Here is a 115,343-nt window from a genome sequence, read left to right as displayed (position 1 = left end):
CTGAAGCACACCGAGCCGAAGCGCCGCCGGGCGATCATGATCCGCGAGCTGCTCATCGCCCTGCTGGTGATGTTTATCTTCCTGTTTGCCGGTGAAAAAATCCTCGCATTCCTGAATCTGCGCGCCGAAACCGTGTCGATTTCCGGCGGGATTATTCTGTTCCTGATTGCCATTAAGATGATATTCCCGAGCGCAGAAGGCAGCAGCAGCGGCCTGCCTGCGGGTGAAGAGCCGTTTATTGTGCCGCTGGCGATCCCCCTCGTCGCGGGCCCGACCATTCTGGCCACGCTGATGCTGCTGTCGCATCAGTATCCGAATCAGATGAGCCATCTGGTGATTGCCCTGCTGATTGCCTGGGGCGGGACGTTTATCATCCTGCTTCAGTCGTCCCTGTTCCTGCGCCTGCTGGGCGAGAAAGGGGTAAACGCACTGGAGCGCCTGATGGGGCTGATTCTGGTCATGATGGCAACGCAGATGTTCCTGGACGGGATCAGGGCGTGGATGAAGGGCTAGGTAAACGCAAAACGGCAATCAAGGATTGCCGTTTTTAGTGTTTGCACCCTCTCCCCGTGGGCTGAGGGATCCCCAGTAATTTTTTTACCTGAAGCGATGAATGTTGCATCAGCAAAATTAATAACTTACAGCGACGCCCTGGTCCGGCTGTAAATCGCTGAGGCGTTTCCTGCAGGCCGGGGCGAGGCGCAGGGATGCGCCGAGAGGGCGGGTCGCCAGGGTGGTGGCGACTGAGCCACCCTGGCACGTTCACCGGTCATCTCGTTACAGAGTAGCAAGGAACATAAAGTGAACGGAATGACCACCACAGCCGTATGTTCCCCCTCACCCCAGCCCTCTCCCTCAAGGGAGAGGGGGTCGTCCGTGCTGGCATTATTTATGGGGAACCCTCAGCCCCGTGGGAGAGGGTCGGGGTGAGGGCATCAGGCCGCAGAGGACTACCCATCTACCCCTTACGAATCAAATACCGGTACGGCAGCGCCTCGGTCTGCTGTGCCACCAGCTCATGTTCCATAAAGGTACAAAAACCGGGAATATCGCGGGTCGTGGCCGGGTCGTCGGCAATAATCAGCAGCGTTTCACCGGTCTGCATATTGCGCACGGTTTTACGTACCATCATTACCGGTTCCGGGCAGCGAAGGCCCTGGGCATCAAGGGTATGGTCTGGGCTGGAAAACAGGTCGGTCATGATCTTCTCGGTCAGGTAAAAACGGCTGTAGTTTACGCCCGGTTGCGATCAATGCAAATCAGGTTAACGATTGCGTAAAAAACAACCATTGCAATGTCCTGCCAAAGCAGTATCATGCTGCGGTTTTTATTGGGTTCCCTCACCCCAACGTATAAAAAGGTCACAATATGACGCAGTTTTCTGAATCACAGCGCGTAAAAGCGTTGTTCTGGCTTTCGCTTTTCCATTTGCTGGTGATCACCTCCAGCAACTATCTGGTGCAGCTCCCGATCTCCATCTTTGGTTTCCATACCACCTGGGGCGCGTTCAGTTTTCCGTTTATTTTCCTCGCAACCGATTTGACCGTGCGTATCTTTGGCGCACCGCTGGCTCGCCGCATTATTTTTGCGGTCATGCTCCCGGCGCTGTTCATCTCGTACGGGGTTTCGTCTCTGTTTTATATGGGAAGCTGGCAGGGCTTTGAGGCGTTAACCCACTTCAACCTGTTTGTTGCCCGTATCGCCGCGGCAAGCTTTATGGCCTACGCGCTGGGGCAGATCCTCGACGTGCACGTGTTTAACCGCCTGCGTCAGAATCATCGCTGGTGGATGGCGCCCACCGCCTCCACGCTGTTTGGTAACGTGAGCGATACGCTGGCCTTCTTCTTCATCGCCTTCTGGCGTAGCCCGGATGCGTTTATGGCTGAACACTGGATGGAAATCGCGCTGGTGGACTACTGCTTTAAGGTTCTCATCAGCATTGTGTTCTTCCTGCCGATGTACGGCGTGCTGCTCAATATGCTGCTGAAAAGGCTGGCAGATAAATCTGAAATCACAGCATTGCAGGCTGGTTAAGGGTTCGCTTTATCAGTTGTGATAAGATGAGCGAATGAGCCGTTATGGCCGTTTATCGAAAGGAAGAAGTCAATGCGCAATCTGGTTAAATATGTCGGGATTGGCCTGCTGGTTGTGGGTCTTGCAGCCTGTGATAACAGCGACACGAAAACGCCTGCTCAGGGCGCATCCGCAGAAAGCAATGCGACCGGCCAGCCGGTGAATCTGATGGATGGCAAACTCAGCTTCTCTCTGCCAGCCGATATGACTGACCAGAGCGGCAAGCTGGGCACTCAGGCGAACAACATGCACGTTTACTCCGACGCAACCGGGCAGAAAGCGGTCATTGTGATTGTGGGCGACGACACCAGCGAAGATCTGGCGGTCCTGTCCAAACGTCTTGAAGATCAGCAGCGCGGCCGCGACCCGCAGCTGCAGGTCGTGACCAATAAATCCATCGAACTGAAAGGTCATAAGCTGCAGCAGCTGGACAGCATCATCTCTGCAAAAGGCCAGACCGCCTGGTCTTCGGTTGTGCTGGGCAAGGTCGATAACAAACTGCTGACCCTGCAAATCACCCTGCCAGCGGAAGATCAGCAGAAAGCGCAGACGGCTGCTGAAAACATCATTAACACCATCGTGATCCAGTAATACTTCACGACGATGACGTGGCCTCCGGTGCCTGCACCGGGGGCCATTTTTTTAGCCGCCACGTCAGCAGCAGCGCAATAACCACCAGACCCGCCGCGGCAAGATAGATCACCGGAACTCCTGCCCAGGCCATCACCAGCCCCGCCAGCGGGCCGGTAATGCCTAAAGACATATCCATAAACACCGTATAGGTCGCCAGCGCCGCCCCCTGATTCTGCTGCGGCACGGCTTTTACCGCCACCACGCCCAGCGCCGGGAAGACCAGTGAAAAGCCTGCCCCCGCGAGGAACACGCCCACTTTCGCGACCCAGGGCACCATCGCTATTCCGGTCAGCAGCAGCCCGACAATCTCTATCGCAAAGCAGATTATCGCCACATTCAGCCCGCCCAGACGGTTGATGCCGTTAGGAAAAAGCAGGCGGGCGCCAACAAACGCACAGCTGAACAGGGTTAACGCAAAGGCCGCGCCGTCCCAGCCTTTGGCGTCGTAGAACAGAGTAATGAAGGTCGCGATCACGCCGAAGCCGGTGGTCGCCAGCGCCAGGGCCATGCCGTACGGCCAGACGCGCCCCAGCACCGCCCGAAACGGCAGCGGCTTGCCTTTGCTGGCCTTCACTTTCGGGCGCGGCAGCGCAAAGAGGATCGCCAGAAGCGCGACCACCATAATGGTAATAGCAAGGCCATGCAGCCCGCCCAGCGCATAGCAGGCCACGCCGAGCGGCGCACCGAGCGCCATCGCACCGTAGGTGACAATCCCGTTCCAGGAGATCACCCGGCCAATGTGCGGCGCGCCTACCACACCCACGCCCCAAAGCGTTGAGCCGGTTCCCGCCAGACTTTGCCCAATACCCAGAATGACGCGCCCCAGGCAGAGCAGCACCAGGCTGACCAGCGGCCAGTGGCTGGTTGAGGCAGCCAGCAGATAGCTCAGGCCACTGAGGAAACAGCCGCACAGTCCCACCACCACGATACTTTTTGGACCGAACGTGTCTGCGTAGCGCCCGGCATGCGGGCGGCTGACGAGCGTGGCGAAATATTGCAGGCTAATCACCAGCCCCGCCCAGAAGGCGCTGAAGCCCATCACGTCATGGACATAGCCCGGCAGGACCGCCAGCGGCAGGCCAATGGTCAGATAGCTGGCAAAGTTGAAAATCACAACGGAAACGATGCGCAGATTGAGGCGCAGTCCGCTCAGCGCCGGTTCAGCGGCAGGTTCGGGCATGGGGTTCTACCTGGATTTTTTACAACAGTGTTTCACTATTACCACGGCGCAATAAGAAAATCAGCACCGACTTTCAGATTAACGGCTCCAGACGAAGCGGAGCCCGGGCACTACACTTACCGGGTCATCATATTAAGGAACACGCATGATCGCTAACCCGTCCGACAAAGCAGGACTCCACATCTTATTAAAACTCGCCTGTCTGGTGGTTATCCTTGCGGGTATCCATGCTGCCGCCGACATTATTGTTCAGCTCCTGCTGGCGCTCTTTTTTGCCATTGTGCTTAATCCTCTGGTCACCTGGTTTTTACGCCGGGGCGTCAGCCGTCCGGTAGCCATCACCATCGTCGTCATCGTGATGCTGATTGCCCTGACGGCGCTCTTCGGGGTGCTGGCGGCATCGCTGAGCGAATTCTCCACCATGCTGCCGCAGTACAACAAAGAGCTGACGCGTAAGATTGTGGCGCTGCAGGAGATGGTACCCTTCCTTAATCTGCATATCTCACCCGAACGGATGCTGCGCCGGATGGATTCAGAGAAAGTCATGACCTACGCCACCACCTTGATGACGGGGCTTTCCGGCGCGATGGCCAGCATTCTGCTGCTGGTCATGACGGTGGTGTTCATGCTGTTCGAAGTTCGCCACGTCCCCTATAAGCTGCGCTTTGCATTGAACAATCCACAAATTCACATTGCCGGATTACACCGGGCACTGAAAGGCGTCTCCAAATATCTGGCGCTGAAAACACTCCTGAGCGTATGGACCGGGGTGATTGTCTGGCTGGGGCTGATGCTGATGGACGTGCAGTTCGCGCTGATGTGGGGCGTGCTGGCGTTTCTGCTCAACTACGTGCCCAATATTGGCGCAGTGCTTTCCGCCGTGCCGCCGATGATTCAGGCGTTTCTGTTTAACGGCTTCTACGAATGTATGCTGGTCGGCGCGCTGTTCCTCGTCGTGCATATGGTGCTGGGCAATATTCTTGAGCCCCGAATGATGGGACACCGTCTGGGCATGTCGACGCTGGTGGTATTTTTATCCTTGCTGATTTGGGGATGGCTGCTGGGCCCGGTTGGCATGCTGCTGTCGGTCCCTCTGACCAGCGTATGTAAAATCTGGATGGAGACCACCAAAGGCGGCAGCAAGCTGGCGATCCTGCTCGGGCCGGGGAGGCCGAAAAGCCGATTACCCGGGTAATGAACCTCACTGTACAGGTAGGTTTAAACCGTCAGCAATACACCGTAAATTACCGCGCCCCTAATCCGGCGCGGTATTTTTATTTGCGTTAAGGCGTATTCATTCTGTTTTTAATTACGTCGTGCGCATTACGTTCAAGCGCAATTAATGATTTAACGCAAATTATAAAAAAATTAAATTCTCATTTATTTTCCATGTTATTATGCCCGCCTTCGCGTCAACGTAATGCAAACATTAATATTGATTAAAAACAGATCTGGCGCTAACAAAAGCCGGATGAATATTATTTGTAAAAACCACTACCTTTAATTGTTATTATTGATATGGAGTTGTTGATGAAAAAGATCGTTAAATGGTGTGCTGCTGCCGTATTCGTTGGTGCACTGGCAGGCTGCGCGCGTACCGCCCCAATCGCTCAGGTTCACTCTATCGTAAGCGCGGGCCATACAGCCGATCAGGTAAAAACGGCAATTTTGAAAGCTGGCCAAAAACGTGACTGGATCATGACGGAAACTAGCCCGGGAATGATTAAGGGGCGTCTGCAGTCACGCGATCACTCGGTACAGGTGAGTATTCCGTACACGGCGACAAGCTATTCAATCAACTATGAAAACAGCCTTAACCTGAAAGCAGCAGACGGTAAAATCCACAAAAATTATAACCGCTGGGTCAATAACCTCGACCACGATATTCAGCTGAACCTCTCCGCTGGCGCCGCGCTGTAAATTTTTCTAAAGTCGGGCCGCATATGGCCCGATAACTTCTCTTATTGCCCTCAAAGGTTACGTAGTAATGTACGAAAAGGACACACTCAGCGCACTGGATGCCATTACCGAAGCGCAACGCATCGCCTTTGCCCCGATGTTATTCCAGACAGCGCTTTGTCTGCGTAACTCAGGCGTTCTCGCCTGGCTCGATAAACAAGGTAAAGAGGGTTCAAGCCTTGAGGAAATAACAGAACACAGCACGCTCGGCAGCTATGGCGTCAGCGTACTGCTGGATATGGGATTAAGCGGTCGAATCGTTACCCAACAGAATGGACGTTATTTCCTGGCAAAAGTGGGCCATTTTTTGCTGCACGACGAAATGACCCGCGTAAATATGAATTTCACCCAGGATGTTTGTTACCAGGGGCTATTTCACCTGGCGGACGCCCTGCAGGAAGAAAAACCTGCCGGATTAGCCGTGTTTGGCAACTGGCCAACCATCTACCCGGCGTTATCCCAATTACCCGCTCCGGCGAAAGAGAGCTGGTTCGCCTTTGATCACTACTATTCTGACGCCGCGTTTGACGCCGCTTTGCCATATATATTCGCAAGCTCGCCGACAAAATTGTACGATGTGGGCGGAAATACGGGTAAATGGTCGTTACGCTGCTGCCGCTATGACGAAAATGTTGCCGTGACGATCCTCGATCTGCCGCAGCAGATAGCGCTGGCGCAGGAAAACATCGCAAAAGCAGGTTTTTCTCATCGTATTCGATTCCATGCTGTCGATATGCTTAGCCCAGCAGCATTGCCGGGTGACGCCGACGTCTGGTGGATGAGCCAGTTCCTGGATTGTTTCTCTCCGGATCAGATTGTCGCCATGCTGACGCGCGTCGCACAGGCTATGAAGCCAGGCGCACGTTTGTGCATCATGGAGCTTTTCTGGGATGCTCAGAAATTTGAAGCAGCATCTTTCAGCCTGAATGCCACCTCGCTCTATTTCACCTGTATGGCGAATGGCAATAGCCGTTTTTACAGCGTAGAGAAGTTTTATCGCTACCTGGAGAGCGCAGGTTTCAGCGTTGAACAGCGGCTGGACAACCTTGGGGTCGGTCATACCCTGCTGATATGCACCAAACGTGAACAATAGAGCAGCCTGGCTGCCCGGGTGGTCCTTTCTGCCCTTTGAATACGGTTTTTTTTCGCGGACGCGCGTAGATGAAATTTTCACTGAACATTATCGACTGGCAGGCGAGAGCGCCAGGACTCAGCGATGCCACAGAGTGGCAGGCGTGGTCGCGCCTGCAGCTGGCCGTTGACCCAGCGGCCCCGCTTCCCCGGCTGACCGCTTTACCCATGATGACCGCACGCCGCCTCAATTCAGGCAGCAAGCTGGCGGTGGACATTGGTCTTGCCATGCTGCAAAACCACGCCATTGATGCCGTCGTCTATGCCAGCCGTCACGGCGAGCTGGAGCGCAACTACCGTATTCTGCATGCTCTGGCGACCGGGCAGTCCGTTTCCCCCACCGACTTCGCGATGTCCGTGCACAATTCCGCGGTCGGCAATCTCACGATTACCGCACGCCAAACCATCGTCTCGTCATCCATTTCTGCCGGGCTGGACACCTTCCAGCAGGCCCTATGTGAAGTGCTAAGCCTGCTGCATGCGGGCTATTCCCGCGTCCTGCTGGTCGATTTTGACGGCGCGCTGCCGGAATTTTACCATCCGGCGTTACCGCCGCAGATGCCCACCTGGCCCTACGCGCTGGCGCTGGTAATTGAATCCGGCAACGGGTTGCAGTGTGAAACCCGCAGCGGCAGCACGGGTGAAGAGCCTGCCCTGCCGCAAAGCCTGATGTTCCTGCAACGCTATCTCAGCGAGGAACGTCAGTTTGTGGTGCCCGGCGAACGTTTGCTGTGGCAATGGACGCGCGCATGAACCGCCTGGCCGCCCGAATCAACTGGTTATGGCGTCTGGCGATGACCGGATTATGCTTCGCGCTGTTTGGCGTGGGCGGGCTGCTGCTGTCTCTGGTCTGGTTCAACCTGCTGCTAATCGTCCAGCGCGACCGCGCCAACCGTCGTCGCCTGGCGCGTCGCAGCATTGCGGCCAGCTTCCGCTTCTTCCTGACCGTTGCGCGCGGCCTCGGAGTACTGGACTACCGCATTCACAATCTTGACGCGCTGCGCTGCGATCGTGGTTGTCTGGTAGTGGCTAACCACCCCACGTTAATTGACTACGTGATTCTGGCGTCGGTCATGCCCGAAACCGACTGCCTGGTGAAGAGCGCGCTGCTGCGTAACCCGTTCGTCAGCGGCGTCATCCGCGCGGCGGATTACCTGATTAACAGCGAAGCCGAGCCCCTGCTCGCGGCCAGCCAGCAGCGTCTGGCTCAGGGCGACACGCTTTTGATCTTCCCGGAAGGCACGCGTACCCGGTTTGGCGAGGCTATCTCCCTCCAGCGCGGTGCGGCTAATATCGCCGTGCGCTGTAACAGCGATCTGCGGGTGGTGCTGATCCACTGCAGTGAGCACCTGCTGGATAAAAAAAGTCACTGGTATGATGTACCGCCAGAAAAACCTGTTTTCACCGTGGATGTCCGCGACCGCGTGAACATCGACGAATTTTACGATGCAAATGAACAAGAACCGGCGCTGGCGGCAAGGCAGTTAAACCGGCATCTGGAGCATCGATTAACATCAGGCCTTCAATCTTTGTCAGGAATTAATGATGCAAGCGCTTTATCTTGAAATTAAGAATCTCATTATCACCACGCTGAATCTGGACGAGCTTACCGCAGAGGATATTGATACCGATGCCGCGCTGTTTGGCGATGGGCTGGGTCTCGACTCCATTGACGCGCTGGAACTGGGTCTGGCCGTGAAAAACCAGTATGGCGTGGTGCTTTCTGCCGAAAGCGAAGAGATGCGCCAGCACTTCTTTTCCGTCGCCACGCTGGCGTCCTTTATCAACGCTCAACGCGCCTGAGATGTGAAAGATGACTGAACAAGAAACCATTTATCAGGAAGTCTGCGGCCTTCTGACCAAGCTCTTTGAAATCGACCCGCAGGACATTACGCCCGAAGCCCGCCTTTACGAAGACCTGGAGCTGGACAGCATTGACGCGGTGGACATGATTGTTCATCTGCAGAAGAAAACGGGCAAGAAAATCAAGCCGGAAACCTTCAAGTCGGTTCGTACCGTTCAGGATGTGGTAGACGCCGTCGAACAGCTTTTGCGCGAAGAGTAAGACGCCGTGCGTGGTGGACGGACGTTCCCGCTCATCCCACTGCTGACGGGGTTGATGCTGCTGGCGTGGCCCTTCCTGATTGGATTTGGGCTGACGCATAACAGCCTGCAGTGGCTGTTACCGGTGATGGCACTGGTATTGCTGCTGCGGCTGCGTCAGGCGCAGCGGAACACCGGCCCGATGCGGTATGTGGTTCAGTGCGTGGCGCTGGCGGGCATCGCGCTCTGCGCGGCAAGCTACCTGCTGAAAACCAACCAGTGGCTGCTGTTCTACCCTGTGGTCGTCAACCTTGTGATGCTGGCCGTGTTCGGCGGTTCGCTGTGGACCGCGATGCCGCTGGTCGAGCGGCTGGCGCGCCTGCGCGAGCCAGATTTGCCCCCGGAGGGCGTGCGCTATACCCGCAAGGTGACCCTCGTCTGGTGCGGTTTTTTCATCGGAAACGGCGCGATGGCGCTGTTCACCGTTCTCCACGGCGACATGCATCTATGGACGCTGTGGAACGGCATGGTGGCTTATATCCTGATGGGAACGCTGATGGCGACCGAGTGGCTGGTGCGCCAGCGGGTGATAAAAAAAGAGATGCACAATGACTAACCCCCTTCCGCTGGGCCAGTGGTTAAACGCGCCGCGCCCTGACGACATGCCCGTTGCCTGGCTTGACGATCGTACCTGGACGCTGGGCCAGCTGCGCCACGACGTGACCTTACTGGTTGACACCCTGCATCAGCAGGAAGGCGAGCGCTGGGCGCTGTGCTTTGAAAACAGCTACCTGTTTATCGTTGCGCTGCTGGCCTCGCTGCACGCCGGTAAAACACCGGTCATTCCCGGCCATAGCCGCGTCTCGCAGCTTGAAGAACAGCAGGCGTTGTTTAGCGGCGTTCTGAGCGATCGGACTCTCGCTCTCCATGGAAAGCTGATTGTGGTGGCCTCCAGCCATAAGAAAGCCAGCGACTGGACGCCTCTGCCGGAGATTGACGAAAGCCGCTTCGTTGAACTGTTCACCTCCGGCTCCACGGGGACGCCGCGCCGGGTGGTTAAGCACATCGTTAGCCTTGATCGCGAGGCCCGTCTGCTGGCTGACCGCTTCGGCGAGCGTCTGGCAGGATGCAGCGTTGTCGCCTCGGTGGTACCGCAACATCTGTACGGTCTGACCTTCCGCATCGTATTGCCGATGGCGCTGGGTCTGCCGCTGCATGCCGCGATGCTCTACTACGCTGAACAGCTGGCCGCCCTTCCTCATGACCGGCATTACCTGTTCATCAGTAGCCCGGCGTTCCTGAAGCGCCTGGATACCGAGCTGGCCGCGCCGCCCGTCAGGGTGCTGATTTCCGCAGGCGGAATGCTGCCCTGGTGTGACGTCGCCACCACCGCTGGCTGGCTTAACATCTGGCCGGACGAAATCTATGGCAGCACCGAAACCGGGATCCTCGCCTGGCGCCATCGCCAGCAGGATAACGTCCCGTGGCTGGCGTTCCCCGGCGTTATATTTCATCAGGAAGATGAAGCCTGTCGCGTCACGTCGCCACTGATCCATGAGGCTGAAGGACTCCAGCTGGACGATATCCTCCACTTCGACAGCGAGGGGCTGTTCAGCATCGCCGGGCGTCGCGGGCGGGTGGTCAAAATTGAAGAAAAGCGCATCTCGCTTAACGAGATCGAACGTCGCCTGCTGGAGCTCGACGGCATTTGCGAGGCAGCTGTACTGCCGGTCACGCGCGGAGGCCGTCAGGGGATTGGCGCGCTGCTGGTGCTGGACGAAGCGGTTCGTCAGCGCGGGTATATGCAGGATAAAAAAGCGCAGGAGTTCGCCTGGCGTCGCGCCCTGCTGCCGTGGCTTGAGCCGGTCGCCGTTCCACGCTACTGGCGTATTGTCGATGAAATGCCGGTAAACAGTATGAACAAGCGTGTCTATGCGCAGTTAGAGGAGTTATTTCATGAAAATTCATGAAATTGAGCGCCACCAGACACAGCCGGAGAAGCTGGAAATCATTTTGCATCTCGACGCGGCGCTGTTCTGGTTTCAGGGCCATTTTGCCGTACAACCGCTGCTGCCCGGCGTTGCGCAGCTTGACTGGGTGATGCACTACGCCACGACATTACTGGCTCCGGGCTACCGCTTTCACAGCATTCAAAACGTGAAGTTCCAGGCGCCTCTGCTGCCGGAAACCACGGTGACGCTGGCGCTTGAGTGGCATGCCGAGCGTCAGATGCTGACCTTCAGCTACCAGCGTCACGCCGGGGCTGAGCGCCATACCGCCAGCAGCGGGAAAATTCGGCTATGTCAGTAATCTTTCGCCCCTGCGTGCTGATCCCATGCTACAACCACGGCGCGATGATCGCCAGCGTGCTGTCGCGTCTCGCACCGTTCGGCCTGCCGTATCTGGTGGTAGATGACGGCAGCGAAGCGATCACCCGTCAGGAGCTCGAACGCCTGGCGGCGGAGCAGCCGCAGATGACGCTGGTCCGTCTGGCGCAAAACGCCGGGAAAGGTGCCGCAGTCATCAGGGGGCTGGAGGAGTGCGCGCGCGCGGGCTATACCCACGCCGTGCAGGTGGACGCGGACGGCCAACACGCCATCGAAGATATCCCCAAACTGCTGGCGCTGGCGGAGCGCCACCCGGACGCGCTGATTTCCGGCCAGCCCATTTACGATGATTCCATTCCGCGCTCGCGACTCTACGGGCGCTGGGTAACCCACATCTGGGTGTGGATTGAGACGTTATCCCTGCAGCTTAAAGACAGCATGTGCGGCTTTCGGGTCTACCCGGTCTCGCCCACGCTGCGGCTGGCGGCGCGTGAAACGCTCGGTAAACGGATGGACTTTGACACCGAAGTGATGGTCCGTCTCTACTGGCAGGGCAACACCAGCGTCTTTCTGCCCACGCGCGTCACCTACCCGCAGGACGGGTTGTCCCACTTCGATGCGTTAAAAGATAACGTGCGGATCTCCCTGATGCATACCCGGCTGTTCTTCGGCATGCTGCCCCGCATGCCCGGCCTGCTTTTCCGTCGACGCCGCCAGCACTGGGCGCAGCAGGACGAGGTCAAGGGTCTGCGGGGGATGCGCCTGATGCTGCGCGTCTGGGAGCTGCTGGGGCGGCGGGCCTTTACCGTACTGCTGTGGCCGGTGATCGGCGTGTACTGGCTTATCGCGCGTCCGGCGCGGCAGGCCTCGCGGCTGTGGATTGGAAGGGTCAAGCAAGAACTGCGTCAGCGGAACATGCCCGTTCCCCCGCGGCTCAACAGCTTTTTCCATTTCATGCGCTTCGGCAACGCGATGCTGGATAAAGTCGCCAGCTGGCGCGGTGAGCTGAAGTTTGATCGCGACGTGGTCTTTGCTCCCGGCGCGAGCGAAACGCTAGATATCGCGGCGCCGCAGGGTAAGCTGCTGCTCGCCTCGCACCTTGGCGACGTAGAAGCCTGCCGGGCGCTGGCCCAGCTGGACGGCAGCAAAATTATTACCGCCCTGGTCTTCAGCGAGAACGCCCGGCGCTTTAAGCAAATCATGAGCGAAATGGCACCTCAGGCCGGCGTGAATTTGATGTCGGTCACCGACATCGGCCCCGATACCGCCATTGCCATCAAAGAGAAGCTTGAGCGCGGAGAATGGGTCGCGATTGTGGGCGATCGCATCGCTGTGAATCCGCAGCGTGGCGGCGAGTGGCGCGTGATCTGGAGTCCGTTTATGGGCCAGCCAGCGCCGTTTCCTCAGGGGCCGTTTATCCTGGCCTCCATCCTGCGCTGCCCGGTGGTACTGATTTTCGCCCTGCGCCAGCAGGATAAGCTCGTCCTGCACTGCGAACCGTTTGCCGACCCGCTGCGCCTGCCGCGCGGTGAACGCCAGCAGGCGCTGCAGGATGCCGTCGATCGCTACGCGCAGCGGCTGGAACATTACGCCCTCATGTCGCCGCTCGACTGGTTTAATTTTTTTGATTTCTGGCATCTGCCAGAGTCCAGAGAGAAGGAGTAAAGGGTGCTGACCGATCCCCGCTTTACGACTGAAGTCGAGATCACCGTTCCGTTCCACGACGTCGATATGATGGGCGTGGTCTGGCACGGTAACTATTTCCGCTACTTTGAGATCGCCCGCGAGGCGCTGCTCAATCAGTTTGACTATGGCTATCGCCAGATGAAGGCCTCCGGCTACGTCTGGCCCGTCGTCGATACCCGGGTGAAATACCGCGATGCGGTGACCTTTGAGCAGCGTATTCGCGTCCGCGCGCACGTTGAAGAGTATGAAAACCGCCTGCGCATTGCCTATCAGATTTTCGATGCGCGGACCGGCAAACGCACAACCACCGGTTACACCATCCAGGTGGCAGTGGAAGAAGCGACCCGGGAAATGTGCTTTGTGAGCCCGGCAATACTGTTTGAACGAATGGGAGTAACGCCATGAAATGGTTGCCTTTGCTGGCGCTGATCGTCAGCCCGCTGGTCAGCGCCGTGACCCTGGATGAGCTACAGCAGCGCTTCACCGAGCAGCCTGTCGTGCGCGCGCACTTCGAACAGGTTCGCACGATAAAAGATATGCCGCAGCCGCTGCGCTCGCAGGGTGAGATGCTGATCGCCCGCGACAGCGGCCTGCTGTGGGATCAAAAAGCGCCGTTTCCGATGACGCTCCTGCTCGATGACAAACGGATGGTTCAGGCGATCAACGGCCAGCCGCCCCAGACCATTACTGCCGACAATAATCCGCAGATGTTCCAGTTCAACCATCTTCTGCGCGCCCTGTTCCAGGCCGACCGCAAGGTGCTGGAAGAGAACTTCCGCATAGATTTTAAAGACCTGGGAGCGGGCCGCTGGTCGCTGGTGCTTACGCCCAAAACGACGCCGCTGGACAAGATTTTCGCCACCCTCGATCTGGGCGGGGCGACCTATCTGGAGACGATTCGTCTCAACGACAAGCAGGGTGACCGTACCGATATTGCCCTTTCACGCCACCAACTGACGCCCGCCAGCCTGACCGATGACGAACGCCAACGCTTTGCCGCACCGTAAATCCCTGCGGCCGGCGCTGCTGTGGGCCACGTTATGCCTGATTCTGCTGGGCGTGCTGCTGTCGCTGCTGCCCGGCGCGCGTCTGAACAGCAGCGTGCTGGCCATGCTGCCGAAACAGACGCTGGGGGCGATCCCGCCGGCGCTCAACGACGGATTTATGCAGCGTCTAGACCGCCAGCTGGTCTGGCTGGTCAGCCCCGGCAAAGAGCCCGACCCGCGCGTGGCGCAGCAGTGGCTGGCGATGCTGCAAAACAGCGACGCGCTCAGCGAGGTCAAAGGCCCGATGGACGCCGCCGGGCAAAAGGCCTGGGGTGAGTTCTTCTGGCAGCACCGAAATGGCCTGATCGATCCCGCCACCCGCGCACGCCTGCAAAACGGCGGTGAAGCGCAGGCGCAGTGGATTTTATCTCAGCTCTACTCGGCCTTTTCCGGCGTAAGCGGCAAAGAGCTGCAAAACGATCCTCTGATGCTGATGCGCGGCTCGCAGCTCGCCCTGGCGCAAAACGGCCAGAAGCTGCGGCTGATGGACGGCTGGCTGGTCACAAAAGATGAGGCGGGAAACTACTGGTATCTGCTCCACGGCGAGCTGGCGGGCTCATCATTTGATATGCAGCAGACCCACCGGCTCGTAACAACGCTTAACGCACTGCAAACGTCGTTGAAAGCACGTTTCCCTCAGGCACAGCTGCTTTCACGCGGGACCGTATTCTATAGCGATTACGCCAGCCAGCAGGCCAAACGCGATGTTTCGACGTTGGGTATAGCCACCCTGCTTGGCGTATTCCTGCTCATCGTGGCGGTGTTCCGCTCTCTGCGCCCGCTGCTGCTGAGCGTGCTCTCGATTGCCATCGGCGCGCTGGCGGGCACGGTGGTGACGCTGCTGCTCTTTGGCGAACTGCACCTGATGACGCTGGTGATGAGCATGAGCGTTATCGGTATTTCAGCCGACTATACGCTCTACTACCTGACCGAACGGATGGTACACGGCGCGGAGCACTCCCCCTGGCAAAGCCTGGCGAAAGTGCGCAATGCGCTGCTCCTGGCGCTGCTGACGACCGTCGCCGCCTATCTGATTATGATGCTGGCTCCCTTCCCCGGGATCCGCCAGATGGCGGTCTTCGCCGCCGTGGGGCTGAGCGCCTCCTGCCTGACGGTGATTTTCTGGCATCCGTGGCTGTGCCGGGGTTTACCGGTGCGCCCGGTTCCGCTGATGGTCCTGATGCTGCGCTGGCTGGCCGCCTGGCGACGCAATAAAAAATTGTCCGTTGGTCTCCCCGTCGCGCTGGCGCTGCTCTCCGCCGTGGGGATGAGCACCCTGAGGGTGGACGACGACATCGCCCAGCTTCAGGCGCTGCCGAAGGATATTCTGGCGCAGGAGAAGGCCATTACCGCCCTGACCGGACAGAGCGTCGATCAGAAATGGTTTGTGGTTCATGGCGCCTCGCCCCAGCAAACGCTGGAGCGGCTGGAAGCCTTTACCCCGGCGCTAGCGGAGGCGCAAAAAGCGGGAGAGATCGCCCGCTGGCGTACCCTGCCGCTGAACTCGCTGGCCCGCCAGAAAAGCGATCTTACGCTGCTGCGCGACGCTGCCCCTGCGGTAACGAACGTGCTGAAAAGCGCCGGGCTCAACGCCGTAACCCCGAATCTCGACGCCATGCCGGTCAGCGTGGACGCGTGGCTTGAAAGCCCGGCCAGCGAAGGCTGGCGTCTGCTCTGGCTGACCCTCCCCGATGGGGAAAGCGGCGTGCTCGTACCGGTTGACGGCGCGAAAAACAGCGCGTACCTCGGTGAACTGGCCGCGCGCCATGACGGCGTCGTCTGGGTCGATCGCAAAGCCAGCTTTGACAGCCTGTTTGCCCTCTACCGCACGCTGCTGACGGGACTACTGTTTGCCGCGCTGGCAGTGATTGCCTGCGGGGCGATGCTGCGCCTCGGCTGGCGTAAAGGGCTGATAAGCCTGGTACCGTCCGTGCTGTCGCTGAGCTGCGGGCTGGCGGTCCTGGCCGCAACGGGCCACCCGGTGAATCTGTTCTCACTGCTGGCGCTGGTACTGGTGCTCGGCATTGGCATTAACTACACGCTGTTTTTCAGCAACCCGCGCGGTACGCCGCTGACTTCAATGCTGGCGATTACGCTGGCCATGATGACCACGCTGCTGACGCTGGGCATGCTCGTCTTCAGCGCCACCCAGGCCATCAGCAGCTTTGGTATCGTGCTGGTGAGCGGTATTTTTACCGCCTTCCTGCTGGCTCCGCTGGCGATGCCAGATAAGAAAGAGAGAAAACGTAAATGAACGCTTTTTACCGCGCGCTCGCGCTGGCCGCGACGCTGCTGCTGGCAGGCTGCAGCCATTCGACCGATACCAAAGAGATGCGGCCTCAGGCCTGGCTCCAGCCGGGCACCAAAGTGACGCTGCCGCCGCCCGGCATCAGCCCGTCGGTAAGCTCCCAGCAGCTGCTGACCGGCAGCTTTAATGGACAAACGCAGTCCCTGCTGGTGATGCTCAACGCGGATGCGCATAAGGTTACGCTGGCTGGACTCTCTTCCGTGGGCATTCGTCTGTTCCTCGCGACGTACGATGAGACCGGTATTCATACCGAGCAGTCGATTGTCGTGCCGCAGCTGCCGCCCGCCAGCCAGGTGCTGGCTGACGTGATGCTCAGCCACTGGCCAATTAGCGCCTGGCAGCCGCAGTTGCCGAAGGGCTGGACGTTAACGGACAATGGCGATCGACGCGAGCTGCGTAACGCCAGCGGCAAGCTGGTGACGGAGATTGTCTACCTGCAGCGCAAGGGCAAGCGCGAGCCGATCGGCATCGAGCAGCACGTATTCAAATACCACATCACCATTCAATATCTGGGTGACTGAGATGATTTATATTTCCGCTGTTGGCATGGTCAACGCGCTGGGCAACTCGCCTGACGAGATAGCCGCGAACATGACGGCAGGCGTGGCGCCGGGTATGCACGCCCGGACCGGCTGGTTGCAGGACTCACCCGAAGCCGTTCTGGGCGGCGTGGAAGGCGAACTGCCGCCCATTCCGGACACCTTCTCCGCGCACCGCACCCGCAATAACCAGCTGCTGCTGGCCGCGCTGGCGCAGATTCAGCCCGCCGTCGACGAGGCCATCGCCCGCGTCGGTCGCGATCGCGTGGCCGTGGTGCTGGGAACCAGCACCTCCGGGCTGGATGAAGGCGATGAGCACGTACAGCGCATGACCCATGGCGAAGCGAGCACGCGCTGGCAGTATCCGCAGCAGGAGCTTGGCGATCCGTCCCGCTTCCTCGCCAACTGGCTTCAGCTCGAAGGCCCGGCCTATACGATCTCCACGGCCTGCTCTTCCAGCGCGCGGGCGATGATCGGTGGCAAACGTCTGATTGAAGCCGGGCTGGTGGATATCGCTATTGTCGGCGGGGCCGATACCCTGAGCCGAATGCCCGTCAACGGCTTTAACAGCCTTGAATCCTTCTCCCCTACGCTCTGCGAGCCGTTTGGTCGCGACCGTCGGGGGATCACCATCGGTGAAGCCGCCGCGCTGATGGTATTGAGCCGGGAGCCCGCCGACGTGGCGCTGCTCGGAATGGGCGAATCCAGCGATGCGTACCATATTTCCGCCCCGCATCCTCAGGGTGAAGGGGCGATAAGGGCTATCAAACAGGCGCTTAACGAAGCGGGTATGCAGCCGGAGGATATCGGCTACATCAACCTGCACGGCACGGCCACGCCGCTTAACGATCAGATTGAATCGCAGGTGGTACACGATCTCTTCGGGGAAAGCGTGCCGTGCAGCTCAACCAAACACCTTACCGGCCATACGCTGGGCGCTGCCGGTATTACCGAAGCGGCCCTGAGCTGGCTGATTCTGACGCGCGATCTGCCCTTACCGCCGCAGGACTTCGCCCGCTACGCGCCCGACGACACGCTGGCGCCGTGCGGCCTGCTGCGCCAGCGCACCGCCCTGAAAAAGCCGGTCATTCTGTCTAACTCGTTCGCGTTTGGCGGCAACAACGCCAGCATTCTGCTGGGGAGAGCCTCATGAGCTACTTATCACCCGAAGCCTATTTGCCGCACGAGGCGCCGATGATGCTGCTGGGGTCCGTTGAGAAAGTTACGGACGATACGGCGGTCTGCCGCGTGGCGGTAAACGGGAAAAGCGTGCTGGCGCCGTTTCTCAATGCCGATGGCGACCTGCCGGGCTGGTACGCGCTCGAGCTTATGGCGCAGACCGTTGGCGTCTGGTCAGGCTGGCATCGTCAGCAGCAAGGCCAGGAACATATCGCGCTGGGCATGGTGCTCGGCGCGCGCGAGCTGGTCTGCGCCAGCGGGCATTTCGCCGCAGGCCTGACGCTGGACATTACCGTTAAGCTGCTGATGCAGGACGAACGCTTCGGCAGTTTTGAATGCGCGATTTCCGCTAATGAAGAGACGCTGGCCACGGGCCGGGTCAACACCTTCCAGCCGAGCGCAGAAGAATTAACATCGCTTTTTAATCAGGGATCTAACGCATGAGTCGTTCCGTACTGGTCACCGGGGCCAGCAAAGGCATAGGGCGCGCCATCGCCCGCCAGCTTGCCGCCGACGGGTTTACCGTAGGCGTGCATTACCATCGTGATGCCGCAGGCGCGCAGGAGACGCTGGACGCCATCACGCAGGCGGGTGGCAACGGTCGTTTACTCGCCTTTGATGTGGGCAACCGCGAACAGTGCCGCGAGGTGCTGGAGCAGGAGATTGAAACCCATGGCGCATGGTATGGCGTGGTCAGCAACGCCGGAATTACCCGCGACGGCGCCTTTCCGGCGCTGAGTGAAGACGACTGGGACAGCGTGATCCACACCAATCTCGACAGTTTTTATAACGTCATTCACCCCTGCATTATGCCGATGATTGGCACCCGTAAAGGGGGACGTATTATCACCTTATCGTCCGTATCCGGCGTGATGGGCAACCGCGGGCAGGTGAACTACAGCGCGGCCAAAGCGGGCATTATCGGCGCCACCAAAGCGCTGGCGATCGAGCTGGCAAAACGCAAGATCACCGTGAACTGCATTGCCCCGGGGCTGATTGATACCGGCATGATTGAGATGGAAGAAGCCGCGCTGAAGGAAGCGATGTCCATCATCCCAATGAAACGTATGGGCCAGGCTGAGGAAGTCGCCGGGCTGGCAAGCTATCTGATGTCGGATATCGCGGGCTACGTTACCCGCCAGGTCATTTCCATTAACGGAGGAATGCTATGACGCGTCGCGTAGTGATTACGGGCATGGGCGGCGTGACCGCCTTTGGCGAAAGCTGGCAATCCGTTTCCAGCAGGCTGCTGGCGTATGAAAACGCGGTGCGTAAAATGCCGGAATGGCAGGTGTATGATGGCCTGCATACCCTCCTGGGCGCGCCGATCGATGATTTCACGCTGCCGGAACACTATACCCGCAAGCGTATTCGCGCCATGGGCCGGGTGTCGTTGATGTCGACCCGCGCTACCGAGCTGGCGCTGGAGCAGGCGGGACTGATTGGCGAAGCGGTGCTCACCAACGGTCAAACCGGTATCGCCTACGGTTCTTCGACAGGCAGCACCGGCCCGGTCAGCGAATTTGCGACCATGCTCACCGAAAAGCACACCAATAACATCACAGGAACAACCTACGTCCAGATGATGCCGCACACGACCGCGGTGAATACCGGCCTGTTCTTTGGGTTACGTGGCCGCGTGATCCCGACGTCGAGCGCGTGTACCTCCGGCAGCCAGGCGATTGGCTACGCCTGGGAGGCGATTCGCCACGGGTATCAGACCGTGATGGTCGCAGGGGGCGCGGAGGAGCTTTGTCCGTCTGAAGCGGCGGTGTTTGACACGCTGTTTGCCACCAGCCAGCGTAACGACGAACCTAAAACCACCCCTTCACCGTTCGATACGCAGCGCGATGGTCTGGTCATTGGGGAAGGCGCTGGCACCCTGATTCTGGAAGAGCTGGAGCACGCCAAAGCGCGCGGGGCGACAATCTACGGCGAAATCGTAGGCTTTGCCACTAACTGTGACGCGGCCCATATCACCCAGCCTCAGCGTGAAACCATGCAGATTTGCATGGAGCAGTCGCTGGCCATGGCGGGATTGAGCGCCCGAGATATGGGTTATATCTCCGCGCACGGTACCGCCACCGATCGCGGTGATATCGCCGAAAGCCTGGCCACCGCCGCTATCTACGGTGACAACGTGCCGGTTTCATCGTTGAAGAGCTATTTTGGCCATACGTTGGGGGCCTGCGGCGCGCTGGAAGCATGGATGAGTTTGCAGATGATGCGTGAAGGCTGGTTTGCCCCGACGCTCAATTTAACGCAGCCGGATGAGCAATGCGGTGCTTTAGATTATATTATGGGAGAAGCCCGTCAGATTGACTGCGAGTATCTGCAGAGCAATAACTTCGCGTTTGGCGGCATCAATACCTCGATAATCATTAAACGCTGGGCGTAACTATGTACCAGTTTGTACTGGGGAAAATATCCACTCTTTGCGCGGACCCGCTGGCGTCAACGCTCGCAGACGGGGCACCTCAGGGTGCCCGACAAGCCTCCTGGCTGGCCGGGAGGACGCTGCTCGCCAGAACGCTATCCCCTCGCCCACTCCCCGACATCATTTACGGCGAACAGGGCAAACCGGCCTTTGCGAAGGGGGATCCGCTATGGTTCAACCTGAGCCACAGCGGTGACGATATTGCCCTGCTGATGAGCGATGAAGGCGAGGTCGGCTGTGATATCGAAGTGATTCGCCCGAGGAAGAACTGGCAGGCGCTGGCTAATGCGGTATTCAGCATGACCGAGCATGATGAGCTGGAGCGTGAAGCGCCGGAGGAACGGCTTTCCGCGTTCTGGCGTATCTGGACGCGGAAAGAAGCGATTGTGAAACAGCGTGGCGGCAGCGCCTGGCAGATTGTCAGCATCGACAGCACTGCGCAGACGCACGCGGTCAGTCAGCTACAGGTCGGCTCGCTGAGCCTTGCCGTCTGCACATCGACTCCTTATATCCTGACCCACGAGTCGATTATTCACGTCGGGACGCTCGGGGCAGAAAAATCACTAACACACCCAGAATAATAAACCCGACGCCCACCAGTCCGTGCCAGGAGAAGCGTTCCCCCCAGCCGGGCAGCAGGATCGCCGCGCCCCAAACCAGAATATAGCTGAGGCTCAGCAGGGCATACGCTTTGCTGAGCGCCATGCGATGCAGCGCCAGATACCAGCAGCCCATCGAGGCCACATACCCCGTCAACCCCAGCAGCAGCGCACCGGTGCCGGACGAGAAGTGCCATAGCGCGGAAACAAACACCAGGGTCTCACTGACCGGTGGCAATCCCTGCATGGCCTCGCGCAGCAACAGCTGCGCCGCGCTGACTAACAGCACGCTGCATAAGGCCCAGAACGCTCCTTTCACAGGCTCCCTCCCAGCACAATAATCCCAATGATGATGAACCCCACCCCGAGCCAGTGATGCGGCGCGACGTTTTCACGCCAGAATGCCTTCGCCGCCAGCGTCACCCAGACAAAATTGAGGCTCAGCATTGGGTACGCGATACCGACAGGCAGGCGTTGCAGCACCACCAGCCAGACCAGCATCCCGCTGCCCAGCGCCAGCAGTGCCAGACCCAGCCACAGCGCGATATGCACCCCACGCCGCCCGGCTTTAGCCGGACGGGTGGCTTGTTTCTGGCACAGCTGTCCTGCACAGCTGAGCAGGCTTGCCAGTATCAGCCAGATCCAGGTCATCACTTCGGCAGATACTGCAGGTAGGCCAGACGACCCTGGATATACAGGCTGTCCGGTTCTGGCAGATTTGCGCGCGAAATATCGTCGTGTTTTGACAGCAGCATCACCAGCGATACACGTCCCTGCTGACGGTGCTCCGCCAGCCACTGCGCGAAGTCATCTTTATCGACATAACGATCTTTCGCATCAGGATAATCCAGCCCGTAACGCAGTTCGCCGCTCTGATCGAACATCGTGATGTCATTGCGCTTCAGCTCCCACGCCAGGCCAGCGGCCACGCCCACGTTATTGACCAGTACATAACGGCTGTCCTGAAGCGGCTCGCGCACGGTGTCGACCAGCGACTGCGGCTGTTTGGAATCCACCACCAGGTTAGGAATGGCAAAACCAATCAGCAGCGCCAGCCCTGCAGGGCAGAGTGCCGCCAGCCACCAGCGCTGCTGGCTCTGCCTGAACGTAAACCAGCCTACCGCAGCCCAGATGAGGAACGCCACCACCGCGCAGAACACTTTATACAGTTCGACCGACGTCCAGACCGGATGCTTGGACAGTCCCCACGGCGAGACTACCAGCGCCGCCACCACGCCGATAATGCCAAACGCCAGGTTAATCCCGCCGTTAATGCGTAACGCTCTGGCGCCTTTTTCCGCCGCGAGGCAGGCATAGCGCGCCATCAGGATAGCCAGCGGGGCAAAGCACGGCAGGATATAGGTCGGCAGCTTGCCTTTGGCGATGCTGAAGAACAGCAGCGGCATCACCACCCATCCCAGCAGATAGAACCCGCCACCCGCGTTTTGCCTGTCATTCCAGCCGAGACGAATCGCGCCGGGCAAAAGCGCCAGCCACGGCAGGCTGCCCGCAATCAGGAACGGTATGTAGTACCAGAACGGGGCTTTATGCTGCGCGTCGCTCTGGGCAAAACGCTGAATATGTTCCACCCAGAAGAAGTAACGCCAGAAGTCAGGCTCACGCTGCGCAATGGCCAGCCCCCACGGCAGAACAATCAGCACGCAGCTCAGGATCGCGAGCCAGCCAAAAATCAGCACCTCTTTCCAGCGCTTCTGGGCGATCACCCACGGCAGCACGCCAATCACCGGTACCGCCAGCGCCAGGAAGCCTTTGGTCATCACCCCCATCCCGCAGGCCAGCCCAAGCAGCACATAGCCGCCCGCTTTTCCGGCAACGGTTTGGGCCTGTGACGCCAGCCAGAAGCTGCACATCGCCGCCACCAGCCACAGGGTGATGATAGGATCCAGCACCGCATACGTGCCGATGCCGTACACCAGAAACAGGGTCAGGAAGATCAGGCCGGAGAAAATGGCTGTCCGCTTATCCCGCCAGAGGCGCCAGGCCATCCAGATGACCAGCAGCGCGGCTAAACCGGTGGAGAAGATGGACCCGGCGCGCACCGCGAGGTTCGAGTGCCCGAACAGCATCTGCCCGATGCTGTTAATCCAGTAGCCGGCAATTGGCTTTTCAAAGTAACGCAGCCCCAGAAAATGCGGGACCACCCAGTCTCCGGAGGCCAGCATTTCGCGGCTGATTTCCGCATAGCGCGTTTCATCAGGCTGCCAGAGCAGGCGGACATCGACCGGAATGAGGTAGTAAACGATAAACAGTGCGAGAAGCGCTAAGCCATAACGGGCTGTTTTCATGGGACCGGACTCACGGTTTGTTGATAGCCAAGCCAGCCTTCCCGGCCAGCCAGTTCATTACGCACGACTTTGCCCACGGGCAGGGTGCTGAGGTCGTCCGGCAGCAGCTCGCTCAACGGGCAGAATTCAATGCCCTCCTGAGCGGCCATGGTCAGCAGTTCGTCGAAATCATGCTGATACGCAATCCCTTCCACTTCGGCATGGATGGTATACACCGGCGTACCTGCGTCACGATGAATGCGGTCCAGAATGTAGCGATTGAACTCATCCGCCTTTACCTCGCGTCCGACCACTTCATCCCAGGTGGGAAGCGTGACCGGAATTTGCACCGTACCGTAGCGATTTTCGCCTAACAGAGGCAAAAAGGGTCCGGTTCCGCGGCAATCGCTGTTGTAGCGAAAAGCGAAGGCTTCTTTAGCCTTCACGACGCGCTGATCCGCACGCCATCCCGCCACGGCGGAGCAGCGCACGGGTTGACCGGTAATGGCCTCCAGCTCCAGCATCCCACGCTCGACCTCACGGGACAGGCGCGGGATATCCCAGACGCCCGCCCAGGCTTGCCAGGCATGGTGATCCCAGGCGTGCAGACCCACCTCATGATGCTGCGCCGCCTCACGGATAACCGCTTCATTACCCGCGCCGATGCGTCTGCCTGGCCAGGCGGTGCCTGCCAGCAAAATATCCCAGCCGTAGAGGGATGCTGCGCGCGAGCGCAGCATTTTGTAGAGAAATGCCGGTTTAATCAGACGCCATAAATGGCGTCCCATGTTGTCAGGCCCCACGCTGAAGAAAATGCTGGAGCGCACGCCGTGCTTGCTCAGCAGTTCCAGCAGTTTGGGTACGCCGTCACGCGTTCCCCTGAAGGTATCGACATCAATGCGTAAACCGACTTTTTTCATGAGTCCTGTTCCGACAGCTCCACGGTGCGCAGGAAGAAATCAAGCGTTTCATCAATGGTCTGTTCCATCTTCACCGTCGGCGTCCAGTTCAGGCAGCGCTTCGCATTGCGAATGCTTGGCTTACGGTGCTCAACGTCCTGATACCCTTTACCGTAGTAGCTGCTGCTTTCCACTTCGCGGAAACCGGCAAACGGTGGGAATTTATCGCGCAGCGGATGACGCTCAAAGCTGGCCAGCAGCATCTCGGCCAGCTCGCGAATGCTCGCTTCGTTGTCCGGGTTACCGATGTTGATGATCTCACCGTTGCAGCGGTTATCTTTGTTTTCGATGATGCGGAACAGCGCTTCGATACCGTCGCTGATATCCGTAAAGCAGCGTTTCTGTTTCCCACCTTCGATAAGCTTGATTGGCGAGCCTTCCACCAGGTTCAGTATCAGCTGGGTGATCGCACGGGAGCTGCCGATACGCGCCGCGTTCAGGTTATCCAGACGTGGCCCCATCCAGTTGAACGGACGGAACAGGGTAAAGCGCAGCCCCTCTTTCTCACCGTAGGCCCAAATCACGCGGTCCAGCAGCTGTTTGGAGACGGAGTAAATCCAGCGCTGTTTGTTGATCGGCCCGACCACCAGGTTGGAGGTGTCTTCATCGAAGTTCTTATCGGTACACATGCCGTACACTTCAGAGGTGGACGGGAAGATGATGCGCTTGTCGTATTTCACGCAGTCGCGGATGATCTTCAGGTTCTCTTCGAAGTCCAGCTCGAACACGCGAAGCGGGTTACGGGTGTACTCAATCGGGGTGGCAATGGCGACCAGCGGCAGCACCACGTCGCATTTTTTAATGTGATATTCGATCCACTCGGAATGGATGCTAATGTCCCCTTCCACGAAGTGGAAACGCGGGTTGTCGAGGAAACGGCTGATAGCGTCAGAGCCAATATCCAGGCCGTAGATTTCGTAGTTATCGTCTTTAAGCAGACGTTCGGTCAGGTGGTTACCGATAAAGCCGTTCACGCCGAGGATCAGCACGCGGGTGCGGCGTTTGATGGCAACAACCGGTGCGCTGGTGATCAGCGCCCCGGCCACCAGGCCCAGAGACTGCGCCAGCTGTGTGCCCTGAACGTACAGGCCGTTGTCGGTTTGTCCGGTAACGATCTCCAGCGCCTGCTCGCCACAGCTCACAATCAGCGGAGAGACGGAGACGACGGTGCCTGGTTTTGCCGCCGGGATATCGTCACGCACGCGTGATTTCCAGACGATGAACTTGCTTACGCCCGCAAAGCTGTACGCGCCCGGCCACGGATCGGTCACGGCGCGCACCAGGTTGTGCAGCTGGCGGGCCGGTTTGTTCCAGTCCAGACGACCATCTTCCGGCGCGCGGCGGCCAAAGCTGCTTGCCTTGCTCTCATCCTGCGCGGTCTCGCTGAAGGTGCCGCTGAGGATGGCGGGAAGCGCATCGCGCAGCAGCGTCTGTGCCGTCGCATTCAGCTTTTGATGCAGCTGCAGCGCCGTTTCGTCCGCATCAATAGCGACCTTCTGCTGTGCCACGATAGCGCCCGCATCCGCACGGCGCACCATGCGGTGCAGCGTCACGCCCGTTTCCGTTTCACCGTTCACCAGCACCCAGTTCAGCGGGGCGCGGCCACGGTAGGCAGGCAGCAGAGAGCCGTGAAGATTAAAGGCGCCTTTTGCGGCCAGGCCTAAGATCTCGTCGGAGAGCAGGTTGCGATAGTAGAACGAGAAGATCGCGTCAGGCGCGAGGGCGCGAATGCGATCCACCCACAGCGGGTGGTTAACGTCGTCCGGCGCATAAACCGGGATACCGCGCTCGGCGGCGATACGCGCCACGGAGCCGAAAAAGTTGTTTTCTCCAGCCGTGTCCGGATGGGTAAAGATTGCCGCAATGTCATAGCCCGCTTCCAGCAGGGCCAGCGTGCCCGTGCACCCCATATCGTGATAGGCAAATACAACAGCTTTCATGGGTGAATTTCCTCTTGAGATGCTTTGTGTTCCTGACGGACAACACGTTGAATAAAGTAGCGCGGACGCGCGCGAACATCGTTATAGATACGGCCAATGTATTCACCGAGGAGACCCATCCCGACAAACTGGGCGCCGATGAACATAAACAGCACGGCAAAGAGCATGAAGACCCCTTCCGCCGCCCACTGCGGTCCAAAGACCAGTCGCAGCACCACCAGCAGAACGGACAGCGCAAAACCGGCCACGGCGATGATGCTGCCGAACACGCTCAGCAGACGCAGCGGCGTGGTGGTCAGGCAGGTGATGAGGTCATACATCAGGTTGATGAGACGCATAAAGCTGTACTTCGATTCCCCGTGCTCGCGCTCGGCGTGCAGGACCGGGATTTCCGTTGCCTTACGGGCAAAGGTATTCGCCAGAATCGGAATGAAGGTGCTGCGTTCATGGCAATGCAGCATGGCGTCGACAATATGGCGGCGGTAGGCGCGCAGCATGCAGCCGTAATCGCCCATCGCTTTACCGGTGGTGCGCTGGATCAGGCGGTTAATGGTGCGTGACGCCAGCTTACGGAACATGCTGTCCTGGCGGTTCTGACGTACCGTGCCGACCACGTCATAGCCTTCATCGGCTTTGGCGACCAGGCGCGGGATCTCTTCCGGCGGGTTTTGCAGGTCAGCATCCAGGGTGATGATCAGATCGCCCGTGACGTGGCTAAACCCCGCCATAATCGCCGAGTGCTGGCCGTAGTTGCGGTTGAGCAGCACGGCCACAATGTGGCTGCCTTCAGCCTGCGCGGCTTCGGTCAGCATCAGCGCGGAATTATCGCTACTGCCATCATCCACCAGCAGAATTTCATAGGCCTTGCCCATCGTGTCGCAGGCGGCCGTTGTACGGCGGATCAGTTCGGGCAGGCTCTCCTGCTCGTTATAAACCGGGATTACCACGGATACTTTTTGTACAGGCGGTGCACTGAACATATCAATGTCCTGCAAGCTGATGGAGTGCGGTAATGACGCGGGTTGTGTCGTCATGAGTCATGTCCGGGAAAAGAGGTAGAGAACAAATACGCGCGCTATTCCATTCAGAATTCGGGAGCGATACATCAGGAAAACGCTCGCGGTAGTATTTTTGGGTGTGAGCCGCGCGGAAGTGGAGGCCGGTACCGATGCCTTTCTCTTTCAGCGCCGCCATCAGGTTGTCGCGTGAGATCCCGCAGCGCGCTTCATCAACGCGAATAATAAACAGGTGCCAGGCGTGCACGTGCGGCCATGACGGAATGGTGAGCGGCTGGAACGGCGTATCGGCCAGCTCCCGCAGGTAGCGTTCAGCGATTTCCTGGCGGCGTTTATTGGCCTCTTTCAGTTTACCTAACTGCACCAGCGCCAGCGCGGCGTTGATGTCCGCCAGGTTGTATTTATAGCCCGGCGCGATCACTTCCGCCTGCGGCGCACGGCCGTGCGTCTGGCGGTCATAGGCGTCTACGCCCAGGCCGTGGAATTTCAGGCTGCGGATCCGCTGTGCCAGCTGGGCATTATCCGTGACGACTAAGCCGCCTTCCGCGCAGGTCATATTTTTAATGGCGTGGAAGGAGAAAATTGCCGTTCCTTTCCAGCCTACATGACGGTTCTTGTAGTACGTTCCGGCGGCATGGGCCGCATCTTCAATTACCGGAATACCGTGACGTTCACCGATGGCATGGATAGCGTCGATTTCACACGGCGCGCCGGCATAGTGAACGGGAATAATGGCTTTAGTGCGCGGGGTAATGGCGGCTTCAACGGCTTCTGGCGTCACCATTAACGTGTCTTTATCCACATCAATCATGACCGGCGTGGCGCCCAGCAATACGATCATATTCAGCGTGGACACCCAGGTCTGAGAAGGAGTAATAACTTCATCACCTGGGCCAATATCCAGCGCCATCAGCGTGACGTGCATGCCCGCGGTGGCGGAACAGACGGCAATCGCATGCTGATTCCCGGTAAGTTGACAGAATGCCTCTTCAAGTTCCTGATTCTTAGGCCCCGTGGTGATCCAGCCCGACATCAAAACGTCCTGAAGCGCCGCAATTTCCTCAGCGCCCATCGACGGTCGCGAAAAAGGCAGAAAATCACTCATTATTAATTTCCTTGCTGTATTAAAGGCGTCATCTTTTACTGCGCTGTCGTAATGGGCAGCTCAATGGGATCATGCAAGATGGTTATTAAATAAAGACCAAATAAAATTAAGTCGCTATAACAGTTATGTCAACAAACCATCAACTGAATCAAAAGTAGCGTCGTTTTCTTAGGAAAAAATTAAGACAGGGGGAAAGCAGAAGAGGAACAGCATATAGAAAAGCACAAAAACGTGTTTTACAACAGATACATAGTGATTATAGCAATTTTTTGTGTTTTTTGTGGTGCCACTCACAGCAGTAACTATAATATTTCATTTGTTTTACACTAAAAATTATAGGAAAAGTAAATGAATACTCAACCAAAATAAAAATCCCGAAGGTTGGGGCGGGAATTCCGACCTCCTCCGGGAACTTTTTATTAATTTGAATTGTCGCGGAATCAACTGTCGCGCTTAGTTAAGATTAGCAGGAAAATCATTCGGTAATTCACTGGCCGCGCAGGCAATAACGCTTTCATTATTTGCACCGCAGTCGCGCACAAAGGTGATCGTGGCAAATTCATCAATCACTTCAGTTGGATACGCCGGGCCCGCATCGCGGTAGCGGTTCATCAGTGGAATATGGTCGTTTTGGAAGCAGACGGTTTTTTCCGGGTTGTTCATCACCCAGCGTGGGAAGAAGATGGTGCCGTGGAACAGTTTGTCGCCCAGGTTCACAATCAGACTGACGTCGGTACCGGTTGGCTCGGTCCAGGAAATTTTATAGATGCTTTCCCCTACCCGCACGATGTAAGCCTGCTGATCTTTTACCCAACGGTTTGCCACCAGGCCGCTGTGAATACGGTAATCCAGGGTAGTCTCATTTTTAACGTAAATCTCGTAGTTCCAGCCGTTATCGTAAGTATAAACAAGGTGTTTACCAACGAAGCCGCTTAAGTCGTGTTTGTCGAAAGTGCTCATAAGATGTCTCCTTTGTTTTGATGAGACGATCGTACCCCTTCAAAAAATGAATGAATAACGCTATGTTTTAATCAAATTCATCCAAATTTTAGATAAATTATGCATAAGACGACGCTGGAACAATGGTCCTTACTGGAACGAGTGGTGGAAGCGGGCAGCTTTGCCAAAGCCGCGGAAGAAACCCACCGCAGCCAGTCCTCGGTGAGCTATAACCTGTCGCTGCTGCAGGAGCGGCTCGGCGTGGCGCTCCTGGTCCCCGAGGGGCGACGGGCGGTGTTAACCCCGGCCGGAGAGCTTCTTCTCAATCAGGTTAAACCGCTGCTGAAAGCCTTTTCGTATGTTGAAACGCGAGCAGCGACCCTTCGCAACGGAATGCGCACGCGGTTGGATCTGGTGGTGGACTCCATTTTCCCGCGCCGCCGCCTGTTCGCCATCCTGCGTCAGTTCCAGCAGCAGTATCCGCAGACCCAGGTCCGTCTCACCGAAGTGCTGGAAAATACCCGCGCCGACGCCATTAACGACGAAGCTGATGTGATGATCTTAACCCGCCGCCAGGACATTACCGGGCTCGGCGAATGGCTAATGAATATCGACTTTGTTGCCGTGGCCCACCATCAGCATCCCCTCTTTCACCTCGACGCACCGCTTAACGACGACATGCTACGCCCGTGGCCGCTTATTCAGATTGCGGACAGCCAGCCCGCCGCGCGCGCGGCCGGCGAGTCGTGGACCTTCTCCACCATCGATGCCGCCATTGAGGCCGTCCTCTCTCAGGTCGGCTACGGCTGGCTGCCAGAGGAACGTATCCAGAACCAGCTGGATCAGGGCATCCTGAAACGCCTGCCGTTGAGCCACGGTGCACGCAGGGCAACGCCGCTACACCTGATTGTAAAGCGCTCTCTCGCCCCGCTTGATGAGCAGGTTGAGACGCTGCTGCGCCTTTTTAGCCAGGAGCCGTCATCCTCACCTGCTACGCTTTAAGGTCCGAACGTTAAAACGATAAGGAGCAGATGATGAAAATCGACTTTGCGGGGAAAGTGGCGCTGGTGACCGCCTCAACCGGCGGGATCGGCTTCGCCATTGCCAGGGGTCTGGCAGAAAGCGGTGCGGAAGTGATCGTCAATGGCCGGACTACGGAATCGGTAAATAAAGGCATTCAGCAGCTCCAGCAGGTGGTGCCGGGCGTACAGGTGCGCGCCGCGATTGCCGATCTCAGCACGGCGGAAGGGGTCGAGTCGCTTCTGAAGGTGGCGCATAACGTCGATATTCTGGTCAATAACGCCGGGGTTTACGGCCCGCAGGATTTCTATGCCACCGACGATGAGACCTGGGAGCGTTACTGGCAGACCAACGTGATGTCCGGCGTACGCCTTTCCCGCGCCCTGCTGCCGGGCATGGTGCAGAAAGGCTGGGGACGCGTGGTGTTTATCTCGTCCGAGTCGGCCTGCAATATTCCGGCGGATATGATCCACTACGGCGTGACCAAAACGGCCCAGCTTTCGCTGGCGCGCGGGCTGGCGAAGTTCGTGGCGGGGAGCGGCGTGACGGTAAACAGCGTACTGCCGGGCCCGACGATGTCAGACGGTTTCGCAGAGATGATGAAAGATGAAATCGAAAAAACCGGCAAATCGCTGGAGCAACTGGCTAAAGAGTTTGTGATGGCCAACCGTCCCAGCTCGGTTATCCAGCGCGCGGCCACGGTTGAAGAGGTGGCCAATATGGTGATTTATGTCTGTTCGACCCAGGCCTCCGCCACCTCGGGCGCGGCGCTGCGCGTCGACGGTGGCGTCGTGGATGACATTATCTGATGCCGTCAGGCCGCGCTGCCTGCGATGCGACGGGCGGTAATGTAGTGTGCTTGCCAGTAATCATCCGTCAGGGTTGAAACCGTTACGCCCTGACTGGTTGAGGCATGAATAAACTGGTTTTCGCCAATATAAACACCAACGTGCTTGCGGTTCGGACCCGTCTGGAAGAACACCAGGTCTCCGGGCCTCAGGCGGTATTGTGCCACCTGCACGCCGCGATGGATTTGCTCGTACGTCGTGCGGGGTAAATTCAGGTGTGCCGCATCGCTGAACAGATGCTGCATCAGCGCGGAACAATCCACCCCGCGATGCGTGGTTCCACCCCACTGGTAGTGGGCACCTTTCCATTTCTGGTATTGATCGAGAATGCGCGAGCGCAGCGGGCCTGTTTCCTGATGCACCAGCGCAGATTTCGCCGGTGATACTGCCAGTTCACTGTTCATCGATAACATCGACGCCGGAAGTTGAAAGCTGAACGCTGAAAACGAAGCAAAACTTAACGTGAGGATTGAAATAAGCGATCTAAGAGTCATATTAAGAAAGAAATAGTGAGTGAGTTTTTCCTTACCTGTGGGGCCCAATGGTTCCCCTAAATATCTTGCGATGTGGCGATAATATAGACAGTTCGTTTTTTCACCAATTGTTATCAAGGCCAAAAATGGACTGACTTTGAGATCGCAAGATCGAGAAAAAAATGGTGGTGATGTAAGGACTGTCCCGGTAAAGCAGGTAAACTGATCCACAGAATGTGTATTTCAGCTAAGACGTATTTATGACCAATATGATTGCCGACGAGACGGTGGCGAAATCCAGCGTGCTCTCTGTCTTTGACTTTGACGGGACGTTAACGCACCACGACAGCTTTATTCCTTTCCTGCGTTTTGCCTTCGGTAAACGTTACTTCGCGGGCCGTCTGGTGCGCATGGCGCTGCCCACGCTCCACTGCGTGCGTCGCAAGCTGACGCGCGATGAGCTAAAGGAAGTGCTGATTAAAACGTTCCTGACGGGCGTGGATGAACACTGGTTGCGCCAGCAGGCGGAAGCGTTTTGCGAAAAATACTGGAACAAGCTGATGCGCCCCGAAGGGGTTCTGGCGGTGGCGGCTGAGGTAAATTCCGGTGCGGAGGTGACCATCTGTTCCGCGTCCCCGGCGCTGGTGCTTCAGCCGTGGGCTGATAAGCTCGGCATTAAGCTGATTGGCACGCAGCTGGAAGTGAAAGACGGCAAGCTGACGGGGCGCATCACGGGCAATAACTGCCGCTGCGCCCAGAAGGTGGCAAGGCTGGAAAAAGTGTATGGCGATCTGAACGCCTATCACCTGCGCGCCTGGGGAGACACCCGCGGCGACCACGAGCTGCTGGCGGCGGCGCAGGATCCGCACTGGCGGCACTTCCATCACCCGCGCAAGCGCCGGAATTCACCGATTAAGGGTTAAGTGCGGTCTGGTGCCCTCATCCCGCCCTCTCCCACAGGGAGAGGGAGAAAAACGATGCATCAGGCCTCACGTTTCCCCGGGAACATCACGCTCGCAATAATCCCCAGCGCCAGCACGCCTAATACCACAAACAGGCTGGCCGTCGCGCCAATGCTGTAACCGTGGTGCCAGAAGTGGTCGGTGGCATTTAACCCCAGCTTGAACGCCACGAAGAACAGCAGCAGCACCACGGCTTTTTCGAGGTGTACCAGATACTGCTTCAGCGCTTCCAGCACGAAGTAGAGCGTACGCAGGCCGAGAATAGCGAACATCATGGCGCTGTAGATAATCAGCGGCTCGCGGCTCACGGCAATAATGGCCGGCACGGAGTCAAACGCGAACATCACGTCAGAGAGCTCGACCACGGCCACGCACAGCAGCAGCGGCGTCGCATAGCGCTTCGCCTTCTTCACGCGTCCGACCATTACGTCCTGGTTTTCCGGCTTTTCAAGCTCCGCATCCACCTCTTTCTGCGTCAGAATAAAGGCATTGCTGCTGATTTTCGGCCAGACCGGATAGAAGCGTTTTACCAGGCGATAGGCGAGATGACCCGAGTAATCTTCCACTTCGTCACTCTCTTCATTACGTCTGAGCATCATCACCGCCGTCCAGCCGACGACCAGCGCGAAGATCACCTCGACGTAGGGCCCCAGGCTTAGCAGGCTGGTGCCGATAGCCACAAAGATACCGCGGAAGACAATCGCCCCCAGCACGCCCCAGTAGAGCACGCGGTGACGGTACTTATCCGGCACGCCGAACCAGGCGAAGATCGCCATCATCACGAACAGGTTATCGACGGAGAGCACCTCTTCCAGCGCATAGCCCGTGAGGAACAGGCTCGCCATCTCGGCGCCGTGGTGAACATACAGGAACCCGGCGAAGGCCATCGCCATCATGACCCAAAAAAGGGACCACATCGCCGCGCTTTTCAGCGAGATCGGTTTATCGTGACGGTGCATAAAGAGGTCGATAAACATCGCCCCAACGGCCATTACCACAAAGACAACAACGGTTTCCGTCGGGAAACCGAGATGAGCAGCAGACATACAAAACCCTTTTGGCAGACAAAACACAGAACCATGCAAACTGGCGTAAACCAGGAACTAAACAGGGCGGGCCGTTAAACAGCCTCTTCACCCTCAAAGCCGCAGCCCAATCGGCTACGCAAGGAGGGGGTACTTTACCTTACCATGTGGGGATTGCGCATCTGCCGTTTAGGCACTCATGCCGCGCAAACGCTGCAGCACCGCGACCAGAACGGCCACAGACCAGCCTACCATCAACGCGCCCACCAGCCCTTCCACCCCGCCGATGAGCCGCCAGTGCTGGGGTAACGTGACGTCGCCGTACCCTACCGTCGCGTAGCTCACCAGCGAAAAATAGAAACTGGTGTTCCAGTCATTAAACGCGTCGATGACAAAATAAAACGCAGCAAACAGCCCGGCCTCAAGGAGATGGGCGAAGATCATGGAGATCACGATACCGACATTGCGTAAAACAATGCGTACCGCAGAATCGACTTCTAATTTGATGAATTTCAAAACGCCAAACATCCACAGCGAGTGGATCACCACGGTAAGGGTAAGCAAAATAATAATACTGAGTAGCTGCATGATGCGTGCTCGACCAAAAGGAGTATGGCCCCGCTAACGCGGCGGGACATCTGGTCGAAGCTTAGTTGAGGAGAGAGGAAAAGTTGGTGCAATAATTGCGTTGCGTGATTATTTCTCTGCCAGCCCGTCCTGCTTGCGGCCGGTCAGCAGCCGTAAGCGATATTCGCAGCGCACTATCTGTGAGTCACCTCTTATTTACATCATTTAAACCTTCCATTAACTGGATAAAAAGAACGCGCCGTCGCTATAGTGGTTTTGTTTAATAAAACTAAGTTGTACCTAATAAAACAAAGAACACACCCTGCGAGGATACAATGACAGAACATTTACGTAACGGCGCTACCGCCACCGAGGACATAGAAAGAGAGACGATGCGGAAGGTGATCTGGCGTATTCTCCCGTTTCTGATTGTCAGTTACCTGGTCTCCATTATCGATCGCGGGAATATCGGCATGGCTTCGCTGCAGATGAATGAGGACCTTGGCCTAAGCAAAGCGGCGTTTGGCTTCGCCAGCAGCCTTTACTTCGTGGCCTATTTTTTGTTTGAGGTACCCAGTAACCTGGCCATGCAGAAAGTCGGCGCCCGGCTGTGGATACCACGCATTATGATCAGCTGGGGCATCGTCTCCATGGGCATGGCGCTGGTTCAAAATACCACGTCGCTCTATATCGTCCGTTTTCTCCTCGGGGCAGCGGAAGCAGGCTTCTTCCCGGGCGTCGTGCTGTATCTGACCTGGTGGATCCCGTCCCGCTACCGCGCGCGCATTATTGCGTCCTTTATGGTCGCCATCCCGCTTGCTAACTTCATCGGCTCCCCGCTTTCCGGGCTGATACTGTCGCTGGATGGCTGGCTGGGTCTTCGCGGCTGGCATCTGCTGTTCATTATTGAAGGCTTACCTGCGGTACTGCTGGGTATTGCGGCCTGGTTTATTCTCCGGGATCGCCCTCATCAGGCGAAATGGCTCAGTGATGAACAGAAAAAGTGGCTGGAAACCACGCTTGAGACCGAGCGGAGCCAGCAAAAGAACATCGGACACCAGACGACGTGGCAGCTGCTGAAGCATCGTCAGATCTGGCTGATGGCGCTGATTTACGCGGGCGCATCGTCCGCGGGCACTACCATCAGCGTCTGGTCTCCTCAACTGCTGAAATCCTTCCATCTCGATAATCTTGAGACAGGTCTGTTTAACGCCATCCCTTACGGTCTGGCATCGATTCTGATGATTATCTGGGGACGACACTCCGATCGCACCAACGAACGCCGCTGGCATACCGCGCTGACGCTGTTCATGATTGCCGCCGGCGTGTTCGCTGCCTTTGTAAACGTCTCGCTCTTTGCGACTATCGTGATCCTGAGCATTATCCTGACGGGCGCGTATTCTGCGAAAGGGCCTTTCTGGGCGCTGGCATCCGGCTGGATGAGCAGCTCCTCGGCGGCGGCGGGGCTGGCCGCGATTGGCGCCATCGCGAACCTGATTGGCGGGGTGGTCATGGTAAATGCCTACGGCATAATCAGCGAGCGGACGGGAAGCTACACGCTGGCTATGCTTCCGCTGGCCGTGCTGTGCCTGGCCGGGGGGATCGCGGTGCTTATTATGGGACGGCAGGCCCGCAACGCGGCGCTACATGAAAAACAGGTTACACATTAGTGATGACAGAAGCGGGACAAATGTCCCGCTTCTGCGCTTAAAGATTTTCTTCCGCCGCGTCGCTCGTTTCACCAAAGAACTGCTGACAGAAGGGCTTACTGGCTCCCATTTTCTGCGACAGACGGCTGGCCGCGGCCTTCATCAACGGCCCTATCTCCTTCTCACGACGATCTTCCGTCAGACGCGAGATGGGGCCGGTCAGGGCTAACGCCGCAACCAGCTTGTCATGAACGCCGAAGACGGGCATCGCAAACGCAGCGGTGTGGGGATCGCGTGCGCCTGAGGTGTAGAAAGGGAGTTCAGCTTCTCCCTCCGGCAGGCTCTCATTGAGCCCCCAATGGCGCAATACCTTACTGATGGCCGAATTATCGAGCGGGAACTGGCTGCCGGGAAGATTGCTGTGTCGCAGGCCGTGCGACGCTTCAGCGCGAAACAGACAAAGGCGTTGCCCGCCCTCCAGCACATACCAGCTGGCACTCTCCTGAGACGCCAGAGATAGCGCCTGAAGCTCTGGCTGAACTACCCGGGAAAGATGGAAAGATTGTTCATACAGCTTGCCGAGGTAAAGCAGACGTGGGCCAAGCGCATAATTGCCGTCTTCATGCCTGACGACGTAATTCATCCGTTCAAGAGAATTCATCAAGCGGTAAACCGTGGTTTTGTGATAACCCGACAGCTGTGCCAGCGCGGTCAGCGTCAGGCTCTCATCCCCAGGACGGAAGCAATCCAGTAAAGCCAGCGCTTTTTCAACCGCTACAACGCCTTCATTCCCCATCATTATCTCCTTGTTAGCCCGGCAGTGAGTGTACCTCAAATTTTGTGAGTCACTTCGTGTTTACATCACAAACGCCGTCTCGGGTCTGGCTAAAAGGAAAGCAACACCGCTATAGTTGTTTTGTACTGTACACCTGCATTGTACTCAGTAAAACAATATGGAGGCATTCATGTCCGTTTCTGAAAAAAAACCGATTAATCACCAGTTCGAACGCGTTTCTGCCGAGGACGTTCGACGGGCTGCCGAGTATCAGGCAGCCATTCTGGCCGACGTGGCCGGGCGCCGCGGTACGCTTCATGGCCGCATCAAACCGCTGGCTCCACATATGTCCGTTGCGGGTCCAGCCATCACCGTGGAAGTTCGTCCGGGGGATAATCTGGCGATTCATGCCGCGATGGCGGTTGCGCAGCCCGGCGATGTCCTGATCGTCGATGGCAAAGGCGACCTGAGCTGCGCGCTGCTTGGCGAAATCATGGCTACTCAGGCTCAGGCGAGCGGCATTGCGGGCATCATTATCGACGGCGCTGTACGTGACGCCGATTCCCTGAGCAAAGGTCACTACCCTGTCTTTTCTGCCGGTCTGAATCCCTGCGGCCCGACAAAGTTAATTTCTGGCCGGGTTAATCATCCCATTTCAGTCGCCGGGGCGACGGTTCAGGCCGGGGATCTGGTTGTCGCGGATATCGACGGCGTGGTCGTCATCCCGCGCGATGAGGTTCAGGACGTTATCGCTCTGGCAAAAGAAAAGCTGGAGATGGAGACCCGGCGTCTTGCCGCCATCCGTGAAGGCGATTTGCGTCCACACTGGCTTGATGACGCGCTTCGTAAGGCAGGTATGTTAGCTGACGGGGAGACGCTGTGATGGGGGGCAAAGACGTAGTTCTGGTTACCGGAAGCGACCTGGCGGAGCAGGCCATGGTGATGTTGCAGGGCTTTGAGGTGGTGTTTGCAGGCCGCCAGCCCACAGAAGATGACCTAATCGCGCTGTGTGAACGACACAATCCCGTGGCGATTCTGGTTCGTTACGGCCGAATCACCGCGAAAGTCATGGATGCCGCCCCGGCTCTGCGGGTTATTTCCAAGCACGGAAGCGGGATCGATGTGATAGACCAGACGGCAGCGGCCGAGCGCAATATCGCAGTCCGCGCTGCCCCCGGGGCAAACGCGGCGGCAGTGGCTGAACATACCTGGGCGCTGATCCTCGCCTGCGCAAAGTCCGTGGTGCCACTGGACAAGCGGCTGCGGGACGGGCACTGGGATAAGGCGACGCATAAATCCATTGAACTGGAGGGATTAACGCTGGGGCTAATCGGGTTGGGTGCTATCGGCTCGCGCGTGGCGAATATTGGTCACGCTTTCGGCATGAAGGTGCTGGCTTACGATCCCTATGCTAAGTCCATGCCTGCCCTGTGCGAACGCGCAGAAACGCTGACCGGACTTCTTTCCCGTTCCGATGTCATCTCTTTGCACTGTCCGCTAACCGATGAGAATCGGGGGATGATCAATAGCGAGACGCTCGCACACTGCAAGCGGAACGCCATTCTGGTCAATACGGCACGCGGCGGACTGATCCACAGTGAATCGTTACTGGCGGCGCTCCGGAATGGCACGCTGCACAGCGCGGCGCTGGACAGCTTTCCCCACGAGCCGCTGACCGCGCCGCACCTCTGGCAGTCGGTAGAAAACGTGGTTATTTCACCGCATATCGGCGGCGTTACCGCAGCGTCATATATCAGGATGGGAACCGTGGCCGCGAGCAATATTCTGGCCGTGACGGACGTCACCACCGTCAGCCCGTAAAGCCAACCGCGACGAGTGGCAGCGCGCTGATGTCACTTGTCTTCTGCCAGCGCCTGAGCACACGCCCAGGCACTTGCCCATGCCCACTGGAAGTTGTACCCACCGAGCCAGCCGGTGACGTCCATCACTTCGCCAATAAAGTAGAGCCCCGGCACGTTACGCGCTTCCATGGTGCGGGACGAGAGTTCATTCGTGTCGACCCCGCCCAGCGTCACTTCCGCGGTGCGGTAGCCTTCCGTGCCGTTTGGCTGAACGCGCCAGTTTGTCAGGGTCTCCACCAGTATCTCCTGCTCGCGGCTGTTAAGCTGCTTGAGCGACACGTCCGGGATCTGCCCCAGCGCCTGCAAACATTCCACCAGACGTTTTGGGAGCTGCATTGCCAGGGTGTTTTTCAGGCTTTGATTCGGGTGCGCGGTACGCTGCTCGTTAAGGAACGCGTCGAGATCGCAGTCCGGAAGCAGGTTAACCGTGACGAATTCCCCCGGCTGCCAGTAGCTGGAGATTTGCAGTACCGCCGGGCCGGAGAGGCCGCGATGGGTAAAGAGCAGATTTTCGCGAAACACCGTCCCGTCTTCGGCGGTAATGACGGAGGGAACAGACACGCCAGACAGCGTCTGAAGCTGTTCGAGAAGCGGTTTATGCAGCGTGAACGGCACCAGCCCGGCGCGCGTAGGTAAGACTTTCAGGCCAAACTGTTCGGCAATCTTATAGCCGAACGGGGAAGCGCCCAGCCCCGGCATAGAGAGGCCGCCGCTGGCGATCACCAGATTATCGGCGCTGACGGTTTCACCGTTCAGCTGCAGCGTGTAGCCCTGGTCGTCGCGGGAAACCTCCAGCACCTCGGTGCGCAGGCGCATGACCACGCCGCCCTTCTCGCACTCGGCCACCAGCATATCGACAATCTGCTGCGCGGAGTCGTCGCAGAACAGCTGTCCCAGCGTCTTTTCATGCCACGCGATGCCGTGCTTACCCACCAGGTCGATAAAGTCCCACTGGGTATAACGCGCCAGCGCAGATTTACAAAAATGACGGTTTTGGCTCAAATAGGCCGCGGGTTCAACATACAGATTAGTAAAGTTGCAGCGCCCGCCGCCGGACATCAGGATCTTACGGCCTGGCTTTTTACCGTTATCCAGCAGCAGCACGCGACGACCCGCCTGTCCGGCCATTGCCGCACAAAACATACCCGCCGCACCGGCGCCAATTACCACGGCATCAAACCTTTCCACGTCAAAACCCTCTTTGTTAACTGCCGCGGATTGTAAAGTTTCCTCTGTGGTCACACCAGCGTAAAAAGATATTACAAAGCCATTTCATTGAAATTTAAAGAATATCCTTTCTGGCGCTTTTCTCAATTCAGGTGGTATGTCAAAAAAAGTCTATATTTCACTTTGCCCGCCGCGCATTTGTCCTGGATAATGCGCCGCGTTCATGTCCTCAAAATGGCGTAACGTCCTATGCTACATTTGTTTGCCGGCCTGGATTTACATACCGGGCTTTTATTATTGCTTGCTCTGGTTTTTGTACTGTTTTACGAAGCGATCAACGGCTTCCACGACACTGCAAACGCAGTAGCGACGGTTATCTACACTCGCGCAATGCGATCGCAGCTTGCGGTTGTTATGGCGGCGGTATTTAACTTTTTTGGTGTTCTCCTGGGCGGGCTGAGCGTTGCGTATGCCATCGTGCATATGCTGCCAACGGATCTGCTGCTTAACGTAAGTTCTGGCCATGGCCTCGCTATGGTGTTCTCAATGCTGCTTGCTGCAATTATCTGGAACCTCGGTACCTGGTATTTCGGCCTGCCTGCATCCAGTTCTCACACCCTCATCGGCGCAATTATCGGTATCGGGTTAACCAACGCCCTTATGACCGGTACCTCGGTTGTTGATGCGTTAAATATCCCGAAAGTACTGGGGATCTTTGGCTCACTCATCGTCTCCCCTATCGTGGGTCTGGTGGTGGCGGGCGGACTGATCTTCATCCTGCGTCGTTACTGGAGCAATACCAAAAAACGCTCCCGTATTCACCTGACGCCGGCAGAGCGTGAAAAGAAAGACGGTAAGAAAAAGCCGCCATTCTGGACGCGTATCGCCCTGATCATTTCCGCTATTGGTGTGGCTTTCTCACACGGCGCGAACGATGGTCAGAAAGGCATTGGTCTGGTGATGCTGGTACTGATTGGCGTTGCTCCGGCAGGCTTCGTGGTTAACATGAATGCCTCCGGCTACGAAATCACCCGTACCCGTGATGCGGTCAACAACGTTGAAACCTATTTCCAGCAGCACCCTGAGCTGCTGAAAAAAGCGACCGGCGTTGACCAGCTGATCCCGTCTCCGGAAGCAGGTGCAACCACCGCGCCTGGCGAATTCCACTGCCATCCGGCAAACGCGATTAACGCGCTGGAACGTGCGAAAGGCATGCTGGGCAATATCGAAAGTTATGACAAACTGACCGTTGAGCAGCGTGGTCAGCTGCGTCGCATTATGCTGTGCATCTCTGATGTGACGGATAAAGTGGCGAAGCTGCCTGACGTGAATGCTGACGACCAGCGTCTGCTGAAGAAACTGAAAGGCGATATGCTCAACACCATTGAGTACGCGCCAATCTGGATCATTATGGCCGTCGCGCTGGCGCTCGGTATCGGTACGATGATTGGCTGGCGTCGTGTGGCGACCACCATCGGCGAGAAGATCGGTAAGAAAGGCATGACCTATGCGCAGGGTATGTCCGCGCAGATGACGGCGGCGGTGTCTATCGGTCTGGCGAGCTACACCGGTATGCCGGTATCCACCACCCACGTACTCTCCTCGTCCGTGGCAGGTACCATGATTGTTGACGGTGGCGGCCTGCAGCGCAAAACCGTGACCAACATTCTGATGGCCTGGGTGTTCACCCTTCCGGCCTCTATCCTGCTGTCTGGCGGTTTGTACTGGATTTCGCTGAAGCTGATTTAATCGGTTGAAGGCGAAAAAAAGCGGGTCAGGAAACTGACCCGCTTTTTTTATGCTCAGTGCCAAATCATCAATGCAATCATGCTGACCACGACCAGGCCACACAGGGCGCTGGTTAAAATGAACTGACGACGCAGGCGCTCGCAGCGACGAATAAACTCTTCATCGTGATGATCGCGGTAGCGCTGGTAGTAGATGTATCCCACCAGACGCATCTGTTTGCTGGGCTGTCCATGCGAGGTGAAGAACCCTCCACCGTCCACATACTGATAAAGCAACGGATCGCAACCACGAAGTACCACTAACAGCGCACGTAACGATGAGAAGTAGCGCGCCATATTCACTATGCAAACCACGCATAACGCCCAAAACAATGCGACGGTGCTAATCATACATCCTCCCCGGCGTCCGCCCACGAAGCAAGGCTTCTGAGCTACCGCACCCCAATGCCCTGACAGACAGTTCAGTGAAAGAATGACCAAAAGTCGATCCGGTTCGCGTTTTAATATCCGAACGGCTCATTTAATAGTGTAGGAGATCCGTTAATTTTTTTGCCACAAGGTTAATCGTTATCAACACCAAAGCTTGAAAAATATGTTTAACTGGGCCGTAATGAAAGCATCAGACGACGGCTTTCCTATTTAGTCATCGATAACTTAAGGAAGGAGTAACACTATGGCTTACAAACACATTCTCATCGCGGTAGACCTCTCCCCGGAGAGCAAAGTGCTGGTTGATAAAGCGGTATCCATGGCACGTCCCTACAACGCGAAAGTTTCGCTGATTCACGTTGATGTGAATTACTCCGACCTCTACACCGGTCTGATCGACGTCAATCTGGGCGATATGCAGAAGCGTATCTCCGAAGAGACGCACCACGCCCTGAGCGAACTGTCCACTAACGCAGGCTACCCGATTACCGAAACCCTGAGCGGCAGCGGCGACCTGGGCCAGGTACTGGTTGATGCGATCAAGAAATACGATATGGACCTGGTGGTTTGCGGTCACCATCAGGACTTCTGGAGCAAGCTGATGTCTTCAGCACGCCAGCTGATTAACACCGTTCACGTGGATATGCTGATTGTTCCACTGCGTGACGAAGAAGACGAGTAAGTGCAAAAAAGCCCGGTGGCGCTAACGCTTACCGGGCCTACAAGATAAAAGCAAAACGGCAACATAGTTGCCGTTTTTAATATTTGTTCCCTCTCCCTGTGGGAGAGGGTTAGGGTGAGGGCATCAGCCCGCACTATTCCGGCGTCCCCGGATAAATATCAAACCGGTGCCCTTTGGTGGTCACCGCGTTAGTCGTCGCCACGTCCGCCAGGGGTGGCGCATAGTCAGGGCGTTTCACCACCACCCGCTTCGTCGCGAGCTGACGAGCCGGCTCAAGCAGGCCATCCGCGTCCAAATCAGGCCCCACCAGCGACTGAAACACCCGCATCTCTTTCTTCACCAGCGCGCTTTTCTGCTTGTGCGGGAACATCGGGTCGAGATAGACCACCTGCGGGCGCGGGGTGATATCCGTCAATGCCGTCAGGCTGGAGGCGTGAATCAGCTGTAATCGTTCCTGCAGCCACGGGCCGATTTCCGGGTCCGCATAGCCCCGCGCTAGCCCATCGTCGAGCAGGGCCGCCACCACTGGATTACGTTCCAGCATCCGCACCCGACAGCCGACAGACGCCAGCACAAAGGCATCACGCCCCAGCCCCGCCGTGGCATCGACCACGTCCGGGAGGTAACTCCCTTTGATGCCGACCGCTTTAGCTACCGCCTCGCCGCGACCGCCGCCGAACTTGCGCCGGTGCGCCATCGCCCCACCCAAAAAATCGACAAAAATCCCGCCGAGCTTCGGTTCGTCGCGCTTGCGTAACTCCAGATGCGCTGTCGTCATCACCAGCGCCATCGGGTTTTCATCATCGTGCTCCAGCCCCCAGCGGGCGGCCAGAACGGATAAGGCGCCGTCTCCGGCGCCTGTTTCATCTACTAAGCAGATCTTCACGTAACAATCAGCCTTTGATCCCGTAATGCTCAAGCATCGCATCCAGCTGAGGCTCGCGGCCGCGGAAGCGTTTGAACAGCACCATTGGCTCCTCGGAACCGCCGCGGGTCAGGATGTTATCCAGGAACGACTGGCCGGTTTCGCGGTTGAAGATCCCCTCTTCTTCGAAACGAGAGAAGGCATCTGCCGCCAGCACGTCGGCCCACAGGTAGCTGTAGTAACCCGCCGCGTAGCCGCCTGCAAAGATGTGGCTGAACGCGTGCGGGAAGCGGCCCCAGGTTGGCCCAGGGATCACGGCGACCTGCTTTTTAATCTCGGCCAGGGTTTCAAGAATTTTCGCGCCCTGCTCCGGACTAAACTCGGCGTGCAGGCGGAAATCGAACAGGCCGAACTCCAGCTGACGCAGGATAAACATCGCCGCCTGGTAGTTCTTCGCTGCCAGCATTTTATCCAGCAGCTCTTTCGGCAGCGGTTCGCCGGTCTCGTAGTGGCCGGAGATAAACGCCAGCGCGTCCGGCTCCCAGCACCAGTTTTCCATAAACTGGCTTGGCAGCTCGACCGCATCCCACGGTACACCGCTAATGCCTGCCACGCCTGCAGTTTCGATGCGGGTCAGCATATGGTGCAGGCCGTGACCGAACTCGTGGAACAGGGTGATCACTTCATCGTGGGTAAAGAGCGCCGGCTTGCCGTTTACCGGACGGTTGAAGTTACAGGTCAGGTAGGCGACCGGCTTCTGCAGAGAACCGTCTGCTTTACGCATCTGGCCCACGCAGTCGTCCATCCACGCCCCGCCGCGCTTGTTCTCACGCGCGTAGAGATCGAGGTAGAAGCTGCCGCGCAGTTCGTTTTTCTCGTCATACAGCTCGAAGAAGCGCACGTCCGGATGCCAGACGTCAATATCGGTACGTTCTTTGGCGGTGATGCCGTAGATGCGCTTCACCACTTCGAACAGGCCGTTAACGGCTTTGTTTTCCGGGAAGTACGGGCGCAGCTGCTCGTCGCTGATGCTGTAGAGGTGCTGCTTCTGTTTTTCGCTGTAGTAAGCAATGTCCCACGGCTGCAGCTCGTCCACGCCGAACTCCGCTTTCGCGAAGGCGCGCAGCTGGGCCAGCTCTTTTTCACCCTGCGGACGGGCGCGTTTCGCCAGATCGGTCAGGAAGTCGAGTACCTGCTGCGGATTTTCCGCCATTTTGGTGGCGAGAGATTTATCGGCGTAGTTTTCGAAGCCGAGCAGCTGGGCCAGCTCGTGACGCAGGGCGAGGATCTCCGCCATTACCGGGCTGTTGTCCCACTTACCGGCATTCGGCCCCTGATCGGAGGCGCGGGTGCTGTAGGCGCGGTACATCTCTTCGCGAAGCGCCTGGTTGTCGCAGTAGGTCATCACCGGCAGATAGCTCGGGATGTCCAGCGTCAACAGGAAGCCTTCCTGCTCTTTCGCTTCGGCCTGGGCTTTTGCTGCCGCCAGCGCGCTTTCCGGCATACCGGCGAGCTCCGCTTCGTTAGTAATCAGCTTCGTCCAGCCCATGGTGGCGTCCAGCACGTTGTTGCTGTACTGGTTGCCGAGCTCGGACAGGCGCGCGGCGATTTCACCGTAGCGGGTCTGTTTCTCTTTTGGCAGGCCAATCCCGGACAGCTCAAAATCGCGCAGGGCGTTATCGACCGATTTTTTCTGTGCCGTGTTCAGTTCGGCATAATGGTCGCCGTCGCGCAGGTCGCGGTAGGCTTTGTAGAGCCCTTCGTGCTGGCCGACCCAGGTGCTGTACTCAGAGAGCAGCGGCAGGGTTTGTTCGTAGGCTTCGCGCAGCTCCGGGCTGTTTTTTACCGAGTTCAGGTGGCTCACCGGGGAGAAGATGCGCCCCAGCACGTCGTCCACTTCGGCCAGCGGCTGACACAGATTTTCCCAGGTGTACGGCCCGCCCTGCGCTACCACGCTTTCTACCGCCGCGCGGCAGTTGTCCAGCGATTGCGTAACGGCTGGAACCACATGCTCTGGGAGGATTTTAGAAAACGGCGGCAACGAAAAAGGCGTCAGTAATGGATTGGTCATAAACGCTGTCCTGTTGAAATAGGTGAATGAAGCGCGCATCCGGCGCTGTGCATATGGGATCTAGAATGGGGTTAAGTGTAGAGGATTTCAATGCCGGACGTAGTCGAAAAGAGCCCGGTGGCGTTGCGCTTACCGGGCCTACGGGTAATCTTTGCCGTTCTGCTGTAAACTGTGGCAAATCGTCAATTCAGCGGAATATCATTACCCATGCTCAGTTATCGCCACAGCTTCCACGCAGGCAACCACGCCGACGTCCTTAAACACACCGTTCAGAGCCTGATCATCGAGTCGCTCAAAGAGAAAGAGAAGCCGTTTCTCTATCTGGACACCCACGCGGGCGCGGGCCGTTATCAGCTGAGCGGCGAGCATGCCGAGCGTACCGGTGAATATCTGGAAGGGATCGCCCGCATCTGGCAGCAGGACGATCTGCCTGCCGAGCTGGAGCCGTACATCGGCGTGGTGAACCACTTCAACCGCAACGGCCAGCTGCGCTACTACCCGGGCTCGCCGCTGATTGCCCGCCAGCTGCTGCGCGAGCAGGACAGCATCCAGTTGACCGAGCTGCACCCAAGCGATTTCCCGCTGCTGCGTTCTGAATTCCAGAAAGACGGCCGCGCCCGCGTGGAAAAAGCCGACGGCTACCAGCAGCTGAAAGCCAAGCTGCCGCCGGTTTCCCGTCGCGGCCTGGTGCTGATCGACCCGCCGTACGAAATCAAAACCGACTATCAGGCGGTGGTAACCGGCATCCACGAAGGCTACAAACGCTTTGCTACCGGCACCTATGCCCTGTGGTACCCGGTGGTGCTGCGCGCGCAAATCAAGCGCATGATCAAAGACCTGGAAGCCACCGGCATCCGCAAAATTCTGCAGATCGAGCTGGCGGTACGTCCGGACAGCGATCAGCGCGGCATGACAGCATCCGGCATGATTGTAATCAACCCGCCGTGGAAGCTCGAAGCGCAAATGAACAACGTGCTGCCGTGGCTTCACAAAACGCTGGTGCCTGCGGGTACAGGCCACGCCACCGTCAGTTGGATCGTGCCGGAGTAATCGCAGCCATCGGTGGAAACTATTGATTTCAGGTATACAATCGCGGCAATTCACGATTAAGGACAAAAGCTATGACTAAGCATTATGACTACATCGCAATCGGCGGCGGCAGCGGCGGCATCGCCTCCATCAACCGCGCGGCCATGTACGGCCAGAAGTGCGCGCTGATTGAAGCCAAAGCGCTGGGCGGCACCTGCGTGAACGTGGGTTGTGTACCGAAGAAGGTGATGTGGCATGCGGCGCAGATCCGTGAAGCTATCCATATGTATGGCCCGGACTACGGCTTTGACACCACCATTAATAACTTTGACTGGGACAAGCTGATCGCCAGCCGTACCGCCTACATCGACCGCATTCACACCTCGTACGACAACGTGCTGGGCAAAAATAACGTCGACGTTATCCACGGCTTCGCCCGCTTTGTGGACGCGAAAACGATCGAAGTCAACGGCGAGACGATCACCGCCGATCATATCCTGATCGCCACCGGCGGTCGTCCGAGCCACCCGAACATCCCGGGCGTGGAATACGGCATCGACTCCGACGGCTTCTTCGAGCTGCCAGCCCTGCCAAAACGCGTTGCCGTTGTTGGCGCGGGGTACATCGCGGTTGAGCTGGCCGGCGTGATTAACGGGCTGGGCGCAGAAGCGCACCTGTTCGTGCGTAAACACGCGCCGCTGCGCAGCTTCGACCCGCTGATCGTCGATACGCTGGTTGAAGTGATGAACACCGAAGGCCCAACCCTGCACACCAACGCCGTGCCAAAAGCGGTCGTGAAAAATGCAGACGGCAGCCTGACCCTGGAGCTGGAAGATGGCCGCAGCCAGACCGTCGACTGCCTGATTTGGGCGATTGGCCGTGAACCGGCTAACGATAACTTCAACCTGGGCGTGACGGGCGTGAAAACCGACGAGAAGGGCTACATCGTTGTCGATAAATTCCAGAATACCAGCGTACCGGGCATTTATGCGGTCGGTGATAATACCGGAGCGGTTGAGCTGACCCCGGTAGCCGTTGCGGCAGGTCGTCGTCTCTCCGAGCGTCTGTTTAACAACAAGCCGGACGAGCATCTCGACTACAGCAACATCCCGACCGTGGTCTTCAGCCACCCGCCAATCGGTACCGTCGGCTTAACGGAGCCGCAGGCGCGCGAGCAGTATGGCGACGACCAGGTGAAAGTGTATAAATCGGCCTTCACCGCAATGTATACCGCCGTCACCTCGCACCGTCAGCCGTGCCGCATGAAGCTGGTCTGCGTCGGTCCGGACGAGAAGATTGTCGGTATTCACGGCATCGGTTTCGGCATGGATGAGATCCTGCAGGGCTTCGCCGTGGCGCTGAAGATGGGTGCCACGAAGAAAGACTTTGATAATACCGTGGCAATCCACCCAACGGCGGCGGAAGAGTTTGTGACCATGCGTTAAGGGCTTTTCGCAGGAAAGCACGTCATAAAAACTGGCCTTCGCGGGCCAGTTTTTTTATATGGCTCGATAATTTAAAGACAAAGCATCATCATCCCAGCGAATATAAAATCATCATCACGCTAAAAAGGAATTGAGATGAAAGCGCTTATTGGGTTGACCCTACTTCTTTTTTGCTTTGCTGCCTCCTCATCTGATCAAATCACCTTCTGGGATACCCCTCAGCACGGTGGAAACAGCTTTAACCGCCTGCCGCCCACGCAGGAATACTATGACGCGCTGCGTGGCTATGGCGCGACGTGGGTTCGCCTCTCTTATGACAAATGGAAACCTGCCGGGAGAGATTTTCTTCTCGGCAACGCCGACGGCTACCGTGGGCTCGAGGCCACAGACCTCGCGACGCTCAAAGCTTCCATCAGAAAAGCACACGCGGCCGGGCTACAGGTCGTCATTGCCCCACTCTCTTTACCCGGCATGCGCTGGGCGCAAAACAACAATAACCAGTTTGATGACCGCATCTGGCAGGACAAAAAATACTGGCAGGAAGCCGCTCAGTTCTGGCGTGATCTGGCCCAGGCTCTGAAGGACGAACCGGGCATTGCGGCCTGGAACCTGATCAATGAACCCGCGCCTGAAAAAAGAGGCAACATTAGCGAGCAGGCGTCGCCAGAGGCGTTAAAAACCTGGTATCAGCAGCAGCAAAGCACGGCGCGTAACCTCCCCGCACTCTACAATCAGATTATTGCCGCCATCCGCGAGGTTGATGCCACCACACCGATTATGGTCGATGGAGGCTGGTACGCCTCCGCGCGCGGTTTTTCTGGCTGGCCATCCGCGCTTGAGGATAAGCGGGTGCTATACAGCTTCCACATGTACGAGCCCTATGATTTCACCAGCGCGCCAAATGCACGCCGCAAGGTGCCGTTCGACTATCCTGGCATGGTCACGTTCGGCGGTAAAAAGGTGAAATGGGACGCAACGGCCATAGAGAAATGGATGGACGCGCCCTTTGACTGGGCAAAACAGCACGGTATTCCGGCCAACCGGGTTGTCGCGGGAGAGTTTGGCTGCGTTCGCACGCTGCAGGGCTGCAGGCAGTGGCTTAATGATGTCCTGACCGTCCTCGACAAACATAATGCACACTGGGCATTTTATGCTTTTCGTGAAGATGCCTGGGACGCCATGGACTATGAGCTGGGGAAAAAACCGGTGCCGTGGGCCTACTGGAAAGCCATCGAGGATAACGCACCCGATACGCTCAAGCGCCATTCCACCGAGGAATTTGAACCGATTGCTAAGCGGCTAAAACAAGGCCTTTGATCGGGGAAATTCGCCTCTTGCTCAGTAGCCTCTTTTGAAGAGGCTACTGTTAACATACATAAATCGTTGCAAAACGAATGCTCCGAAAATAGTGATCTACCGCACATATTCCTCCCCATCTACCGAAGCGAATGTCTACGCTTATAAGACGCCCGGATAAACCTGTCTTTTGAACACACAACCGGAGGTCCCTATCACCATGTTCAACCAGAAACTACAGGCTACCGAGAACATCGAGTTCGAGATTGCAGAAGAGCTGCGCTACGAGACCGATCCCTGCGAGTTGAAACTGGATGAAATGATTGAGGCGGAGCCGGAACCCGAAATGATCGAGGGGCTACCCGCCTCCGATGCATTGACGCCCGCAGACCGCTATCTTGAACTGTTCGAGCATGTTCAGTCGACGCGGCTGTTTGCGGACAGCAAAACCTTCCCCGACTGCGCGCCGAAGATGGATCCGCTGGATATCCTGATCCGCTACCGCAAGGTCAGACGCCACCGGGATTTCGACCTGCGCCAGTTCGTGGAGAACCACTTCTGGATGCCCGAAACGTACGGCACAGAATATGTCTCCGACCCGGGACTCTCCCTGAAGGAGCACATTGATAACCTGTGGCCGGTGCTGACGCGCGAGCCGCAGGATCATATTCCCTGGTCTTCCCTGCTGGCGCTGCCGCAGGCCTATATCGTTCCCGGTGGGCGATTCAGCGAGACTTATTACTGGGATTCCTATTTCTCCATGCTGGGGCTGGCGGAGAGCGGTCGTAACGATCTGCTCAAGTGCATGGCGGACAACTTCGCCTGGCTGATTGAACGCTACGGGCATATCCCCAACGGCAACCGCACCTATTATCTCAGCCGCTCACAGCCGCCGGTCTTTGCCCTGATGGTGGAGCTGTTCGAGGAGGACGGCGTGCGCGGTGCGAAACGCTATCTGGATCATCTGAAAATGGAGTACGCATTCTGGATGGACGGCGCGGAGTCGCTGCTGCTTAACCAGGCTTACCGCAGCGCCGTGCGCATGCCGGACGGTTCACTGCTCAACCGCTACTGGGATGACCGCGATACCCCGCGCGACGAATCGTGGATTGAGGACGTGGAAACCGCGCGCCACTCGGGCCGTCCGCCAAACGAGGTGTATCGCGACCTGCGCGCGGGTGCGGCGTCCGGCTGGGATTACTCATCCCGCTGGCTGCGCGATCCGTCGCGGCTCGCCAGCATCCGCACGACGCAGTTTATCCCCATCGACCTGAACGCCTTCCTGTTCAAGCTGGAAAGCGCCATCGCCAACATCTCGGCGTCGAAAGGGGATAAAGAGACGGCAGAGGCGTTCCGCCAGAAAGCAAACGAGCGCCGCGCGGCGGTGAACCGCTATCTGTGGGACGAGGAGAGCGGCTGTTACCGCGATTACGACTGGCGGCGCGAAGAACAGGCGCTGTTCTCGGCAGCCAGCATTGTACCGCTGTACGTTGGCATGGCGACCCACGAGCAGGCCGAACGCCTGTCGGATGCGGTCAAGGCGCGACTGCTCACGCCGGGCGGTATTCTGGCGACCGAGTACGAAACCGGCGAGCAGTGGGATAAACCCAACGGCTGGGCGCCGCTGCAGTGGATGGCGATTCAGGGGTTCAAGCAGTACGGCAACGATTCGCTGGGCGATGAGATCGCCTGGAGCTGGCTGCATACGGTGAACCATTTCTACAAGACGCACCACAAGCTGATTGAGAAGTACCACATCGCCAGCAGCACGCCGCGAGAAGGTGGCGGGGGTGAATATCCGCTGCAGGATGGTTTCGGCTGGACAAACGGCGTGGTGCGGCGGCTGATCGGGTTGTATGGTGAGCCTTAAGTGGGGTGCGGTCTGATGCCCGCACCCCTCACCCACTGCCCTCTCCCCAAAGGGGCGAGGGGGAAAAGACCGCACCGCGCAGTCCCCTCTCCCCTTTGGGGAGAGGGTGAGGGGAAAATGTTAGCGGATCACCTCATAAATGGCGCTCTGAATAGACTGCCATTTTTTGGTGGCGGCATCCGGCTGCGACTGCGCGCGGCGTGTAGCCATGTCGAGATCGTGCTGCTGGCGTTTCACCACCGCAGGCACGGTGCAGAAAGCTTTGAGATACTCTTTACGTACCGAGGTCAGAGACTCGCCGTTCGACATCGCATGGCTGAGCGTGTTGATGAAGCGGCGACACGGCTTCTCTTCAACCATGTTCTGCCGGTAGCGTAACATCAGCTCCAGCACGTCGTCATAGCCTGCCGACATCGCCTCTTCGGTCCAGGACAGCTTCCAGTCCATACCGCCCTGCAAAAATAGCAGGGTCACGCGGGTATCGTTGCGGTTAATGGCCGAGCGGAAATTATTCTCGTCCCACGTGACCCCCATGCGCGTGAGCGTTTCGCGCGAAGAAGGCGTCTCGCGCATTTCCTGCGGAGGGGCCGCTTCAGCCGCGCTGGCAGTTGCAGGCTGCGGTTTGCTGCTGGTCACCAGCCAGAATCCCCCCGCCACGATGGCAATCACCATGACGCCAACCGCCCCCCATAGCGCACCGGAAATGAGCTGTTCGCGTTGTTCGGGGGTGCGCGGCGCGCGCTGGGTCGGCTTTTCAATTGTGTCACGGACTTCAAACAGATCCCCACCGGTGACCCGATCCATTTTCTGCGCCTTTTCCCAGAAGGTATGCAGTTCGCTGGCATCTACCGCCATGAATCCCGCGGGATTGACGCGCGTTCTCCCCTCTTCAAACGCGCGCTGAACGGGCCGCGCGATCTGCGCATAGTAGTTATCCAGCAGCTGAATTTGCGCCGAGCTTAACGTTTTCTGCACTGTGATGCTGTTGCGGATTTGCCGAATGTCATCGAGAAAGGTTTGCAGCGTTTTGCGCGGTTCAACCAGCAGCGTCAGCATGGACGGGTCGCTGAAAAGCGAAGCGTAATAGCGGCTGAACTCTTTTTTATCCACCAGCATCTGCGCCAGTTCACTGAACATCATGCCGCTCAGGACATCGTTGATCTCGCCAAGCTTCAGCCAGCGCCGAACGCGATCGGCGTTAAACAGGGTCTTAAGATGGTTGTTCAGCCGCACCTGATCGGGCCAGGCCTGCTGGATGAGCCCTTTAATCATCAGCTCGATCGCGCGCACCTGCTTGTGCGCCTGCTGCTGCTGAAGCTCGCTTCCCGGTGCCAGATCGGTGCTATAGGTCAACAGCGGCTGCTGCAGGCGCAGGTGTTCCAGCGCGGTCACAAAGCGCATTGCCGCAATAAGCTGGTTTTCACTCACATCCTGTCCGCTTTCATACTGCGGAACACGCTGTTGCAGCAGGCGCAGCTGGAGCGTAAATTCCGACATCTCGGCATCATTCAGGTTGAGTTTTTTCGCAACGGCTCCCCAGCCGCCCAGGGCTAATCGCGCGCTGTCGAGTTGTTCCAGGAACCAGCGTGGATCTTTGCCCTCAGAAGCATGTACATTCAGAAGGAGTAAAATTTCCACCGACGCATGGCGAATGACCGCCAGACAGTGTTCAAACTGTTCGCGAATATGATGTGATGTGCTGAGACTCATTGTTTTCCTTAAGCGACAACGAAGACATCCGGAATGGGCACGAGACGCCCTTTTTTCTTTTTATTTATACGCGGTTAACCATACCTGACTTTCTGTTGAAATAAAGTGACAACCCTAAAATGATTTAAAATGTTTCAGGAGAATCTGAATGCCGGTTTTAATTACCTCTCGCCTTACCTGTTCGCCCCTGCAGGAGCAAGACTGGCCCTTTTTTCTGGCGCTCCAGCAGCACCCGGACGTTATGCGCTTTGTGGCGCAAGACCGCCCCGTCGCGGCGATCCGAGAGGCGTTTGATTCGCGCCTGACGCCATGGGCACCGGGCAGCGCGCACTGGCTTTGTCTCGTCGTACGTGACACCGCCTCGCAGGCCCCGCTGGGCGTTACCGGGTATATTCATCGGGAGGAGGACTGCGCCGAAGTGGGCTTCCTTTTCGCACCCGAGGCGCAGGGGAAAGGTTACGGCTTTGAATCCCTGAAAGCGCTTTGCGATTACGCTTTTCATCAGGGCGGTATACGGCGACTCACCGCCACCGTCACCGCGGGGAATGTCGCGTCAAGACGCCTGCTGGAAAAAGCCCGCTTTCGCCTGGAAGGTGAATTACGCGAGAGCTATTACCTTGGAGGGCGCTGGCAAAATGACTGGCTATTTGGTTTATTGCAGCAGGAATACCTGAATAATAATTCCTGACCACCACCTTTTTAGCAGATATTTCCCGAACGTCGTTTCCTCTTCAGTGTCGCAATTAAGAGGAAACGAATATCAAACGTCATTCGCTGAAAATATTTGCTGCGACAATTGCGTTAATAAAAAAACATCAGGATCTTTGTCTGGAGAAATATCGTGATGAAAATGGGTTATCGCCTATGGCTGCCTGCGTTCTTTATCACTGTCGGTATGCAGACACATTCATACTAAGGGGTTCCTTCCCCTTACGCGCGTGCATTACAGGAACATTCCGCCAGACACTTCAATACGTTGCGCATTCATCCAGCCCAGCTTATCGCTGAGCAGTGCAGCAATGGCATCGCCAATATCGTCCGGCAGTCCCACCCGTCCCAGCGCCGTCTGCGAGGCCAGCATCTGATTCAACTCCGCGTTGTCGCGCACGCGTCCACCGCCAAAGTCAGTTTCTATCGCGCCCGGCGCAATGATATTGACGGAAATTCCGCGCGCGCCCAGCTCTTTCGCCTGATAACGCGTCAGCACTTCCATCGCCCCCTTCATGGCCGCGTAGGTCCCGGAGCCCGGCTGGGTAAAGCGGGCCAGACCGCTGGAGACGTTGAGGATACGTCCGCCGTCGTTAAGCAGCGGCAGCAGGCGCTGGGTCAGGAAGAAAGGTCCTTTGAAATGAATGTTCAGCGCTTCATCAAACTGGGCTTCCGTCGTGTCGGCATAGGGCGCATATAAACCCGTTCCGGCATTGTTTAATAAATAGTCAAAGGTTTCACGCTGCCAGACGGTACTAAGGGTTTCCTGAAGCTGTTGGGCAAAATGATCAAAACCCGTGATATCCCCGACGTTAAGCTGTAATGCCGCTGCGTTGACGCCTTTTTCCTGAATTTCATGCACAACATCCAGCGCTTCCTGCTGGCTACGGTTGTATGTCAGGATAATTCCCGTGCCGTCTGCCGCCAGCTTTAACGCAGCGTTTTTACCCAAGCCACGGCTACCACCCGTCACTAATGCGATACGTTCACTCATCATAAACCTCGTTTTGGCTATTAAGGAGATTGAGAAAGAGCTTATTAGGTGATAGAAAATCAATAAAGATGGGTTAAAGCGCTTCACTGTTTCAGCAGTAACAACAATGAGCTTCCGCTATGGATAAAATTCACGCAATGCAGTTGTTCGTCCGCGTCGCGGAACTGGAGAGTTTTTCCCGCGCGGCCGAAACATTAACCCTGCCGAAAGGCAGCGTCTCGCGGCAAATTCAGGCCCTGGAGAATCGGCTTGGCACCCAGCTATTGCACCGCACCACGCGCCGCGTCAGCCTGACGCAGGACGGCATGGTCTATTACGAACGGGCAAAAGATCTGCTGGCAAACCTTGATGAACTCGACGGTATGTTTCAGCACGATCCCTCAAGCATCAGCGGCCGCCTCCGCGTGGATATGCCCGTCAGCGTTGCTCGAAATTTAGTCATTCCTAAACTGCCTGCTTTTCTGCAGCACTATCCGGGCATTGAACTGGAGCTCAGCAGCAGCGATCGCCTGGTGGATGTGATCCGCGAAGGGTTTGATTGCGTCGTCCGCGTCGGCACGCTGAAGGATTCAGGGCTGATTGCCCGTCCGCTGGGCAAGCTGTCGGTGATTAACTGCGCCAGTCCGGATTATCTGGCGCGATTTGGCTACCCGGAAACCCTGGACGATTTAGGCTCACACGCCGTCATCCACTACGCCGCGATGCTGGGAACCCGCCCGCAGGGCTTTGAGTTTTATAACGGCAGTGCGACGCAGTGGATAAAAACGGGCGGGGTGTTAACCGTCAACAGCACGGAAACTTACCAGGCTGCCTGTCTCGCCGGGCTGGGCATTATTCAGGTGCCGCGCGTCGGGGTGCGCGATTTACTGCGCGCGAAGAAGCTGATTGAGATCCTCCCGCAATACCGGGCCGAACCGATGCCTGTCTCCCTGATTTATCCCCACCGCCGCAACCTCTCACGCCGGGTCCATCTGTTCATGGAGTGGCTAACTGAACTCACAAAAGCTTACGTGGACTAGTCGCAAGCTATAATTCAAAAACATATCCAGCTCAACGAAAAGGAAAATGCGCGTGACGCCGGAAAACAACCCGCAACGACCCACCCAACATTTAGAGTATGAGCCCGTCAAAAAGATGGAAACCGGGCCCGAAGAGGCCAAAACGCCAGGCACCGCCAGCAAAGCGCTGGGGACCGTCACCGGCATCGCCGCGAGAATTCAGCAGTTTCCCATGGTTGCGCATCTGATACGCGCGACCGAGCGTTTTAATGACCGCATGGGGAACCAGTTTGGTGCCGCCATCACCTATTTTTCCTTCCTGTCGATGATCCCAATCCTGATGGTTTCGTTTGCGGCGGCCGGTTTTGTGCTCGCCTCGCACCCGACGCTGCTGCAGGATATCTTCAATAAGATCCTGAATAACGTCAGTGACCCGACCCTTGCCAGCACGCTCAAAAGCACCATCAATACCGCCGTTCAGCAGCGTACTACCGTCGGCATCGTCGGTTTGCTGATTGCCCTATACTCCGGCGTTAACTGGATGGGCAACCTGCGCGAGGCCATCCGCGCCCAGTCGCGCGACGTCTGGGAGCGTAAGCCGCAGGATCAGGAGAAAATCTGGGTTAAGTATCTCCGCGATTTTGTTTCGCTGATTGGCCTGCTCGTCGCGCTCATCGTGACGCTTTCCATTACCTCCGTGGCGGGCTCGGCGCAGCAGATGATCATCTCCGCGCTCTATCTTGATTACATCGAATGGCTGAAGCCCGCCTGGCGCGGCATTGGGCTGGCGATTTCCATCTTCGCCAACTACCTGCTGTTCTTCTGGATCTTCTGGCGCTTGCCCCGCCATCGTCCGCGCAAGAAGGCGCTGATCCGCGGCACGTTGATTGCGGCAATCGGCTTTGAAGTGATTAAAATCGTGATGACCTACACGCTGCCGTCACTGGTGAAATCCCCGTCCGGCGCGGCGTTTGGCTCTGTGCTGGGGCTGATGGCGTTCTTCTATTTCTTCGCGCGTTTAACCCTGTTCTGCGCGGCGTGGATTGCCACCGCCGAGTACAAAGACGACCCGCGAATGCCGGGAAAAACGCATCGGTAAAGTCACTCCCGGGCTGAAATTTCAGCCCGATTGTTCATTTCAGCATATAAATCCAGTCCGTAACTTTTATTTAACCGAAAATCAGTTTTATTGACTGATATTTAAAATCTGTGAAGCATTTCATAGACGTGTTTTGGCTGGCCTGAACATTATCCGCTTTTTGTTGCTTTTATAACCAGCCAGCGGCTTTGTTACAGATTGAAATGTCGCTTTTGCTGTGCGTAATATGGCCTTTCGTTCGACAAAAATAAGAAAATATTATGCAAGCAACCGCCACCACACTCGACTCAGAAACGGAAAACGTTCCGGTAAATTCGCGCAATAAAGTCGTCGTCGCCTCGCTGATTGGCACCGCCATCGAGTTCTTCGACTTTTATATTTACGCCACCGCCGCGGTCATCGTCTTCCCGCACATTTTCTTCCCACAGGGCGATCCGACGGCGGCCACGCTGCAGTCCCTGGCGACCTTTGCTATCGCGTTTGTTGCGCGTCCGATTGGCTCCGCGCTGTTTGGACACTTTGGCGATCGCATCGGACGTAAAGTGACGCTTGTGGCCTCGCTGCTGACGATGGGGATCTCCACCGTGGCTATCGGCCTGCTGCCTACGTATGAGACCATCGGCATTCTGGCGCCGGTCCTGCTGGCGCTGGCGCGCTTCGGTCAGGGTCTGGGCCTGGGTGGTGAATGGGGTGGAGCTGCGCTGCTGGCCACCGAGAACGCCCCGGCGCGCAAGCGCGCGCTGTATGGCTCATTCCCGCAGCTTGGCGCACCGATTGGTTTCTTCTTTGCCAACGGGACGTTCCTGCTGCTCTCCTGGCTGCTGACGGATGAACAGTTCATGAGCTGGGGCTGGCGTATCCCGTTTATCTTCTCAGCCGTGCTGGTACTGATTGGCCTGTACGTGCGCGTTTCTCTGCATGAGACCCCAGTTTTCGCGAAAGTGGCCGCAGCGAACAAGCAGGTGAAAGTGCCGCTGGGCACGCTGCTGACCAAACACGTCCGCGTGACCGTGCTGGGCACGTTTATCATGCTCGCCACCTACACGCTGTTCTACATCATGACCGTTTACTCCATGACCTTCAGTACCGCCGCCGCGCCGGTTGGGCTGGGCCTGCCGCGTAACGAAGTGCTGTGGATGCTGATGATGGCGGTGATCGGGTTTGGCGTGATGGTTCCAATTGCCGGCCTGCTGGCGGATAAATTCGGTCGTCGTGCAAGCATGATTACCATCACCACGCTGATCATCCTGTTTGCCCTGTTCGTCTTCCCGCCGCTGCTGGGTTCCGGTAGCCCGGCGCTGGTGATGGCCTATCTGCTGATTGGCCTGAGCCTGATGGGGCTGACCTTCGGCCCGATGGGTGCGCTGCTGCCAGAGCTGTTCCCGACTGAAGTGCGTTATACCGGCGCGTCGTTCTCGTATAACGTCTCGTCAATTCTGGGCGCCTCCGTTGCGCCGTATATCGCCACCTGGCTGCAGGCAAACTATGGCCTGTTCTATGTGGGCGTCTATCTGGCGGCCATGGCGGCGCTGACGCTGATTGCGCTGCTGCTGACGCACGAGACGAAACATCAGGCTCTGTAAGCTAATGCCGGGTGGCGGCTACGCCTTACCCGGCCTACGATTCAAATGTAGGCCGGGTAAGCGCAGCGCCACCCGGCAATAACAGGCCGCACCTTACTTCTTCATCTGCGACAAAATATTCCGGCACTGATTCGCCTCGCCTTCTGACGGCGAAATCAAGGCCAGCAGCGCTGCGGCTGGCGTGACCAGCGTGGCAAGCGCCGCAGCCACCGCGCCGCGCGCAATCAGCGGCCCCGGCTTCACGCCCGCCTGCGGATTTTTGAAGGTCCCGCGCACGTACAGCGGCGAGCGCAGCGTGATAATGCGGATCCCCTTACTTTCCGGATCAATCGTCAGATCAAGCTGCTCCGAGGCCATGCTGGCGGTACCGGTCACGTTAATCACCGCATTTTCCGTGTCGAAGGCAAAAATCTGCGGGCGCGCCACGCCGTTCACCAGATCCAGATTGGCCGCCGCGCAGTTCACCCGCACCTCGTCATCACCGAAGATTTGCCCGATGACGTAGTTACCGACGTTCAGCCCCAGGATCTCCATCAGGTTGCGACTCACCAGCCCGTCGTTCATCAGCAGCTTCAGGTTGCCATTACCGCTTCCCAGCAGCGCCGCCACGGAGTTCCCCACGCCGCGAATGTCGGCATCACCGTTCATTTCACCGAGGGTTTTCTGCATCAGCTCTACGTTCGGCATTAGCTCTTTCAGCTTCAATCGACGCGCCTGGATCTCCGCCCGCCCCTGCATCGGCTTCTTATCGCCTTCCAGGTGAATGTTTGAGGAAATCGTCCCGCCCGCCATGCCGAACTTCAGCGGCTGCAGGCGCAGGTCTGCATTTTTGAGGAGGATATGGGTCGAAAGATTGCTGATCGGCAGCGTACTGCCATGTTCAATTTTCCCACCTTTGAAGCGTACATCCGCATCCATCACGTTCCATTTATCGGTTTCGAAACGATCGTAAGGCAATACTTTACCCGCAGGCTGAACGTCTTTTTTGACCTCTTTGGACTTTGTGCCTTTGCCCGAATCCACGCCAATCAACGGACCAAGATCGGCCAGACGCAGCTGACGGGACTCAACGTCCCCTTCCAGTTTCGGGCGCGGTTTTCCGGTGGTGTAGGTCAACGTGCCGTGGATGTCGCTGTCGCCGATGCGGCCGTTGAAATCCCGGTAGTCAAAAACGGACGCTTTTTCGGTATCGATTTTGGCGACCAGATGCCCGTCCGTTTCGAACGGTGGGGTATCCGGCAGCAGCACGCCGGTTAGTTCATACAGCTCGCCCAGCGAATCACCGGCAAATTTGAGCTGAAGGTCCACGCCCCCCATATTCATCGGGTCGTTGACCGTGCCCACGAACGCAACGCGGGTGTTACCGGAACGGAAGTCCGCCTGCACCGGGAACGGCGTGCCTTCGCTCCGTAGCGCCAGCATGCCGCCTATTTTCCCTTTACCGCTGAGCGGCTGGTCGTTGTAGCGTCCTTTTGCCGTCAGGCCGAAGACATAGTCGCCCACGCTTGCCGCGTCGCCTTTCGCCTTCGTCCCCGTGACCTCGCTAAACGGCAGCGGCTTGCCGAGCGGATCGACCAGGATCTCCACGTCGGCCTTGCTGACTTTGTCGTCGATGGCGATCCGCCCGCGATCGAAGAGAATATTGTCGAGACGGAATGACCAGGACGACGGCTGGGCATTCGGATCCTTTTCGCCGTCGCTGGCAAGGTTAAACGTCCAGTTGTTATTTTTTTCTGAGAGGCGGATCAGGCGCGCATCGGGCTGTTGAAGTTTGATCCACGGCAGATAGACCGTTTTGGTGAAGAGCGCGAGCGGAGCCAGCGTGGCTTCAACGCGCGGCAGGTGGATCATTGTGACGTCCGGGATATCCGGCGGGTTACCGAGAATGATGTCGTCAGCATGGACGTGTGGCCAGGGGATCCAGCTTCGCCAGCCGGGCTCCTCTTTCTGACGCTCCCATACCACACCTAAATCACCGCGTATGGCGAAGGGGCGATTCAGTTCGGTTGAGACTTTCTGGTTGATGGTCGGCTTGAGACGGTTCCAGTCAAACGTCGCAATAATGATGGCGACGACCACGATCAACAACAAGAAAATCCCTGCTGTCCAGGAGATTACCCTGGTTGTTCTCGTCATTTTTATCCCCTTTCCTGATGACCTGTCCTGTAAAACTATAGTCCAGACAAAGGGAAGCGGGCTTATCAGAGGGTAGTTATCACGCTATCGAGGCGATCCATGGGTACCGGACGGGAGAGGAAATAGCCTTGCGCCGCCGCGGCAGGCGAGTTTTGCACATCACGCCACTCTTCCAGCGTTTCCACACCTTCAACAATCACGCCCTGGCAATAGCGGTTCATCAGCTGTAATAACAGCGTAAACAGGTTCCGCCCTTCCGGGGTCTGACGCAGCATAATGAACAGATCGCGGGCCACTTTAATGTAGTCGTAGCGTACTTCACTCAGGGCGGAGAAGTTCGCCATGCCGGTGCCAAAGTCATCGAGCCACAGCGGGCCGTATTCGCATATCGAAGCAAACGAGGAATCCTGCGGCAGACGGACATGCTCCACCAGCTCAAAGCGCATCCACGGCAAGGTGGCGATCAGCTCCTGCAATTTCGCGTTCTGGCGCAGCGCCAACAGGGTTGGGCCATCGACGTTCACCGAGGCGAGGATATCGTGCTGTTCGAAAAAGGCGTGCTTCGTTGCCAGCATGCGAAGCTGCTCTTCCAGCACGTCCAGACGCTGGCGAACGGCAACTTCAGCAAAATAGCGATCCGGCGCGATGCGCTGAGTAGGGTTTGAGGGGTGCGTAACGACGGTCAAAATTTCGATGGCCATCAGTCGACCATCTGTTCGGTAGATCGGCTGATAGGTGTACGCACGCTCACATTGCAGCCAGTAGCGATGCTCCTGCAAGTTCTCAATACTTGCCTCAGGCGTAGTGCTCAGCCGCTGGATAACCTGCTCTGACTTCATTTCAGATGTCCTGTTGTTGGGATAGCCTTTCTGGACTCGTCACAGGATTATCGGCGCGGCAATTGAGAACTTTATGTTCAATTCACCGGGAAAATGAAATTAAGATGACAGAAATGCGCAGGAACACGCGTTGGCTCAAATAAAATAATGGAACGTTGTTTTAATATAGTTGACCGGTCAATTCACTCAGCGCACACTGCTGTTAATTCTTCTGTTCAGGTTCACGATTATGTCTAAAAAAATTGCCGTGATTGGCGAATGCATGATTGAGCTGTCACAAAAAGGCTCGGAAGTCAGCCGCGGATTTGGTGGCGATACGTTAAACACGTCGGTTTATATTGCCCGTCAGGTCGCACCTGAGGCGCTCACCGTGAACTACGTTACCGCCCTGGGCACGGACAGCTTCAGCCAGCAAATGCTGGAAGCCTGGCAAAGTGAACATGTTGAAACGTCGCTGATTCAGCGTATGGAAAACCGCCTCCCGGGGCTTTATTACATCGAAACCGACAGTACAGGCGAACGCACGTTTTATTACTGGCGTAACGAAGCCGCGGCCAAATTCTGGCTGGAGAGCGACGCGGCCGCGGCTATCTGCGAAGAGCTGGCGACATTTGACTATCTCTATCTGAGCGGCATTAGCCTGGCGATTTTAAGCCCCGCCAGCCGAGACAAGCTGCTCTCACTGCTGCGCGAATGCCGTGCTAACGGCGGCAAGGTCATTTTCGATAACAACTACCGCCCGCGCCTGTGGGCCAGCCGCGAAGAGACGCAGCAGGTCTATCAGCAGATGCTGCAGTGCACCGACATCGCCTTCCTGACGCTCGACGATGAAGACGCCCTCTGGGGAGAGAAACCGGTAGAAGACGTGATTTCGCGCACGCAGGCGGCAGGCGTGAGCGAAGTGGTGATTAAGCGCGGTGCGGATTCGTGCCTGGTCGCGGTGGCGGGTGAAGCGCTGGTTGACGTTCCGGCGGTGAAGCTTGCCAGAGAGAAAGTGATTGATACCACGGCGGCGGGTGATTCATTTAGCGCGGGCTATCTGGCGGTACGCCTGACGGGTGGAGCGCCGGAAGCGGCGGCACAGCGCGGTCACCTGACGGCCAGCACGGTGATTCAGTATCGCGGGGCGATTATTCCGCGCGAGGCGATGCCTGTTTAAGTAGGGTGCGGGCTGATGCCCTCACCCTAACCCTCTCCCACAGGGAGAGGGGACTATGAACACCCCCTCCCCTTTGGGAAGAGGGTCGGGGTGAGGGGATTACTGCCCTTGCGGAATATCCGTCGCGTCCGGATGTAAATCATCCGCCGAGACGGCCTGCGCTGGCTGCGGCGCGGTCGCCATAATGGAATCCCAGGTCGTCTGCAGTTCCTTCATGTCATATTCCGGCTCGCCCTTCGGCTGCAGAAGGATCAACGCCATCTCCTGCGACAGCTGCTGACGGAGATCCTGATTGAGCATCTCGACGGTCAGACCGTTCAGGAAGTCCTGACGAAGCTTCTGATACTGTTCCGGCGCAATGTCCACCACCTGATTCTGCAGGGAACGAATACGCTGGCTGATCAGAATGTCGGTATCGGCGCGAGCATAGGTCGCAAACAGCTTCTGCAGCTCGAGTTTTTTCTGCGCCACGAGCGCGTTGAATTCCTCTTCGGAAAGCCCCTCTTTACGCACTTTTGCCAGCTCTTTCGCGACCACACCCAGATTGGCATTCAGCTTATCGCCCGGCGATTCAACGTTGATGGCGCACTGCGCACGCTGGAACAGCACGCGGCAGTCAAAGCCAAGACCGATATTCTTGACGTTGTTCTTGCTCAGCGTCTGCTGAACGTGCCAGAACAGCGCCTCACGCGCCAGATCGGCACGCCAGTAGCGCAACATCGCCGCGGACTCACGGATGGGCTGCCAGGCGTTGTCCCACATAACGGAGAGGCGATCCTGACGCACGGTGTCCGTCATAATGCTGACAGGCTCTGCACGCAGCGGAGAGAGCGTCGGGACAGGGGCTGGCGTTTCACGCTTGCCTTTCAGATCGCCAAACGCTTTGTTGATCTGCTCCACCACCGCGCGGCTGTCCACGTTACCCACCACGATCAGCGTCATCGCGTCCGGGGTGTACCACTTCTGGTAGAACGATTTTACCTGTTCAGCGTCCACCGGCTGCTTCAGCGGTTCGGCCGGGTCATGTCCCAGTAACGTTGAGCCCTTCAGGCGGTAACGCCACCAGCCCTCTTTGGTATCCCCGGGCCAGGTCGCCACCATGTCGCTGTTGCTCAACGCATAGTTGACGGTGTCCGGCGTAATTGCCAGATTGCCAGAGGCATCAGAGAGATACGTAAGCGCTTCTTTAAGCAGGTCGTTACGGTTATTAGGCAGGCTCAGGTTAAACATGGTGTAGTCATACGAGACCACCGCCGGCGGGAGTGGGCGTTTCGGATCGATGGCCTGCTGCCAAAGCGAACGCACCTGAACCGCTTGCAGGCTGCCGCTCTGCGTGAGCGCCAGCCGGGGAATAAAATGGCTAAAACCGGTTTGCTGAGTGCTTTCCGTGAGGGAACCGGTATTAACAGACAGACGGATTTCAATACGGTCACTGGGACGTTGCGGCGTGGCTAAAACCTGCCACTGAAAACCGTTCGCTAATGTCCCTTGTTGCCAGGCCGGGTCTGGCTGGAGCGCATCTGCCTGCACATAACTGGCTGCTGCCATCATCAGCAAACCGCCGGTTAAGAGTCGAATTTTTGTGCCCTGCATGTGAACCCCTGATCAACATTCCTGGTTAAAAAAGAGTGCCTCGCGACGCGCTTCACTCTTAAAGATGACGATGAAAACACGTCGATTAGACCGCGCGTTCGGCAAAACGTCACGGTCCGAAGTGAAATATACCCAAAAAAAATCTTGTCGAATTATGACAGGTATGAACAGTTATTATGCGCAGGAGCCCGCATCCCCACAAGGGAATACGGGCATTTGTGACAAGATTAAGAGGATAAGCCAGGATTTTTGCTGTCAGTCGAACGATTATTCAGAGTATCGTCGAGCTTTTTGTGATCCAGCTCTTTCACCCATTTCGCCACCACTACCGTTGCCACGCCGTTACCCACCAGGTTGGTTAGCGCACGGGCCTCAGACATGAAGCGGTCAATACCCAGAATTAATGCCAGACCTGCCACCGGCAGGTGACCCACGGCAGAAATGGTGGCTGCCAGCACGATAAAGCCGCTTCCCGTTACGCCTGCCGCACCTTTAGAGGAAAGCAGGAGCACCACCAGCAGGGTAATCTGATGGAAAATATCCATATGGCTGTTGGTCGCCTGAGCGATAAATACGGCCGCCATCGTCAGGTATATCGAGGTGCCGTCCAGGTTGAAGGAGTAGCCCGTCGGGATCACCAGCCCTACCACCGATTTACGGCACCCCAGCTTTTCCATCTTGTCGAGCATACGCGGCAGCGCCGATTCTGACGAGGAGGTTCCCAGAACAATCAGCAGCTCTTCGCGGATGTAACGGATAAATTTGAAGATGCTGAAACCGGTCGCACGAGCGATGGAGCCCAGCACCACCACCACGAAAAGAATACAGGTGATATAGAAGCAGATAATCAGCTGACCCAGCTGGACCAGCGTACCGACGCCATACTTACCGATGGTGAAGGCCATCGCACCGAAGGCACCGATGGGTGCCAGGCGCATGATCATATTGATGATGCCGAAGATGACCTGCGAGAAGCTTTCGATCACGTTAAAGATAAGCTGGCCTTTGCTGCCCAGACGGTGCAGGGCAAAGCCAAACATCACGGCAAACAGCAGCACCTGGAGGATGTTTCCGCTGGCGAACGCGCCAATGACGCTGCCAGGAATAACGTCCAGCAGGAAGGCGACCACGCCCTGATCCTTCGCCTGCTCGGCATAGATCGCAACCGCTTTGGCATCCAGCGTCGCCGGATCGACGTTCATCCCCGCGCCTGGCTGCACCACGTTGACGATGATGAGACCGATAATCAGCGCAAGGGTACTGACCACTTCAAAATAGAGAAGCGCCACTGCACCGGTACGACCGACCGCCTTCATGCTTTCCATGCCAGCGATGCCCGTGACTACCGTACAGAAGATCACCGGAGCGATGACCATTTTAATGAGCTTAACGAACGCGTCGCCAAGCGGTTTCATTTGCGCGCCCAGTTCAGGGTAATAGTGACCCAGCAGAATACCGATGGCGATGGCTGTCAGGACCTGGAAATAAAGACTTTTGAAGAGTGAGGTTTTCATAAGGTGTCCTTGGGAAGAAAAACCACAGGCTTTGTAAGGTTATGGTTAACCTGCGGCTTTAAAATAACACCCACATAACAGGACAGAAATAAACTCAGTTCAAATTTGAAACACAAATGTTAAGAACTTTGAGCTGGCTCGCACAAGCCAGCAACAAAATTACACTTTTGCGTGATGGTCAGCGCCAGAAAGGTATCGTTCTTCAAAGACATCCGAAGGGACTGCGGGGGCAAACAGGAAGCCTTGACCGCTCTCCACGCCCGCCTCTGCCAGCCAGGCGCGTTGCGCTTCGGTTTCAATCCCCTCGGCAATAAGATGCAGGTTGAGGCTGCGTGCCATCTGGATAATCGCCTGCACCATGCTGCTGTCGCCCGGCAAACCGTCGACAAACGCTTTGTCAATTTTGAGCACATCCACCGGAAGGGTCTTCATGTGCTGAAGCTGACGCAGCCCGGCGTACCCCATGCCGAAATCGTCCAGGGCAATGCGAATACCGGCATTACGCAGCGGCTTGAGAATCGCGACCGCCTCATTGGGGTCGTCGATGCGTCGGCTCTCCGTCACTTCCAGAGTTAACGTATCAGGCTTGATTCGGTAACGATGGATCAGCTCCAGCATCTCTGAAACCATAGTTGGGTGCATCAGCTGCACGGCAGACAAATTAACCGACAGCGGCAGCGTCACGCCGCGCTCCTGCCAGGCGGCAAGCTGACGGCAGGACTCCTCCAGCACCCAGTAGCCGACGGTAACCATCAGGCCGCAGGACTCAATGCGCTCAATCAGCCCTTCCGGCAGCTCCCATGAACCATCCGGCTGCTGCACCCGTAGCAGTGCCTCGGCGCTTTTTACTTCTCCCGTCAGCAAATTCACCTGCGGCTGTAGCCAGAGGGCAAACTGGCGGTTATCCAGCGCGGTCAGGATGTCGCTCTCTTCCGTCAGGCGCTGCTGCGCCTTTTCCATCTCTTCCGGCTCAAAGAACTGGATCTGATTTTTGCCTTTGCGCCGGGCGGTGAACGCCGCCGAGAACGCGCGATGATAAAGCTGCTCTGCCGTTAAATCGCCATAGTACATTGCGATACCGATACTGGCGCTTGGACGAAGCTGGATACCCTGAATGGGCAACCGCTCATTAATGACAGTGAGTACTTGCTGACCTAAAGTGATCGCATGCCAGGGTTCTTTTACGCCATTGGCAATCACCACCAGGTCGTAACCGCTGACCTGGGTCAACACCATGCGCGGTGCAAGGACAGACTTCACTTTTTCCACCAGGGTCAGCAGCAGCATTTCGCGCTGGCTCTCCTTGAGCACGTCAGCCGTATCCTGCAGGGTTTCACAGGCGATAACCATCAGCGCCGTGGTTTGCTGACGGGCAACGGTCTGCTCCAGCATCGCCATCAGGAAGGCTTTGTTGGGAAGCTCCGACACCGGGAAGCGCGTGGCGCTGCTGTTTAACTCATCCTGCTGACGCTGGATGCGCTGCTGGTTGAGGTTGTAGCTGCGCACCAGCATTCCTATCTCATCGTCATGATGCAGATGCGGCAGCTCAAGCTGATGCCCCATCTGATCCTGCGGCGCAAGCGCATTCAGCTCGCGGGCGATACGGCGCAGCGGATGAACAATCAGCCGGTTAATGCACCAGGTGAGCGCCACGCTGAGAATAAGCGTCATAAGTAAGCAAGTGGTCACTAACGTAACTACCCAGCTCATGACGAATTTATACATGCGGTAGGAGTCCGCCTGTAATACCAGATAGGCCAGCGGCTGCGGATTGGCAGGGCGTTCGAGTGAATAAACGGGCAGCGAAATTTGCACCGGCAGTTCAAACAGGCGCATCACCATCATCGGGACGGGACGCTCCGGGATAAAGCTCATCCGCAGCGCCTGAAACTGGTTAGGCAAGACGACGTCGGCGCGGCTAACGACGCCGGCAGGCTGAATGCGTTTTAAAATGGTTTCCGCTTCGGGAATATCCCCTTTCAGGATCGAGGCGGAGAGCGGGCCGCGCACCGAGCGGGCAATACTTTCTAACTGCGAAGCCGTGTTATAGCGATTCTGCTGTACGGAATGAAACAGCAGAATTACGCAAAAAAGCAGGACAAACAGCATGGTGACGGCAGAGACCATCGCCATCTGTTTGATTGTTAAGGAACGGCTGACACGCAAAATGACTCTCCACAAAACTCGAAGCGCAGGGCGCGCCAGGGTGTAAACCTGGCGCGCCTGAGTATACCCGATTGCAGCGCTATTAAGAGAGACTTACAAATGGATTAAGGAAAATCCGATTACCAGTCCGCGTAAGGGATGAGCGGCTGCGGCGGTAAGTCCATATCGCCCTGCCAGCCTGCAGCAGAGTAACGCACGTAGATCAACGCATGGCTTGGGGTATAGTCTTTCGCTTCCTGAATATCCACGCCCATGCCCACAAACCAGTTGGACGTTACGCGGCGTTCGATAATGGCTCGCGCGGTGTAACCCGTGCCTGAGGAACTGCTGCCGGTTTCCATCACGCCCCGGTCGGTATAGCGGTCTGGCTCATCGGTCGGGATCAGATTCTGGATCGGGTAGCGCAGCTCGTCTTTGGTTTTGGAGTGAGACCAGGACACCGAGCCGCCCAGCTCCCAGGACCAGTTCTCCGTGCGTTTACGCCAGGTCACCGGCAGTGCGAAGGAGACATACTCCTGCGGACTGTAGTAGCCGCCCTGACCCAGGGTATAACCGCTCAAATCTTTGTCGTAGTGCCAGAGCATATTGGAGACGCCGACCGTCAGGCGCTCATTGTTTTTATTAATGAGCTTGTAGTAGTAACCCGTCATCCAGCGGACGCGCCAGTTATCTTCCACATTTTTACCCGTCAGCGTTTCCGCGTTCAGGCTTGACCAGACGCCGTTCGCTTCCCCTTTGTCATAGCTCATGCTTACCCCGCCACCGGTGGCGCGTACGCCGCCCCAGGTGGTGCCGGTATTGGTATCTTTTTGCCCGGCGAAGGCCAGCAGAGAGCTGGAGATTGGGCGGCGATGGGCGTTAACGGTATAGCCGATGGGGCCCAGATCGCTGCTGTAGCTGATACCGCCCACCACGTCGACGACGTCAAAGCCCATTGGCGTGGTGCCAATATCCATCGCCCAGGTTTTATTCTGCCAGCCAACGGCAACGCTTGCGCCATTGTCGGACTGATGGGTGTTGCCGCTACACGGCGTTTCGTAGCAGGTCCCCCATTTTGGATCGTAAGTCCCGTTATTGTTATCAAATGAACCGGCGTCCATGTTGACCAGGTCGCTTCTGAAGAACATGCGCCCGTCAGAGAGCGGGGCATCCACCTGCAGCATGGTGGTGTGCGCTTTCAGGTCCGAATAACCGCCCGTGCCGCTGGAGCCCCAGTAGTCGTGCTGCAGCGTGACGTTAACATCCTGCTGACGGTACAAGTCACCGGCATCGCTGCGCACGCCGCGCTTCAGCCAGTCGTCTTTTTCATCGTTACGCGTCAGACGGGTGAAACTGTCGTTATCCACCGGACGCGTCGTGGTGATGCCGGACGACACCATCGCATCTTTATAGGTTTCCAGCGCCTGTTTTGGCTGGCCGTTCTGCGCCTGGAAACGCGCGGCGTCACGTAACACCAGCGAGTTTTCCATCGAGCCGGGCTGCGATTTAGCCTGCGGAATAATTTTATTGAAGGTCTGTTCTGCGGCGGCGGAATCGCCCAGCCCCGCCTGCGCCATCGCGATCCGGCGCTGCATATTGAGCGAAAGCGGCTGGCCGTTTTGCGCGGCGGGCAGTTTCGCCAGCTCTGCACGCGCGGCATCTTTGTCACCCTTCGCGCTATAAATCTCGGTCAGGCCGAGGATCGCGTCTTCGTTCTGCGGTTCACGCTGTAGTACAGCGTTGTACGTCGTTTTCGCCGAGTCCAGATCGCCACGCTGCTGTGCCCAGTCCGCCAGCGTCAGGTCGATACGGGTGGAGGTTGGCTGCTGGCGAAGAAGATTCTCTGCGTCCTGCTCTTTACCGCTGTCGCGCAGGCGGTTGGCGGTTTCCAGCACCTGGTTGCTTTGCAGACGGTCGGCAAGCTCCTGAATATTGCCGTTCCACTGGCTGCGCGGCAGCGTCTCCAGATGTGCCAGCGCGGCCCGATCCTGATCGTTGCCGGAAAGATAGAGCCCGTTGGCATACACCTGATCCGGGTCGGACGGTTTCTGGTGGGCAAGCTGACGCATCAGGGTATCCGCCTGGCTGCGCTGACCCGCGCTGTAGAGATCGCGCGAAAGACGATAGGTTATCCACACGTCGCCTGGAGAGAGCGCCAAACGACGACGCTGAATATCTGCCGCCTGCGCGTATTTCCCCTGGCTCTCAAGCTGTTCGGCCTGGGCGGAAAGCTGCTCGTTGGTCAGACTACGCTCAATATCATCAATGCTTCGACGCTGGCTGGCTGAGAGAGACTGGATAAACTGCGAGGCCTTCTCAGGGGACTGCGCGCGGTAAATATTGGCCAGTCCGCGGACCGCATTGCTGTTGCCGCTGTCCATACGCAGCGCCTGGCGATAATAACGTTCCGCCGCGTCGTTATCTTTACGCGCCGCGGCGGCATCGCCCAGCCCCAGCACGGCATAGCTGTCGGCATTGTCGATACCGCGTGCCTGCTGATAGTAACGCTCCGCCTGCGCCGGGTTATTCGCCTTAAGCGCCGCGTCGCCCTGCTGGATCAGCAGCCAGTAACGGTTAACCTTCAGCAAACTGTCCCATTTACCCCGGTTATCGCTCTGGGGATCGAGGGCAATTGCCTTTTCAAACTGCGCCACCGCGCGAGCGCGGTCACCCTTCTGGGAATACGCCTGTCCAAGGGCGCCCACCGCTTCACTGTCGGCATGGTTGGCGCTGACGGCTTTTTGCAGCTCAGCCACCGCCTTACTCCCCTGCCCGGCATCCACCGCCGCCAGCCCTTCCGCCTTCGCGCGGAACGCCGGATCGGCGAGCTGTTTTTGCTGCGCTTCAAGCTGGGCTCGCGCCGCCGCGACGCTATCCCCGTCGCTGAATACGCTCAGGTATTTTTGCAGCGCGCTGACGCTGGCGCTGCTGGCAGGCTGACCTTTGATTTGGTCATACCACATATCAGACGCCTGGTTACGGCCATTGGTAGATTTAGCCATCTCCTGCAATACCGCAAAGCCTTCATCACGGCGCCCGCTCTGGAACAAAAGCTGTGACAGCGTCGCCTGCAGCTGCGTATTTCCGGGACTGCTGCTGTTTATTTTCTTGAGCTGGTTAATGGCCGCACTCCGGCGAGCAGGGTCTTTCGCCACGACGTTCCAGTATTCCGTCGCCACGTCGCCACCCGGCGGGTTGCCGTCAAACAGCTTGTCATAGGCGGCAATCGCCTCCTGTGTGTGCCCCGTAGTGGCGAGCAATCGCGCCTGCTGGAGCTGCTGGCGGCCATCCGGAGTGGAAAGCAGCATCGTGTTGCGTGATGACTGGTACGCGCTTGAGCCCGGCGCGATCCCTTTCAGACGATCCAGCTCTTTTTGCGCGCCGGCGTTATCGCCCTGACGCAGCAGGTAGCGAAAGCGTGCGGCAATAACGTCAGGGTTGTTCGGGTCAATCAGCTCAAGGCGATAGAGCGACTGACGAACCAAATCCTCACGCTGTGTCGATTCGCCCAGCCTCACCTGTTCCAGCAGCTGTTTTTGCTGCGGAGAGTTGGCGGCCTGGGCCCACGGCATAAGCGCCAGGCCAAGCGATAAACTGAGTAGATTTACTGTGAACTTGCGCATTCCTGGCCCCAATCCGGTATTAATTCACCTTTTGCGGTGAAGCGAAAACGATGCTGATCCCATCCTTGCCCAAAAAGAGTCAGCACGTAGCTGTAATAGGCGTTGTTATCGGGAAAATGGTCCGCAACGCGCTGGCGCTGAACCGCCTGGGCATCACGTTGTTGTAAAAACGGCAGCATAGCGGCAGAGAATCCGACCGGGCCGTCGCCGGTGCGTTTCCCCGTCGCCACATCCACTTTCTCCGGCGGTACACCCCGTTTCATGGTCTTTGCCGCCATCGGCTGGAAGCGCGTCAGCAGCCGGGCTTTCTGAGGATCGTTGTCACTCATCATGCCCACCCAGAGATACACGCGGATGGCGTCGTAGCCGCCCACCAGCGCCTTATCCTGCTGTAACCGCCAGCCTCTGTTTTTCTGATACTGCACCCAGTCCGGCGAGAAGCCTTTCGGCGCAGTCTCCAGCAGCAGGCGCAGATTGGTTTCACGAAGCTGGGTCCACGGGGTACCAAAACGCGTGAAATAACTCGCTAACTGCGGAGGAAGATAGCTGGGGTTAAAGCGCCAGGCGTGTTCATCGGCAAAGCCGACTTTACCGGGAAGCAGCATTGCGCCAAGCCCCGGGACTTTCACTACTTCCTCGCTGACAATGCGTTTCAGCAGCGCTTTACCCGTGCGGGTATAGTCCGGATGTTTCCACAGCCGACCCGCTTCAAGCAGTGACCAGGCGATCCAGACATCGGCGTCAGAGGCGGAGTTGGTATCAATCACCGCCCACGTCTCTTTATCTTTCTGACCCCATAGCCAGGCAGGCAGATGGTCGTTGAGATCGCCACCGGCAAGATTATCGCGCGTCCACGTCAGCAGCTGGTCAAAGGCTTTGCGATCGTTCGCCGCAAGGGCAAAGAACAAGGCGTAGCTTTGCCCTTCCGAGGTCGTAATTTTGCGCGTGTCGCTGGGATCAACGACACGCCCGCCCTCGCTGATGTAGTCCTTTTTAAACTGCTCCCAGGCAGGCCAGGTACAGGCGGCGCGAAGAGGAAGCGCCGCCAGCATCACCGCTGCTAATACACACCAGCGAAAGGCTTTCATCACATCTTACTCATCCGGGTTCAGACGACGACGGCTGATAATTCGCAGCAGACGCCACAGCACCCATGCCAGCAAGACCACGCTGACCGCAGCCAGGATGGCGAGCAGAACCGGATGGTTAGCCAGCGCATACCACAGGCGTTCAAACCACGGCAGATGGCCTACGTAGTAAACATCGCCCACGCGCAGGCTATTGACGCCGGACTCACGGATCACCGACACGGAACCAAACATCGCAGCACGTTTACCGCTGTCGTTCATGGCCGTATTGAGCAGTTCATACCCGCGCGGGCTGTCCGCCAGGAGAGCCACCACGCTACGCTGTTCGTTGTAAGGCGACTGGAAGCCTACCACCGCGGCCATTGCCCCCTGAGACGTTACCGTCGTCTGCGCGCTGGCCTGACGGTCGTTCACATCCGGCATAATGCTCGGGAACTCGGTCTGGCGCAGCGGCGTGTTAACCCAGGACTGGGCCGCTTTCACCAGCAGATCGATACGTTTGTCATCCTTCAGCTTGTCCGGAATGCTACCGATCACCATGATGTCAGCGTCTTTGTTCTGAATCTGGCTGCCATCGTCCGTCAACGTGACGTTAATCGCCGGTAATCCCGTCTGTCCCCCAACTGTCGCCATGGTGTCCAGCAGGGTCGTGACCTGACCTTCGTTTGGCGCTTTTGGCATCACCACAATGGACTCAGAGAGATCGGCCATGCGGCTGAACGGGAAGCCCGCGTTAGCAAACGCGCGCAGGTCCGGCATCGCCAGGAAGTGATAGTACTTCGAGAAGTCGATGGTCGACTCATCGCCAATCACCACGTGGTTCTGAACCGGCTGGAAGGTGATGCAGTTTTCCGCCGAGCCGCCGGGCATCGGGTTCATGTACTGGAAGTCAAAGCGCAGCTGGTTTATCGCACCCAGCTTCAGAGCCGGGATGGAGACATCCGTTTTACCGTCCAGCAGCCCCTGCAGCACCGGCAGGCGAAGCATCAGGCGGTTAGTATCCTGCGTGCTTTGCAGGCTGAATGACTGCAGGAACTGATTGTTCAGGCTGATATCCATGCGCGAGCTGTCTTTGGTCGCTGGCGCGGTATAGCGGTAGTTCAGATTGATATCAATACCGTTGGTACGCAGCAGATACAGATCCGGCGGCAGATTCAGCGACAGGCTAATCGGCGCTGGCTCAAGCCCCGTCGCCTGCAGCTGTTCTTCATAGGTTTTCAGCTCACCGAATGTCACCGCACGGTCGGTACGCACCCAGTTTGGCGCATCATAAGGTTTACGCGCCAGCAGCGGTTTGACCTCATCCACCACAACGCTGTCGCCACGGAAAAGGACGTTACCCTGAGCAATGGCTTTTGCTGCCTGCACCAGATCTTTATCATCACGGCCAAAGACCACCAGCAGCTTCACGTACGGGTTTTCCGGGTGGCTAATCATCTCAATGGTCGGCGCTTTGACGTCCGGACGATCGCGCAGGAAGGCCGGGCGTTTCGCGTTGGTCGCAAACACAATGGCATTTCTGTCCGGCAGTTTGTCATACATCGCCGGGAAGCTCTGGCCACGCCAGCCCGCACGCGAACCAAACCAGGAGGCCACAATGGTCGCCGCCAGCTGCTCGGTCACGTCCGGGGACGAGGCAAACACCATCGGCAGCGTGAGCGGGCGGTTATCCCGCGGATCGAAGAACGGAACCGGGAAGGCCGAGAGATCGTTTTTCAGCGCCAGCGACTGGTAGGTCATCTGCAGCGAGGAGTTACGCCCGACGTCCATCCACAGCGTGTTGCTGGCCGGATTTTCGCAGACATCGCGGTAGTGACCGACAAACTCCAGGCGGATGCGGTTAAAGTCGGTGATGAACAGCGGGTTGATCGGCACCTGAGCCTGGGTTTTCTTGCCCAGCTGCTCTTTCGTGACCGGCAGAACGTCCATCAGCTCATCATTCAGGTAGACCTTCAGCTGAGACTGGGTCGGCAGCAGCGACGGTGACGGGGTGTATTCAAGGTTCAGCACCGCATTAGAGACGACCTCATCGCTGCGCATGCCAAACTCAATGCCGCCGTTAGGGTTGATGCCGCGCAGCACCATGCTGCCCGGAGGCGGTGCGATTTGCGCGAAGGTCAGCTTCACGTCCCGCGACGGCGCATTGTCCGCAACGACGGGCGCATTCGCCCCCCGGACGCCCGGCATTACCTGCCCGATGACCTGACCGTCTGCCGGCAGGGTGTTCCCCTCCGTTGGCTGGTTCGGCGTGATATTTTCTGTTTGACCAGGTGCCGCGGTGACAACCGGATCGGTTGCTTGCGCGACGACAGGTACCGTTGGCGCAGGCGTTGCCGCTGCGTTACCAGGAGCTGCGTTAGCCATTGTTGCGGGGATAACATTCATCCCCATTGCCACTGCACATAACCAGGAAAGTTTTGTTTTCATCGCGTTATCATCATTGTTGAGCCATAACCGGGTCCGCCTGCTTCGCCTCATCCCGCTCAGGACGGCGAGGAATGAACGACACGACCCAGGAAACCAGCGAAGTAAGTGACCGGAAAATTAATTTCACCGACGACGGGGCAAATTCTGCAAGGTGACGATAGCCACGGAACCCCAGCTTCAGAATATCCAGCAGGCTTTCCAGTGGTTTATCTTCCGGGAAGCTGTCCTGCCAGAGAGCCCACGTATCCGCGCGGGCAAACGTACACTGCACAAAATCGATATGTTGCTTTTTGGTCAACGGCATCAGCTGCAGACCGACTTCATTGCCCGCCACGCGAACCACCTGCGTCGGGAAGACATACTCCTGCTGACCGCGCTTGAGCAGCAGGTTAACTTTCTGCCCTTCCAGCACCTTCGCCTGGCCGTTGATTTTGATCCCCAGACCGCCGTCAGAGAAGTCGTGCACGGTACAGGAGAAGAGGTGGCCATCTTCACGGGCGATCGCCGCAGGCATGCAGATTTCAACGCGATGCGCGCGACGAACCTGTTTGCTCTCCACCGACACCGCCACCGCGCCGCCGAGGATAATCAGGTTGTAGAAGACCCAGGCCATACTGACGAAGACGGTCAGGATTTCATTTTCCGGGCCGTAGAAGTAACGCCAGATACCGGCGATGACGCCCACGATATTCAGCAGCACCAGGAAGATATACGGCCGGGAGATCACCCAGTCGACGTACTCCTCTTCCACCAGCCCGCCCTTCGCGGTGACGTTGAATTTCCCTTTGTGCGGGTTAATCAGCGCCACCATCGTCGGCGGCGCGATGTACCAGGCCAGCACCGTTTCGTAGATTTCACTCCAGAAGGAGTGGCGGTATTTACCCTGTATCTTCGAGTTTGTCAGGCTCGCGTGGATCATGTGCGGCAGAACAAACAGCGCAATCATCAGCGCCGGGGCGTAGATGATATAAGCGTGAAGGAGCAGGAACGCCAGCGGCGCGGTCAGGAAGATCAGCCGCGGGATGCCGGATAAGAAGTGGAACATGGCGTTGACGTAGCAAAGACGCTGCGCCAGCTTGAGCCCTTTCCCGATCAGGGGGTTATCGAGACGGAAAATCTGCACCATACCGCGCGCCCAGCGAATACGCTGACCAATGTGCGCCGACAGTGACTCCGTTGCCAGACCGGCAGCCTGCGGAATACGCATATAGGCTGAGGTGTAGCCACGACGGTGCAGGCGCAGAGAGGTGTGCGCATCTTCAGTGACCGTTTCGACGGCGATGCCGCCAATTTCATCCAGCGGTTTACGGCGGATTACCGCGCATGAACCGCAGAAGAAGGTGGCATCCCACATGTCGTTTCCGTCCTGCACCAGGCCATAGAACAGCGTGCCTTCGTTCGGGGTCTTACGGAAACGGCCAAGGTTACGTTCAAACGGGTCCGGCGAGAAGAAGTGGTGCGGCGTCTGCATCATCGCCAGCTCTTTCTCCTTCAGGAACCAGCCCATGGTCATCTGCAGGAACGAGCGCGTCGGCACGTGGTCGCAGTCAAAGATCGAAACAAACTCCCCGGTGGCATACTTCAACGCGTTGTTGATGTTGCCGGCCTTAGCGTGTTCATGCGTCGGACGGGCGATGTATTCGACGCCGACCTCCTCCGCGAACTGGCGGAACGCCGGACGGTTGCCGTCATCCAGAATCCAGACCTTGAGCTTATCTTTCGGCCAGTCGATGCCCAGCGCGGCATAGATGGTGTTCTTCACCACGCTCAGGTCTTCGTTGTAGGTCGGCACGAAGAGATCGACGGTTGGCCACTGGGTCGTATCTTTTGGCAGCGGAACCGGCTGGCGGTTGAGCGGCCAAATCACCTGGAAATAGCCCAGCACCAGCACGATCCAGGCGTAGGTTTCAGCAAACAGCAGCACCAGGCCGCACACCAGACTCACCGGGTCGTCCCAGTTCAGCGTCGAGGTATAACGCCACCAGATGTAGCGACAGGAGACGGTCAGCGACAATACGATCAGCATCAGCGCCGAGAAGCGGCCCGGAATTCGGCGCACCAGCAGCGCCACGCCCCACAGCAGGATCAGGAAGGTGAACTGCGCCAGAGGGTTGAAAGGCTGCGTAATACAGACCAGCGCCAGAATGAGCGAGAACACGACGCTCACGCCGAGAATAAAACGCCGCAAGCCCGGGTGGAGATGCCCGAGCTCTTTATGGTTATCCAGATGGCTGGTCTTATCGCTGACGCTGTTGGGCAGTCTGTCCAGCCACTGATGGTAGCGTTCACGTAACTGCTGCACGCGGGAGAAGCTTCGCCAGTGCGGCGTTATTTTCTCTGAGCGGGATGACGTGACCACCAGCCAGATAGCCTGAATGAGATAACGTGCTGGATCCAGAGGACGCGGCCGGTTGGGATTAATGTGCGGATATAGCTCACTGTGCCGGGCACGTATGCGCTGCCAGCGCGGGTGTTCGAGTGGAATAAACATCCAGGCCAGAATCATCCAGAAACAGCCGAGCGCGGCGCTAAATGCCGACGCGCCGTGACGGCGAAAATGCCGGTAATGTTCGCTCAAACGCGAACTGACCGGTGGGATGAGTAACCAACTGGCGAGACGACTCATACATCACTCCCTGCATGCTTCGCCCTGTTGGCGAAGTTCAGCAGACACCAGTTAGCCAGCGTCAGGATCTCTTCTGCCGCCAGTGAATCGCTGCGGTATTCGCCGAGCGGTTGCTTCGACGCAAGGCATTCCGCCATCCCCTCATCACGATGGATGACAATAGGGAGCAGGCGGCGCTGGCTTTGCAGCCAGACCTGATACAGATCGTCCTGAATCTGGCTGCCAATGCGCAAATCGTTAATCAGGATATGGCCATTTTGAGGTAGCCCCTGCTGATGCAGGCGGATATGGCAGTTCGCATCGACGTTAACGATCGAGAGGACGTGATCGCAATGGGCGATAAGCTGTCGGGTCAGCGTACCGGCACCGTGCGGCAGATCCAGCAGGATCCACTTGTAGTGCCCCTTTTCTTTGAGGGTTTGCAGCGCCAGCGTGAACTGCGAAAACAGGCGCTGATACGCGGCTTCATTCTCGCGTTCCGCGGTGGTCAGTTGACCAAACGGCAGCAGATCGAGCTGGGAGGTATAGCGCATCCCTGCATCCTGCCAGTCTTTATCATCAAGCAGCGCGCGGGCCCAGCCCTCTTCGCGAGTAAAGTCGACGTTAAACGACATACGCAACAAATTATCGGCGCAGGCGTCAATAACCAGCACCGATTCACCTAAAAGCTGTAATGACCACGCCAGCGCCGCGGTAACAGATGTGGTACCCACACCGCCACGGACGCCCTGTAATCCGAGTATGGCCATCAATGGCTCCCTTATTGTTGATGGGCGAATTCAGCTAATAACGGCCAGCGTTTAATAGCCGCGGCCAACTGTTCCCGCTGGGAAATATCGGTGTAATCTATTTCAGGTAAAGAAAAGGCCTGCGTCAGCGCCAGAAAATCGTTTTGGAATGTGTAACCCAGGGTCGAGTCGACTGGGGTACCAGATTCATTATTATCCATTCTTTTTCCATCCCTTTGAGGAAAATCGCACGCTAAAGAAGTTGCGGGGCTTCCTGCCCTGACAAATTTCATTTACATGCTAAATCTGATGTTCTTTAATTTCAATGTTAGGTTTATTTCTACGCTTTCGCTAGTAAACTGAGATACAGATAAATTAGACGAAAAGAGGGACACCGTGGACTCCATATTTTCTATTGGCATCCAGTCATTATGGGACGAATTGAGCCACATGCCAGTCGGAGGAGTCTGGTGGATTAATACGGACCGAAATGAAGATGCTATCAGTCTGGTAAACCAGACAATTGCTGCCCAGGATAAGGATTCCCGCGTGGCCGTCATTAGCATGGGCGAAGATCCGAAGAAAATTATCACGCTGGAAAACGATCGCGGGCCTCAGACGGTGCGATTATTTTCCATGACATCGGATGCCGATAGTCTATACTTTTTGTCCCGCGATGTTCAGTGCACTATTGATCCGGATCACTATTTGGTGATCCTTAAATGCGCAAATAACGTCCTGCAAAATATCCCTGCTGAAAAACTGCTGCCGTGGCTGGAAAAAATCAATAAATGGGCAAAATTTCAAAATTGCACGCTATTGATAGTCAATCCCGGCAGTAATAATGACAAGCTGTTCTCACTTTTAATGGGTGAATATCGTTCCCTGTTCGGTCTGGCAAGCGTTCGTGACCAGGTGGGAAGCTATCTCTACGATATTGCTTTCTGGTGTAATGAAAAAGGCGTGAGCGCCAGGCAACAACTTACGCTGAAACAAATTGAGGGTAAGTGGCACCTGGCACAGCAGGAAGAAACCGTGGTGCAGCCGCGCAGTGATGAAAAACGCATTCTGAGCCATATCGCGGTTTTAGAGGGAGCGCCCGCCCTGTCGGAAAACTGGTCGCTGTTTGAATCTAACGAAGACCTTTTCCATGAAGCCCGCACAACCCAGGCGGCAACCCTTATTTTCTCATTGATGCAGAATAACCAGATTGAGACGCTGGCAAGGCAGATCCACACCTTGCGCCGCCAGCGCGGAAGCGCGTTAAAAATCATCGTGCGTGAAAACAATACCAGCCTGCGCGCCACCGATGAGCGTCTGCTCCTGGGCTGTGGTGCAAATATGGTCATTCCCTGGAACGCGCCGCTGTCACGCTGCCTGACGCTTATCGAAAGCGTTCAGGGTCAGCAGTTTAGCCGCCATGTGCCGGAAGACATTTCTACGCTGCTCTCTATGACGCAGCCGATGAAGCTGCGTGGATACCAAAAATGGGATACCTTCTGCGACGCCGTGGGCAACATGATGAACAACACGCTTCTTCCTGCTGACGGAAAAGGGGTTATGGTTGCCCTGCGCCCTGTTCCGGGTATCCGCGTTGAACAGGCGCTTACCTTATGCCGCCCTAACCGTACAGGGGACATCATGACCATTGGCGACAATCGCCTGGTGCTGTTTTTGTCCTTCTGCCGGGTAAACGATCTTGATACGGCGCTTAACCACATCTTCCCCCTGCCTACAGGGGATATTTTCTCGAACCGTATGATTTGGTTCGAAGATAATACGATTAGCGCGGAGCTGGTGCAGATGCGTGCGCTCCAGCCGGAACAATGGGCCAAGCCGCTCGCTATCAAGAGCGATGCCAAACCGATCCTCAATGCCAGACATGATGGACACGTCTGGCGTCGGGTTCCGGAACCCCTTCGCTTATTAACAGACAACGCGGAGAACGCATCATCATGAATATCAGCGATATCATTCAACTGGTTATATTCTGTGCGCTGATCTTTTTCCCGCTTGGCTACTATGCGCGCCATTCCATACGCCGTATCCGTGATACGGCCAGAGTGCTGTTTATTAAACCTCGCTATGTAAAACCAGCCGGAACACTGACACGGGCATCACACGTCAAGGCAGACCGAAAACATGACTAATTCTACCTATACCGCTTCGTCACCCTCGCCGCTCTGGCAATACTGGCGCGGCCTTTCCGGCTGGAACTTCTACTTTCTGGTGAAGTTTGGCCTGCTGTGGGCAGGCTATCTGAATTTCCATCCCCTTCTCAACCTCGTGTTTATGGCCTTCCTGCTAATGCCGCTGCCGAATATCAGACTGCATCGCTTACGCCACTGGGTCGCGATACCTGTCGGCTTTGCGCTGTTCTGGCATGATACCTGGCTACCGGGGCCGGACAGCATTATGAGCCAGGGGTCGCAGGTGGCGGGCTTTAGCGCCAGCTATGTCCTCGATCTGACCGAGCGCTTTATTAACTGGCAGATGATCGGCGCGGTATTTGTGCTGCTGGTTGCCTGGCTGTTCCTGTCACAGTGGATCCGCGTTACGGTGTTTGTCGTCGCGATTATGATCTGGCTTAACGTGCTTACGCTGGCTGGCCCAAGCTTTTCCCTGTGGCCTGCCGGTCAACCGACCACCACGGTGACCACCACCGGGGGAAGCGCAGCGGCCACCGTCACCGCAGCAGGCGATACGCCAGTGGTGGGTGATATCCCAACCCAGACCGCACCGCCGACCTCGACAAACCTGAACGCCTGGCTCTCCAGTTTCTATACCGCGGAAGATAAGCGACAGACTAAATTCCCGGATGCGCTGCCAGCGGATGCTCAGCCGTTTGAACTGCTGGTGATCAACATCTGCTCTCTCTCCTGGGCCGACGTGGACGCCGCCGGACTGATGTCTCATCCGCTGTGGTCACACTTCGATATTCAGTTTAAAGATTTCAACTCTGCCACCTCGTATAGCGGCCCGGCGGCGATACGCCTGCTGCGTGCAAGCTGCGGTCAGGCATCGCATAAAAACCTGTATCAACCCGCCGGCAACCAGTGTTATCTGTTCGATAACCTCGCAAAGCTGGGCTTTACGCAGCATCTGATGCTGGGACATAACGGCCAGTTCGGTAACTTCCTGAAAGAGGTACGCGAAGAGGGCGGCATGCAGTCACCGCTGATGGACCAAACCGGTCTTCCTGTCTCACTGCTGGGCTTCGACGGCTCGCCTGTCTATGACGATTCCGCTGTCCTGCAACGCTGGCTGCAGACCATCGAAAAAGACAGTAATCCGCGCAGCGCGACATTCTTTAACACCCTGCCGCTTCACGACGGCAACCATTTCCCGGGCGTGAGCAAAACGGCTGATTATAAAGTGCGTGCGCAGAAGTTCTTTGACGAGCTGGACGCGTTCTTCACGGAGCTGGAAAAATCAGGTCGTAAAGTGATGGTGGTTGTGGTGCCTGAGCACGGTGGCGCGCTGAAAGGCGACAGAATGCAGGTGTCAGGCCTGCGTGATATCCCAAGCCCGTCGATTACCAACGTACCTGCAGGCATTAAATTCTTTGGTATGAAGGCACCGCATCAGGGCGCACCAATAGAGATTACACAGCCAACCAGCTATCTGGCGATCTCAGAACTGGTTGCCCGCGCCGTTGACGGGAAACTCTTTGTGGAAGATAGCGTGAACTGGGATCAGCTCACCAGCAAACTGCCGCAAACGGCGGAAGTTTCAGAGAACGCTAACGCGGTGGTGATCCAGTATCAGAACAAACCTTACGTTCGTCTGAACGGCGGGGATTGGGTACCGTATCCGCAGTAACTGATTTACCCCTCACCCTCTCCCCATCGGGGAGAGGGGATAGTCGGTGCGTTATTATTGCGCTGAAATCCACACCAGCATTTTCAGGCTTGCCGAATAGTAGTCGTCTTTGGAGGTGATTTCGGGTTCTCCGGAAGGCTGCCCCATCGTTAAATCACGTACGGCCAACAGACCACCTTCCATCATGTAAGGCGCATATTCGTTAGTGGTGACGTTAACCCAGGCGGGCGTTTGTTCCCGTGGGAACTGACCGAACCACGCTTTCCACGGCGCCAGAAGCGGGCTTTGTTTATCAGACCAGGCAACGTACAGCGGAATACGAATCGCGTCATAGCTCATTCGCGGCGGCCAGCCTTTAGCGGGCACCAGCTTGCCATCTGATGCCAGTGAAACCCAGTCAGCGGGCAGATCCGCTTTACCCGAGCCCATTTTTCCCAGCAGGCGTTTCCCGTCCTTAATCAAATCGCGCCAGACCGGCAAATGACTGCGTCCGGCGAAGGCCTGCCAGGCCGGAAACACGAAATAGGAAGGATTAAGGACCACTTCACCGTCAAGCTTAAATCCCTGGACGCCGGGCAGCATCACGCGGTAACCCGCATAGCGGATGACGCTATGGGCAACCAGCGCTTTTGTAATGGCATCCGATGCGGCGCTGTAGCGTTTGTCATGCCAGCGGGCATCGGCTTTAAGCAGCGCCCAGGCAATCAGCACATCGCCATCGGCGGCGTTGTTTTTGTCAGCGACCGGGTTGGACTCTGCCGGGTTATAGCGCCAGTAAAACAGACCGTTCTCTTTGTTCTTCAGCTCACGGTTTGTCCATTGCCAGAGCTTATCGAACGTAGCTTTATCGTCGTTGGCCACTGCCATCAGCATGGCAAAGCCCTGACCTTCCGTATGCGACACGCCGCCATTGCCGGTATCGACAATGCGGCCTTCCGGTTTGAAAAAGCGTGCCTTGTAACTCTCCCAGGCCTGTCCCGCCTGAGAGAGGGGTGAGAACAACAAGCTCATCATGACGGCCAGCGTCGCGCAGACGGGTTTTCGCATCATTCACTCCATCCGGTTATTCGGCACTCCGCAGAGAAATCTCACCGCCCATCCAGGGTTTGATTACGCCATCCTGCTCCAGAAGCAGCGCGCCCTGAGCGTCAATACCGCGGGAAGTGCCGTAGATCTCTTTATCACCAATCAGCAATTTCACCGGGCGGTTGATGAAGTTATCCAGCTTTTCCCAACGAGACAGGAAGGGTGCCAGCCCTTCCTGCTCAAAAAGCGTGAGCGAGCTGCGCAGCTCTTTAATCATACGTACGGCCAGGGTGTTACGATCGATGACGATCCCCGCCTCCTGGAGGTTAGTCCAGGCCTGATTCACCACATCATTTTGGACATTGCGCATCACCATATTGAGGCCCGCGCCAATGACGATTTGCGCCGCATCGCCCGTTTTTCCCGTCAGTTCGACCAGAATGCCGGCAAGTTTACGATCGTTGAGATACAGATCGTTAGGCCATTTAACACGCACCTGATCCGCCCCCAGATCGTGCAGCACTTCCGCCATGACGATGCCGATGACCAGACTCAGGCCAATGGCAGCGGCCGGGCCCTGATCCAGTCGCCAGTACATGGACAGATAGAGGTTAGCGCCAAAGGGCGAAAACCACTTGCGGCCGCGACGGCCACGCCCGGCCTGTTGATATTCAGCAACGCAGGCATCACCAGATTTCAGCTCAGGTAAACGATCCAGAAGATACTGGTTCGTCGAATCAATCACCGGCAGCACCGCAACATTGCCGTGTCCAATCTGGCTGCGGATCGCTTCTTCATTCAGCAATTGAATCGGCTCCGGCAGGCTATAGCCTTTTCCGGGAACCGTGAACACATCAACACCCCAGTCACGGAGCGTCTGGATATGTTTATTGATAGCAGCACGGCTCATGCCAAGCCGTTCACCCAGCTGTTCGCCGGAATGAAACTCACCGTCAGCAAGGATGCTAATCAGGGTTAAGGGGATAGTATTATCCTTCACGCGATAGTCTCCACGGCATTGACTTCACCTGTGCGGCCAATGAAGCGAACTTCTGGCTCCAGCCAGACGTTGAATTTTTCGCCCACACGCTGGCGAACGTAGTGAGCCAGCTGTACGACATCATCGCTGGTCGCATCGCGTTGGTTAATCAGCACCAGGGCCTGCTGTCGGTGAACGGCTGCGCCGCCGACTGAAGAGCCTTTTAGCTGGCATTGATCGATAAGCCATCCTGCTGCCAACTTCACGCTACCATCCGCCTGGGGGTAATGTGGCGCTGCGGGCCATCCTTCAAGAAAGACTTTTGCATTTTCGCCGCTGATAACCGGGTTTTTGAAGAAACTGCCAGCGTTTCCGTTAATTTTGGGATCGGGAAGCTTGGACATCCGCATATGGCAAACTGAGTCAAAAACGTCACGTGCGGTAACGGTAGCCGGATCGAGACGCGTTAAATCCCCGTAGGTCAATATGGGCTGCCAGTTCTTCGACAGACGCAGACCCACGCCGACAATCACGTAGCGATCCTGATATTCATGCTTGAAGATACTATCACGATAGCCAAATCGGCACTGTTCTGCCGTTAAACGCTTAGCCGTTCCGGTCGCCAGTTCGATGCAGTCGACATATTCGCAGACATGTTTCAGTTCGATGCCGTAGGCGCCGATGTTTTGAATAGGTGACGATCCGGCGCAGCCTGGAATAAGCGCAAGGTTTTCCAGACCCGGCATCCCTTTTTCGAGGGTAAATTGCACCAGATGATGCCAGTTTTCTCCGGCACCCACGTGCACGTGCCAGCTGTCGGCACCCTCTTCCACATCAATTCCCATGATGCGGTTAACGATCACCGTTCCCGCAAAATCGTCGAGAAACAGGACATTACTTCCTTCGCCCAGAATCAGTACGGGTTCGTTTTTTTCTGTTGCGCTTTGCCATGCATCCAGCAGCTGCTGTGCAGTATCGGCACGTACAATTTGATTAGCATTGCGTTGAATGCCAAAGGTATTCCAGGGCTTAAGGGAGTGGTTCATAGACGCTATCCTGATGCAAAAACGCTGGTAGTTTACCGTATAAGCAGGGTGATGGGGGATCAGTTTGTGCAGCGTATAAACGCAAAAAGGCCATCCTTTCGGATGGCCTCTTCACTTATTTGATGCCTGGCAGTTCCCTACTCTCACATGGGGAGACCCCACACTACCATCGGCGCTACGGCGTTTCACTTCTGAGTTCGGCATGGGGTCAGGTGGGACCACCGCGCTAAAGCCGCCAGGCAAATTCTGTTAAATCTGTATCAGAGCTGAAAATCGCGTCTCTCTTCGCCGAAACAGCTTCGGCGTTGTAAGGTTAAGCCTCACGGTTCATTAGTATCGGTTAGCTCAACGCATCGCTGCGCTTACACACCCGACCTATCAACGTCGTAGTCTTCAACGTTCCTTCAGGACCCTTAAAGGGTCAGGGAGAACTCATCTCGGGGCAAGTTTCGTGCTTAGATGCTTTCAGCACTTATCTTTTCCGCATTTAGCTACCGGGCAGTGCCATTGGCATGACAACCCGAACACCAGTGATGCGTCCACTCCGGTCCTCTCGTACTAGGAGCAGCCCCCCTCAATTCTCCAGCGCCCACGGCAGATAGGGACCGAACTGTCTCACGACGTTCTAAACCCAGCTCGCGTACCACTTTAAATGGCGAACAGCCATACCCTTGGGACCTACTTCAGCCCCAGGATGTGATGAGCCGACATCGAGGTGCCAAACACCGCCGTCGATATGAACTCTTGGGCGGTATCAGCCTGTTATCCCCGGAGTACCTTTTATCCGTTGAGCGATGGCCCTTCCATTCAGAACCACCGGATCACTATGACCTGCTTTCGCACCTGCTCGAGCCGTCACTCTCGCAGTCAAGCTAGCTTATGCCATTGCACTAACCTCCTGATGTCCGACCAGGATTAGCTAACCTTCGTGCTCCTCCGTTACTCTTTGGGAGGAGACCGCCCCAGTCAAACTACCCACCAGACACTGTCCGCAACCCGGATTACGGGTCTACGTTAGAACACCAGCCATTAAAGGGTGGTATTTCAAGGTCGGCTCCACGCAGACTGGCGTCCACGCTTCAAAGCCTCCCACCTATCCTACACATCAAGGACCAGTGTTCAGTGTCAAGCTATAGTAAAGGTTCACGGGGTCTTTCCGTCTTGCCGCGGGTACACTGCATCTTCACAGCGAGTTCAATTTCACTGAGTCTCGGGTGGAGACAGCCTGGCCATCATTACGCCATTCGTGCAGGTCGGAACTTACCCGACAAGGAATTTCGCTACCTTAGGACCGTTATAGTTACGGCCGCCGTTTACCGGGGCTTCGATCAAGAGCTTCGCGTTGCCGCTAACCCCATCAATTAACCTTCCGGCACCGGGCAGGCGTCACACCGTATACGTCCACTTTCGTGTTTGCACAGTGCTGTGTTTTTAATAAACAGTTGCAGCCAGCTGGTATCTTCGACTGATTTCAGCTCCACCCGCAGGGGCTTCACCTACATATCAGCGTGCCTTCTCCCGAAGTTACGGCACCATTTTGCCTAGTTCCTTCACCCGAGTTCTCTCAAGCGCCTTGGTATTCTCTACCTGACCACCTGTGTCGGTTTGGGGTACGATTTGATGTTACCTGATGCTTAGAGGCTTTTCCTGGAAGCAGGGCATTTGTTACTTCAGCACCGTAGTGCCTCGTCATCACACCTCAGCGTTAAAAGGTACCGGATTTACCTGGAACCTCCGCCTACATGCTTAAACCGGGACAACCGTCGCCCGGCTAACATAGCCTTCTCCGTCCCCCCTTCGCAGTAACACCAAGTACAGGAATATTAACCTGTTTCCCATCGACTACGCCTTTCGGCCTCGCCTTAGGGGTCGACTCACCCTGCCCCGATTAACGTTGGACAGGAACCCTTGGTCTTCCGGCGAGCGGGCTTTTCACCCGCTTTATCGTTACTTATGTCAGCATTCGCACTTCTGATACCTCCAGCATGCCTCACAGCACACCTTCAACGGCTTACAGAACGCTCCCCTACCCAACAACACATAGTGTCGCTGCCGCAGCTTCGGTGCATGGTTTAGCCCCGTTACATCTTCCGCGCAGGCCGACTCGACCAGTGAGCTATTACGCTTTCTTTAAATGATGGCTGCTTCTAAGCCAACATCCTGGCTGTCTGTGCCTTCCCACATCGTTTCCCACTTAACCATGACTTTGGGACCTTAGCTGGCGGTCTGGGTTGTTTCCCTCTTCACGACGGACGTTAGCACCCGCCGTGTGTCTCCCGTGATAACATTCTTCGGTATTCGTAGTTTGCATCGGGTTGGTAAGCCGGGATGGCCCCCTAGCCGAAACAGTGCTCTACCCCCGAAGATGAGTTCACGAGGCGCTACCTAAATAGCTTTCGGGGAGAACCAGCTATCTCCCGGTTTGATTGGCCTTTCACCCCCAGCCACAAGTCATCCGCTAATTTTTCAACATTAGTCGGTTCGGTCCTCCAGTTAGTGTTACCCAACCTTCAACCTGCCCATGGCTAGATCACCGGGTTTCGGGTCTATACCCTGCAACTTAACGCCCAGTTAAGACTCGGTTTCCCTTCGGCTCCCCTATACGGTTAACCTTGCTACAGAATATAAGTCGCTGACCCATTATACAAAAGGTACGCAGTCACACCACGAAGGTGCTCCCACTGCTTGTACGTACACGGTTTCAGGTTCTTTTTCACTCCCCTCGCCGGGGTTCTTTTCGCCTTTCCCTCACGGTACTGGTTCACTATCGGTCAGTCAGGAGTATTTAGCCTTGGAGGATGGTCCCCCCATATTCAGACAGGATACCACGTGTCCCGCCCTACTCTTCGAGTTCACAGCCTGTGTGCTTTCGTGTACGGGACTGTCACCCTGTACCGTGCGACTTTCCAGACGCTTCCACTAACACACAAGCTGATTCAGACTCTGGGCTGCTCCCCGTTCGCTCGCCGCTACTGGGGGAATCTCGGTTGATTTCTTTTCCTCGGGGTACTTAGATGTTTCAGTTCCCCCGGTTCGCCTCGTTAACCTATGTATTCAGTTAACGATAGTGCAACGAATTGCACTGGGTTTCCCCATTCGGACATCGCCGGGTCAAAGGTTCATATCACCTCGCCGGCGCTTTTCGCAGATTAGCACGTCCTTCATCGCCTCTGACTGCCAGGGCATCCACCGTGTACGCTTAGTCGCTTAACCTCACAACCCGAAGATGTTTCACTTCTGATTGCGAAAATTTGAGAGACTCGAACACACCATTAAAGATGTGTCGTTTCAATTTTCAGCTTGATCCAGATTTTTAAAGAGCAAAACTTCGCAGTGCACCTTTTCAGGTTCACTCTGAAGTTTTCTTGTGTTCGCAGTAAAAGATGGTGGAGCTATGCGGGATCGAACCGCAGACCTCCTGCGTGCAAAGCAGGCGCTCTCCCAGCTGAGCTATAGCCCCATCGTTTGTAATCTCTGTACCGCTCATCCTTTAAAAGGAGTTTGGTAGGCCTGAGTGGACTTGAACCACCGACCTCACCCTTATCAGGGGTGCGCTCTAACCACCTGAGCTACAAGCCTGCAGAGATTTTTACTGCTGTTTTTCATCAGACAATCTGTGTGAGCACTACAAAGGCAGGTTCTTTAAGGTAAGGAGGTGATCCAACCGCAGGTTCCCCTACGGTTACCTTGTTACGACTTCACCCCAGTCATGAATCACAAAGTGGTAAGCGCCCTCCCGAAGGTTAAGCTACCTACTTCTTTTGCAACCCACTCCCATGGTGTGACGGGCGGTGTGTACAAGGCCCGGGAACGTATTCACCGTAGCATTCTGATCTACGATTACTAGCGATTCCGACTTCATGGAGTCGAGTTGCAGACTCCAATCCGGACTACGACGCACTTTATGAGGTCCGCTTGCTCTCGCGAGGTCGCTTCTCTTTGTATGCGCCATTGTAGCACGTGTGTAGCCCTACTCGTAAGGGCCATGATGACTTGACGTCATCCCCACCTTCCTCCAGTTTATCACTGGCAGTCTCCTTTGAGTTCCCGGCCGAACCGCTGGCAACAAAGGATAAGGGTTGCGCTCGTTGCGGGACTTAACCCAACATTTCACAACACGAGCTGACGACAGCCATGCAGCACCTGTCTCAGAGTTCCCGAAGGCACCAAAGCATCTCTGCTAAGTTCTCTGGATGTCAAGAGTAGGTAAGGTTCTTCGCGTTGCATCGAATTAAACCACATGCTCCACCGCTTGTGCGGGCCCCCGTCAATTCATTTGAGTTTTAACCTTGCGGCCGTACTCCCCAGGCGGTCGACTTAACGCGTTAGCTCCGGAAGCCACGCCTCAAGGGCACAACCTCCAAGTCGACATCGTTTACGGCGTGGACTACCAGGGTATCTAATCCTGTTTGCTCCCCACGCTTTCGCACCTGAGCGTCAGTCTTTGTCCAGGGGGCCGCCTTCGCCACCGGTATTCCTCCAGATCTCTACGCATTTCACCGCTACACCTGGAATTCTACCCCCCTCTACAAGACTCTAGCCTGCCAGTTTCGAATGCAGTTCCCAGGTTGAGCCCGGGGATTTCACATCCGACTTGACAGACCGCCTGCGTGCGCTTTACGCCCAGTAATTCCGATTAACGCTTGCACCCTCCGTATTACCGCGGCTGCTGGCACGGAGTTAGCCGGTGCTTCTTCTGCGGGTAACGTCAATTGCTGAGGTTATTAACCTCAACACCTTCCTCCCCGCTGAAAGTACTTTACAACCCGAAGGCCTTCTTCATACACGCGGCATGGCTGCATCAGGCTTGCGCCCATTGTGCAATATTCCCCACTGCTGCCTCCCGTAGGAGTCTGGACCGTGTCTCAGTTCCAGTGTGGCTGGTCATCCTCTCAGACCAGCTAGGGATCGTCGCCTAGGTGAGCCGTTACCCCACCTACTAGCTAATCCCATCTGGGCACATCTGATGGCAAGAGGCCCGAAGGTCCCCCTCTTTGGTCTTGCGACGTTATGCGGTATTAGCTACCGTTTCCAGTAGTTATCCCCCTCCATCAGGCAGTTTCCCAGACATTACTCACCCGTCCGCCGCTCGTCACCCAGGAGCAAGCTCCCTGTGCTACCGCTCGACTTGCATGTGTTAGGCCTGCCGCCAGCGTTCAATCTGAGCCATGATCAAACTCTTCAATTTAAGTTTGATGCTCGTGAATTAAACTTCGTAATGAATTACGTATGTTCACTCAGAGACTTGGTATTCATTTTTCGTCCGAGGACGTTAAGAATCCATGTCACTTTGAGTGCCCACACAGATTGTCTGATAAATTGTTAAAGAGCAGTGCCGCTTCGCTTTTCGCAGCGGCGCGGGGTGTGCATATTACGCTTTCCCGCTTCAGAGTCAAGCGTTTATTTACGCTATTCTCTGCTGACCCGGCGGCGTGTGTGCCGTTGTTCCGTGTCAGTGGAGGCGCATTATAGGGAGTTATTCTGAAGTGACAAGCACAAAATACAAAAAACTTTTCGTTCGCTCACTTTTCAAACTTAACGCTTATTTAAGTCGCGAATCGCCCGTTAAATGTGCGATTTCCCGCGCAAAACCGGCTACCTGCGACCAGTCGGTATAAACCACTTCTTTACGCGTGTCGGTTTCACCACCCGTCATCTTCATAATAAGACGGATCATAAAGCGGTCATACCAACGGTAGCGAGGGTAGCGCAGCGCGCCGGCAAAGACGGCGCACAGATCAGGCTGCCACGGCGAGCTGAGTAAAAACTTGCGCGTGTAGCTGTTGGTCTGCGGCGTGCGCTTCTCGGCTTTACGTGCGACAAGATTGACCGAGTAAAACGCACCGGGCAGTTTATTGAGCACCGCCGTGTGCTTTTTCACAAAGCGATCCAGCGCCGGATGGAAATGCCCGTAACGAATAGATGCACCAATCACCACGCGATCGTAATCCTGCCAGGTAATCTGATCCGCACGGTTCAGGTTTACCACATCCGAGTAAATCCCCAGCTCTTTGAGTTCAGATGCCAGATAGGCGGCAATCTCACGCGTTTGCCCGTCTCGCGTAGAGAAAAGAATCAGAGTTTTCATTAACGGCTCCTTACTCGCGCCAGAATGTAGGGGTGAACAGCACCAGCAGCGTAAAGACCTCAAGACGACCAAACAGCATATTGGCAATGAGTATCCATTTCGCGACCGGGTTCATACTGGCAAAGTTATCCGCCACAACGCCCAGGCCTGGCCCGAGGTTATTCAATGTTGCGACGACGGACGCAAAAGCGGAGAAATCATCCACTCCCGTCGCGATAATCGCCAGCATACTGACGATAAAGACCAGCGCATACGCCGAGAAGAATCCCCATACCGCTTCGAGGATACGTTCCGGCAGCGCGCGGTTCCCCAGCTTGATGCTGTAGACCGCGTTCGGGTGGACCAGACGCTTCAGCTCACGGTTGCCCTGCTTGAACAGCAGCAGAATACGGATCACCTTCAGGCCGCCGCCCGTCGACCCCGCACAGCCGCCGATAAACGCGGAACAGAGCAGAAGCACCGGCAGGAACAGCGGCCAACGGGCGATGCTGTCCGTGGTAAACCCAGCGGTCGTCGCCATCGATACCACCTGGAAGAAGGCCTGGTTTAGCGTGGTCAACGCGGAGTTATAGACATCATGGAACCAGAGCACCAGGGTACAGATGATCACCAGCGTCAGCTGGACGCCGATGAACATGCGGAACTCTGGGTCACGCCAGTACACCTTCAGGCTGCGCCCGCTCAGTAAAGAGAAGTGCAGACCGTAGTTACAGCCAGAGATCAGCAGGAAAATGGCAATGATAGTGTTAATCGTTGGGCTGTCGAAGTAGCCCACGCTGGCATCGTGGGTAGAGAACCCGCCAATCGCAATCGTCGCAAAGCTGTGCCCGATAGCATCGAACGCAGGCATCCCGGCAAACCATAGCGCCAGCGCACAGGCTACCGTCAGCAAGACATAAATCAGCCAGAGGGTTTTTGCCGTCTCGGCAATGCGCGGCCGCATCTTATTGTCTTTCAGCGGGCCGGGCATTTCAGCGCGGTAAAGCTGCATCCCACCAACGCCCAGAATAGGGAGAATAGCCACTGCCAGGACGATGATCCCCATACCGCCGAACCACTGCAGCATCTGGCGATAAAAGAGAATGGCGTGCGGGAGTGAATCCAGCCCCACCAGCGTCGTCGCCCCGGTGGTTGTTAAACCGGAGAACGATTCAAAAAAGGCATCCGTGATGCTCAGGTTAGGCTGTTCAGAGAAGATAAAGGGCAGCGAACCGACGCTTCCCAGCACCGTCCAGAACAGCACCACAATCAGAAAGCCTTCGCGAGATTTCAGTTCACCTTTCTGACGACGGTTTGGCCACCACAGCAGCGAACCGATCGCCAGCGCGACAAAGAAGGTCTGGGTAAATGCCCGCCCCGCGCCGTCCCGGTAGATAAGCGCCACCAGTCCAGGGAGAATCATCGTCCCGGAAAAGAGTATGACCAGCAGTCCAACGATTCGGGTTATGGCACGAAAATGCATCTCTGCCGCTTCCTTTGGTATTCAAAAGTGAGGTGGGGATTATTCTTCAATCGGCAGCAATTGCAACGAACCACGACTAAAATCAGCCAGTTTTGCTGAAAAAGCAGCCAGTTCCGCCTGAGGAAGCGCCACGCGTAATTGCACCATTGCCTGATATTCACTGTGCGCAATCACGCCGTTAAATTGTTTGAGCAGCGTTTCAATGCCCGATAGCTGAGCGTAATCGCACAATAAAGTATATTCGGTAAGCGGCGTTTTGCGGATAGTGACCAGCATATTAAGCGCCTGCTGCACGCCCCCGCCATAGGCTTTAACCAGCCCACCGGTGCCTAACAAAATGCCGCCGTAGTAGCGCACCACCACGGCGGTTATTTCGCCCACGCCGCTGCCCATTAGCTGGGAGAGCATGGGTTTACCGGCCGTGCCCGCCGGTTCACCATCATCGGAAAACCCCAGCTGCTGTGAATCGTCCGGCGGCCCTGCTACCCATGCCACGCAGTGGTGACGGGCGTCAGGATGCTCAGCCCGGACGGACTCGACAAACGCTTTTGCCGCATCTACGCCGTCGGTATGCGCCAGCAGCGTAATAAAGCGGCTTTTCTTGATTTCCTCAACAAAGGTGACCGGTTCAGCCGGTATCAGCCAGCTTTCCATCAGGCCAGCTTCAGGTCTCGCGTCATATTCTCGATACCGTTTTCGTGAATCACCACGTTATCTTCAATACGAATACCGCCAAACGGCTTCAGCGCCTCAATTTTTTCCCAGTTGAAGTGCTTGCTAAACTGGCCTTCACGCCACGGCGCCAGCAGGGATTCGATAAAGTAGAGCCCCGGTTCAATCGTCAGCACCATGCGCGGCTCCAGAATACGGGTGCAGCGCAGGTAAGGATATTTGGACGGTGCCGCGAGGTGTGTACCGGTATCATCCTGCATAAAGCCCGCAACGTCGTGCACCTGCAGGCCCAGCGGGTGGCCGATACCGTGCGGCATGAATGGCCCGGTCAGATCGTTCTCGACCATCGCCTCTTCGCTCATGTCTTTCACAATCTGGTGCTTACGCAGCAGTTTGGCGATGCGCTGATGGAACTGGATGTGGTAATCCACATAGCTGGTGCCCGCCTTCATGGTGGCAATCAGCGCCAGCTGTTCATCGTTCACGTCTTTGATCAGCTGCGCGAAATCGGTGTCCGCATTCGCCGCCCAGGTACGGGTCAGATCGGCCGCGTAGCCGTTGTACTCGGCGCCAGCGTCCAGCAGGAAGCTGCGCATCTCAGACGGTGCATGGTGGTCAAGTTTAGTGTAATGCAGTACGGAAGCATGTTCGTTCAGAGCGACAATGTTGCTGTACGGCACGTCGGTATCACGATGACCGGTGGCGGTCAGGTACGCCTGGTTGATGTCGAACTCGCTCATGCCGGACTGGAAGGCTTCATGCGCCGCACGGTGACCGTTCACCGCCGTTTTTTGCGCTTCACGCATGCAGTAAAGTTCGTAGTCGGTTTTATACGCGCGGTAATAGTGCAGGTAATCCAGCACCCCTTTCGGATTGAGTTTGTCTGCCGCAATTTCCAGACCTAATGCACGCTCCGGAACAGGGCCAATATAGGCGATGTTGCCACGCGCGGCAGGCAGCTGGCCGCCAATGCCGTCCGCTTTTGGCAGCGCAATGACCTCAATCTCTTCCGTCCAGAAAGAGGTCGGCAGCGGCTCAACGTTGTGCCAGTAATCGACCGGCAGGTAGAACCACAGTTTCGGCTTGTTCACGCCATCCACCAGCAGCCAGCAATTTGGAACCTGGGTCACCGGCACCCAGGCTTTAAACTGCGGGTTCACCTTGAACGGATACGCGTGGTCATCCAGAAAGGTGTTCATCAGCTCGCCGGAGTGGATCAGCAGCGCATCCAGCTTAAAGCGGGCCAGTACATCTCGGGTACGTTCCTGTAGGGTAACGATATGATTTTTATAAAGCGAAGCCAGTGAGTCCATCATTATTCCTTTCGTTTTTTGACCTCAAGTCATCGCATCTTAGCACACCTCACTCCAGCTGCGTGATTTCCACCGACCGTGATCAATGCAGCAATTTCTTAATGAGTAATTTGCATTTTATTAACATAAATCCCACACTCCGATTCATCTGGTATGACCAGATCCAATTGCTGGATTCAGGAGACTGACATGCTCTACAAAGGCGACACCCTGTACCTCAACTGGCTGGAAGATGGCATTGCCGAACTGGTGTTCGATGCCCCCGGCTCAGTGAACAAGCTTGATACCGCGACGGTGGCCAGTCTTGGCCAGGCGCTGGATGTTCTTGAAAAACAATCTGAATTAAAAGGGCTGCTGCTGCGTTCAAACAAAGCGGCCTTTATCGTCGGTGCCGATATCACCGAATTTCTTTCGCTGTTCCTGGTGCCGGAAGAACAGCTTAGCCAGTGGCTGCACTTCGCCAACAGCGTCTTTAATCGTCTGGAAGATCTGCCTGTCCCGACCATTTCCGCCGTTAACGGCTACGCGCTGGGCGGTGGCTGCGAGTGCGTGCTGGCGACCGACTACCGTCTGGCGACGCCGGACCTGCGCATCGGCCTGCCGGAAACCAAGCTGGGCATTATGCCGGGCTTTGGCGGCTCCGTCCGTATGCCACGCATGCTCGGTGCCGACAGCGCGCTGGAGATCATTGCCGCAGGTAAAGACGTCGGCGCAGAACAGGCGCAGAAAATTGGCCTTGTCGACGGCGTCGTGAAGCCTGAGAAGCTGGTTGAAGGCGCACTCGCCATTCTGCGTCAGGCGATTAACGGCGATCTCGACTGGAAAGCCAAACGCCAGCCGAAGCTGGAACCATTAAAACTCAGCAAGATTGAAGCCACCATGAGCTTCACCATCGCCAAAGGCATGGTGATGCAGACGGCGGGTAAACACTACCCGGCGCCAATCACGGCGGTGAAAACCATTGAAGCGGCTGCCCGTCTCGGGCGCGATGACGCGCTGAAGCTCGAAAATCAGAGCTTTGTCCCGCTGGCGCACACCAATGAAGCCCGCGCGCTGGTCGGTATCTTCCTCAACGATCAGTTCGTGAAAGGCAAAGCCAAACAGCTGACTAAAAACGTTGAGACGCCAAAACATGCGGCGGTTCTCGGCGCGGGGATTATGGGTGGCGGCATCGCTTACCAGTCGGCCTGGAAAGGCGTGCCGGTAGTGATGAAAGACATCAACGAAAAATCCCTGACGCTGGGCATGACCGAAGCGGCCAAGCTGCTGAACAAACAGCTGGAACGCGGAAAAATTGACGGTCTGAAGCTTGCAGGCGTGATCTCCACCATTCAGCCCGTGCTGGAATACAGCGGTTTTGATCGTGTCGACGTGGTGGTCGAAGCCGTCGTCGAGAACCCGAAAGTTAAAAAAGCGGTGCTGGCGGAAACGGAAGACAAGGTTCGCCCGGATACAGTGCTGGCCTCTAACACCTCCACCATTCCAATCAGCGAACTGGCGAGCGTGCTGAAGCGCCCGGAAAACTTCTGCGGGATGCACTTCTTCAACCCGGTACACCGTATGCCGCTGGTCGAAGTGATCCGTGGGGAAAAAACCTCTGACGAAACCATCGCCAAAGTGGTGGCGTGGGCCAGCAAGATGGGCAAAACGCCGATCGTCGTTAACGATTGTCCAGGCTTTTTCGTCAACCGCGTGCTGTTCCCTTACTTCGCCGGTTTTAGCCAGCTGCTGCGCGACGGCGCGGACTTCCGCAAAATCGACAAAGTGATGGAAAAACAGTTCGGCTGGCCGATGGGTCCGGCGTATCTGCTGGACGTGGTCGGCATTGATACCGCCCACCACGCTCAGGCGGTGATGGCGGCAGGCTTCCCGCAGCGTATGCAGAAAGACTATCGCGACGCGATTGACGCGCTGTTCGACGCTAACCGCTTCGGTCAGAAAAACGGCCTGGGCTTCTGGCGCTATAAAGAAGACAGCAAGGGCAAACCGAAGAAAGAAGAAGATGCCGCGGTGGATGGCCTGCTGGCCGACGTTAGCCAGCCAAAACGCGACTTCACCGACGATGAGATCATCGCCCGCATGATGATCCCGATGATCAACGAAGTGGTGCGTTGCCTCGAAGAAGGCATTATCGCCAGCCCGGCGGAAGCCGATATGGCGCTGGTATACGGCCTGGGCTTCCCTCCGTTCCACGGCGGCGCGTTCCGCTGGCTGGACACGCTCGGCAGCGCCCGCTATCTCGATATGGCTCAGCAGTATCAGCACCTCGGCCCGCTGTATGAGGTGCCGGAAGGGCTGCGTAACAAAGCGCGCCATAACGAACCCTACTATCCCGCAGTTGAGCCAGCCCGTCCGGTTGGCGAGCTGAAAACGGCTTAAGGAGTCACAATGGAAAAGGTTGTCATTGTTGATGCGATTCGCACCCCGATGGGCCGTTCAAAAGGCGGTGCGTTCCGTAACGTGCGTGCGGAAGACCTCTCCGCGCACCTGATGCGTAGCCTGCTGGCGCGCAACCCGGCGCTGGATCCGGCTGCGCTCGACGATATCTACTGGGGCTGCGTGCAGCAGACCCTGGAGCAGGGCTTCAACATCGCCCGCAACGCGTCGCTGCTGGCAGAAATTCCGCACTCGGTTCCGGCCGTCACCGTTAACCGCCTGTGCGGTTCGTCAATGCAGGCGCTGCACGACGCGGCCCGCATGATCATGACCGGTGATGCGCAGGCCTGTCTGGTGGGCGGCGTTGAGCATATGGGTCACGTGCCGATGAGCCACGGGGTAGATTTCCACCCAGGCATGAGCCGTAACGTGGCGAAAGCCGCGGGAATGATGGGTCTGACCGCCGAGATGCTCTCTCGTCTGCACGGCATCAGCCGAGAAATGCAGGATGCCTTTGCCGCGCGCTCTCACGCCCGCGCATGGGCCGCCACGCAGTCTGGTGCCTTTAAGAACGAGATCATCCCTACCGGCGGCCACGATGCAGACGGCGTTCTGAAGCAGTTCAGCTACGACGAAGTTATCCGCCCGGAAACCACTGTAGAAGCGCTGTCTACCCTGCGCCCAGCGTTTGATCCGGTCACCGGTACGGTAACGGCAGGTACTTCGTCGGCGCTGTCCGACGGTGCCGCCGCGATGCTGGTGATGAGCGAAAGCCGTGCCCGCGAGCTGGGCTTAACCCCTCGCGCTCGGGTACGTTCGATGGCGGTCGTGGGCTGCGATCCTTCAATCATGGGCTACGGCCCGGTTCCGGCCTCGAAGCTGGCGCTGAAAAAAGCGGGATTAACCGCCAGTGACATCGACCTGTTCGAAATGAACGAAGCCTTCGCCGCGCAGATCCTGCCGTGCATTAAAGATCTGGGGCTGATGGAGCAGATCGACGAGAAGATTAACCTCAACGGCGGCGCGATTGCCCTCGGTCACCCGCTGGGCTGTTCCGGGGCGCGTATCAGCACGACGCTGATCAACCTGATGGAACGCAAAGATGCCCAGTTTGGTCTGGCAACGATGTGTATCGGGCTGGGTCAGGGTATCGCGACGGTATTTGAGAGAGTGTAAGGCTATAACGTAGGCCCGATAAGCATCGCGCCATCGGGCTTTTGCCGGGAGGCGCTGCGCTTTCCCGGCCTACGATAGGTATCTCACCGCCACTGGCTTCACTGGCGAAGAGAAAGAGTTTAGTTGCCGTTCTTCCCGCCTGTCAGGGGCGGGTTTTTTATTTAAATGAAGGCAAACGCATCGCCAAACAGCCGGTCTTCACGCGCGTCACGTTCGTTACAGAACAGATCGCGGGCGATTTTCGCCATCTCGAAGCGCCCTGCAATGTAGATATCATGCCCCGCCAGCGTACCGTGATCCTGCAGCACCGCCGTCAGCACCGTACCGCTACGCCCGCGCCAGCCCTCTTCAGGCTGCTCAACCACCGGCTCAATGCGCAGGTTAGGATGAGTGACGCTCAGCGCTTCCAGTTCAGACAGGTCGTACAGATGTTTCTCTTCGCGGCCACCCCAGTAGATCGTGATATCACGGTCCGGGTTACGCGCAAGCGCGGTCAGCAGAATGGAGCGCACGTAGGAGAAACCTGTACCACCGGCAATCAGGATCAGCGGACGGTCTTCATCATCGCGCAGCCACGCATCACCGTGCGGAATATCCACTACGATCTCGCGCTCTTTCAGAATGCGGTCCATGACGGCCATAGCATACAGGTTAAGCTCTGACGCACCAATATGAAGCTCAATAAATTCCTGCTCCGCTGGCGTGGAGGCCATAGAGAAAGGACGCTTATCACGCTCATCCATCACAACCATCAGGTACTGACCCGCGCGGAAAGAGAATGGCGCTTCTGGCACTAAACGGACGCGATATACGGTGTCGGTGATGGCATCTACCGAGGTCACTTTACAGCTTAAGGTTGTCATTCGCTCTCTCTGTCGGGAAGTCTATAGGGCTTAACGGTCAGCTCAGGGTTTACCGTTATTCATTATGGCCAGCTCGTCCCAGATCGCGTCAATGCGCGCGGTCACAGCAGGATCTTTTTTGATCGGGCGACCCCATTCACGGTCGGTTTCGCCAGGCCATTTATTTGTGGCATCCAGTCCCATCTTTGAGCCAAGACCGGAAACCGGCGAGGCAAAATCCAGGTAATCAATCGGCGTGTTTTCGACTAACACCGTATCGCGCGCCGGGTCCATTCGCGTGGTAATGGCCCAGATTACGTCATTCCAGTCGCGGGCGTTAACGTCATCATCGCAGACAATAACAAATTTGGTATACATAAACTGGCGCAGGAAAGACCACACGCCCATCATCACGCGTTTAGCATGACCTGGATACTGCTTCTTCATCGTGACCACCGCCATACGATACGAGCATCCTTCAGGCGGCAGATAAAAATCAACAATTTCCGGAAACTGCTTTTGCAGGATCGGCACAAACACTTCGTTCAGCGCCACGCCCAGCACCGCCGGTTCGTCCGGTGGACGTCCGGTATACGTGGAGTGATAAATCGCATCTTCACGCTGCGTAATGTGCGTCACGGTAAACACCGGGAAATTATCCACTTCATTGTAATAGCCGGTGTGGTCGCCGTAAGGGCCTTCTGGCGCCATTTCACCCTGCTCAATGTAACCTTCCAGCACAATTTCTGCGCTGGCCGGGACTTCGAGATCGTTAGAGATACACTTCACAACTTCCGTTTTCGTCCCGCGCAGCAGGCCTGCAAAGGCATACTCCGAGAGCGTATCCGGTACGGGGGTGACGGCTCCCAGAATGGTGGCCGGATCGGCGCCCAGCGCGACAGACACCGGGAAACGTTCACCCGGGTGCGCAGCGCACCACTCCTGGAAATCCAGCGCGCCGCCGCGATGCGACAGCCAGCGCATGATGAGCTTATTCTTGCCAATCAGCTGCTGGCGGTAAATACCGAGATTTTGGCGCTCTTTGTGCGGGCCGCGCGTGACGGTCAGTCCCCAGGTGATCAGCGGCGCGGCATCTTCCGGCCAGCACTGCATGATAGGGATTTTAGTCAAATCAACCGCATCGCCTTCCAGCACCTTCTGCTGGCACGGCGCGCCGCGCAGGCGTTTAGTGGGCATGTTCAGCACCTGCTTAAACTGCGGCAGTTTGTCGAACAGATCGCGGAAGCCTTTCGGCGGTTCCGGCTCTTTCAGGAAGGCCAGCAGCTTACCGACTTCACGCAGGGCCGTGACGTCCTCCTGCCCCATCCCCAGTGCGACGCGACGCGGTGTACCAAACAGGTTGCACAGCACCGGCATTGAGTACCCTTTAGGATTTTCAAACAGTAATGCGGGGCCACCGGCACGCAGGGTGCGGTCAGCAATTTCTGTCATCTCCAGATAAGGATCAACAGGAAATGTAATACGTTTGAGTTCACCCTGCTTTTCCAGCAGCGTCAGGAAGTCGCGGAGATCGTGGTATTTCATGCAGTTAATCATGGCCTCTCTGTAAGCGCTTCATTATACGGCGTAAGCCTGCTTGATGCTGTAATTTTGTTAAATAAGCGTGAACTTATGCGTTCTGTTCCATTTTCCCCCATTATAATCAACTTAGCGATCCCGCCAGGGTTTTGATATGCTTGCGCCCCGAACTAAGGGAAAGAGTGATTATGCAGGCCTGGTATTTACTGTATTGCAAACGCGGGCAACTTCAGCGCGCGCAGGAACATCTTGAACGTCAGTCTGTCAATTGCCTGACGCCCGTGATCACGCTTGAAAAAATGCAGCGCGGGAAGCGCACAACCGTCAGTGAGCCGTTGTTCCCGAACTACCTGTTCGTGGAGTTCGACCCGGAAGTCATCCACACCACCACCATCAGCGCAACGCGCGGCGTCAGCCACTTCGTTCGTTTTGGCGCCCACCCGGCAACGGTTCCGTCGACGGTCATTCATCAGCTGTCCGTTTATCAGCAGCCTGAAGGGATCACCGACCCCGAAACCCCTTATACGGGCGATAGCGTCGTGATTACCGAAGGCGCTTTCGAAGGCCTGCAGGCGATTTTTGCCGAGCCGGACGGGGAAGCGCGCTCGATGCTGTTGCTTAATCTGCTAAACAAGCAGGTGCTGCAGAGCGTTAAAAACACCGACTTCCGCAAGCTTTAAACGTTTATTCCGAACAGATTACGCACGTTGTCATCCGTCTGCGCCGAAAGCCAGTGCGGATCCTCTCCGCGCCACTTCGCAACGCTCTCAACAATGTGTCCCAGATACGCGGGCTCATTTCGCCGCGATGCCGGTTTGGGTTTCATATCGCGCGGCAGTAGATAAGGCGCATCGGTTTCAAGGAGCAATCGGTCTGCCGGGATCGCTGGCAACAGCTCCCGAAGTTCAAGCCCGCGACGCTCATCGCAAACCCAGCCGGTTATACCCAGATAAAGCCCTCGCTTCAGACAGTCCAGCGCTTCGTGACGTGAACCGGTGAAGCAGTGCAGTACCGCGCCGGGCAGTTTCTCCAGCCACGGATCAAGCAGAGTCAGAAAACGCTCATGCGCGTCGCGGCAGTGTATAAATACGGGCATTGCAAGCTCTGCCGCCAGCGCAAGCTGGGCAGTAAACGCCTTTTCCTGCTCTTCAGGCGTGGAAAAGTTACGGTTGAAATCGAGGCCGCATTCGCCAATCGCCACCACTTCTGGTGTCTTTGCCAGCCGGTGTAGGGTTTCACCACTTTCAGGGGTCCACTGGCTGCTGTCATGTGGATGCACGCCAGCGGTAGACCAGCAGCGTTCGTAGCGTTGCGCCAGCTGCTGCGCCTGCTCGCTCTCATGCAGGTTGGTGCCCGTCAGCAATAGCCCTTTCACCCCGGCGGCTAAAGCGCGCGCAACCACCTCATCACGATCTTTCGCAAACTGCGAGCTGGTCAGATTGAGTCCGATATCAAACATGCAAATCCCCATATAACAACCGCCCTGACGGGCGGCTGGTTTTACTCTTCAGTGGTCTTGTCGGACATATCGTCTTCGTCATCCGCTCGACGCCCTTTACCCACGTAGAAACGCGAGAAGAAGACGCCAACCTCAAACAGACAGTACATCGGTATGGCCAGCAGCGTCTGCGAGAACACATCCGGTGGTGTCAGCAACATGCCGACCACGAAGGCGCCCACCAGGATATACGGACGCTTCTTACGCAGGTCATCCGGGGTTGTTACCCCTACCCAGCAAAGCAGCACAATGGCCACCGGCACTTCGAATGCCACGCCAAACGCCATAAACAGCGCCATCACAAAGCTGAGATAGCTGGCGATGTCCGTCGACACCTGGACCCCTTCCGGCGCGGTATGCGTAAGGAAGCCGAAGGCCAGCGGGAAGACAACGAAATAGGCAAACGCCATGCCGATGTAGAACAGCAGCGAGCTCGAGACCAGCAGCGGGATCACCAGCTTTCGTTCGTGCTTATACAGTGCTGGCGCCACAAACGCCCATACCTGGTAAAGAATGACCGGTGCAGAGGCAATCAACGACACCCAGAAGGTCAGCTTGATGGGGGTAAAGAACGGAGAAGCCACATCCGTCGCAATCATCGTTGCACCCAGCGGCATCTGCTTAATTAAGGGTGCAGAGACAACCTGGTAGATATCGTTGGCGAAATAAACCAGGCATAGAAAAATAACGAAAACTGCAATAATGCAGTTTAACAGGCGCTTACGCAGCTCAATGAGGTGCGTAATGAGTGGTTGAGTATCATCTACTGCCATGTTTACGCTTTATCACTCGACGAGGGGGATGATTCGGAAACAGGTGCGACGGGCTTCGCTTCAGCCATTTTTACCGCGTGGTCTTCCGGCTGCGCCTGTTTTTTCACTTCAGATTCCTGCGGCGTCTGCTCTGGCGCGGCAGCCTGATGTTCAGCGCTGGCTGGCGTTACGCCCTCGCGCTGCTCCTCGCTGCCCTTCACCACCGGGTTATGGATGGTGTTCGCTTCGTCGCTCGCTTTTTCAGGATCGTTGACGCTGTAAGAGCGCTTCATGGATTCCGCCGCTTCACGCAGTTCATCCATTGAGGCTTTCAGTTCCGGCGTCAGATTATCCATGCTCGCCTTCTCGACTTTTTTCAGGCTTTCCTGAAATTCCTGCAGCTTAAGCTCCTGCGCCAGTTCATTCTGAACGGTCGATGCCAGCGATCTCAGCGCACGAACCCAGCCCGCAACGGTTTTCACTGCCACCGGCAGACGCTGCGGCCCCAGCACAATCAGGCCAATCACAAAGACCAGCAGGAGCTCACCAAAACCAATGTCGAACACGACTTACACCTGCTCTTTATCGTGGCGTTTAGCGTCTTCCTTTTTGGCTTCTTCTTGCTTATCGGCGATGGATTTAGCAGTAAAATCAGCGTCCTGGCTGGTTTTATCCTGCTTGCTCTCATCATCGCTCATCGCTTTCTTGAAGCCTTTGATAGACGCGCCCAGATCGGAACCAATAGAACCGAGCTTTTTAGTGCCAAACAGCAGCACGACGATGACGGCAATGATCAACAATTGCCAGATACTGATACCACCCATACATGTTCCTCAGGGATAGATGATTAAAGAGTCAGGTCGCATTATACGTATGCGACCCGTCGATAGCGACGCATGCTTAGCGCGTTTTTCGCCAGCCTGCCAGCCAGACTACCACCCCACCAGCCATCAGCCAGGCGGGCATCATCTGCCAGTCCGGACGGTTGATCAGCAGCAGCGTACCGCTCAGCAGCAGCGTTGCGCCAATCCCAAAGAGATAGCGTGACTGTCCCTGGCGAACACGGCTGGACTGAAGCTCGCGGGCGATTTTATCCATGCTGTGCTGAAGATTCTTGCTCTGACGCAAACTGTCATAAACCAGTTCAGGAATTTCAGGCATTTTTTCTATCCAGAACGGGCCTTTCTCTTTCAGCGAGCGCACCAGCGCCGGAATGCCAACCTGATCCTTAATCCACGATTCAAGGAAAGGTTTCGCGGTCTTCCACAAGTCTAACTGAGGATAGAGCTGTCGGCCTACACCCTCAACGTAAAGTAATGTTTTCTGAAGTAAAACTAGCTGTGGCTGAACTTCCATATTAAAGCGGCGTGCCGTGTTGAACAGGTTTAACAGCACGTGCCCGAAGGAGATTTCCGCCAGCGGTTTTTCAAAAATCGGTTCACAAACGGTCCGGATCGCGAACTCGAACTCTTCGACGTTGGTGTCCGGCGGCACCCAGCCGGAATCGACGTGCAGCTCGGCCACCTTACGGTAGTCGCGGTTGAAGAACGCGATGAAGTTCTCAGCCAGATACCGTTTATCTTCTTTGTTCAGCGACCCCACAATCCCGCAGTCGATACCGATATACTTCGGATCCTCAGGATGTTCGTAGCTCACGAAGATATTGCCCGGGTGCATGTCCGCATGGAAAAAGCTGTCGCGGAACACCTGGGTAAAGAAGACCTGGACGCCACGTTCGGCCAGGAGCTTCATGTTCGTTCCTTGTTTCTCCAGGGCCACCACATCCGAAACAGGAATACCGTAGATACGCTCCATCACCATCATGTTCTGGCTGCAGTAGTCAGAATAGACTTCAGGGACATAGAGCATCGGGCTGTTTTCAAAGTTGCGACGCAGCTGAATGGCATTCGCCGATTCGCGCAGCAGGTTTAGCTCATCAATCAGCGTTTTTTCATATTCCCGCACCACTTCCAGTGGACGAAGGCGACGTCCGTCCGGCAGCAAGCGTGGCACCCAGCGCGCCAGCCGATAAATTAGCTTCATGTCCGCTTTGATGATTGGCAGGATGTCCGGACGAATGACCTTAATAACGACTTCTTTGCCGTTTTCTTTCAGACGCGCGGTGTGCACCTGTGCGATAGAGGCCGATGCCAGTGGCTTAATGTCGAAATCGTCAAACCAGGTCTCGACGGGTACATTTCCCATCGCCTCTTCGATTTGCTTTTTCGCGCGCGCGCCGTCAAACGGTGCGACACGATCCTGCAGCATCGCGAGCTCATCGGCAATCAGAGGCGGGAAGAGATCGCGGCGTGTCGACAGCATCTGTCCGAATTTAATCCAAACCGGACCGAGCTCCTGTAGCGCCAGGCGCAGACGCTCACCCAGCGGCTGACCTTTATGGCGATTAGGCATCCAGAAGAGCATCCGCCGCCAGATGCGAAGCGGCAGCGTGATACGCATTTTGGGGATAAGCTCGTCGAGCCCGTAGCTCAAAAAGGTGCGAATAATAAAATAGAGGCGCCGAATTTCACCAGGCGTCATTTGCCCTCCAGTTTTTCCAGCCGTTTGGTTAACGCATCAACCGCGCGTTCAATAGCAGCGGTCTCTTCCGCAAACCACGCAACTTCCAGTGGTCCGGGCGCCATTCGCCACTCCTCAGTCAGCACTTCCGCCGTATAGCGTTGCTGGCGTTGGAGGCTTTTACGCGCAAAGGAGGCGCCACCATGAAGGACTTTCCCGATCCCTTCGGCGGCGATGTCGCCGATAAAAGGCGCGAGCAGCTCTGCCGGATCGAACTCCGCCAGATCGGTGAGCGCAACGAAGTTCTGCACGACCTGAATGTCGCCTTCCACTTCAAGCTCACCGCTGCGGATAAGCGCCGTTAATTGCTGACGATCGCGCAGTTTTGGCAGCACGCTCATGTGCGTGATGACCGAGCAGTCGGCTTCACCTTCCCACTCCCCCAGTACGTCAAGCTGGCGTTCGCTGAATACCAGTACTAGCGGCGTCGAGAACTCTTTTAAAACAATGCGCAATACCTTCCCGTTTAGCCGCTGACGCGCAGCTTTCAGCGCCGGGGCGCGATAGAGGAAAGCGTTCAGTACATTCTCGATGCCTGCGGAGACTAAGGGTTTAAAGGGCACGGGACACCTCCACTCAGAATTTGTAACCGCGATGCAGCGCGACGACACCCGCCGTCAGGTTGAAATATTCAACATTTTCAAATTCTGCATCCTGCATCATGGCTTTTAATGTGTCCTGATCCGGGTGCATACGGATAGATTCAGCCAGATAGCGGTAGCTTTCAGCGTCGTTAGCCACCAGCTCACCGATGCGCGGCAGCACGTGGAAGGAGTAGGCGTCGTAAGCTTTGCTCAGCGGCTCAATAATCGGTTTGGAGAACTCCAGAACCAGCAGACGTCCACCCGGTTTCAGCACGCGGTACATGGAGCGCAGCGCTTTTTCTTTGTCGGTCACGTTACGCAGACCGAAGGAGATCGTGATGCAGTCAAAGGTATTGTCCGGGAACGGCAGCGCTTCGGCATTTGCCTGCACATATTCTACATTCCCCACCACGCCGATGTTACGCAGCTTTTCGCGTCCCATTTTCAGCATGGAGTCATTAATATCGGCAAGAACAACGCGGCCGGTTTCGCCCACCAGACGGGAGAATTTCGCGGTTAAATCGCCCGTACCGCCGGCTAAATCCAGCACCGTTTGTCCACGACGTACGCCACTACAGTCAATGGTGAAGCGCTTCCACAAGCGATGAATGCCGAACGACATCAGGTCATTCATCACATCGTACTTCGCCGCCACGGAATGAAATACATGGGCCACCATGTCAGCTTTCTGCGCTTTGGCGACAGTCTGAAAGCCAAAGTGCGTTGTGTCTTGTGATTCGTCAGCCATCTTAGAGCCTGCTTATCAGTAAAATGTTCGTGAAGTGTAACAGATTGGGCGCGTTTGCCCTACGTTTCAACCACCGCGAAAGAAACGCGCCGGAGTCTCGTCTGGTGATAAATCCGCCGCTAACGTGTTGTCTTCACTGTTTGTCTTTTGTTCGTCAGCACCTTCACGCAGGCGAAACTCGTCGTCCTGGGCGGTGGCCTGTTCAACCAATTCCGGATTAATCTCGCGTTTAACTTCTACTCCCAGGGTGCGGAATGATTCAGCCTGCGCCAGCAGATTGCCACGTCCCGAGGCGAGTTTTTTCATCGCCTGACGGTAGTTATCCTGCGCGCGGTCCAGGCTCTGCCCGACTGATGACATGTCGTCCACGAAAAGGCGCATTTTGTCGTACAGCTTGCTGGCACGATCGGCAATCTGCTGCGCGTTGCGGCTCTGGTGCTCATAGCGCCACAGGTTCGCAATGGTGCGTAAGGCCACCAGCAGCGTGGTGGGGCTGACCAGCATAATGTTATTTTTGAGCGCTTCGGTGATAAGCTCAGGCTGCCTGTCGAGGGCCAGCAGAAATGCGGGCTCTACCGGGATAAACATCAGGACATAGTCCAGCGAGCGCAGACCCGGCAGCTGCTGGTAGTCTTTTCTGCCGAGCAGGCGAATATGATTGCGCACGGAGGCAATGTGCTCCTGCAGCGCCGATTCGCGGGTGTAGTCATCCTCCGCGTTGAAGTAACGTTCATACGCTACCAGGGTCATCTTGGCGTCAATCACCACATCTTTACCCTGCGGCAGCCGCACAATCACATCCGGCTGCATGCGGGAGCGGGCATCATTTTCGATACTCACCTGCGTTTCGTATTCATACCCTTCCCGCAGACCAGAGGCTTCCAGTACGCGGGTCAACACTACTTCTCCCCAGTTGCCCTGGGTTTTGTTATCCCCTTTAAGCGCGCGGGTCAGGTTGACCGCTTCCTGCGCCATCTGGGCATTTAGCTGCTGAAGATTGCGAATCTCATGCGCCAGGGTATGCCGCTCACGGGCTTCCTGACCAAAACTGTCCTGCACCTGACGACGAAAACCGTCCAGCTGCTCGCGCAGCGGCGTTAGCAGGCTGTTCAGGCTCTGGCGGTTTTGTTCGTCAACGCGTCGGTTGCTGTGCTCAAAAATGCGGTTCGCGAGGTTTTCAAACTGTTCACTGAGGCGCTGCTCGCTGTTGATCATCTGGCGGATTTTATCTTCCGCATGCAGCTGAGTGGATTCCAGGCGGGTGGTCACTTCACGGAGATCGGCTTCCAGCGACGTATTGATATCACGCAGGTTGCGCATCTCGTTGTTGAGCAGTTCACACTCGTCACGCCAGTGTTCACTCAGTGCAAGCTGCTGCCTGGCCGCGCTTAAATCGGCGACGATCTCTTCGCGTTCAGCCAGCTGATCGGCCTTCTGCTGCGCATGCTGATAGCTGGACATCAGCCAGCCTATCGCCACGCCCGCCAGCGCAATCACCGCATAAATCAGGATTGAGATATCCACAATGCCCCCTGCATCAACGTATTACCCGCACAAAATAGAATTGTGCTGTATAAACGTCCAGTTTGAAAGGGTTTTCCTGCGAGGCGCTACGCAAAATATAAAGGCCGAACGTGTCGGCCTTTGATTTAGAAAGGAGAGGACTAGATCAGGCGACGCGCGGCTTCAACCACGATTTTCACCGCATGGCTTTCGGTCTGCTTCATGGTTTCAGCGTTCGGGATCTCCTGCTGGGTACGGTTGACGATTACGCCCGCCACCATACCGGCACGCAGACCCTGGCTTGCGCACATGGTCAGCAGCGTGGCGGATTCCATCTCATAGTTCATTACGCCCATCGACTGCCACTCTTCCATTGAGCCTTTGAAGCGGCTAACTACGCGGCCAGAGAAGGTGTCGTAACGCTCCTGGCCCGGGTAGAAGGTATCGGAAGAGGCGGTTACGCCCACGTGAGTGGTCGCGCCCACGGATTTAGCGGCTTCAACCAGCGCGGTGGTGCATTCGAAATCAGCCACTGCCGGGAATTCCATCGGTGCAAAGTGCAGGCTTGCACCGTCCAGACGTACAGATGCGGTCGTAACCAGCACGTCGCCGACGTTAATGTGCGGCTGGATAGCGCCAGTGGTGCCGATACGCAGGAAAGTACGGATGCCCAGCTGTGCCAGCTCTTCAACAGCAATTGATGTAGACGGACCACCGATACCGGTAGAGCACACGATCACCGCTTTGCCATCCAGCTCAGCGCGCCAGGTGGTGAACTCACGATGGGCAGCCAGCTTGACCGGCTTATCCATCAGCGCGGCGATCTTTTCCACACGCTCAGGATCGCCAGGGACGATAGCGAGCGTAGCCCCTTGTAAATCGTTTTTAGTGAGGCCGAGATGAAAAACATCAGACTTAGACATAGGTGACTCCTCTGTGGGTCGGTTAGTCAGAAGAAGTAAAACGGTACTTTACAGAAGCAGTAAGCATAATTTCGTGACGCATCTCACCATGAATGAAAATGATTGCATTGATTTTCCATCAAAAAGTGATTTACATCACATTAACAAGTTATATCGTCAGGTGCTGCACAAAAGATAGACCGTTTAAGGCACTGTGAGTTGTTAACCTGGTGTCTATATTTACCTTTGCGCTAACTGATTGGTACGGAGAATGCCATGACTGAAAAAACCGGTTTTGCACCTGCTGCGGCCCCACATGCTTCAACCATCGTGTCGACGCCAGAAGCGGCAATTACCGCGGGCGAGACCTCCATTCCCTCGCAGGGGGAGAATATGCCTGCTTATCACGCCCGGCCAAAATCGGCAGACGGCCCGCTGCCCATCGTGATTGTGATTCAGGAGATATTTGGTGTTCACGAACACATTCGCGACCTCTGCCGCCGGCTGGCGCTGGAAGGGTATCTGGCCGTTGCGCCAGAGCTCTACTTCCGTCAGGGCGATCCGAACGACTACAGCGATATTCCCACCTTGCTCAGCAACCTGGTCAGCAAAGTCCCGGACGCGCAGGTGCTGGCCGATCTCGACCACGTCGCGAGCTGGGCGGCGCGCAACGGCGGGGATCCGCATCGTCTGCTGGTCACCGGTTTCTGCTGGGGCGGACGCATTAGCTGGCTGTATGCGGCGCATAACCCGCAGCTCAAAGCCGCTGTCGCCTGGTACGGAAAACTGGTAGGTGAAAAAACGCTGAATTCACCGAAACATCCGGTTGATATCGCCACCGAGTTGAATGCCCCCGTGTTAGGGCTTTACGGCGGTCAGGACACCGGTATTTCGCTGGATTCGGTAGAGACCATGCGCCATGCGCTCCGTGCGGCAAATGCGAAGGCGGAGATTGTGGTCTACCCGGATGCCGGGCATGCGTTTAACGCCGATTATCGTCCGAGCTATCACGCGGAATCGGCCAAAGACGGCTGGCAGAGGATGCTGGGGTGGTTTAGCCAGTACGGCAGTAAGAAAGCGTAATAACAAAAAAGCCCGGTGGCGGCTACGCCTTACCGGGCCATCCAGCACCTACGCCTGACGCAAATTCTGCGCCGCTTTTACCATGTTGGCGAGCGCGGCGCGCGTCTCCGGCCAGCCGCGGGTTTTCAGGCCGCAGTCCGGGTTCACCCACAGACGTTCCGCCGGAATGCGCTGGGCCGCTTTTTTCAACAGGGCTTCAATCCACTCCACGCTCGGCACGTTCGGGGAGTGAATGTCGTACACGCCCGGCCCGATTTCATTCGGGTAGTCGAACTCTTCAAACGACTCCAGCAGCTCCATGTCTGAGCGCGATGTCTCGATGGTGATTACGTCGGCGTCCAGCGCGGCAATCGAATCCATGATGTCGTTAAATTCGCAGTAACACATGTGGGTGTGGATCTGGGTGTCGTCCTTCGCCACCGCGGCGTTGATGCGGAACGCCTCCACGCCCCATTGCAGGTAAGCATCCCAGTCGCTACGGCGCAGCGGCAAGCCTTCGCGCAGGGCCGGTTCGTCAATCTGAATAATACCAATGCCTGCGGCTTCCAAATCCGCCACTTCATCACGCAGCGCCAGCGCGATTTGCTTCGCAATAGTTTCACGGGTCACGTCTTCGCGCGGGAAGGACCAGCAAAGAATCGTCACCGGACCGGTAAGCATGCCTTTTACCGGCTTGTCGGTCAGGGACTGCGCGTATTTTGCCCACTCCACGGTGATCGCTTCCGGACGGCTGACGTCGCCGATCACCACCGGCGGCTTCACGCAGCGGGAGCCGTAGCTCTGCACCCAGCCGTTCTGTGTAAAGACGAAGCCGTCAAGGTGCTCACCGAAGTATTCCACCATGTCGTTACGCTCGGCCTCACCGTGCACCAGCACGTCCAGCCCCAGCCGCTCCTGCTCGATAATCGCCTGCTTGATGTGTTCGGCGATACCGGTGCGGTAGTGATTCGCATCCAGGTTGCCCTTTTTGAAGTCCAGACGCAGGCCGCGGATTTCGGTGGTTTGCGGGAAGGAACCAATGGTAGTGGTCGGCCACGCAGGCAGGTTGAAGCGGGCACGCTGCGCTTCGGCGCGCACCTCATACGGACTCTTACGCTGGCTGTCCTGGGCGGTGATGGCCGCCAGGCGTTTTTCCACCGCCGGATTGTGCACGCGTGCCGAGTGACGACGCGCCTGGATCGGGGCGCTCCATTCGGTAATCGCCGCCGTGTCGCCGCTGTTCAGCGCGTCGCGCAGCAGCGTCAGCTCTTCGCATTTTTGCAGGGCGAAGGCAAACCAGCTTTTCACCTCGGCATCCAGGCGGGTCTCCACGCTCAGATCGATCGGGCTGTGCAGCAGGGAACAGGAAGAGGCCACCCATAGCTCACGTTTGCCGACGATGTCTTTTATTTGTGCGTATTTCTCGGTGAGATCGGCACGCCAGACGTTTCGACCGTTAATCAGGCCAGCGGACAGCAGCCAGTCTGCGGGCAGGCGCTTGTGCAGCTCCAGCACATCATCTTTACCGTGTACAAAGTCTACATGCAGGCCCTGCACCGGCAGCGCGGTAATAGTGTTCAGGTTCGGCGTCACGCCTTCAAAATAGGTCGTCAGCAAGAGTTTTACCTGACCGGTGAGCGCGTCATACGCCGGTTTGAAGGCATCGAGCCATGCCTGCGGCAGTTCGAGCACCAGCGCGGGTTCGTCGATTTGCACCCACTGAATGCCGCGTTTGCCCAGCTCAATCAGCACCTGTTTGTAGACCGGCAGAATATCCTTCAGAAGGCTGAGTCGGTCAAACGACTCGCCTTTTACTTTGCCCAGCCACAGGTACGTCACCGGCCCAAGCAGCACGGGTTTCACCTGGTGGCCCTGCGCCAGCGCTTCGTCCACTTCATCCAGAAGCTGCGTCCAGGTCAGTTTAAACTGCTGGCCTTTTACGAACTCCGGCACCATATAGTGATAGTTAGTGTTAAACCACTTAGTCATTTCCGCCGCTGCCGCTGGCTCACCCGTTGGCGCACGGCCACGGCCGATGCGGAACAGGGTATCGATATCTACCGATCCATCTTTGTTCTGATGACGAGCCGGCACGTTGCCAAGCAGCAGGCTGGTCGTCAGAACATGGTCGTACCAGGCGAAATCGCCCACCGGCAGCAGGTCAATGCCCGCCTGTTTTTGCTGCTCCCAGTGACGGGCGCGCAGCTCGCGTCCCACCGCCAGCAGTTCTTCGCGGGTTGCGTTCCCAGCCCAGTAGCTTTCTTGCGCTTTTTTCAGCTCGCGACGCAGGCCAACGCGAGGGAAACCGAGAGTGTGATTGCGGATTGTCATGGTGTACCCCTTGTGAAATTCGTTATTTAGACGTCCAGATGTTTACACTTCTATAATTGGCAGGTACTGTATATTCCTCAAGCGCAAAATGTTCATGGCGAAGTGAAGGACTTTCATGATCGAGATAAAACACCTGAAAACGCTACAAGCGTTGCGGAACTGCGGCTCGCTCGCGGCGGCGGCGGCCACGCTGCACCAGACCCAGTCCGCCCTTTCTCACCAGTTCAGCGATCTGGAACAACGCCTCGGCTTCCGTCTTTTTGTGCGTAAGAGCCAGCCGCTGCGCTTTACGCCCCAGGGCGAGATCCTGTTGCAGCTGGCGAATCAGGTCCTGCCGCAGATCGCCAGCGCGCTGCAGGCGTGTAACGAACCGCAGCAGACAACGCTGCGTATCGCCATTGAGTGCCATAGCTGTATTCAGTGGCTGACCCCCGCGCTTGAGAACTTCCGCCAGAAGTGGCCGCAGGTGGAGATGGACTTTAAATCCGGCGTGACCTTTGACCCGCAGCCCTCGCTGCAGCAGGGCGAGCTGGATCTGGTGATGACGTCCGATATTCTGCCGCGCAGTGGCCTGCATTATTCGCCGATGTTTGATTATGAAGTGCGCCTGGTGCTGGCGCCGGACCACCCGCTGGCGGCCAAAACGCGCATCACGCCGGAAGACCTGGCGACGGAAACGCTGCTGATTTATCCGGTCCAGCGCAGTCGTCTGGATATCTGGCGCCACTTCCTGCAGCCCGCGGGCATTAGCCCACAGCTGAAAAGCGTGGATAACACCCTGCTGTTGATTCAGATGGTGGCGGCCAGAATGGGTATCGCGGCGCTGCCGCACTGGGTGGTAGAGAGCTTTGAACGCCAGGGTCTGGTGGTGACCAAAACCCTGGGTGAAGGACTGTGGAGCCGACTGTACGCCGCCGTGCGCGATGGCGAGCAGCGTCAGCCGATTACGGAGGCGTTTATTCGCTCAGCGCGGAACCACGCGTGCGACCACCTTCCGTTTGTGCGGAGCGCGGAGCGACCCAGCGGCGATGGACCCACAGCGAAGCCAGGATCACCGCTCCCCCAATAAGGAAGCTTGGCCAGTGAGGCTGTTGCTGCCAGATGGCGAGGTTGACCAACAGCCCAGCCGGGACATGCACGTTGTTCATGATCCCCAGCGTACCGGCGTCGACCTGCGTCGCGCCGTAGTTCCACATGAAGTACCCCAGCCCTGACGCCACCACGCCCAGCCAGACCAGAACGCCCCACTGCACGGTGGTTGTCGGCAGTTTTTGCGGGTTACCGAGCATAAACCACGCCGCCACCGCGACAATCGCGGCTCCCATGTAGAACCAGGCGAACGCATTATGCTGCGGCATCGGACGGGTTTCCATCAGGCGTTTGTAGCCCACCATGCCGATGGCGAAACTGATGTTGGCGAGCTGGACGAACATCAGCCCGGTCCAGAAGTGATCGCTCACTTTGTCGTAGCGAATAATCGCCGCGCCGATCACCGCCAGCGCCGCGCTCAGCAGGTATCCCCAGCGAAGACGGCGTTTACTCAGCAGATCGTATATCAGCGTGATGTAGAGCGGCGTCAGTACGGTAAAGAGCAGGAATTCCGAGACGGACAGATAGACGTAAGCCCGGAAGCTGAACAAGTACATGATGCCGAGCTGCATCGCCCCCACCAGCATGTACAGCACGATCGTTTTCAGCGACTGTCCGCGCGTGCGCAGAAACGGCAGGAATACCAGCGCCGCCAATCCCACGCGCATCAGCACCGAGAAGTAGCTGTCGACTGAACCGGCAAGGTATTCGCCAATCAGGCTAAAGGAGAAGGCCCACAGGATAGTGGTGATAATGAGTAGCGCCACAATGCTTGTCTCTCAGAAAGAAGGAGAGGCATTGTAGCGAACTCTTTAGTTGACATCTGAGCAATAAACAATCAAATGAAGATTATTCAAGGAACAGCTTGCGCAGGTATTTCGGTACCGCGTTGTCAGCGTTAGAACCAATCACCTCCAGCTCCGGGTGCAGATCTTTCAGACGCTGATGTGCGTTCTGCATGATGCAGCCCTTGCCCGCCATCGACAGCATTTCGGCATCGTTCATGCCGTCACCAAAGGCGATACAGTCTTTAAGCTCGAAGCCCAGACGTTTCGCGACCGCTTCCAGGGCGTGGCCTTTGGAGACGCCACCCGCCATTACTTCCAGACAGGTGAGCGTTGAGAAGCTCACGTTGACGCGATCGCCCCAGCGGGCGTTAATCGCCTGTTCCAGCGGGAGCAGCTCTTCATGGCTATCACAGGTGAAGAACACCTTGCTGATCCCCTCCGGCTCAAGCAGACCCGGTTCGTACAGGGAGTAGTTGAATACCGCTTCCTTGAAGAAACGCATTTCATCCGGGCGGTGGCGGTTCATAAACCAGTCGTCGTCACGGTAAACGTTCGTGACGATAGCCGGATTATTGTGCACCACGCCAAACAGATCGGCGGCAATATCGCGATCCAGATTGTGAGTAAAGATCAGGTTGCCGTCGGTATCATGCACGCGAGCACCGTTGGAGGTGATCATGTACGATTTGATCTCAAGATTATCGCGGATCTGCCCCACGTCCACGTGGTGGCGGCCGGTGGCGAACACAAAGTTCACGCCTCGGGCAGTCAGGAGTTTTAATGTCTCTTTCGCGTACGGCGACAGGGTGTGGTCGGGGGAAAGCAGCGTGCCATCTAAATCAGATGCAACAACCTGGTACATAGGAATTTCAGCCTCTGGTGGAAAACAACAATCAATTATGCCTGTTGAAAAATTCAACAATGGCGTTGAGCGCGACTGAGCGCATAGCGTCCTTTTCAAAAAGGATCTCATGGAACGCGCCGTGAATGACCAGCGGTTTACCCCCTTCACAAGGGTGACCGGCTAC

At 56.8% G+C, this 115,343-nt stretch carries 101 protein-coding genes, 2 tRNA genes and 3 rRNA genes (2 of these 106 running past the window's edge); 48 read left to right on the top strand and 58 right to left on the bottom strand.

Going from position 1 to position 115,343, the window contains the following annotated elements; all coding sequences use genetic code 11:
• Positions 1-513, top strand: the 3' portion of a protein-coding gene (yhgN, locus tag RVY89_RS21190) for an NAAT family transporter YhgN (RefSeq protein ID WP_003861574.1). Its footprint begins 81 nt before the window's first position; only the last 513 of its 594 coding nucleotides appear in the window; its start codon lies beyond the left edge, outside the window; it ends in the stop codon at positions 511-513.
• A 445-nt stretch (positions 514-958) separates the two neighbouring features.
• On the opposite strand, the gene tusA is transcribed toward yhgN, so the two are convergent.
• Complete coding sequence (gene tusA / locus RVY89_RS21185; RefSeq protein ID WP_008503071.1) at positions 959-1,201, bottom strand: sulfurtransferase TusA; 243 nt, start codon at positions 1,199-1,201, stop codon at positions 959-961.
• Between the two features lie 167 nt (positions 1,202-1,368).
• Between tusA and RVY89_RS21180 the strand changes: the two genes are divergently transcribed.
• Positions 1,369-2,034, top strand: a complete 666-nt coding sequence (locus tag RVY89_RS21180) for a 7-cyano-7-deazaguanine/7-aminomethyl-7-deazaguanine transporter (protein WP_008503072.1) — start codon at positions 1,369-1,371, stop codon at positions 2,032-2,034.
• A gap of 72 nt (positions 2,035-2,106) precedes the next feature.
• Positions 2,107-2,664: a DcrB family lipoprotein gene (locus RVY89_RS21175; RefSeq protein ID WP_028014694.1), complete on the top strand. Its 558-nt coding sequence runs from the start codon at positions 2,107-2,109 to the stop codon at positions 2,662-2,664.
• A 4-nt stretch (positions 2,665-2,668) separates the two neighbouring features.
• Here RVY89_RS21175 and RVY89_RS21170 read toward each other — a convergent pair whose 3' ends face one another.
• Entirely contained in the window at positions 2,669-3,886 is a 1,218-nt protein-coding gene (locus RVY89_RS21170) for an MFS transporter (protein ID WP_484826382.1), read from the bottom strand.
• Positions 3,887-4,031: 145 nt separating this feature from the next.
• Between RVY89_RS21170 and RVY89_RS21165 the strand changes: the two genes are divergently transcribed.
• The 20 genes from RVY89_RS21165 (at position 4,032) to acpT (ending at position 21,122) form a co-directional block, all read left to right on the top strand.
• On the top strand, positions 4,032-5,081 hold the full coding sequence (locus RVY89_RS21165) for an AI-2E family transporter (protein WP_045909021.1): 1,050 nt from the start codon (positions 4,032-4,034) through the stop codon (positions 5,079-5,081).
• 335 nt (positions 5,082-5,416) lie between these two features.
• A complete protein-coding gene (locus tag RVY89_RS21160; protein ID WP_484826381.1) occupies positions 5,417-5,806 on the top strand; it encodes a lipoprotein in 390 nt (129 codons plus the stop codon).
• Between the two features lie 67 nt (positions 5,807-5,873).
• Entirely contained in the window at positions 5,874-6,938 is a 1,065-nt protein-coding gene (locus RVY89_RS21155) for a class I SAM-dependent methyltransferase (RefSeq protein ID WP_484826380.1), read from the top strand.
• A gap of 68 nt (positions 6,939-7,006) precedes the next feature.
• On the top strand, positions 7,007-7,729 hold the full coding sequence (locus RVY89_RS21150; RefSeq protein WP_484826379.1) for a beta-ketoacyl synthase chain length factor: 723 nt from the start codon (positions 7,007-7,009) through the stop codon (positions 7,727-7,729).
• Complete coding sequence (locus tag RVY89_RS21145) at positions 7,726-8,541, top strand: lysophospholipid acyltransferase family protein (RefSeq protein ID WP_484826378.1); 816 nt, start codon at positions 7,726-7,728, stop codon at positions 8,539-8,541. The genes RVY89_RS21150 and RVY89_RS21145 overlap by 4 nt, the downstream gene beginning before the upstream one ends.
• Positions 8,522-8,779: a phosphopantetheine-binding protein gene (locus RVY89_RS21140; protein ID WP_008503081.1), complete on the top strand. Its 258-nt coding sequence runs from the start codon at positions 8,522-8,524 to the stop codon at positions 8,777-8,779. The genes RVY89_RS21145 and RVY89_RS21140 overlap by 20 nt, the downstream gene beginning before the upstream one ends.
• 10 nt (positions 8,780-8,789) lie before the next feature.
• Positions 8,790-9,041 carry an acyl carrier protein gene (locus RVY89_RS21135; RefSeq protein ID WP_024908875.1) on the top strand — a complete coding sequence of 84 codons (252 nt, stop codon included), beginning with the start codon at positions 8,790-8,792 and terminating at the stop codon, positions 9,039-9,041.
• A 54-nt stretch (positions 9,042-9,095) separates the two neighbouring features.
• Complete coding sequence (locus RVY89_RS21130) at positions 9,096-9,635, top strand: COG4648 family protein (RefSeq protein ID WP_484827975.1); 540 nt, start codon at positions 9,096-9,098, stop codon at positions 9,633-9,635.
• The gene (locus RVY89_RS21125; protein ID WP_484826377.1) at positions 9,628-10,989 is read left to right on the top strand and encodes an AMP-binding protein; all 1,362 of its coding nucleotides are present in this window, start codon (positions 9,628-9,630) and stop codon (positions 10,987-10,989) included. The genes RVY89_RS21130 and RVY89_RS21125 overlap by 8 nt, the downstream gene beginning before the upstream one ends.
• On the top strand, positions 10,976-11,329 hold the full coding sequence (locus RVY89_RS21120; RefSeq protein ID WP_484826376.1) for an ApeI family dehydratase: 354 nt from the start codon (positions 10,976-10,978) through the stop codon (positions 11,327-11,329). Before RVY89_RS21125 ends, RVY89_RS21120 begins: the two co-directional genes overlap by 14 nt.
• On the top strand, positions 11,320-13,011 hold the full coding sequence (locus tag RVY89_RS21115; RefSeq protein ID WP_484826375.1) for a glycosyltransferase family 2 protein: 1,692 nt from the start codon (positions 11,320-11,322) through the stop codon (positions 13,009-13,011). The genes RVY89_RS21120 and RVY89_RS21115 overlap by 10 nt, the downstream gene beginning before the upstream one ends.
• A 3-nt stretch (positions 13,012-13,014) precedes the next feature.
• On the top strand, positions 13,015-13,437 hold the full coding sequence (locus tag RVY89_RS21110) for an acyl-CoA thioesterase (RefSeq protein WP_484826374.1): 423 nt from the start codon (positions 13,015-13,017) through the stop codon (positions 13,435-13,437).
• On the top strand, positions 13,434-14,039 hold the full coding sequence (locus RVY89_RS21105; protein ID WP_008503088.1) for a LolA family protein: 606 nt from the start codon (positions 13,434-13,436) through the stop codon (positions 14,037-14,039). The genes RVY89_RS21110 and RVY89_RS21105 overlap by 4 nt, the downstream gene beginning before the upstream one ends.
• The gene (locus tag RVY89_RS21100; RefSeq protein ID WP_484826373.1) at positions 14,008-16,332 is read left to right on the top strand and encodes an MMPL family transporter; all 2,325 of its coding nucleotides are present in this window, start codon (positions 14,008-14,010) and stop codon (positions 16,330-16,332) included. Before RVY89_RS21105 ends, RVY89_RS21100 begins: the two co-directional genes overlap by 32 nt.
• Positions 16,329-16,907 carry a DUF3261 domain-containing protein gene (locus tag RVY89_RS21095; protein WP_484826372.1) on the top strand — a complete coding sequence of 193 codons (579 nt, stop codon included), beginning with the start codon at positions 16,329-16,331 and terminating at the stop codon, positions 16,905-16,907. Before RVY89_RS21100 ends, RVY89_RS21095 begins: the two co-directional genes overlap by 4 nt.
• 1 nt (position 16,908) lies before the next feature.
• Complete coding sequence (locus RVY89_RS21090) at positions 16,909-18,078, top strand: beta-ketoacyl-[acyl-carrier-protein] synthase family protein (protein ID WP_484826371.1); 1,170 nt, start codon at positions 16,909-16,911, stop codon at positions 18,076-18,078.
• Positions 18,075-18,548, top strand: a complete 474-nt coding sequence (locus tag RVY89_RS21085) for a hotdog family protein (protein WP_484826370.1) — start codon at positions 18,075-18,077, stop codon at positions 18,546-18,548. The genes RVY89_RS21090 and RVY89_RS21085 overlap by 4 nt, the downstream gene beginning before the upstream one ends.
• Positions 18,545-19,276, top strand: a complete 732-nt coding sequence (locus RVY89_RS21080) for a 3-ketoacyl-ACP reductase FabG2 (protein WP_111963734.1) — start codon at positions 18,545-18,547, stop codon at positions 19,274-19,276. The genes RVY89_RS21085 and RVY89_RS21080 overlap by 4 nt, the downstream gene beginning before the upstream one ends.
• Entirely contained in the window at positions 19,273-20,502 is a 1,230-nt protein-coding gene (locus tag RVY89_RS21075; RefSeq protein ID WP_371898988.1) for a beta-ketoacyl-ACP synthase, read from the top strand. Before RVY89_RS21080 ends, RVY89_RS21075 begins: the two co-directional genes overlap by 4 nt.
• Before the next feature lie 2 nt (positions 20,503-20,504).
• Positions 20,505-21,122, top strand: a complete 618-nt coding sequence (acpT, locus tag RVY89_RS21070; RefSeq protein WP_484826369.1) for a 4'-phosphopantetheinyl transferase AcpT — start codon at positions 20,505-20,507, stop codon at positions 21,120-21,122.
• Here acpT and arnF read toward each other — a convergent pair.
• The 8 genes from arnF to RVY89_RS21030 form a co-directional block, all read right to left on the bottom strand.
• A complete protein-coding gene (arnF, locus tag RVY89_RS21065; protein ID WP_484826368.1) occupies positions 21,070-21,459 on the bottom strand; it encodes a 4-amino-4-deoxy-L-arabinose-phosphoundecaprenol flippase subunit ArnF in 390 nt (129 codons plus the stop codon). The genes acpT and arnF overlap by 53 nt on opposite strands.
• Positions 21,456-21,791: a 4-amino-4-deoxy-L-arabinose-phosphoundecaprenol flippase subunit ArnE gene (gene arnE / locus RVY89_RS21060; RefSeq protein WP_371899048.1), complete on the bottom strand. Its 336-nt coding sequence runs from the start codon at positions 21,789-21,791 to the stop codon at positions 21,456-21,458. The genes arnF and arnE overlap by 4 nt, the downstream gene beginning before the upstream one ends.
• On the bottom strand, positions 21,791-23,446 hold the full coding sequence (arnT, locus tag RVY89_RS21055; protein ID WP_484826367.1) for a lipid IV(A) 4-amino-4-deoxy-L-arabinosyltransferase: 1,656 nt from the start codon (positions 23,444-23,446) through the stop codon (positions 21,791-21,793). Before arnT ends, arnE begins: the two co-directional genes overlap by 1 nt.
• Positions 23,443-24,345 carry a 4-deoxy-4-formamido-L-arabinose-phosphoundecaprenol deformylase gene (gene arnD, locus RVY89_RS21050; RefSeq protein WP_484826366.1) on the bottom strand — a complete coding sequence of 301 codons (903 nt, stop codon included), beginning with the start codon at positions 24,343-24,345 and terminating at the stop codon, positions 23,443-23,445. The genes arnT and arnD overlap by 4 nt, the downstream gene beginning before the upstream one ends.
• Positions 24,342-26,324, bottom strand: coding sequence for a bifunctional UDP-4-amino-4-deoxy-L-arabinose formyltransferase/UDP-glucuronic acid oxidase ArnA (arnA, locus tag RVY89_RS21045; protein WP_484826365.1), 1,983 nt, complete (start codon positions 26,322-26,324; stop codon positions 24,342-24,344). Before arnA ends, arnD begins: the two co-directional genes overlap by 4 nt.
• On the bottom strand, positions 26,321-27,304 hold the full coding sequence (gene arnC / locus RVY89_RS21040) for an undecaprenyl-phosphate 4-deoxy-4-formamido-L-arabinose transferase (RefSeq protein WP_484827974.1): 984 nt from the start codon (positions 27,302-27,304) through the stop codon (positions 26,321-26,323). Before arnC ends, arnA begins: the two co-directional genes overlap by 4 nt.
• Position 27,305: 1 nt before the next feature.
• Positions 27,306-28,445 carry a UDP-4-amino-4-deoxy-L-arabinose aminotransferase gene (arnB, locus tag RVY89_RS21035; protein WP_048027756.1) on the bottom strand — a complete coding sequence of 380 codons (1,140 nt, stop codon included), beginning with the start codon at positions 28,443-28,445 and terminating at the stop codon, positions 27,306-27,308.
• A gap of 453 nt (positions 28,446-28,898) precedes the next feature.
• Complete coding sequence (locus RVY89_RS21030; RefSeq protein WP_484826364.1) at positions 28,899-29,405, bottom strand: phenolic acid decarboxylase; 507 nt, start codon at positions 29,403-29,405, stop codon at positions 28,899-28,901.
• Between the two features lie 99 nt (positions 29,406-29,504).
• On the opposite strand from RVY89_RS21030, the gene RVY89_RS21025 reads away from it, so the two are divergent.
• A complete protein-coding gene (locus RVY89_RS21025; RefSeq protein WP_484826363.1) occupies positions 29,505-30,386 on the top strand; it encodes a LysR family transcriptional regulator in 882 nt (293 codons plus the stop codon).
• Between the two features lie 32 nt (positions 30,387-30,418).
• On the top strand, positions 30,419-31,213 hold the full coding sequence (locus RVY89_RS21020; protein ID WP_484827973.1) for an SDR family NAD(P)-dependent oxidoreductase: 795 nt from the start codon (positions 30,419-30,421) through the stop codon (positions 31,211-31,213).
• Between the two features lie 5 nt (positions 31,214-31,218).
• Here the strand turns inward: RVY89_RS21020 and RVY89_RS21015 are convergent, their stop codons facing one another.
• Positions 31,219-31,746 (bottom strand): NlpC/P60 family protein, encoded by a 528-nt coding sequence (locus RVY89_RS21015; RefSeq protein WP_484827972.1) that lies wholly within the window; start codon positions 31,744-31,746, stop codon positions 31,219-31,221.
• Between the two features lie 239 nt (positions 31,747-31,985).
• Between RVY89_RS21015 and RVY89_RS21010 the strand changes: the two genes are divergently transcribed.
• Entirely contained in the window at positions 31,986-32,648 is a 663-nt protein-coding gene (locus RVY89_RS21010; protein ID WP_014885577.1) for an HAD family hydrolase, read from the top strand.
• 59 nt (positions 32,649-32,707) lie between these two features.
• On the opposite strand, the gene RVY89_RS21005 is transcribed toward RVY89_RS21010, so the two are convergent.
• Positions 32,708-33,733 carry a TerC/Alx family metal homeostasis membrane protein gene (locus tag RVY89_RS21005; RefSeq protein ID WP_008503109.1) on the bottom strand — a complete coding sequence of 342 codons (1,026 nt, stop codon included), beginning with the start codon at positions 33,731-33,733 and terminating at the stop codon, positions 32,708-32,710.
• 168 nt (positions 33,734-33,901) lie between these two features.
• Positions 33,902-34,300 (bottom strand): potassium channel family protein, encoded by a 399-nt coding sequence (locus RVY89_RS21000; RefSeq protein WP_023309546.1) that lies wholly within the window; start codon positions 34,298-34,300, stop codon positions 33,902-33,904.
• A gap of 314 nt (positions 34,301-34,614) precedes the next feature.
• On the opposite strand from RVY89_RS21000, the gene RVY89_RS20995 reads away from it, so the two are divergent.
• On the top strand, positions 34,615-35,949 hold the full coding sequence (locus RVY89_RS20995) for an MFS transporter (RefSeq protein ID WP_484826362.1): 1,335 nt from the start codon (positions 34,615-34,617) through the stop codon (positions 35,947-35,949).
• A 37-nt stretch (positions 35,950-35,986) separates the two neighbouring features.
• On the opposite strand, the gene RVY89_RS20990 is transcribed toward RVY89_RS20995, so the two are convergent.
• Positions 35,987-36,724, bottom strand: coding sequence for an IclR family transcriptional regulator (locus RVY89_RS20990; protein ID WP_111963718.1), 738 nt, complete (start codon positions 36,722-36,724; stop codon positions 35,987-35,989).
• A 169-nt stretch (positions 36,725-36,893) separates the two neighbouring features.
• Between RVY89_RS20990 and RVY89_RS20985 the strand changes: the two genes are divergently transcribed.
• Both RVY89_RS20985 and RVY89_RS20980 read left to right on the top strand, forming a co-directional pair.
• Complete coding sequence (locus RVY89_RS20985; protein WP_484826361.1) at positions 36,894-37,586, top strand: RraA family protein; 693 nt, start codon at positions 36,894-36,896, stop codon at positions 37,584-37,586.
• Positions 37,586-38,524, top strand: a complete 939-nt coding sequence (locus tag RVY89_RS20980) for an NAD(P)-dependent oxidoreductase (protein WP_484827971.1) — start codon at positions 37,586-37,588, stop codon at positions 38,522-38,524. Before RVY89_RS20985 ends, RVY89_RS20980 begins: the two co-directional genes overlap by 1 nt.
• A gap of 32 nt (positions 38,525-38,556) precedes the next feature.
• On the opposite strand, the gene RVY89_RS20975 is transcribed toward RVY89_RS20980, so the two are convergent.
• Positions 38,557-39,753 (bottom strand): BaiN/RdsA family NAD(P)/FAD-dependent oxidoreductase, encoded by a 1,197-nt coding sequence (locus RVY89_RS20975; protein ID WP_484826360.1) that lies wholly within the window; start codon positions 39,751-39,753, stop codon positions 38,557-38,559.
• 228 nt (positions 39,754-39,981) lie between these two features.
• On the opposite strand from RVY89_RS20975, the gene pitA reads away from it, so the two are divergent.
• Positions 39,982-41,481: an inorganic phosphate transporter PitA gene (gene pitA / locus RVY89_RS20970; protein ID WP_484826359.1), complete on the top strand. Its 1,500-nt coding sequence runs from the start codon at positions 39,982-39,984 to the stop codon at positions 41,479-41,481.
• A 53-nt stretch (positions 41,482-41,534) separates the two neighbouring features.
• On the opposite strand, the gene uspB is transcribed toward pitA, so the two are convergent.
• Positions 41,535-41,870, bottom strand: a complete 336-nt coding sequence (gene uspB, locus RVY89_RS20965; RefSeq protein WP_003861224.1) for a universal stress protein UspB — start codon at positions 41,868-41,870, stop codon at positions 41,535-41,537.
• Positions 41,871-42,153: 283 nt separating this feature from the next.
• Between uspB and uspA the strand changes: the two genes are divergently transcribed.
• Positions 42,154-42,591, top strand: coding sequence for a universal stress protein UspA (gene uspA, locus RVY89_RS20960; RefSeq protein ID WP_003861223.1), 438 nt, complete (start codon positions 42,154-42,156; stop codon positions 42,589-42,591).
• Between the two features lie 133 nt (positions 42,592-42,724).
• On the opposite strand, the gene rsmJ is transcribed toward uspA, so the two are convergent.
• Both rsmJ and prlC read right to left on the bottom strand, forming a co-directional pair.
• Positions 42,725-43,477: a 16S rRNA (guanine(1516)-N(2))-methyltransferase RsmJ gene (gene rsmJ / locus RVY89_RS20955; RefSeq protein ID WP_484826358.1), complete on the bottom strand. Its 753-nt coding sequence runs from the start codon at positions 43,475-43,477 to the stop codon at positions 42,725-42,727.
• A gap of 7 nt (positions 43,478-43,484) precedes the next feature.
• Positions 43,485-45,527, bottom strand: a complete 2,043-nt coding sequence (prlC, locus tag RVY89_RS20950) for an oligopeptidase A (RefSeq protein WP_371898973.1) — start codon at positions 45,525-45,527, stop codon at positions 43,485-43,487.
• Between the two features lie 207 nt (positions 45,528-45,734).
• Here prlC and RVY89_RS20945 point away from each other — a divergent pair, with 207 nt between their 5' ends.
• From RVY89_RS20945 to RVY89_RS20930, 4 genes are all read left to right on the top strand, one after another.
• Positions 45,735-46,577: a 23S rRNA (adenine(2030)-N(6))-methyltransferase RlmJ gene (locus RVY89_RS20945; protein WP_484826357.1), complete on the top strand. Its 843-nt coding sequence runs from the start codon at positions 45,735-45,737 to the stop codon at positions 46,575-46,577.
• A gap of 71 nt (positions 46,578-46,648) precedes the next feature.
• Positions 46,649-48,001 (top strand): glutathione-disulfide reductase, encoded by a 1,353-nt coding sequence (gorA, locus tag RVY89_RS20940; protein WP_024908845.1) that lies wholly within the window; start codon positions 46,649-46,651, stop codon positions 47,999-48,001.
• Positions 48,002-48,136: 135 nt separating this feature from the next.
• Positions 48,137-49,318 carry a glycoside hydrolase family 5 protein gene (locus tag RVY89_RS20935; RefSeq protein WP_484826356.1) on the top strand — a complete coding sequence of 394 codons (1,182 nt, stop codon included), beginning with the start codon at positions 48,137-48,139 and terminating at the stop codon, positions 49,316-49,318.
• 199 nt (positions 49,319-49,517) lie between these two features.
• Positions 49,518-51,167 carry an alpha,alpha-trehalase gene (locus RVY89_RS20930; protein WP_484826355.1) on the top strand — a complete coding sequence of 550 codons (1,650 nt, stop codon included), beginning with the start codon at positions 49,518-49,520 and terminating at the stop codon, positions 51,165-51,167.
• Positions 51,168-51,287: 120 nt separating this feature from the next.
• Here the strand turns inward: RVY89_RS20930 and RVY89_RS20925 are convergent, their stop codons facing one another.
• Positions 51,288-52,877 carry an STY4199 family HEPN domain-containing protein gene (locus RVY89_RS20925; RefSeq protein WP_371898969.1) on the bottom strand — a complete coding sequence of 530 codons (1,590 nt, stop codon included), beginning with the start codon at positions 52,875-52,877 and terminating at the stop codon, positions 51,288-51,290.
• 148 nt (positions 52,878-53,025) lie between these two features.
• Here RVY89_RS20925 and RVY89_RS20920 point away from each other — a divergent pair, with 148 nt between their 5' ends.
• Entirely contained in the window at positions 53,026-53,565 is a 540-nt protein-coding gene (locus RVY89_RS20920) for a GNAT family N-acetyltransferase (RefSeq protein ID WP_484826354.1), read from the top strand.
• A gap of 255 nt (positions 53,566-53,820) precedes the next feature.
• Here the strand turns inward: RVY89_RS20920 and RVY89_RS20915 are convergent, their stop codons facing one another.
• Positions 53,821-54,579, bottom strand: coding sequence for an SDR family NAD(P)-dependent oxidoreductase (locus RVY89_RS20915; protein WP_484827970.1), 759 nt, complete (start codon positions 54,577-54,579; stop codon positions 53,821-53,823).
• A 119-nt stretch (positions 54,580-54,698) separates the two neighbouring features.
• On the opposite strand from RVY89_RS20915, the gene RVY89_RS20910 reads away from it, so the two are divergent.
• The 3 genes from RVY89_RS20910 (at position 54,699) to RVY89_RS20900 (ending at position 58,259) form a co-directional block, all read left to right on the top strand.
• Positions 54,699-55,598, top strand: coding sequence for a LysR family transcriptional regulator (locus RVY89_RS20910; RefSeq protein WP_395304899.1), 900 nt, complete (start codon positions 54,699-54,701; stop codon positions 55,596-55,598).
• A 52-nt stretch (positions 55,599-55,650) separates the two neighbouring features.
• Entirely contained in the window at positions 55,651-56,676 is a 1,026-nt protein-coding gene (gene yhjD, locus RVY89_RS20905; RefSeq protein WP_484826353.1) for an inner membrane protein YhjD, read from the top strand.
• 260 nt (positions 56,677-56,936) lie between these two features.
• Positions 56,937-58,259 (top strand): MFS transporter, encoded by a 1,323-nt coding sequence (locus RVY89_RS20900; protein ID WP_104949925.1) that lies wholly within the window; start codon positions 56,937-56,939, stop codon positions 58,257-58,259.
• 93 nt (positions 58,260-58,352) lie between these two features.
• Here the strand turns inward: RVY89_RS20900 and RVY89_RS20895 are convergent, their stop codons facing one another.
• On the bottom strand, positions 58,353-60,395 hold the full coding sequence (locus RVY89_RS20895) for an AsmA family protein (RefSeq protein WP_484826352.1): 2,043 nt from the start codon (positions 60,393-60,395) through the stop codon (positions 58,353-58,355).
• Positions 60,396-60,460: 65 nt separating this feature from the next.
• Positions 60,461-61,234: a cyclic-guanylate-specific phosphodiesterase gene (pdeH, locus tag RVY89_RS20890; protein WP_484826351.1), complete on the bottom strand. Its 774-nt coding sequence runs from the start codon at positions 61,232-61,234 to the stop codon at positions 60,461-60,463.
• Between the two features lie 229 nt (positions 61,235-61,463).
• Here pdeH and kdgK point away from each other — a divergent pair, with 229 nt between their 5' ends.
• On the top strand, positions 61,464-62,393 hold the full coding sequence (gene kdgK / locus RVY89_RS20885) for a 2-dehydro-3-deoxygluconokinase (protein WP_484826350.1): 930 nt from the start codon (positions 61,464-61,466) through the stop codon (positions 62,391-62,393).
• Between the two features lie 99 nt (positions 62,394-62,492).
• On the opposite strand, the gene RVY89_RS20880 is transcribed toward kdgK, so the two are convergent.
• The 9 genes from RVY89_RS20880 to bcsR form a co-directional block, all read right to left on the bottom strand.
• The gene (locus tag RVY89_RS20880; RefSeq protein ID WP_484826349.1) at positions 62,493-63,986 is read right to left on the bottom strand and encodes a M16 family metallopeptidase; all 1,494 of its coding nucleotides are present in this window, start codon (positions 63,984-63,986) and stop codon (positions 62,493-62,495) included.
• A gap of 227 nt (positions 63,987-64,213) precedes the next feature.
• Positions 64,214-65,500: a dicarboxylate/amino acid:cation symporter gene (locus RVY89_RS20875; protein ID WP_484826348.1), complete on the bottom strand. Its 1,287-nt coding sequence runs from the start codon at positions 65,498-65,500 to the stop codon at positions 64,214-64,216.
• A 159-nt stretch (positions 65,501-65,659) separates the two neighbouring features.
• Entirely contained in the window at positions 65,660-67,666 is a 2,007-nt protein-coding gene (gene hmsP / locus RVY89_RS20870; RefSeq protein ID WP_484826347.1) for a biofilm formation regulator HmsP, read from the bottom strand.
• 119 nt (positions 67,667-67,785) lie between these two features.
• On the bottom strand, positions 67,786-71,268 hold the full coding sequence (gene bcsC / locus RVY89_RS20865) for a cellulose synthase complex outer membrane protein BcsC (protein WP_484826346.1): 3,483 nt from the start codon (positions 71,266-71,268) through the stop codon (positions 67,786-67,788).
• Positions 71,250-72,356 carry a cellulose synthase complex periplasmic endoglucanase BcsZ gene (bcsZ, locus tag RVY89_RS20860; protein ID WP_484827969.1) on the bottom strand — a complete coding sequence of 369 codons (1,107 nt, stop codon included), beginning with the start codon at positions 72,354-72,356 and terminating at the stop codon, positions 71,250-71,252. Before bcsZ ends, bcsC begins: the two co-directional genes overlap by 19 nt.
• Before the next feature lie 6 nt (positions 72,357-72,362).
• Positions 72,363-74,783: a cellulose biosynthesis cyclic di-GMP-binding regulatory protein BcsB gene (gene bcsB, locus RVY89_RS20855; RefSeq protein WP_484826345.1), complete on the bottom strand. Its 2,421-nt coding sequence runs from the start codon at positions 74,781-74,783 to the stop codon at positions 72,363-72,365.
• A 10-nt stretch (positions 74,784-74,793) separates the two neighbouring features.
• Positions 74,794-77,409, bottom strand: a complete 2,616-nt coding sequence (gene bcsA / locus RVY89_RS20850) for a UDP-forming cellulose synthase catalytic subunit (RefSeq protein ID WP_484826344.1) — start codon at positions 77,407-77,409, stop codon at positions 74,794-74,796.
• On the bottom strand, positions 77,406-78,158 hold the full coding sequence (gene bcsQ / locus RVY89_RS20845; RefSeq protein ID WP_484826343.1) for a cellulose biosynthesis protein BcsQ: 753 nt from the start codon (positions 78,156-78,158) through the stop codon (positions 77,406-77,408). The genes bcsA and bcsQ overlap by 4 nt, the downstream gene beginning before the upstream one ends.
• Before the next feature lie 11 nt (positions 78,159-78,169).
• Complete coding sequence (bcsR, locus tag RVY89_RS20840; RefSeq protein ID WP_348957984.1) at positions 78,170-78,358, bottom strand: cellulose biosynthesis protein BcsR; 189 nt, start codon at positions 78,356-78,358, stop codon at positions 78,170-78,172.
• Positions 78,359-78,533: 175 nt separating this feature from the next.
• On the opposite strand from bcsR, the gene bcsE reads away from it, so the two are divergent.
• The 3 genes from bcsE to bcsG are packed head-to-tail and all read left to right on the top strand — an operon-like array spanning position 78,534 to position 81,959.
• Positions 78,534-80,096: a cellulose biosynthesis c-di-GMP-binding protein BcsE gene (gene bcsE / locus RVY89_RS20835; RefSeq protein ID WP_484826342.1), complete on the top strand. Its 1,563-nt coding sequence runs from the start codon at positions 78,534-78,536 to the stop codon at positions 80,094-80,096.
• Positions 80,090-80,287 carry a cellulose biosynthesis protein BcsF gene (gene bcsF / locus RVY89_RS20830; protein ID WP_024908822.1) on the top strand — a complete coding sequence of 66 codons (198 nt, stop codon included), beginning with the start codon at positions 80,090-80,092 and terminating at the stop codon, positions 80,285-80,287. The genes bcsE and bcsF overlap by 7 nt, the downstream gene beginning before the upstream one ends.
• A complete protein-coding gene (gene bcsG, locus RVY89_RS20825; RefSeq protein ID WP_484826341.1) occupies positions 80,280-81,959 on the top strand; it encodes a cellulose biosynthesis protein BcsG in 1,680 nt (559 codons plus the stop codon). Before bcsF ends, bcsG begins: the two co-directional genes overlap by 8 nt.
• Positions 81,960-82,013: 54 nt before the next feature.
• Here bcsG and RVY89_RS20820 read toward each other — a convergent pair whose 3' ends face one another.
• The 12 genes from RVY89_RS20820 to pepQ all read right to left on the bottom strand — a co-directional run bounded on the left by RVY89_RS20820 (position 82,014) and on the right by pepQ (position 94,545).
• Positions 82,014-83,006, bottom strand: coding sequence for a family 8 glycosyl hydrolase (locus tag RVY89_RS20820; RefSeq protein WP_484827968.1), 993 nt, complete (start codon positions 83,004-83,006; stop codon positions 82,014-82,016).
• Positions 83,007-83,022: 16 nt separating this feature from the next.
• Entirely contained in the window at positions 83,023-83,985 is a 963-nt protein-coding gene (birA, locus tag RVY89_RS20815) for a bifunctional biotin--[acetyl-CoA-carboxylase] ligase/biotin operon repressor BirA (RefSeq protein ID WP_484826340.1), read from the bottom strand.
• Entirely contained in the window at positions 83,982-85,010 is a 1,029-nt protein-coding gene (murB, locus tag RVY89_RS20810) for a UDP-N-acetylmuramate dehydrogenase (protein ID WP_484826339.1), read from the bottom strand. The genes birA and murB overlap by 4 nt, the downstream gene beginning before the upstream one ends.
• Before the next feature lie 124 nt (positions 85,011-85,134).
• A 5S ribosomal RNA gene (gene rrf / locus RVY89_RS20805) occupies positions 85,135-85,250 on the bottom strand.
• 69 nt (positions 85,251-85,319) lie between these two features.
• Positions 85,320-88,223: ribosomal RNA gene (locus tag RVY89_RS20800) — 23S ribosomal RNA — on the bottom strand.
• Between the two features lie 171 nt (positions 88,224-88,394).
• Positions 88,395-88,470, bottom strand: a tRNA-Ala gene (locus tag RVY89_RS20795).
• 42 nt (positions 88,471-88,512) lie between these two features.
• Positions 88,513-88,589, bottom strand: a tRNA-Ile gene (locus RVY89_RS20790).
• A gap of 69 nt (positions 88,590-88,658) precedes the next feature.
• A 16S ribosomal RNA gene (locus RVY89_RS20785) occupies positions 88,659-90,198 on the bottom strand.
• The 16S, 23S and 5S rRNA genes sit together here with 2 tRNA genes alongside, the layout of an rRNA operon.
• Positions 90,199-90,552: 354 nt before the next feature.
• Positions 90,553-91,098, bottom strand: a complete 546-nt coding sequence (gene hemG, locus RVY89_RS20780) for a menaquinone-dependent protoporphyrinogen IX dehydrogenase (RefSeq protein ID WP_484826338.1) — start codon at positions 91,096-91,098, stop codon at positions 90,553-90,555.
• A gap of 10 nt (positions 91,099-91,108) precedes the next feature.
• Positions 91,109-92,560, bottom strand: coding sequence for a Trk system potassium transporter TrkH (trkH, locus tag RVY89_RS20775; protein ID WP_023309600.1), 1,452 nt, complete (start codon positions 92,558-92,560; stop codon positions 91,109-91,111).
• Between the two features lie 39 nt (positions 92,561-92,599).
• The gene (locus tag RVY89_RS20770; protein ID WP_484826337.1) at positions 92,600-93,214 is read right to left on the bottom strand and encodes an IMPACT family protein; all 615 of its coding nucleotides are present in this window, start codon (positions 93,212-93,214) and stop codon (positions 92,600-92,602) included.
• Positions 93,214-94,545: a Xaa-Pro dipeptidase gene (pepQ, locus tag RVY89_RS20765; RefSeq protein ID WP_484827967.1), complete on the bottom strand. Its 1,332-nt coding sequence runs from the start codon at positions 94,543-94,545 to the stop codon at positions 93,214-93,216. Before pepQ ends, RVY89_RS20770 begins: the two co-directional genes overlap by 1 nt.
• A gap of 189 nt (positions 94,546-94,734) precedes the next feature.
• On the opposite strand from pepQ, the gene fadB reads away from it, so the two are divergent.
• A complete protein-coding gene (gene fadB, locus RVY89_RS20760; protein ID WP_484826336.1) occupies positions 94,735-96,924 on the top strand; it encodes a fatty acid oxidation complex subunit alpha FadB in 2,190 nt (729 codons plus the stop codon).
• A 9-nt stretch (positions 96,925-96,933) separates the two neighbouring features.
• Complete coding sequence (gene fadA, locus RVY89_RS20755) at positions 96,934-98,097, top strand: acetyl-CoA C-acyltransferase FadA (protein ID WP_008501515.1); 1,164 nt, start codon at positions 96,934-96,936, stop codon at positions 98,095-98,097.
• 161 nt (positions 98,098-98,258) lie between these two features.
• Here fadA and fre read toward each other — a convergent pair whose 3' ends face one another.
• The gene (fre, locus tag RVY89_RS20750) at positions 98,259-98,960 is read right to left on the bottom strand and encodes an NAD(P)H-flavin reductase (protein WP_008501516.1); all 702 of its coding nucleotides are present in this window, start codon (positions 98,958-98,960) and stop codon (positions 98,259-98,261) included.
• A 42-nt stretch (positions 98,961-99,002) separates the two neighbouring features.
• Positions 99,003-100,493, bottom strand: a complete 1,491-nt coding sequence (gene ubiD / locus RVY89_RS20745; protein WP_484827966.1) for a 4-hydroxy-3-polyprenylbenzoate decarboxylase — start codon at positions 100,491-100,493, stop codon at positions 99,003-99,005.
• Positions 100,494-100,666: 173 nt separating this feature from the next.
• Between ubiD and rfaH the strand changes: the two genes are divergently transcribed.
• A complete protein-coding gene (gene rfaH, locus RVY89_RS20740; protein ID WP_023333788.1) occupies positions 100,667-101,158 on the top strand; it encodes a transcription/translation regulatory transformer protein RfaH in 492 nt (163 codons plus the stop codon).
• Here the strand turns inward: rfaH and tatD are convergent.
• The 9 genes from tatD to udp form a co-directional block, all read right to left on the bottom strand.
• On the bottom strand, positions 101,155-101,937 hold the full coding sequence (gene tatD, locus RVY89_RS20735) for a 3'-5' ssDNA/RNA exonuclease TatD (protein WP_484826335.1): 783 nt from the start codon (positions 101,935-101,937) through the stop codon (positions 101,155-101,157). The two genes, rfaH and tatD, sit on opposite strands and share 4 nt — an antisense overlap.
• A 41-nt stretch (positions 101,938-101,978) precedes the next feature.
• Positions 101,979-102,749 (bottom strand): Sec-independent protein translocase subunit TatC, encoded by a 771-nt coding sequence (tatC, locus tag RVY89_RS20730; protein WP_484826334.1) that lies wholly within the window; start codon positions 102,747-102,749, stop codon positions 101,979-101,981.
• Positions 102,750-102,751: 2 nt separating this feature from the next.
• Positions 102,752-103,294: a Sec-independent protein translocase protein TatB gene (tatB, locus tag RVY89_RS20725; RefSeq protein WP_484826333.1), complete on the bottom strand. Its 543-nt coding sequence runs from the start codon at positions 103,292-103,294 to the stop codon at positions 102,752-102,754.
• A 3-nt stretch (positions 103,295-103,297) separates the two neighbouring features.
• The gene (tatA, locus tag RVY89_RS20720; protein ID WP_024908000.1) at positions 103,298-103,552 is read right to left on the bottom strand and encodes a Sec-independent protein translocase subunit TatA; all 255 of its coding nucleotides are present in this window, start codon (positions 103,550-103,552) and stop codon (positions 103,298-103,300) included.
• Between the two features lie 76 nt (positions 103,553-103,628).
• Positions 103,629-105,269 (bottom strand): ubiquinone biosynthesis regulatory protein kinase UbiB, encoded by a 1,641-nt coding sequence (ubiB, locus tag RVY89_RS20715; protein WP_032641455.1) that lies wholly within the window; start codon positions 105,267-105,269, stop codon positions 103,629-103,631.
• Positions 105,266-105,871 carry a ubiquinone biosynthesis protein UbiJ gene (ubiJ, locus tag RVY89_RS20710; protein ID WP_484826332.1) on the bottom strand — a complete coding sequence of 202 codons (606 nt, stop codon included), beginning with the start codon at positions 105,869-105,871 and terminating at the stop codon, positions 105,266-105,268. Before ubiJ ends, ubiB begins: the two co-directional genes overlap by 4 nt.
• A gap of 13 nt (positions 105,872-105,884) precedes the next feature.
• On the bottom strand, positions 105,885-106,640 hold the full coding sequence (gene ubiE, locus RVY89_RS20705) for a bifunctional demethylmenaquinone methyltransferase/2-methoxy-6-polyprenyl-1,4-benzoquinol methylase UbiE (RefSeq protein ID WP_371899704.1): 756 nt from the start codon (positions 106,638-106,640) through the stop codon (positions 105,885-105,887).
• A gap of 66 nt (positions 106,641-106,706) precedes the next feature.
• On the bottom strand, positions 106,707-108,164 hold the full coding sequence (gene rmuC, locus RVY89_RS20700) for a DNA recombination protein RmuC (protein WP_484826331.1): 1,458 nt from the start codon (positions 108,162-108,164) through the stop codon (positions 106,707-106,709).
• A gap of 140 nt (positions 108,165-108,304) precedes the next feature.
• Positions 108,305-109,066 carry a uridine phosphorylase gene (gene udp, locus RVY89_RS20695; RefSeq protein ID WP_003860792.1) on the bottom strand — a complete coding sequence of 254 codons (762 nt, stop codon included), beginning with the start codon at positions 109,064-109,066 and terminating at the stop codon, positions 108,305-108,307.
• Between the two features lie 255 nt (positions 109,067-109,321).
• Here udp and RVY89_RS20690 point away from each other — a divergent pair, with 255 nt between their 5' ends.
• The gene (locus RVY89_RS20690; protein ID WP_484826330.1) at positions 109,322-110,128 is read left to right on the top strand and encodes a dienelactone hydrolase family protein; all 807 of its coding nucleotides are present in this window, start codon (positions 109,322-109,324) and stop codon (positions 110,126-110,128) included.
• A gap of 48 nt (positions 110,129-110,176) precedes the next feature.
• Here the strand turns inward: RVY89_RS20690 and metE are convergent, their stop codons facing one another.
• Positions 110,177-112,438 carry a 5-methyltetrahydropteroyltriglutamate--homocysteine S-methyltransferase gene (metE, locus tag RVY89_RS20685; RefSeq protein WP_484826329.1) on the bottom strand — a complete coding sequence of 754 codons (2,262 nt, stop codon included), beginning with the start codon at positions 112,436-112,438 and terminating at the stop codon, positions 110,177-110,179.
• Positions 112,439-112,553: 115 nt separating this feature from the next.
• Here metE and metR point away from each other — a divergent pair, with 115 nt between their 5' ends.
• Positions 112,554-113,507, top strand: a complete 954-nt coding sequence (metR, locus tag RVY89_RS20680; RefSeq protein WP_024907993.1) for an HTH-type transcriptional regulator MetR — start codon at positions 112,554-112,556, stop codon at positions 113,505-113,507.
• Here metR and RVY89_RS20675 read toward each other — a convergent pair.
• From RVY89_RS20675 to pldB, 3 genes are all read right to left on the bottom strand, one after another.
• On the bottom strand, positions 113,395-114,294 hold the full coding sequence (locus tag RVY89_RS20675; protein WP_484826328.1) for a carboxylate/amino acid/amine transporter: 900 nt from the start codon (positions 114,292-114,294) through the stop codon (positions 113,395-113,397). The genes metR and RVY89_RS20675 overlap by 113 nt on opposite strands.
• 82 nt (positions 114,295-114,376) lie before the next feature.
• Positions 114,377-115,177, bottom strand: a complete 801-nt coding sequence (gene yigL / locus RVY89_RS20670) for a sugar/pyridoxal phosphate phosphatase YigL (RefSeq protein WP_021242854.1) — start codon at positions 115,175-115,177, stop codon at positions 114,377-114,379.
• 31 nt (positions 115,178-115,208) lie between these two features.
• Positions 115,209-115,343: the end of a lysophospholipase L2 gene (gene pldB / locus RVY89_RS20665; protein WP_484826327.1), read on the bottom strand. It continues 858 nt past the right edge of the window; 135 of the gene's 993 nt are visible here — the last part of the coding sequence; its start codon lies off the right edge, out of view — the gene reads right to left on this strand; it ends in the stop codon at positions 115,209-115,211.

The organism is Enterobacter sp. 3U4 (genome assembly GCF_057224565.1).
Note: the sequence above shows the minus strand (reverse complement) of the source record. Positions and strands in the feature narration are given on the sequence as shown.

Excerpts from the sequence above, each read along its gene's own strand:
- pdeH (WP_484826351.1), bottom strand. The coding sequence starts at position 61,234 with ATGAAGTCAGAGCAGGTTATCCAGCGGCTGAGCACTACGCCTGAGGCA.
- RVY89_RS20690 (WP_484826330.1), top strand. The coding sequence starts at position 109,322 with ATGACTGAAAAAACCGGTTTTGCACCTGCTGCGGCCCCACATGCTTCA.
- arnA (WP_484826365.1), bottom strand. The coding sequence starts at position 26,324 with ATGAAAGCTGTTGTATTTGCCTATCACGATATGGGGTGCACGGGCACG.
- rfaH (WP_023333788.1), top strand. The coding sequence starts at position 100,667 with ATGCAGGCCTGGTATTTACTGTATTGCAAACGCGGGCAACTTCAGCGC.
- metE (WP_484826329.1), bottom strand. The coding sequence starts at position 112,438 with ATGACAATCCGCAATCACACTCTCGGTTTCCCTCGCGTTGGCCTGCGT.
- arnC (WP_484827974.1), bottom strand. The coding sequence starts at position 27,304 with ATGTTCAGTGCACCGCCTGTACAAAAAGTATCCGTGGTAATCCCGGTT.
- RVY89_RS20995 (WP_484826362.1), top strand. The coding sequence starts at position 34,615 with ATGACAGAACATTTACGTAACGGCGCTACCGCCACCGAGGACATAGAA.
- kdgK (WP_484826350.1), top strand. The coding sequence starts at position 61,464 with ATGTCTAAAAAAATTGCCGTGATTGGCGAATGCATGATTGAGCTGTCA.
- RVY89_RS20920 (WP_484826354.1), top strand. The coding sequence starts at position 53,026 with ATGCCGGTTTTAATTACCTCTCGCCTTACCTGTTCGCCCCTGCAGGAG.
- murB (WP_484826339.1), bottom strand. The coding sequence starts at position 85,010 with ATGAACCACTCCCTTAAGCCCTGGAATACCTTTGGCATTCAACGCAAT.
- arnT (WP_484826367.1), bottom strand. The coding sequence starts at position 23,446 with ATGAAAACAGCCCGTTATGGCTTAGCGCTTCTCGCACTGTTTATCGTT.
- RVY89_RS20925 (WP_371898969.1), bottom strand. The coding sequence starts at position 52,877 with ATGAGTCTCAGCACATCACATCATATTCGCGAACAGTTTGAACACTGT.
- fre (WP_008501516.1), bottom strand. The coding sequence starts at position 98,960 with ATGACAACCTTAAGCTGTAAAGTGACCTCGGTAGATGCCATCACCGAC.
- RVY89_RS21180 (WP_008503072.1), top strand. The coding sequence starts at position 1,369 with ATGACGCAGTTTTCTGAATCACAGCGCGTAAAAGCGTTGTTCTGGCTT.
- RVY89_RS21165 (WP_045909021.1), top strand. The coding sequence starts at position 4,032 with ATGATCGCTAACCCGTCCGACAAAGCAGGACTCCACATCTTATTAAAA.
- tatC (WP_484826334.1), bottom strand. The coding sequence starts at position 102,749 with ATGGCAGTAGATGATACTCAACCACTCATTACGCACCTCATTGAGCTG.
- prlC (WP_371898973.1), bottom strand. The coding sequence starts at position 45,527 with ATGACCAATCCATTACTGACGCCTTTTTCGTTGCCGCCGTTTTCTAAA.
- bcsZ (WP_484827969.1), bottom strand. The coding sequence starts at position 72,356 with ATGAAAGCCTTTCGCTGGTGTGTATTAGCAGCGGTGATGCTGGCGGCG.
- RVY89_RS20895 (WP_484826352.1), bottom strand. The coding sequence starts at position 60,395 with ATGACGAGAACAACCAGGGTAATCTCCTGGACAGCAGGGATTTTCTTG.
- arnE (WP_371899048.1), bottom strand. The coding sequence starts at position 21,791 with ATGACCTGGATCTGGCTGATACTGGCAAGCCTGCTCAGCTGTGCAGGA.
- fadB (WP_484826336.1), top strand. The coding sequence starts at position 94,735 with ATGCTCTACAAAGGCGACACCCTGTACCTCAACTGGCTGGAAGATGGC.
- RVY89_RS20985 (WP_484826361.1), top strand. The coding sequence starts at position 36,894 with ATGTCCGTTTCTGAAAAAAAACCGATTAATCACCAGTTCGAACGCGTT.
- uspA (WP_003861223.1), top strand. The coding sequence starts at position 42,154 with ATGGCTTACAAACACATTCTCATCGCGGTAGACCTCTCCCCGGAGAGC.
- RVY89_RS21010 (WP_014885577.1), top strand. The coding sequence starts at position 31,986 with ATGACCAATATGATTGCCGACGAGACGGTGGCGAAATCCAGCGTGCTC.
- RVY89_RS21140 (WP_008503081.1), top strand. The coding sequence starts at position 8,522 with ATGCAAGCGCTTTATCTTGAAATTAAGAATCTCATTATCACCACGCTG.
- RVY89_RS21155 (WP_484826380.1), top strand. The coding sequence starts at position 5,874 with ATGTACGAAAAGGACACACTCAGCGCACTGGATGCCATTACCGAAGCG.
- RVY89_RS21025 (WP_484826363.1), top strand. The coding sequence starts at position 29,505 with ATGCATAAGACGACGCTGGAACAATGGTCCTTACTGGAACGAGTGGTG.
- RVY89_RS21170 (WP_484826382.1), bottom strand. The coding sequence starts at position 3,886 with ATGCCCGAACCTGCCGCTGAACCGGCGCTGAGCGGACTGCGCCTCAAT.
- metR (WP_024907993.1), top strand. The coding sequence starts at position 112,554 with ATGATCGAGATAAAACACCTGAAAACGCTACAAGCGTTGCGGAACTGC.
- RVY89_RS21130 (WP_484827975.1), top strand. The coding sequence starts at position 9,096 with ATGCTGCTGGCGTGGCCCTTCCTGATTGGATTTGGGCTGACGCATAAC.
- yigL (WP_021242854.1), bottom strand. The coding sequence starts at position 115,177 with ATGTACCAGGTTGTTGCATCTGATTTAGATGGCACGCTGCTTTCCCCC.
- RVY89_RS21095 (WP_484826372.1), top strand. The coding sequence starts at position 16,329 with ATGAACGCTTTTTACCGCGCGCTCGCGCTGGCCGCGACGCTGCTGCTG.
- RVY89_RS21075 (WP_371898988.1), top strand. The coding sequence starts at position 19,273 with ATGACGCGTCGCGTAGTGATTACGGGCATGGGCGGCGTGACCGCCTTT.
- RVY89_RS21080 (WP_111963734.1), top strand. The coding sequence starts at position 18,545 with ATGAGTCGTTCCGTACTGGTCACCGGGGCCAGCAAAGGCATAGGGCGC.
- RVY89_RS20820 (WP_484827968.1), bottom strand. The coding sequence starts at position 83,006 with ATGCGAAAACCCGTCTGCGCGACGCTGGCCGTCATGATGAGCTTGTTG.
- RVY89_RS20980 (WP_484827971.1), top strand. The coding sequence starts at position 37,586 with ATGGGGGGCAAAGACGTAGTTCTGGTTACCGGAAGCGACCTGGCGGAG.
- fadA (WP_008501515.1), top strand. The coding sequence starts at position 96,934 with ATGGAAAAGGTTGTCATTGTTGATGCGATTCGCACCCCGATGGGCCGT.
- RVY89_RS21150 (WP_484826379.1), top strand. The coding sequence starts at position 7,007 with ATGAAATTTTCACTGAACATTATCGACTGGCAGGCGAGAGCGCCAGGA.
- RVY89_RS20990 (WP_111963718.1), bottom strand. The coding sequence starts at position 36,724 with ATGGGGAATGAAGGCGTTGTAGCGGTTGAAAAAGCGCTGGCTTTACTG.
- RVY89_RS21000 (WP_023309546.1), bottom strand. The coding sequence starts at position 34,300 with ATGCAGCTACTCAGTATTATTATTTTGCTTACCCTTACCGTGGTGATC.
- RVY89_RS20770 (WP_484826337.1), bottom strand. The coding sequence starts at position 93,214 with ATGGAAAGCTGGCTGATACCGGCTGAACCGGTCACCTTTGTTGAGGAA.
- bcsR (WP_348957984.1), bottom strand. The coding sequence starts at position 78,358 with ATGGATAATAATGAATCTGGTACCCCAGTCGACTCGACCCTGGGTTAC.
- RVY89_RS20930 (WP_484826355.1), top strand. The coding sequence starts at position 49,518 with ATGTTCAACCAGAAACTACAGGCTACCGAGAACATCGAGTTCGAGATT.
- pitA (WP_484826359.1), top strand. The coding sequence starts at position 39,982 with ATGCTACATTTGTTTGCCGGCCTGGATTTACATACCGGGCTTTTATTA.
- arnB (WP_048027756.1), bottom strand. The coding sequence starts at position 28,445 with ATGAGTGATTTTCTGCCTTTTTCGCGACCGTCGATGGGCGCTGAGGAA.
- bcsC (WP_484826346.1), bottom strand. The coding sequence starts at position 71,268 with ATGCGCAAGTTCACAGTAAATCTACTCAGTTTATCGCTTGGCCTGGCG.
- RVY89_RS21085 (WP_484826370.1), top strand. The coding sequence starts at position 18,075 with ATGAGCTACTTATCACCCGAAGCCTATTTGCCGCACGAGGCGCCGATG.
- RVY89_RS20900 (WP_104949925.1), top strand. The coding sequence starts at position 56,937 with ATGCAAGCAACCGCCACCACACTCGACTCAGAAACGGAAAACGTTCCG.
- RVY89_RS21145 (WP_484826378.1), top strand. The coding sequence starts at position 7,726 with ATGAACCGCCTGGCCGCCCGAATCAACTGGTTATGGCGTCTGGCGATG.
- RVY89_RS21030 (WP_484826364.1), bottom strand. The coding sequence starts at position 29,405 with ATGAGCACTTTCGACAAACACGACTTAAGCGGCTTCGTTGGTAAACAC.
- tusA (WP_008503071.1), bottom strand. The coding sequence starts at position 1,201 with ATGACCGACCTGTTTTCCAGCCCAGACCATACCCTTGATGCCCAGGGC.
- tatD (WP_484826335.1), bottom strand. The coding sequence starts at position 101,937 with ATGTTTGATATCGGACTCAATCTGACCAGCTCGCAGTTTGCGAAAGAT.
- tatA (WP_024908000.1), bottom strand. The coding sequence starts at position 103,552 with ATGGGTGGTATCAGTATCTGGCAATTGTTGATCATTGCCGTCATCGTC.
- uspB (WP_003861224.1), bottom strand. The coding sequence starts at position 41,870 with ATGATTAGCACCGTCGCATTGTTTTGGGCGTTATGCGTGGTTTGCATA.
- arnD (WP_484826366.1), bottom strand. The coding sequence starts at position 24,345 with ATGAAAAAAGTCGGTTTACGCATTGATGTCGATACCTTCAGGGGAACG.
- RVY89_RS21015 (WP_484827972.1), bottom strand. The coding sequence starts at position 31,746 with ATGACTCTTAGATCGCTTATTTCAATCCTCACGTTAAGTTTTGCTTCG.
- RVY89_RS21125 (WP_484826377.1), top strand. The coding sequence starts at position 9,628 with ATGACTAACCCCCTTCCGCTGGGCCAGTGGTTAAACGCGCCGCGCCCT.
- RVY89_RS21120 (WP_484826376.1), top strand. The coding sequence starts at position 10,976 with ATGAAAATTCATGAAATTGAGCGCCACCAGACACAGCCGGAGAAGCTG.
- gorA (WP_024908845.1), top strand. The coding sequence starts at position 46,649 with ATGACTAAGCATTATGACTACATCGCAATCGGCGGCGGCAGCGGCGGC.
- bcsQ (WP_484826343.1), bottom strand. The coding sequence starts at position 78,158 with ATGGCCATACTCGGATTACAGGGCGTCCGTGGCGGTGTGGGTACCACA.
- RVY89_RS21115 (WP_484826375.1), top strand. The coding sequence starts at position 11,320 with ATGTCAGTAATCTTTCGCCCCTGCGTGCTGATCCCATGCTACAACCAC.
- bcsA (WP_484826344.1), bottom strand. The coding sequence starts at position 77,409 with ATGAGTCGTCTCGCCAGTTGGTTACTCATCCCACCGGTCAGTTCGCGT.
- RVY89_RS21175 (WP_028014694.1), top strand. The coding sequence starts at position 2,107 with ATGCGCAATCTGGTTAAATATGTCGGGATTGGCCTGCTGGTTGTGGGT.
- RVY89_RS21100 (WP_484826373.1), top strand. The coding sequence starts at position 14,008 with ATGACGAACGCCAACGCTTTGCCGCACCGTAAATCCCTGCGGCCGGCG.
- bcsG (WP_484826341.1), top strand. The coding sequence starts at position 80,280 with ATGACTAATTCTACCTATACCGCTTCGTCACCCTCGCCGCTCTGGCAA.
- hemG (WP_484826338.1), bottom strand. The coding sequence starts at position 91,098 with ATGAAAACTCTGATTCTTTTCTCTACGCGAGACGGGCAAACGCGTGAG.
- RVY89_RS21020 (WP_484827973.1), top strand. The coding sequence starts at position 30,419 with ATGAAAATCGACTTTGCGGGGAAAGTGGCGCTGGTGACCGCCTCAACC.
- RVY89_RS20915 (WP_484827970.1), bottom strand. The coding sequence starts at position 54,579 with ATGAGTGAACGTATCGCATTAGTGACGGGTGGTAGCCGTGGCTTGGGT.
- RVY89_RS21090 (WP_484826371.1), top strand. The coding sequence starts at position 16,909 with ATGATTTATATTTCCGCTGTTGGCATGGTCAACGCGCTGGGCAACTCG.
- udp (WP_003860792.1), bottom strand. The coding sequence starts at position 109,066 with ATGTCTAAGTCTGATGTTTTTCATCTCGGCCTCACTAAAAACGATTTA.
- RVY89_RS21135 (WP_024908875.1), top strand. The coding sequence starts at position 8,790 with ATGACTGAACAAGAAACCATTTATCAGGAAGTCTGCGGCCTTCTGACC.
- RVY89_RS20880 (WP_484826349.1), bottom strand. The coding sequence starts at position 63,986 with ATGCAGGGCACAAAAATTCGACTCTTAACCGGCGGTTTGCTGATGATG.
- RVY89_RS21005 (WP_008503109.1), bottom strand. The coding sequence starts at position 33,733 with ATGTCTGCTGCTCATCTCGGTTTCCCGACGGAAACCGTTGTTGTCTTT.
- RVY89_RS20935 (WP_484826356.1), top strand. The coding sequence starts at position 48,137 with ATGAAAGCGCTTATTGGGTTGACCCTACTTCTTTTTTGCTTTGCTGCC.
- ubiE (WP_371899704.1), bottom strand. The coding sequence starts at position 106,640 with ATGGCTGACGAATCACAAGACACAACGCACTTTGGCTTTCAGACTGTC.
- bcsB (WP_484826345.1), bottom strand. The coding sequence starts at position 74,783 with ATGAAAACAAAACTTTCCTGGTTATGTGCAGTGGCAATGGGGATGAAT.
- RVY89_RS20945 (WP_484826357.1), top strand. The coding sequence starts at position 45,735 with ATGCTCAGTTATCGCCACAGCTTCCACGCAGGCAACCACGCCGACGTC.
- pepQ (WP_484827967.1), bottom strand. The coding sequence starts at position 94,545 with ATGGACTCACTGGCTTCGCTTTATAAAAATCATATCGTTACCCTACAG.
- RVY89_RS20875 (WP_484826348.1), bottom strand. The coding sequence starts at position 65,500 with ATGAAAACCTCACTCTTCAAAAGTCTTTATTTCCAGGTCCTGACAGCC.
- RVY89_RS21160 (WP_484826381.1), top strand. The coding sequence starts at position 5,417 with ATGAAAAAGATCGTTAAATGGTGTGCTGCTGCCGTATTCGTTGGTGCA.
- RVY89_RS21105 (WP_008503088.1), top strand. The coding sequence starts at position 13,434 with ATGAAATGGTTGCCTTTGCTGGCGCTGATCGTCAGCCCGCTGGTCAGC.
- acpT (WP_484826369.1), top strand. The coding sequence starts at position 20,505 with ATGTACCAGTTTGTACTGGGGAAAATATCCACTCTTTGCGCGGACCCG.
- ubiB (WP_032641455.1), bottom strand. The coding sequence starts at position 105,269 with ATGACGCCTGGTGAAATTCGGCGCCTCTATTTTATTATTCGCACCTTT.
- trkH (WP_023309600.1), bottom strand. The coding sequence starts at position 92,560 with ATGCATTTTCGTGCCATAACCCGAATCGTTGGACTGCTGGTCATACTC.
- RVY89_RS20910 (WP_395304899.1), top strand. The coding sequence starts at position 54,699 with ATGGATAAAATTCACGCAATGCAGTTGTTCGTCCGCGTCGCGGAACTG.